This is a genomic window from Xanthocytophaga flava, from assembly GCF_030068545.1.
Taxonomy (GTDB): Bacteria; Bacteroidota; Bacteroidia; order Cytophagales; family 172606-1; genus Xanthocytophaga; species Xanthocytophaga flava.
Window position 1 is genome coordinate 1 of record NZ_JASJOR010000003.1, and the last position, 115,343, is coordinate 115,343.

At 39.9% G+C, this 115,343-nt stretch carries 111 protein-coding genes and 1 tRNA gene (1 of these 112 running past the window's edge); 56 read left to right on the top strand and 56 right to left on the bottom strand.

The genetic code is table 11. The annotated features are described in order from the left end of the window. Positions 1-615: 615 nt before the first annotated feature. Together QNI15_RS05345 and QNI15_RS05350 are read right to left on the bottom strand one after the other, a co-directional pair. The gene (locus tag QNI15_RS05345) at positions 616-1,425 is read right to left on the bottom strand and encodes a DUF3471 domain-containing protein (protein ID WP_314030919.1); all 810 of its coding nucleotides are present in this window, start codon (positions 1,423-1,425) and stop codon (positions 616-618) included. Further along, positions 1,422-1,772, bottom strand: coding sequence for a DUF6249 domain-containing protein (locus tag QNI15_RS05350; RefSeq protein WP_313976474.1), 351 nt, complete (start codon positions 1,770-1,772; stop codon positions 1,422-1,424). Before QNI15_RS05350 ends, QNI15_RS05345 begins: the two co-directional genes overlap by 4 nt. 123 nt (positions 1,773-1,895) lie before the next feature. Between QNI15_RS05350 and QNI15_RS05355 the strand changes: the two genes are divergently transcribed. From QNI15_RS05355 to QNI15_RS05365, 3 genes are read left to right on the top strand one after another with little or no spacing between them, the layout of a single operon-like run. Next, positions 1,896-2,450: an RNA polymerase sigma factor gene (locus QNI15_RS05355; RefSeq protein WP_314030921.1), complete on the top strand. Its 555-nt coding sequence runs from the start codon at positions 1,896-1,898 to the stop codon at positions 2,448-2,450. Then, on the top strand, positions 2,447-2,914 hold the full coding sequence (locus QNI15_RS05360) for a hypothetical protein (RefSeq protein ID WP_314030922.1): 468 nt from the start codon (positions 2,447-2,449) through the stop codon (positions 2,912-2,914). Before QNI15_RS05355 ends, QNI15_RS05360 begins: the two co-directional genes overlap by 4 nt. A 53-nt stretch (positions 2,915-2,967) precedes the next feature. After that, a complete protein-coding gene (locus tag QNI15_RS05365) occupies positions 2,968-3,732 on the top strand; it encodes a hypothetical protein (RefSeq protein WP_314030924.1) in 765 nt (254 codons plus the stop codon). 105 nt (positions 3,733-3,837) lie between these two features. Here the strand turns inward: QNI15_RS05365 and QNI15_RS05370 are convergent, their stop codons facing one another. The 7 genes from QNI15_RS05370 to pgi form a co-directional block, all read right to left on the bottom strand. Then, positions 3,838-4,665: an alpha/beta hydrolase gene (locus QNI15_RS05370; RefSeq protein ID WP_314030926.1), complete on the bottom strand. Its 828-nt coding sequence runs from the start codon at positions 4,663-4,665 to the stop codon at positions 3,838-3,840. A gap of 660 nt (positions 4,666-5,325) precedes the next feature. Further along, positions 5,326-6,258: a leucine-rich repeat domain-containing protein gene (locus QNI15_RS05375; RefSeq protein ID WP_313998167.1), complete on the bottom strand. Its 933-nt coding sequence runs from the start codon at positions 6,256-6,258 to the stop codon at positions 5,326-5,328. A 19-nt stretch (positions 6,259-6,277) separates the two neighbouring features. After that, positions 6,278-7,189, bottom strand: coding sequence for a leucine-rich repeat domain-containing protein (locus QNI15_RS05380; RefSeq protein WP_314030927.1), 912 nt, complete (start codon positions 7,187-7,189; stop codon positions 6,278-6,280). Between the two features lie 385 nt (positions 7,190-7,574). After that, entirely contained in the window at positions 7,575-8,807 is a 1,233-nt protein-coding gene (locus QNI15_RS05385; RefSeq protein ID WP_313998172.1) for an NAD(P)/FAD-dependent oxidoreductase, read from the bottom strand. A 143-nt stretch (positions 8,808-8,950) separates the two neighbouring features. After that, positions 8,951-9,562, bottom strand: coding sequence for a DapH/DapD/GlmU-related protein (locus tag QNI15_RS05390; protein WP_314030929.1), 612 nt, complete (start codon positions 9,560-9,562; stop codon positions 8,951-8,953). A gap of 94 nt (positions 9,563-9,656) precedes the next feature. After that, the gene (locus tag QNI15_RS05395) at positions 9,657-10,268 is read right to left on the bottom strand and encodes an outer membrane beta-barrel protein (protein ID WP_313998176.1); all 612 of its coding nucleotides are present in this window, start codon (positions 10,266-10,268) and stop codon (positions 9,657-9,659) included. Positions 10,269-10,426: 158 nt separating this feature from the next. Continuing rightward, positions 10,427-12,091: a glucose-6-phosphate isomerase gene (gene pgi, locus QNI15_RS05400; RefSeq protein WP_313998178.1), complete on the bottom strand. Its 1,665-nt coding sequence runs from the start codon at positions 12,089-12,091 to the stop codon at positions 10,427-10,429. Positions 12,092-12,340: 249 nt separating this feature from the next. Between pgi and QNI15_RS05405 the strand changes: the two genes are divergently transcribed. Next, positions 12,341-15,319 (top strand): DUF4132 domain-containing protein, encoded by a 2,979-nt coding sequence (locus QNI15_RS05405; protein ID WP_314030931.1) that lies wholly within the window; start codon positions 12,341-12,343, stop codon positions 15,317-15,319. Positions 15,320-15,601: 282 nt separating this feature from the next. On the opposite strand, the gene QNI15_RS05410 is transcribed toward QNI15_RS05405, so the two are convergent. Then, entirely contained in the window at positions 15,602-16,018 is a 417-nt protein-coding gene (locus QNI15_RS05410; RefSeq protein WP_314030933.1) for a winged helix-turn-helix transcriptional regulator, read from the bottom strand. A 19-nt stretch (positions 16,019-16,037) separates the two neighbouring features. Here QNI15_RS05410 and QNI15_RS05415 point away from each other — a divergent pair, with 19 nt between their 5' ends. After that, on the top strand, positions 16,038-16,982 hold the full coding sequence (locus QNI15_RS05415; protein WP_314030935.1) for an SDR family oxidoreductase: 945 nt from the start codon (positions 16,038-16,040) through the stop codon (positions 16,980-16,982). A 254-nt stretch (positions 16,983-17,236) separates the two neighbouring features. On the opposite strand, the gene QNI15_RS05420 is transcribed toward QNI15_RS05415, so the two are convergent. Next, on the bottom strand, positions 17,237-17,407 hold the full coding sequence (locus QNI15_RS05420) for a hypothetical protein (protein WP_314030936.1): 171 nt from the start codon (positions 17,405-17,407) through the stop codon (positions 17,237-17,239). Positions 17,408-17,718: 311 nt separating this feature from the next. Between QNI15_RS05420 and QNI15_RS05425 the strand changes: the two genes are divergently transcribed. The 9 genes from QNI15_RS05425 to QNI15_RS05465 all read left to right on the top strand — a co-directional run bounded on the left by QNI15_RS05425 (position 17,719) and on the right by QNI15_RS05465 (position 24,545). Continuing rightward, positions 17,719-18,018 carry a hypothetical protein gene (locus QNI15_RS05425; protein ID WP_314030937.1) on the top strand — a complete coding sequence of 100 codons (300 nt, stop codon included), beginning with the start codon at positions 17,719-17,721 and terminating at the stop codon, positions 18,016-18,018. A gap of 370 nt (positions 18,019-18,388) precedes the next feature. Then, on the top strand, positions 18,389-18,874 hold the full coding sequence (locus QNI15_RS05430) for a LexA family protein (RefSeq protein ID WP_313976508.1): 486 nt from the start codon (positions 18,389-18,391) through the stop codon (positions 18,872-18,874). A 69-nt stretch (positions 18,875-18,943) separates the two neighbouring features. Next, positions 18,944-20,209, top strand: coding sequence for a Y-family DNA polymerase (locus QNI15_RS05435; protein ID WP_314030939.1), 1,266 nt, complete (start codon positions 18,944-18,946; stop codon positions 20,207-20,209). 450 nt (positions 20,210-20,659) lie between these two features. Then, positions 20,660-21,316, top strand: coding sequence for a hypothetical protein (locus QNI15_RS05440; RefSeq protein ID WP_314030941.1), 657 nt, complete (start codon positions 20,660-20,662; stop codon positions 21,314-21,316). Between the two features lie 95 nt (positions 21,317-21,411). Further along, entirely contained in the window at positions 21,412-21,564 is a 153-nt protein-coding gene (locus QNI15_RS05445) for a hypothetical protein (protein WP_314030942.1), read from the top strand. A 16-nt stretch (positions 21,565-21,580) separates the two neighbouring features. Next, a complete protein-coding gene (locus tag QNI15_RS05450) occupies positions 21,581-21,766 on the top strand; it encodes a tyrosine-type recombinase/integrase (RefSeq protein WP_314030943.1) in 186 nt (61 codons plus the stop codon). 724 nt (positions 21,767-22,490) lie between these two features. Next, positions 22,491-22,880, top strand: a complete 390-nt coding sequence (locus QNI15_RS05455) for an STAS/SEC14 domain-containing protein (protein ID WP_314030944.1) — start codon at positions 22,491-22,493, stop codon at positions 22,878-22,880. A gap of 707 nt (positions 22,881-23,587) precedes the next feature. After that, complete coding sequence (locus QNI15_RS05460) at positions 23,588-24,088, top strand: GNAT family N-acetyltransferase (RefSeq protein WP_314030946.1); 501 nt, start codon at positions 23,588-23,590, stop codon at positions 24,086-24,088. Between the two features lie 25 nt (positions 24,089-24,113). After that, the gene (locus tag QNI15_RS05465; protein ID WP_314030948.1) at positions 24,114-24,545 is read left to right on the top strand and encodes a MarR family winged helix-turn-helix transcriptional regulator; all 432 of its coding nucleotides are present in this window, start codon (positions 24,114-24,116) and stop codon (positions 24,543-24,545) included. A gap of 106 nt (positions 24,546-24,651) precedes the next feature. Here QNI15_RS05465 and QNI15_RS05470 read toward each other — a convergent pair whose 3' ends face one another. Continuing rightward, on the bottom strand, positions 24,652-25,113 hold the full coding sequence (locus QNI15_RS05470) for a hypothetical protein (RefSeq protein WP_314030949.1): 462 nt from the start codon (positions 25,111-25,113) through the stop codon (positions 24,652-24,654). A gap of 219 nt (positions 25,114-25,332) precedes the next feature. Between QNI15_RS05470 and QNI15_RS05475 the strand changes: the two genes are divergently transcribed. The 4 genes from QNI15_RS05475 (at position 25,333) to QNI15_RS05490 (ending at position 28,006) form a co-directional block, all read left to right on the top strand. Then, a complete protein-coding gene (locus QNI15_RS05475; protein ID WP_314030950.1) occupies positions 25,333-25,647 on the top strand; it encodes a hypothetical protein in 315 nt (104 codons plus the stop codon). 418 nt (positions 25,648-26,065) lie between these two features. Further along, positions 26,066-26,575, top strand: a complete 510-nt coding sequence (locus tag QNI15_RS05480) for a hypothetical protein (RefSeq protein WP_314030951.1) — start codon at positions 26,066-26,068, stop codon at positions 26,573-26,575. A 74-nt stretch (positions 26,576-26,649) separates the two neighbouring features. Next, positions 26,650-27,222: a hypothetical protein gene (locus QNI15_RS05485; RefSeq protein WP_313998210.1), complete on the top strand. Its 573-nt coding sequence runs from the start codon at positions 26,650-26,652 to the stop codon at positions 27,220-27,222. A 61-nt stretch (positions 27,223-27,283) separates the two neighbouring features. Next, on the top strand, positions 27,284-28,006 hold the full coding sequence (locus QNI15_RS05490; RefSeq protein WP_314030952.1) for a hypothetical protein: 723 nt from the start codon (positions 27,284-27,286) through the stop codon (positions 28,004-28,006). Between the two features lie 105 nt (positions 28,007-28,111). Here the strand turns inward: QNI15_RS05490 and QNI15_RS05495 are convergent, their stop codons facing one another. From QNI15_RS05495 to QNI15_RS05515, 5 genes are all read right to left on the bottom strand, one after another. After that, positions 28,112-28,498: a hypothetical protein gene (locus tag QNI15_RS05495; protein ID WP_314030954.1), complete on the bottom strand. Its 387-nt coding sequence runs from the start codon at positions 28,496-28,498 to the stop codon at positions 28,112-28,114. A gap of 12 nt (positions 28,499-28,510) precedes the next feature. After that, positions 28,511-29,017 (bottom strand): N-acetylmuramoyl-L-alanine amidase, encoded by a 507-nt coding sequence (locus tag QNI15_RS05500; RefSeq protein WP_314030955.1) that lies wholly within the window; start codon positions 29,015-29,017, stop codon positions 28,511-28,513. Between the two features lie 140 nt (positions 29,018-29,157). Then, the gene (locus QNI15_RS05505; protein WP_314030956.1) at positions 29,158-29,421 is read right to left on the bottom strand and encodes a hypothetical protein; all 264 of its coding nucleotides are present in this window, start codon (positions 29,419-29,421) and stop codon (positions 29,158-29,160) included. Between the two features lie 45 nt (positions 29,422-29,466). Further along, the gene (locus tag QNI15_RS05510; protein ID WP_313976521.1) at positions 29,467-29,652 is read right to left on the bottom strand and encodes a hypothetical protein; all 186 of its coding nucleotides are present in this window, start codon (positions 29,650-29,652) and stop codon (positions 29,467-29,469) included. Positions 29,653-30,287: 635 nt separating this feature from the next. Then, positions 30,288-31,130, bottom strand: coding sequence for a hypothetical protein (locus QNI15_RS05515; protein WP_314030957.1), 843 nt, complete (start codon positions 31,128-31,130; stop codon positions 30,288-30,290). Between QNI15_RS05515 and QNI15_RS05520 the strand changes: the two genes are divergently transcribed. Further along, positions 31,104-31,493 (top strand): transposase, encoded by a 390-nt coding sequence (locus QNI15_RS05520; RefSeq protein ID WP_314030958.1) that lies wholly within the window; start codon positions 31,104-31,106, stop codon positions 31,491-31,493. The genes QNI15_RS05515 and QNI15_RS05520 overlap by 27 nt on opposite strands. Further along, positions 31,490-31,645 (top strand): transposase, encoded by a 156-nt coding sequence (locus QNI15_RS05525; protein ID WP_314030959.1) that lies wholly within the window; start codon positions 31,490-31,492, stop codon positions 31,643-31,645. Before QNI15_RS05520 ends, QNI15_RS05525 begins: the two co-directional genes overlap by 4 nt. A gap of 12 nt (positions 31,646-31,657) precedes the next feature. Here QNI15_RS05525 and QNI15_RS05530 read toward each other — a convergent pair whose 3' ends face one another. From QNI15_RS05530 to QNI15_RS05555, 6 genes are all read right to left on the bottom strand, one after another. Continuing rightward, positions 31,658-31,903 carry a helix-turn-helix domain-containing protein gene (locus QNI15_RS05530; RefSeq protein ID WP_314030960.1) on the bottom strand — a complete coding sequence of 82 codons (246 nt, stop codon included), beginning with the start codon at positions 31,901-31,903 and terminating at the stop codon, positions 31,658-31,660. Positions 31,904-32,137: 234 nt separating this feature from the next. Beyond that, positions 32,138-32,524 (bottom strand): hypothetical protein, encoded by a 387-nt coding sequence (locus tag QNI15_RS05535; RefSeq protein ID WP_314030961.1) that lies wholly within the window; start codon positions 32,522-32,524, stop codon positions 32,138-32,140. A gap of 232 nt (positions 32,525-32,756) precedes the next feature. Beyond that, positions 32,757-33,917 (bottom strand): AAA family ATPase, encoded by a 1,161-nt coding sequence (locus QNI15_RS05540; RefSeq protein WP_314030962.1) that lies wholly within the window; start codon positions 33,915-33,917, stop codon positions 32,757-32,759. Between the two features lie 70 nt (positions 33,918-33,987). Continuing rightward, a complete protein-coding gene (locus QNI15_RS05545) occupies positions 33,988-34,410 on the bottom strand; it encodes a hypothetical protein (RefSeq protein WP_314030963.1) in 423 nt (140 codons plus the stop codon). Beyond that, a complete protein-coding gene (locus tag QNI15_RS05550) occupies positions 34,407-36,011 on the bottom strand; it encodes a DEAD/DEAH box helicase (protein ID WP_314030964.1) in 1,605 nt (534 codons plus the stop codon). Before QNI15_RS05550 ends, QNI15_RS05545 begins: the two co-directional genes overlap by 4 nt. Before the next feature lie 3 nt (positions 36,012-36,014). After that, positions 36,015-36,380 (bottom strand): helix-turn-helix domain-containing protein, encoded by a 366-nt coding sequence (locus QNI15_RS05555; protein WP_314030965.1) that lies wholly within the window; start codon positions 36,378-36,380, stop codon positions 36,015-36,017. A 1,988-nt stretch (positions 36,381-38,368) separates the two neighbouring features. Here QNI15_RS05555 and QNI15_RS05560 point away from each other — a divergent pair. Beyond that, positions 38,369-39,364 (top strand): proline iminopeptidase-family hydrolase, encoded by a 996-nt coding sequence (locus QNI15_RS05560; protein ID WP_314030966.1) that lies wholly within the window; start codon positions 38,369-38,371, stop codon positions 39,362-39,364. A gap of 406 nt (positions 39,365-39,770) precedes the next feature. Here QNI15_RS05560 and QNI15_RS05565 read toward each other — a convergent pair whose 3' ends face one another. Then, positions 39,771-40,334, bottom strand: a complete 564-nt coding sequence (locus tag QNI15_RS05565) for a hypothetical protein (RefSeq protein ID WP_314030967.1) — start codon at positions 40,332-40,334, stop codon at positions 39,771-39,773. Between the two features lie 265 nt (positions 40,335-40,599). Here QNI15_RS05565 and QNI15_RS05570 point away from each other — a divergent pair, with 265 nt between their 5' ends. Further along, positions 40,600-41,712: a leucine-rich repeat domain-containing protein gene (locus QNI15_RS05570; protein WP_314030968.1), complete on the top strand. Its 1,113-nt coding sequence runs from the start codon at positions 40,600-40,602 to the stop codon at positions 41,710-41,712. Between the two features lie 39 nt (positions 41,713-41,751). Here the strand turns inward: QNI15_RS05570 and QNI15_RS05575 are convergent, their stop codons facing one another. After that, positions 41,752-42,213, bottom strand: coding sequence for a hypothetical protein (locus QNI15_RS05575; RefSeq protein WP_314030969.1), 462 nt, complete (start codon positions 42,211-42,213; stop codon positions 41,752-41,754). 182 nt (positions 42,214-42,395) lie between these two features. On the opposite strand from QNI15_RS05575, the gene QNI15_RS05580 reads away from it, so the two are divergent. Continuing rightward, a complete protein-coding gene (locus QNI15_RS05580) occupies positions 42,396-43,283 on the top strand; it encodes an NAD(P)-binding domain-containing protein (RefSeq protein ID WP_314030970.1) in 888 nt (295 codons plus the stop codon). A gap of 652 nt (positions 43,284-43,935) precedes the next feature. Here the strand turns inward: QNI15_RS05580 and QNI15_RS05585 are convergent. Together QNI15_RS05585 and QNI15_RS05590 are read right to left on the bottom strand one after the other, a co-directional pair. Then, positions 43,936-44,451, bottom strand: coding sequence for a hypothetical protein (locus QNI15_RS05585; RefSeq protein WP_313976541.1), 516 nt, complete (start codon positions 44,449-44,451; stop codon positions 43,936-43,938). Between the two features lie 112 nt (positions 44,452-44,563). After that, entirely contained in the window at positions 44,564-45,274 is a 711-nt protein-coding gene (locus tag QNI15_RS05590) for a hypothetical protein (protein ID WP_314030971.1), read from the bottom strand. Positions 45,275-45,802: 528 nt separating this feature from the next. Here QNI15_RS05590 and QNI15_RS05595 point away from each other — a divergent pair. The 3 genes from QNI15_RS05595 to QNI15_RS05605 all read left to right on the top strand — a co-directional run bounded on the left by QNI15_RS05595 (position 45,803) and on the right by QNI15_RS05605 (position 48,782). Further along, entirely contained in the window at positions 45,803-46,738 is a 936-nt protein-coding gene (locus QNI15_RS05595) for a hypothetical protein (protein ID WP_314030972.1), read from the top strand. Positions 46,739-46,962: 224 nt separating this feature from the next. Then, entirely contained in the window at positions 46,963-47,853 is an 891-nt protein-coding gene (locus QNI15_RS05600; protein WP_314030973.1) for a helix-turn-helix domain-containing protein, read from the top strand. A 101-nt stretch (positions 47,854-47,954) separates the two neighbouring features. Then, positions 47,955-48,782, top strand: coding sequence for an SDR family oxidoreductase (locus QNI15_RS05605; RefSeq protein ID WP_313998266.1), 828 nt, complete (start codon positions 47,955-47,957; stop codon positions 48,780-48,782). A 179-nt stretch (positions 48,783-48,961) separates the two neighbouring features. On the opposite strand, the gene QNI15_RS05610 is transcribed toward QNI15_RS05605, so the two are convergent. Then, positions 48,962-49,366, bottom strand: coding sequence for a winged helix-turn-helix transcriptional regulator (locus QNI15_RS05610; protein WP_314030974.1), 405 nt, complete (start codon positions 49,364-49,366; stop codon positions 48,962-48,964). 181 nt (positions 49,367-49,547) lie between these two features. On the opposite strand from QNI15_RS05610, the gene QNI15_RS05615 reads away from it, so the two are divergent. From QNI15_RS05615 to QNI15_RS05635, 5 genes are all read left to right on the top strand, one after another. Beyond that, positions 49,548-50,423, top strand: a complete 876-nt coding sequence (locus tag QNI15_RS05615) for an SDR family oxidoreductase (RefSeq protein ID WP_313998268.1) — start codon at positions 49,548-49,550, stop codon at positions 50,421-50,423. Positions 50,424-51,026: 603 nt separating this feature from the next. Then, positions 51,027-51,650: a hypothetical protein gene (locus tag QNI15_RS05620; protein WP_314030975.1), complete on the top strand. Its 624-nt coding sequence runs from the start codon at positions 51,027-51,029 to the stop codon at positions 51,648-51,650. 78 nt (positions 51,651-51,728) lie between these two features. Then, positions 51,729-52,091 carry a hypothetical protein gene (locus QNI15_RS05625; protein WP_313998281.1) on the top strand — a complete coding sequence of 121 codons (363 nt, stop codon included), beginning with the start codon at positions 51,729-51,731 and terminating at the stop codon, positions 52,089-52,091. Between the two features lie 496 nt (positions 52,092-52,587). Beyond that, positions 52,588-53,019, top strand: a complete 432-nt coding sequence (locus tag QNI15_RS05630) for a hypothetical protein (RefSeq protein WP_314030976.1) — start codon at positions 52,588-52,590, stop codon at positions 53,017-53,019. Between the two features lie 423 nt (positions 53,020-53,442). Then, on the top strand, positions 53,443-54,261 hold the full coding sequence (locus tag QNI15_RS05635) for a Cof-type HAD-IIB family hydrolase (RefSeq protein ID WP_313998286.1): 819 nt from the start codon (positions 53,443-53,445) through the stop codon (positions 54,259-54,261). Positions 54,262-54,326: 65 nt separating this feature from the next. Here the strand turns inward: QNI15_RS05635 and QNI15_RS05640 are convergent, their stop codons facing one another. Continuing rightward, positions 54,327-54,467: a hypothetical protein gene (locus tag QNI15_RS05640; RefSeq protein WP_314030977.1), complete on the bottom strand. Its 141-nt coding sequence runs from the start codon at positions 54,465-54,467 to the stop codon at positions 54,327-54,329. A gap of 198 nt (positions 54,468-54,665) precedes the next feature. On the opposite strand from QNI15_RS05640, the gene QNI15_RS05645 reads away from it, so the two are divergent. The 4 genes from QNI15_RS05645 (at position 54,666) to QNI15_RS05660 (ending at position 58,013) form a co-directional block, all read left to right on the top strand. Beyond that, positions 54,666-55,244: a TetR/AcrR family transcriptional regulator gene (locus QNI15_RS05645; protein WP_313998288.1), complete on the top strand. Its 579-nt coding sequence runs from the start codon at positions 54,666-54,668 to the stop codon at positions 55,242-55,244. Positions 55,245-55,357: 113 nt separating this feature from the next. Continuing rightward, on the top strand, positions 55,358-56,155 hold the full coding sequence (locus QNI15_RS05650) for an SDR family oxidoreductase (protein ID WP_314030978.1): 798 nt from the start codon (positions 55,358-55,360) through the stop codon (positions 56,153-56,155). Positions 56,156-56,306: 151 nt separating this feature from the next. Then, positions 56,307-57,080 (top strand): SDR family oxidoreductase, encoded by a 774-nt coding sequence (locus QNI15_RS05655; protein ID WP_314030979.1) that lies wholly within the window; start codon positions 56,307-56,309, stop codon positions 57,078-57,080. 9 nt (positions 57,081-57,089) lie between these two features. Continuing rightward, positions 57,090-58,013: a helix-turn-helix domain-containing protein gene (locus QNI15_RS05660; protein WP_314030980.1), complete on the top strand. Its 924-nt coding sequence runs from the start codon at positions 57,090-57,092 to the stop codon at positions 58,011-58,013. Between the two features lie 15 nt (positions 58,014-58,028). Here the strand turns inward: QNI15_RS05660 and QNI15_RS05665 are convergent, their stop codons facing one another. The 3 genes from QNI15_RS05665 to QNI15_RS05675 all read right to left on the bottom strand — a co-directional run bounded on the left by QNI15_RS05665 (position 58,029) and on the right by QNI15_RS05675 (position 60,679). After that, positions 58,029-58,277 carry a hypothetical protein gene (locus QNI15_RS05665; protein WP_314030981.1) on the bottom strand — a complete coding sequence of 83 codons (249 nt, stop codon included), beginning with the start codon at positions 58,275-58,277 and terminating at the stop codon, positions 58,029-58,031. A 136-nt stretch (positions 58,278-58,413) separates the two neighbouring features. Then, positions 58,414-58,959 carry an alpha/beta fold hydrolase gene (locus QNI15_RS05670; RefSeq protein WP_314030982.1) on the bottom strand — a complete coding sequence of 182 codons (546 nt, stop codon included), beginning with the start codon at positions 58,957-58,959 and terminating at the stop codon, positions 58,414-58,416. A 166-nt stretch (positions 58,960-59,125) separates the two neighbouring features. Next, positions 59,126-60,679 (bottom strand): hypothetical protein, encoded by a 1,554-nt coding sequence (locus QNI15_RS05675; protein WP_314030983.1) that lies wholly within the window; start codon positions 60,677-60,679, stop codon positions 59,126-59,128. Positions 60,680-60,962: 283 nt separating this feature from the next. Here QNI15_RS05675 and ilvB point away from each other — a divergent pair, with 283 nt between their 5' ends. The 3 genes from ilvB to QNI15_RS05690 all read left to right on the top strand — a co-directional run bounded on the left by ilvB (position 60,963) and on the right by QNI15_RS05690 (position 63,595). After that, positions 60,963-62,699 (top strand): biosynthetic-type acetolactate synthase large subunit, encoded by a 1,737-nt coding sequence (gene ilvB, locus QNI15_RS05680; RefSeq protein WP_314030984.1) that lies wholly within the window; start codon positions 60,963-60,965, stop codon positions 62,697-62,699. 45 nt (positions 62,700-62,744) lie between these two features. Continuing rightward, the gene (locus QNI15_RS05685) at positions 62,745-62,999 is read left to right on the top strand and encodes an ACT domain-containing protein (RefSeq protein WP_314030985.1); all 255 of its coding nucleotides are present in this window, start codon (positions 62,745-62,747) and stop codon (positions 62,997-62,999) included. A gap of 170 nt (positions 63,000-63,169) precedes the next feature. Beyond that, positions 63,170-63,595 (top strand): putative quinol monooxygenase, encoded by a 426-nt coding sequence (locus QNI15_RS05690; RefSeq protein ID WP_314030986.1) that lies wholly within the window; start codon positions 63,170-63,172, stop codon positions 63,593-63,595. A 108-nt stretch (positions 63,596-63,703) separates the two neighbouring features. On the opposite strand, the gene QNI15_RS05695 is transcribed toward QNI15_RS05690, so the two are convergent. Next, positions 63,704-64,573 (bottom strand): hypothetical protein, encoded by an 870-nt coding sequence (locus tag QNI15_RS05695; RefSeq protein ID WP_314030987.1) that lies wholly within the window; start codon positions 64,571-64,573, stop codon positions 63,704-63,706. Between the two features lie 295 nt (positions 64,574-64,868). On the opposite strand from QNI15_RS05695, the gene QNI15_RS05700 reads away from it, so the two are divergent. Next, positions 64,869-65,438, top strand: coding sequence for a chemotaxis protein CheB (locus tag QNI15_RS05700; protein WP_314030988.1), 570 nt, complete (start codon positions 64,869-64,871; stop codon positions 65,436-65,438). 247 nt (positions 65,439-65,685) lie between these two features. Next, positions 65,686-67,143 carry an MBL fold metallo-hydrolase gene (locus QNI15_RS05705; RefSeq protein ID WP_314030989.1) on the top strand — a complete coding sequence of 486 codons (1,458 nt, stop codon included), beginning with the start codon at positions 65,686-65,688 and terminating at the stop codon, positions 67,141-67,143. A gap of 487 nt (positions 67,144-67,630) precedes the next feature. Here the strand turns inward: QNI15_RS05705 and QNI15_RS05710 are convergent, their stop codons facing one another. Together QNI15_RS05710 and QNI15_RS05715 are read right to left on the bottom strand one after the other, a co-directional pair. Continuing rightward, a complete protein-coding gene (locus QNI15_RS05710; protein WP_314030990.1) occupies positions 67,631-68,620 on the bottom strand; it encodes an AraC family transcriptional regulator in 990 nt (329 codons plus the stop codon). 13 nt (positions 68,621-68,633) lie between these two features. Next, positions 68,634-69,542 (bottom strand): SDR family oxidoreductase, encoded by a 909-nt coding sequence (locus QNI15_RS05715; RefSeq protein WP_314030991.1) that lies wholly within the window; start codon positions 69,540-69,542, stop codon positions 68,634-68,636. A gap of 450 nt (positions 69,543-69,992) precedes the next feature. Here QNI15_RS05715 and QNI15_RS05720 point away from each other — a divergent pair, with 450 nt between their 5' ends. Next, on the top strand, positions 69,993-70,376 hold the full coding sequence (locus QNI15_RS05720; protein WP_314030992.1) for a DinB family protein: 384 nt from the start codon (positions 69,993-69,995) through the stop codon (positions 70,374-70,376). 233 nt (positions 70,377-70,609) lie between these two features. On the opposite strand, the gene QNI15_RS05725 is transcribed toward QNI15_RS05720, so the two are convergent. After that, positions 70,610-70,921: a hypothetical protein gene (locus tag QNI15_RS05725; RefSeq protein ID WP_313998321.1), complete on the bottom strand. Its 312-nt coding sequence runs from the start codon at positions 70,919-70,921 to the stop codon at positions 70,610-70,612. A 249-nt stretch (positions 70,922-71,170) separates the two neighbouring features. Here QNI15_RS05725 and QNI15_RS05730 point away from each other — a divergent pair, with 249 nt between their 5' ends. The 10 genes from QNI15_RS05730 (at position 71,171) to QNI15_RS05775 (ending at position 78,423) form a co-directional block, all read left to right on the top strand. Beyond that, a complete protein-coding gene (locus tag QNI15_RS05730; protein ID WP_314030993.1) occupies positions 71,171-72,076 on the top strand; it encodes an NAD(P)H-binding protein in 906 nt (301 codons plus the stop codon). Positions 72,077-72,085: 9 nt separating this feature from the next. Then, positions 72,086-73,003, top strand: a complete 918-nt coding sequence (locus QNI15_RS05735; RefSeq protein WP_314030994.1) for a helix-turn-helix domain-containing protein — start codon at positions 72,086-72,088, stop codon at positions 73,001-73,003. A 135-nt stretch (positions 73,004-73,138) separates the two neighbouring features. Further along, on the top strand, positions 73,139-74,086 hold the full coding sequence (locus tag QNI15_RS05740; RefSeq protein ID WP_314030995.1) for an alpha/beta hydrolase family esterase: 948 nt from the start codon (positions 73,139-73,141) through the stop codon (positions 74,084-74,086). Between the two features lie 370 nt (positions 74,087-74,456). Then, entirely contained in the window at positions 74,457-74,723 is a 267-nt protein-coding gene (locus QNI15_RS05745; protein ID WP_313998330.1) for a helix-turn-helix domain-containing protein, read from the top strand. 75 nt (positions 74,724-74,798) lie between these two features. Further along, the gene (locus QNI15_RS05750) at positions 74,799-74,945 is read left to right on the top strand and encodes a hypothetical protein (protein WP_313998332.1); all 147 of its coding nucleotides are present in this window, start codon (positions 74,799-74,801) and stop codon (positions 74,943-74,945) included. Positions 74,946-75,443: 498 nt separating this feature from the next. After that, a complete protein-coding gene (locus QNI15_RS05755; RefSeq protein ID WP_313998337.1) occupies positions 75,444-76,214 on the top strand; it encodes a hypothetical protein in 771 nt (256 codons plus the stop codon). Positions 76,215-76,365: 151 nt separating this feature from the next. Next, complete coding sequence (locus tag QNI15_RS05760; protein ID WP_313998338.1) at positions 76,366-76,545, top strand: hypothetical protein; 180 nt, start codon at positions 76,366-76,368, stop codon at positions 76,543-76,545. Between the two features lie 239 nt (positions 76,546-76,784). Further along, positions 76,785-77,357: a Crp/Fnr family transcriptional regulator gene (locus QNI15_RS05765; protein ID WP_313998340.1), complete on the top strand. Its 573-nt coding sequence runs from the start codon at positions 76,785-76,787 to the stop codon at positions 77,355-77,357. 51 nt (positions 77,358-77,408) lie between these two features. After that, positions 77,409-77,810, top strand: a complete 402-nt coding sequence (locus tag QNI15_RS05770; RefSeq protein ID WP_314030996.1) for a hypothetical protein — start codon at positions 77,409-77,411, stop codon at positions 77,808-77,810. A gap of 91 nt (positions 77,811-77,901) precedes the next feature. Further along, positions 77,902-78,423 (top strand): nuclear transport factor 2 family protein, encoded by a 522-nt coding sequence (locus QNI15_RS05775; protein ID WP_314030997.1) that lies wholly within the window; start codon positions 77,902-77,904, stop codon positions 78,421-78,423. A gap of 453 nt (positions 78,424-78,876) precedes the next feature. Here the strand turns inward: QNI15_RS05775 and QNI15_RS05780 are convergent, their stop codons facing one another. The 16 genes from QNI15_RS05780 to QNI15_RS05850 all read right to left on the bottom strand — a co-directional run bounded on the left by QNI15_RS05780 (position 78,877) and on the right by QNI15_RS05850 (position 104,855). Further along, entirely contained in the window at positions 78,877-80,817 is a 1,941-nt protein-coding gene (locus QNI15_RS05780; RefSeq protein ID WP_314030998.1) for an alpha/beta hydrolase-fold protein, read from the bottom strand. Between the two features lie 54 nt (positions 80,818-80,871). Then, positions 80,872-82,104: a glycosyl hydrolase family 8 gene (locus QNI15_RS05785; protein WP_314030999.1), complete on the bottom strand. Its 1,233-nt coding sequence runs from the start codon at positions 82,102-82,104 to the stop codon at positions 80,872-80,874. Between the two features lie 42 nt (positions 82,105-82,146). After that, positions 82,147-83,262, bottom strand: coding sequence for an alpha/beta hydrolase (locus tag QNI15_RS05790; RefSeq protein WP_314031000.1), 1,116 nt, complete (start codon positions 83,260-83,262; stop codon positions 82,147-82,149). A gap of 31 nt (positions 83,263-83,293) precedes the next feature. Next, the gene (locus tag QNI15_RS05795; protein ID WP_314031001.1) at positions 83,294-84,370 is read right to left on the bottom strand and encodes an alpha/beta hydrolase-fold protein; all 1,077 of its coding nucleotides are present in this window, start codon (positions 84,368-84,370) and stop codon (positions 83,294-83,296) included. A gap of 1 nt (position 84,371) precedes the next feature. Beyond that, positions 84,372-85,532 (bottom strand): alpha/beta hydrolase-fold protein, encoded by a 1,161-nt coding sequence (locus QNI15_RS05800; RefSeq protein ID WP_314031002.1) that lies wholly within the window; start codon positions 85,530-85,532, stop codon positions 84,372-84,374. A gap of 35 nt (positions 85,533-85,567) precedes the next feature. Next, complete coding sequence (locus QNI15_RS05805; protein WP_314031176.1) at positions 85,568-86,446, bottom strand: alpha/beta hydrolase; 879 nt, start codon at positions 86,444-86,446, stop codon at positions 85,568-85,570. 167 nt (positions 86,447-86,613) lie between these two features. Beyond that, on the bottom strand, positions 86,614-87,465 hold the full coding sequence (locus tag QNI15_RS05810; RefSeq protein WP_313998357.1) for a sialate O-acetylesterase: 852 nt from the start codon (positions 87,463-87,465) through the stop codon (positions 86,614-86,616). A gap of 20 nt (positions 87,466-87,485) precedes the next feature. Further along, complete coding sequence (locus QNI15_RS05815) at positions 87,486-89,180, bottom strand: glycoside hydrolase family 43 protein (RefSeq protein ID WP_313998359.1); 1,695 nt, start codon at positions 89,178-89,180, stop codon at positions 87,486-87,488. A gap of 683 nt (positions 89,181-89,863) precedes the next feature. Then, complete coding sequence (locus tag QNI15_RS05820; RefSeq protein WP_313998361.1) at positions 89,864-91,675, bottom strand: RagB/SusD family nutrient uptake outer membrane protein; 1,812 nt, start codon at positions 91,673-91,675, stop codon at positions 89,864-89,866. A 21-nt stretch (positions 91,676-91,696) separates the two neighbouring features. After that, entirely contained in the window at positions 91,697-95,008 is a 3,312-nt protein-coding gene (locus QNI15_RS05825; protein ID WP_313998364.1) for a SusC/RagA family TonB-linked outer membrane protein, read from the bottom strand. A gap of 1,072 nt (positions 95,009-96,080) precedes the next feature. Continuing rightward, positions 96,081-100,235, bottom strand: a complete 4,155-nt coding sequence (locus QNI15_RS05830) for a hybrid sensor histidine kinase/response regulator transcription factor (protein WP_314031003.1) — start codon at positions 100,233-100,235, stop codon at positions 96,081-96,083. A gap of 608 nt (positions 100,236-100,843) precedes the next feature. After that, entirely contained in the window at positions 100,844-101,488 is a 645-nt protein-coding gene (locus QNI15_RS05835; RefSeq protein WP_314031004.1) for a DNA-3-methyladenine glycosylase family protein, read from the bottom strand. Between the two features lie 42 nt (positions 101,489-101,530). Beyond that, entirely contained in the window at positions 101,531-101,728 is a 198-nt protein-coding gene (locus tag QNI15_RS38965) for a DUF1810 family protein (protein WP_390902161.1), read from the bottom strand. Between the two features lie 97 nt (positions 101,729-101,825). After that, positions 101,826-101,900: transfer RNA gene (locus QNI15_RS05840), tRNA-Val, on the bottom strand. 24 nt (positions 101,901-101,924) lie between these two features. Beyond that, positions 101,925-103,646 carry an alpha-glucan family phosphorylase gene (gene glgP / locus QNI15_RS05845; protein WP_314031005.1) on the bottom strand — a complete coding sequence of 574 codons (1,722 nt, stop codon included), beginning with the start codon at positions 103,644-103,646 and terminating at the stop codon, positions 101,925-101,927. Between the two features lie 264 nt (positions 103,647-103,910). Beyond that, on the bottom strand, positions 103,911-104,855 hold the full coding sequence (locus tag QNI15_RS05850; RefSeq protein ID WP_313998372.1) for a J domain-containing protein: 945 nt from the start codon (positions 104,853-104,855) through the stop codon (positions 103,911-103,913). Positions 104,856-105,229: 374 nt separating this feature from the next. Between QNI15_RS05850 and QNI15_RS05855 the strand changes: the two genes are divergently transcribed. Together QNI15_RS05855 and QNI15_RS05860 are read left to right on the top strand one after the other, a co-directional pair. Beyond that, positions 105,230-105,568: a phage holin family protein gene (locus QNI15_RS05855; protein WP_313998374.1), complete on the top strand. Its 339-nt coding sequence runs from the start codon at positions 105,230-105,232 to the stop codon at positions 105,566-105,568. Positions 105,569-105,917: 349 nt separating this feature from the next. Beyond that, positions 105,918-106,256 (top strand): n-acetylglutamate synthase, encoded by a 339-nt coding sequence (locus QNI15_RS05860; RefSeq protein ID WP_313998376.1) that lies wholly within the window; start codon positions 105,918-105,920, stop codon positions 106,254-106,256. A gap of 81 nt (positions 106,257-106,337) precedes the next feature. Here the strand turns inward: QNI15_RS05860 and QNI15_RS05865 are convergent, their stop codons facing one another. Then, complete coding sequence (locus QNI15_RS05865) at positions 106,338-106,664, bottom strand: nucleotide pyrophosphohydrolase (RefSeq protein ID WP_313998378.1); 327 nt, start codon at positions 106,662-106,664, stop codon at positions 106,338-106,340. Positions 106,665-106,905: 241 nt separating this feature from the next. Here QNI15_RS05865 and QNI15_RS05870 point away from each other — a divergent pair, with 241 nt between their 5' ends. After that, the gene (locus tag QNI15_RS05870) at positions 106,906-108,213 is read left to right on the top strand and encodes an O-antigen ligase family protein (RefSeq protein WP_314031006.1); all 1,308 of its coding nucleotides are present in this window, start codon (positions 106,906-106,908) and stop codon (positions 108,211-108,213) included. A 41-nt stretch (positions 108,214-108,254) separates the two neighbouring features. Here QNI15_RS05870 and dtd read toward each other — a convergent pair whose 3' ends face one another. The 3 genes from dtd to QNI15_RS05885 all read right to left on the bottom strand — a co-directional run bounded on the left by dtd (position 108,255) and on the right by QNI15_RS05885 (position 111,248). Then, positions 108,255-108,707 (bottom strand): D-aminoacyl-tRNA deacylase, encoded by a 453-nt coding sequence (dtd, locus tag QNI15_RS05875; protein WP_314031007.1) that lies wholly within the window; start codon positions 108,705-108,707, stop codon positions 108,255-108,257. 76 nt (positions 108,708-108,783) lie between these two features. Beyond that, positions 108,784-110,367 (bottom strand): NFACT RNA binding domain-containing protein, encoded by a 1,584-nt coding sequence (locus QNI15_RS05880; RefSeq protein ID WP_314031008.1) that lies wholly within the window; start codon positions 110,365-110,367, stop codon positions 108,784-108,786. 110 nt (positions 110,368-110,477) lie between these two features. Further along, complete coding sequence (locus QNI15_RS05885; RefSeq protein ID WP_314031009.1) at positions 110,478-111,248, bottom strand: hypothetical protein; 771 nt, start codon at positions 111,246-111,248, stop codon at positions 110,478-110,480. A 497-nt stretch (positions 111,249-111,745) separates the two neighbouring features. On the opposite strand from QNI15_RS05885, the gene QNI15_RS05890 reads away from it, so the two are divergent. Beyond that, entirely contained in the window at positions 111,746-114,985 is a 3,240-nt protein-coding gene (locus QNI15_RS05890; protein WP_314031010.1) for a SusC/RagA family TonB-linked outer membrane protein, read from the top strand. 67 nt (positions 114,986-115,052) lie between these two features. Continuing rightward, positions 115,053-115,343 carry the beginning of a RagB/SusD family nutrient uptake outer membrane protein gene (locus tag QNI15_RS05895; protein WP_314031011.1) on the top strand. Its footprint extends 1,458 nt past the window's final position, so 291 of the gene's 1,749 nt are visible here — the first part of the coding sequence; the start codon lies at positions 115,053-115,055; the stop codon falls past the right edge of the window.

Below are 115,343 nucleotides of genomic sequence, written 5' to 3' on the forward strand. Positions count from 1 at the left end.
GACTGGTTTACTCATGTCTTTGAGCAGTTATTTCATTTAGCCAAAAAAGAACGTAGACGTGTTGACTGTAATGGTTTTCGGTTGTCTCCTAAACAAATTCTTTTCCCTTAGCCTGACGGCTATGGTGATAACACCAACAACGGGCAAAAAAAAGAGCCCTTTTCTCCGATCCTCCCGCCCAAAGGCCAACCCTTACTATGTTCCATAAATTTTTCAATTTTGAGGATTTTAAGAATAATTCTCTTTTTACCCTCTCACCTCCCTCTCTGTCCTTCTGAAAGAATCTCGTGACAAGACCGGCGGCTTTTCCGAGTAGAGAATATACTTTCTCTCAGATACCAAACGCGGCTCTATTTGTCACAAGATTCTTTCAGAAGGACAGGGAAGATGTCTTTTCTTTAGTTGCAGTCCTCTTTTCCTGAAAAGACATAGGACAAGATAAGAGGCCAACCTCGCGGAGAAAAGAAACCTTACACACCTGCACCACCTTTCGCTATTGAAGTTGTCTTTGCTCTATTTGTAACTACTTTGCTTCTCTTTTTCTAAAGGCTGTGATAGTCTTTTCATCAAAATACGGGATGATTCAGGTTTTTATGGAGGTAGGAATTTGGGTTGCTACTCTTTCGTCAGCTCATCTACCACTTTTCCATTTTCATGAACAATGATTTTTGAGACTTTTTGTTTAGTGTCGGTGGCAAACTCAAACTGAAGGTCCCGTTCTTTGCTAAAAAAGAAGTGTGGCTTTTCAGCAAACATATCCATTCTGGAATTGCTGCTTTCCATAGTCAGGTAGTTGCCATTCGATTTGATAGTAAAGGAGCCAAACGTTGGATTTTTATAAGTGCCTTCATATTGTTTCAGTGTTTTGGCTGGAAGAGAAATCTCTTTTCGCGTGTTTATAGGTGGTGCTCCGTGATGATTATAACTCAGTACATACGACATTTTCCACTCATTATTTTCAAGCGTCCAGAAGTTGGTAAAATTAGCCAATCCTTCTCTACGTTCCGGTTTTCCATTCTGGCTTACATAGAAATAATGCTCGCCCGAAATAATAGCTCCATAAATGCGGTTTCCGTCTCGCATTGGAAACACCTGAATCGTACCAGGTACTTCTTCTCGTCTGATTTTTTGATTCGGATTGCCACAAATGTTTTTGGCAAGTGAGTTTGTCAAAGCTCCCGCTCCACTGGTTATTCCTCCCTTGTCATGATAAAACTGAATAGTAGGTGCGATATAGCGGGCATTCTCGGTCAGATTACATTCATTATAGGTTTTCCAGAAGAGGCTATCCAGATGCAGGATAGTAGCCGTCAACTTCTTATTTTCTTCCTGTTCATTATCGTGGGATTGTGCATAAGCAGTCAGAGAAAATCCGGAAAAGATAGTTACAATGGCTAGTAACAGAAGCGTAGGAGACGGTCTCATTTTTGATTGTTTTTATAGTGTGATTTCTCGATAAGGTAACTGATGATAAGGCTGATGCCTCCAAATAACAACATCATCGCAAAGAATGCACCTTGTCTGGGAACATCCATCTTATTGGCAACCGTATTGCCTAGTAGTATACCAATAGCTATCCCAATCATGAGGAGTCCAAAACGCAGTGTCGCTGAGATAACTGCCAGGTTGTTGTTAAATTCTTTGGGGGTTAGCCCTTTTTCCATCAATGTCATTCGTTCGCGGTGACGGGTCATTAGAATGACATAGAGTATACCGGCTATGGCTCCAATGGCAACAAATGAGACCAGAAAGTCTCTGAGTATTTCATCCATATGTTTTTGATTCGTTTTGCCATATGACAACCCGGTTTTTCATTGGTTACAACTTTTTTCTAAAAAATTTATTTAGTAAAATTAGTTGTAACCAAACCGACAGATGGTTGTCTAACCATCGTTATGAAAATCTTCGAAGACGAATACTATATCGAACGTGTGCTACAGGGAGATGTCTCTGCCTATCGCTTTTTGGTGGAGCGATACAAGAAGATGGTGTATTCCATTTCATTGAAGATTCTAAATGATGCACAACATGCAGAAGACGCTGCACAGGATAGTTTTGTAAAGGCTTACGAACGTTTGCATACCTTCGAGAGAAAATCTAAATTTTCAACCTGGCTATATACTATTACCTATCGCCTCTGCCTGAACAAACTGAAGGAGATGAAACGGGAGTTTACCTTTCTCACAGAGCAATTACCCAAATGGGAGGATGAGGAGAGGGTCTTACCAGGTAGTTTCAACGAACAGGATCAGGAGCGTATCATCAAAGAGTCCATTCAGGCATTGCCTCAGCAGGAAGGTTTGTTAGTGCTGCTCTATTATTATGAGGAAAAGTCTATTCGGGAAATTGAACAGATAACGGGACTGATGGCTTCTAATATTAAGATAAAGCTGCATAGAGCAAGAAAAGTGCTGGAAAGAAAACTGAGTTATTTAATCGAAGAGAGATGAAAGAGAGAAAGTTGAAAAAGACATTACAGAAAATGAATCTGGACGAACCTTCGGATGCATTTACAGACCGTATCATGTCTCAGATTGCCACAATCGAAGATTTGAGCCTGGAGCCTGCTATTGCCGAAATAGTGAAAAAGAATGTTGCCACTGACCCATTAGAAGACTTTACATCCCAGATAATGGCTCAGCTTACACCTAAACGACGGGTAGTGATAGAACCTGTCATTTCCCGCAAAGTATGGCTGTGGATAGCAGGTGTGGTATCACTAATTCTTTTGGTTGCGATAATGTCATCACGTAAAGGTCAGATAACCTCGCCGGATACCAATGCTGTGATTGATTCATCTGTACAATTGATCGGGATGTATAGCCAGCAGTGGATTCTTTTTCTGATTGTAATCAGTAGCTTATTGCTGGGAGATTATTTTGTAAGAAGAAAATGGAGTCCTGTTGTAGAGTAAAAGGATAAGGAATACTTTTTTAGTGAACTATCTGTAAAAGAAACAGTTGTTTTGTGAAACAGGTATTCTGCAAATTATTCGGAGCGTATTTCTTAAAGACAGTGCTTGTCTCTGTTTGTGCCTGTCTGAGTTTGTGGACCCCTACTATAGCCAATGCAACGATTTTGCGGTATGAGATTTTTCCGTTGGATAGTCTGATGAAGGAGCCTCATGATTCATTGGTTGTACATAAAATTAAACCTGTTTTCAGTCTGGATTTTCGCAATTCAACCTTCGACTATCAGCCTGTCAGCATATGGGGCTTTAATGCGGGCATTGCCTATGGACCTAAAGAACATCATGTTACTCTGGGGTACTACTGGCTGGGATACTTTGCGGAAAAGCGTTTGAGTAACCTGCGAAAAAATGAAGCTATACAGGCAGATGCCTCCTATTATAACAAAAATGATTTCTGGTTTGTTAGTCTGATTTACTGGCGAAATATCCTCTTTAGTGAACGTTGGATTGTGAGTATTCCATTGGAAGTAGGAGGAGGGATGGTAAATGTAATGCCCCATGATGTGAGAACAGACCATGCTATTGGTCGCAGTCACAGAGATTTTTTCGTTCCTGCACAAGCGGGAGTATATGGACAATGGAAAGCCACCCGATGGATTGGATTAAGTGCTCAGGTTGGGTATCGGTATGCTGTCTTTCATACTGATGTGAAGCAGCACTTTACTGGAATATATTACTCTGTAGGAGCTGTTGCCTATCCTGAACTTTTTCATTGGGTCTGGAACAGAGTAATACACAAAAAGAAAAAAGTATACTACTGAATATAGTATCTGCCAGCTTTAAGAAAATTATCTTACTGGTCTGGCAACAGGTCGTTTATACAAAGTACCTTATTACCAGACCAATAGTCTGTATTTTTTCCTCAGTTAAGAGTGTTTGATTACCCAGTCTTTAATATCGGTAATGACTATTTCTTTGTCTACATCATTTAATAAATCATGATAGTGACCTTCGTATAACTTAAGGGTTTTGTCAGAAGAACCTGCCGTATCATAAAAGAACTGGCTTCCACTGTATTTGGTAGCATTGTCTTTGGTGCCATGTATTATGAAAACAGGTATGGTAATTTTGGGAAATTCTTTTTTCAATCGTTCATCCGCCAGTACCAGTTGTTCCATAGTTTTGGTTGGTTGCGACTCATTGGCAATGAGAGGATCGTTATTCATAAAGTCTACTACGGCAGTATCACGGGAAAAGTCCTCATTTTTGAGTTTTATTGTATGCAGGTGTGGGGCTATATGACTTAAGCCTTTGAGTATGGTTAAAGCAAAGTCAGGTGCAGGTACTTGATAGGCAAAGCTTTCACAAATCAGCCCAGTAAGTTTTTCCTGATGTTCCAGTGTATATATACATGATAATACTCCGCCTGCGCTGTGTCCTAACATAAAAACGGGTAGACCTGGATAGTCTGCTTTCGCACTGTCTACCAGTGTATCAATGTCGTTTATGTAGTCATAAATACTTTCCACATAAAAACGCTCTCCTTCGGATTGTCCGCGACCTTGTAAGTCAAGAGCATAAACGGCATAATTTTGGTCAGTAAACTGATCTGCTACCCATTGGTAATAGCCACTATGAGAATTTAAGCCATGAACAATGACTACTACTCCTCTGGCATCTGCTTGAGGTAACCAGGTACGGGTAAAAATTTTGAGTCCTGCTTTGTTTGGGAATGTGGCGGTTTGTGGTTCCATGTTGATTTGGGTTTGGTTATGTATGATAAGATAGTAATGGTATTTCTTTCTGGTAAGAATGTGATTTTTAAGTTGAAAGAGTTTACGAATCCGGTTTAGACAGATCAGACAGCTCAATAGATGCACATGAGCAAAAGAATAACAAACCACCAATCGGGAGGCAAGCTTAATGCTCTGGTTTAACTGAGAGTATACTCTGTAATCTACTGACTTTTAAAATTTAGAACTGGAAATGACTTTGAACAAGTCGAGCTACCATAGCATGGTACTTACTTCTGAGAAGAGGTACTCGTATCAGATTGTCTTTACTAAAAAAATAGTGAATAATTTCTCTGATTAACACAACTTGCAAATCAAGTCTGCCCGTTGTAAAAAAATGTCGTTTTTTATAGCTGTCCTTGATTTAATTTTCCACTATAAAAAAGAATGTTTTGCGCCTTATATCATTAGTGTAAGTAAAAAGGACACTTTACTGCTCAAATATGGTTTATTCCTTACAAATCAAAGAGATCTGTCCGCTTTCGTATAGGACATCGTCTGGTCCTTGGCTTTTAACGATACATATTAAATTAAAATATCTTTATAATCAATGTTTTATAAATATAATTAACTATAAAAGCACTTTTACCTGGTGTTTTTCGATATACAATAGGAGATTCATTATACCAACACCTTGCAGTTGGGCATCTGAGTATAAAACTCATCAGGAATTACTAGTGTATTGTCTTTGAAAGAGTAGGCAGACTTATTATTGTAACGGAAGTCAAGTTCTTGTAAAGCTGTCATTTTGATCAGAACTTTAGGAAACTCAGTAAATCGGTTAAAAGACAGATCGAGCTTACGTAAATGAGTCAATTTAGTAAACGATACAGGTAACTTTTTAAGATTATTAACCGACAAATCCAGTTCTTCTACATTTTCAAAAGCAGCTATTTCATTTGGAATAGAATCCAGTTTGCAATTGTGAAAGTTAAGTACCCGAAGAGTGGTGGCATTGGGATGGTCGTCTGGAAATTTGATTTTGGTATCTACATTTGACAGAATCACTTCTTCAGGCTGAGTTCCTTTCCATGTATAATATCCAATTCCGGTATGGAAGTCAAATACGTCTCCATGAGTTAACATTTCCAGTGCTTTGATTCGAAAAGGATTGCGGTGAGGATAAGACAAAATGAAAGAGAGTCCTTTCCTATATCGTTGAAAGAACAAATAGCCTAACAATGCAGTCTCTTCCCAGCCTACTGTCTTGCACATCTTGGCCATCTTATCTCGTATATCCTTCTCTTTGGTAGTTTCAATGTTTACAAAAGCTGTTGTATCTTCTATCAGATTTTTCCAGTCGGATATAGTTTGTTTTGCCAGCAGCTTTCGTATTAAAGTACGCTGACTGGCCTCTGGCAATATTTTGGAATAAATCAAAAGATCTTCATACATCGAACTAGGCACACCACCCCCTTTCATAATTTCAATAGCCATTTTGCAATTGGCTTCCTCTCCTGTACTTAATAAGCGTCGAAGGTTCTCAATAAACAATTTTTGTTCTTCATTGACTTCTTCCAGAAATTTTGTAGTCGACATCGTGTGGTCTGCCATACTTGTTTATTCAGATGAATTAATAGATTTTTACTTTGCAGTTAGGCAGTGCCTTAAAAAATTCTTCCGGAATAAAGTTTTCTATATTGTTTCCCCGATTTGATATATTTCCCCTCAAGTCTAACTCTTCCAGAGAAGTCATTTTCAATAACACAGTAGGAAATGTTGTAATCTGGTTGTTAGACAAATCCAGCTTTCGGAGTTTAGGCAGATGAGCCATTGCTGGTGGAAGTGATTTTAGCTGATTGTGAGATAAGTCTAACTCTTCCAGATTTTCAAAAACCTTAACCTTAGGAGATACAGATGTCAGTTTGCAATTATGAAAGTTAATGCTTGTTAAACTTGCAGCCTGAGGATGGTCATCCGGAAAAGCGATTCCTGTTTTTACGACAGTAGACCAACCTAATGATCCATCTTTTCGATTGGTGTACCCCACACCTTTATGAAAATCAAGATAGCCATCGTGTGTTATCATTTCCATAGCTTTGATCCGATAGGGATTATTTTGCGGATAGCTCAGAATAAAAGATAATCCTTTCTCAAAGCGCTGAAAGAGTAAATAACCCAGTGTGGCAAGCTCCTGCCAACCTACTTTCTGTACCATCCGAGCCATCTTGGCTCGGATATCTTTTTCCTTTGTTGTTTCAATATTTACAAAAGCTGTTGTATCCTGTATAATAGTATTCCATTCAAATAAGGCCTGTTTTTCGAGTAGTTTACGTATCGCTGCCCGAATAGCTGAATTGGAAAGCGTTTTGGAATAGATAATCAGGTCTTCGACCAGTTGGGGAGGTACCCCACCGCCTTTCATAATCTCTATCGCCATCTTGCAGTTGGTTTCCTCATCACTAGTAAGCAATCGGCGAATGTTAGCCAGGAGTTGGAGTTGTTCTTCGGTTTCTTCTAAAAGAAAGTCTTGTTGAGGATTCATAGCTGTGTATATAAAGTTTTAGCACTTTAAAGTAACTATTCTTTATTCTTCTACAAAGCTTTATGTAAGCCAGATAATCCTAATAAACGGTGAGTAAGGTAAGAAAAATGAGGTTTTTGTTTTCTGCTTTTCACTCTCATATCTATGTCTTTTTGGAAGAAGTAATCCTTCCTGTCCACCTCAAAGACACTTCCTTCACTGTCCTTCTGAAAGAATCTTGTGACAAATAGAGCCACGCTTGGTTTGTGAGTGAATTTATACTCCATTCGGAAAGGCCGCCGGTCTTGCCACGAGATTCTTTCAGAAGGACAGGAAGGAGATAGGGACTGAAAGAGAATGAATCTTTCAGAACAATAAAAGTAGGAGTAGTAGAACAAGAAAAGATCTAATGACGCATCTGTACTATCATTTCTGCTACTTCGCGACCTGATTGCATTGCTCCGTTCAGTGAAGGATAGCGTGTATAATCCCCACAGGCATAGGTATAGTTAGTAAGCTTTAGTGGTATAGGCTGTTTAGTCTCAGGCAGGTATTGTGGTAAGGCGTGAGGTATGGAATAGGTACGGATGTGCTGCCAGTTTTTCGCCTCAGCACCAAACCATTCAATCATCTCCAGATGTACTTTCTGAGCCAGTTCTCCATTGGAATAAGGAGACTGACCTACCAGATTCACAGAGATCAGCGCTTCATCTGTAGGCGTATAGGAGGGCGCTACATCCGATAAAACAGCGATATGGTTGACAAGTCCGTCTGCATCCGCATTAATGGCTAGCATAGGTCTGCTTAATGGGGACTTAGGAGCTGTGAAATAAAGACAGGTAGTTCCGTTAAACTCGACTGATTGGGTGTCAGGATACCAGCGGTGAAATTGTCGGGCGTCGGTGGCAATGACAATAGTATCAGCTTCCAAACTTTCTCCATTTTCAAGGTGTACAGTTTGCCCGTCTATGTATCTGACTTTGGTTTGCAGTCGGATACTGTTGGAGGGAAGATAAGAGGCTATCTGTTGGGGTATCGCCTGCATTCCCTGTGCAGGGATCACAGCCTGTCCGTTAGCAAATTGTTTAAATAGGAATTGAAAGAACAGGTAAGAAGTATGCAGTTCTTTTTCCAGGAAAACACCACTAAAGAACGGGCGGAAGAATGTATCAATAATTTCATCACTATAGCCATACTTATGCAAAAAGTTCACTGTAGAGTCGTTTGTCTTTTCCTGAAAGAAGCTAGCGTTGGCAACAGACTTTAACTTTTGGCTTAGTTGCAAGATCTTTACTTTATCCCGCAATGATCCCACAGGAGCTATCAAAGCTTCAGGAGCCGACAGGAGATGTTGTAGTGGATTGGGCATCGTATGAAACCTGCCTTGTTTGCGAATGATAGCTCCAGACTGAAATTCCTGAAATTGCAGGGATTCATATTGGAGTAGTTTCTGAGCTTCCGGATAGGAGGGGAGAAAAATCTGAAAGCCTCTGTCCAGGAGAAAACCGCCTGCTTTATCTGTACGAACTCTACCTCCTACAGCATCCGATGCTTCCAGAATCGTTGACTGAATGCCCTTATCCTGTAAGTACTTGGCGCAGGTTAATCCCGCAATTCCTGCTCCTATAATAACTACCATGGAAATATATAAGTAAAGGTGTATAGTTTTGTCTGTTATGGTAGTAACTATCAAGCTGGAATTTTGTTTACTATTTTTGTGGACAAAATAATTTCTCTCTGCCTTATGGAAGAATTTTGTTGCTACTACTGTGAGCCTAAGTCTTATGGCTTAGCTATTTGATTTACCAGTTCCAGTCTGCCAACCACACTATTAGGGGGTAAAATGGTACCTGGAGTGGTTACAGCATTGGCTCCAAGGCGGGAGTTGTCTCCTATCAGGGCTCCAAACTTAGTAACTTTCGTGTCAATTATTTCGTGGTTGATCTTCACCCAGATACGTTTATCTTCCCGTTCATTGAAGTGATTGGCAATGATTGCTCCGGCTTCCATATTTACCTGATTTCCAATGATAGAATCCCCGACAAAGTTAAAATGTGCCAGCGCACTTCCGGAAAAGATAAAACTGGACTTTACTTCACACCCTGGACCGATAGATACATTTTCTGCCAAAAATACCCCTCCCCGCAGATAGGCATGTGCTCCGATAAAACATCCTTTAGAGATGATAACAGGTGCTTTCAGAACTACTCCTTGTTCCACTACACTGTCTTTGTGAATGGCAATATGATCACGGACGATAAAGTCCGGATCGAGAGTCGTGAGAATCTGAGAGATAATCTCCTGAACCTTAGTCGTAATCTCCCATGGAGTCTGATAACTCTCCAGTAAAGGTAGTGTCTGAAAGACGCCAGAAATAGAATGTGGAAGTAACATAGCTTGTATGGTAAGTGGACATACCAAGGTAAGGGAATCCCATAAAAAAAGCCACCCGAAGGTGGCCTCTCTGCTAAAATATATTTCTTATTGATTAGAAGAAATAGCTGATACCTACATTAGGGACTAAAGAGTTTACATCTAAGCCAACGGTTGTAACACCACTATTGTCATTATTAGGATTCTTTTGTGAATCGATATAGAATCCATTTAAAAGTAACTCAAGTGACCAGTGAGATGATGGGAAGTAGGCAAATCCTGGTGAAATATTAAAGTTGATGTAGTTTGTTTTATCCTCCAACGTCACTGATGTATTAGAATATTTAGTTTTTTCCTTACCAAAACCAAATCCTAATCTGCTTTGTGCAAAGAAATGGAACTTATCTCCCGCTGTTGGAATATAATATCTTACAAAAGGAGCTATGCTTACATAAGAATCGGTCGTAGTTGTAGTTACATTAGAGGTGGTATTCTTGTCTTTGTTTGTTGATACGCCAACTCCTAAACCTACGGCAAACTGATCGCTAACAAAATAACCTACACTTGGCATTAAAGTAAAGGAAGACTTTTTATGGTCAGAATCTGCTTTGTAGCTGGTAGAAGAAACACCAAACTGGCCATTGATAAATAATTTTCCTTGTTCTACCTGCGCATTGGCAGTCATAGCTGAGATCATTGCGATAGCCGCAATAAAGATTTTTTTCATTGTTTTACTGGTTTTTTGGTTAATAAAAGCTGGTGCAAATATCTTGTAGAAAAGGAAAATACAAAATAGAAAAAGCGAATTTTCCTTTTGGATTAAAGGAAGATCCGCTTTCTATAATTTATTAGAAGTAAGAGAGTTATTTCTAATTATAGATAAAATTACTTAGAAATATTACGCATGCTCTTAAATGCATTAATCAATCCGTTTGTAGAACTGTCGTGTGAAGTGACTTCCTGTTCTGTTTCCAGTTCAGGCAAAATCTTGCTGGCAAGTTGTTTGCCGAGTTCTACACCCCACTGATCAAAGCTATAGATATTCCAGATTACCCCTTGCACAAAAATCTTGTGTTCGTACATAGCAATCAGGCTACCCAGTGTATACGGAGTGATGCGTTTTACCAGAATGGAGTTGGTAGGACGATTGCCCTGGAACACTTTAAACGGAACCAGTGGCGCAAATTCTGTTTCGGACTTACCTGCTTTGATGAACTCATCACGTACTTCTGCCTCCGTCTTTCCTTTCATCAGGGCTTCTGTTTGAGCAAAGAAGTTAGACATCAGTAACGTATGGTGATTGCCAATAGCATTGTGTGTAATAGCTGGCGCAATAAAGTCACACGGAATCAGCTTGGTACCCTGGTGGATCAGCTGATAAAACGCATGTTGACCATTGGTACCCGGTTCTCCCCAGATAACAGGACCTGTAGAGTAGGTGACAGGTGTGCCATTGCGGTCTACATATTTGCCGTTGCTTTCCATATCTCCCTGCTGGAAATAGGCTGCAAAGCGGTGCATGTATTGGTCATAAGGAAGTATCGCATGACTTTGGGCATCAAAGAAATTATTGTACCATACACCCAGCAAACCCAGTGTGACAGGAATATTTTCTGCGAAAGGGGTAGTCTGGAAGTGCTGATCCATAGCATAGGCTCCTTCCAGCAACGCTTTGAAGTTGTCAAACCCAATGGTACAGGCTATCGATAATCCAATAGCAGACCAGAGAGAATACCGTCCACCTACCCAGTCCCAGAAGCCGAACATGTTGGCTGTGTCAATACCAAACTTCTGTACCTCCTTTGCATTGGTAGACAGAGCTACAAAGTGTTTGGCTACCAGGCTTTCGTCTTTGGCTGAGGTCAGAAACCAGTTACGGGCCGAATGCGCATTGGCCATAGTCTCCTGTGTGGTAAACGTTTTGGAGGCTATCATAAAAAGCGTCGTCTCCGGATTTACCTTTTTCAGCGTTTCTACAATGTGTGTACCATCTACGTTCGATACAAAGTGTACACTCATGTTGGATTTCCAGTAAGGCTTCAGTGCTTCTGTTACCATCACCGGACCCAGATCCGAACCACCAATTCCAATGTTGACGATATCGGTAATGGCTTTGCCAGTGTAGCCTTTCCATTCGCCGGAAATAATCTGGTTAGAGAATTTTTCCATTTGTGCCAGCACACCATTTACATCCGGCATCACATCTTTGCCTTCTGAATAAACAGGCTTACCCGAACGGTTACGCAGGGCAGTGTGTAGGACCGAACGACCTTCTGTAGCATTGATAGCTTCTCCGCCAAACATAGCTTCAATAGCCTGCTTCAATTGGGATTCCTCAGCCAGTTGAAGCAACAGACTTTTGGTTTGATCTGATATATTGTTTTTTGAATAGTCCAGTAAAATATCCTCGAAAGTCAGCGAGAATTTTTTGAACCGATCTGCATCCTGAGCAAAAAGATCTTTAATCTGACGATCTCTGGTTTGTTCAGCATGAACGGTCAGTTGCTTCCAGGCATTGGTTTGTGTAGGATTTACTTTAGGAAAAGCCATGGGATATGATTTAACTGTTGTAAAAAAAATAGGTTTGTATGTATCGGCATGTGTTTGCCTGTAAAAGAATTTCAATATAAGTGCTTTAGTGAAATTCTGCTTGCAATTTTGAGAAGAATCTGTTTACATGCAAATGGTTAAGAATTTTAATATTATGATAAACCCTCTTCATCTTTTTTCGTAGAGTAGCTACAGTTTACAACTACCTTTGTTCATCGTTCTATTTTTTACTATTCACTTTTTGAATTTATGGCATTTACTCTTGACCAGCTGAATTATGCTGCCAGCCAGGCATATACCTCTATGCAAAACGACACATGGCTACAGGAACCCATTAAAGCTAATTTTTACAAAAGTCTGGAAGAACTGGTCGACTATATTTCAGGCAAAAGTACTGTAGCACCCACTATAACTCCTACACATCCCAGAGATGCATATTGTTATATGCCGCTGCTGAAACTGGTAGATATCGGAAATCTGGATGAGCAGGATCAGAAGCTGATTAAGGTTTTTGCAGGGTCTAAAAATGCCCCTATGTTTATGTCTCCGATTCTGCAACAGATAGCTGATCAAATTCTGGCAGAAAAGGATGAAGATGGTTTGGTGAAGGCTATGGTTACCCTTCGCCAATTTGGTTTGACAGATGAGGCTGTCTTATTCTCACTGGCAGGAGTAGGAAGCGGAGCTACGAGTACCTCCTATTATATATTTTTTTATGACCGGCCTAAGCTGTTGGTGCATGCAGCCGGGAAATACATTGCTTCACTATTTCCGGAATACAAAGACAAAATTGTAGATGCGTTTATTACCAAACATGCCAGTGCAGACTGGAGTGGAAGACTGGTAGAATACCTGGCACAGCATACTACCTATGACCTGTCGGATTTTTTGTATTACAGCAGCTATGGCACTACCTATCTGTGTCTGGATAATGCCATCTATATCGCTACCTATAATCCGGAGTTACATCAAAAGGCTCTATGGATTGCTTATGACAACGGGAATACATATGTCACAAAGCCTGCTGTAAAATACTTTATTCTGCGGGCTATGGCCGACAAACTACCTGAGGCCTATCGCACAAAACAACTGGATGCTGCACGTACCTATCTGGAAAATCATATTACAGAAGGAAAGGGGTATTGGGGATACCATGAGGCTTCTTTCTGGATGAGAGATCAGAGTGGACGCAACATCCAGAAGATTGTGAGTCCTACCGCAATGGAAGATTTGTTTCAGTACGAACCGGAAAATGCTGCACAGATAGCCAGTAACTATCTGAGACAACTGAATATAGCTTTTATAAGTCCGGAAGTACTACAGGTGATAGACAAGCATCTGGGTGAGAAGGCAGTAGATGTGCTGGCATTGGGTCTGGAAACAGAAAAGGGTAATGGTACAACCTTAAAAGTACTGCTTGAACTACTAGGCAAATACGACTATTCCCGCCATGTAGATAAAGTATGGAACATCACCAAAGACAAGAGCAAAAGCATTCGGTTGATTGCCGCTACGGAACTGGCGAAGCTGGGTGAAGCTGCCTTGCCAAAGTGTCAGGAACTATTGGGAGCCAAATCTGCCGATGTGCGGCAAACGGTAGCGGTTATTCTTTCCCGTATCAAAACGCCTGAAGCAGAAAAGATTCTGCTCGATACGGTAAATAGTGAGAAGAATGATGATGCCCGTGATGTAATGATAGAGGCATTGGGTGAGCGGCGCTATCAGCATATGACTGAGCAGCAGATCTCAGACATGATTGTAGCCGCACAGAAAAGAGGCAAGCTCGATGCACCACTGGCCGACTGGCTGGATGAGAAAGCACTTCCTGCTCTGACGTTTACGGTTTCTTTAGGTGTAGACAACCTGCTGGCAACACGTTTTCTGATGTATCGTATGAGCCGGGCCAAAGAGATACGGTCAGATATAGAGGCTCGTCCGTTGCTTGCTTTGATAGATAAAGCCAGTAGTGGAGCCTTTGCCAAAAAGCTTTTCTCACAGTTTATCGACAATGGGGGAGATGCCAAGCAGAAATATTGTCTGACACTGGCGGGTTTCCTGGGTGATGATAGTCTGGTAGATGTGATTCGTCCACAGATTAATAAGTGGGTAGAGTCTAACCGGGGTAAGATGGCTGAATATGGTGTAGTGGCTTTAGCACTGATAGGTACCAACAAAGCCTTACGAGCAGTAGAGTTTTTTAGTCGTAAGTATAAAACCAAATACTCCAATATTGGTACTGCAGCGCTGAATGCCTTACAGGTAGCTGCCGAAGAACTGGGTATGGATATGAACGAACTGGCCGACAGCATTATTCCGGATTTTGGGTTTGAGAATATGTATAAGACCTTCAAAGTGGGTGAGGACGAATTCAGAGTATTTATCAACAAGGATTTTAAACTGGCCTTTCTGAACGAAGACAATAAGCTGCTTAAGTCTGCTCCGAAGAATACGCCCAAGCCCCTGCTGGATGAATTTAAAGAGATTGGCAAGGAAGTGCGGGATGTGGTACGGTCACAGTCGAGCCGGATGGAGTTGTATCTGGTAATTCAGCGCAAATGGAAGCCTGAAAAGTGGCAAAGTTTCTTTGTGAACAACCCGATTATGTTTGTTTATGCCACTCATCTGCTCTGGGGTACATTTGATGCATCAGGCAAACTGTCACACACATTCTATTGTGCCGAAGATACCTCATTGCTAAATCTCCAGGATGAAGAGATCACCATTGCGGAAGATAGTGTGGTAGGTATGGTGCATCCGCTGGATTTATCAGAAGAAGAACGTGCGGTCTGGATACAGAAGTTCTATGAGGCAGGAGTAGAACCTTTGTTCCCACAGTTGCAGCGTCCATCTGTACTTCTGGCTGATACGGATAAAGATCTAACAGAAGTCGAAGAATTTGCGGACAAAAAAGGCAATGCGGTACAGATAAAAGGTGCCTTTAAACGGTTTGGCTGGACAGCCTGGGAGTTAGGTGATCATGGGGATATTTATTCGTTCTCAAAATCGTTTGACGAACTGGGTGTACAGGCATTTATCGAAACCGGAGGCGGCTTGTTTATGGGGTATACCGAAGATGGCTGGCTGGCAGAATTTGGAAAATGTTATTTCCGGAAGATGGCCGGCAACATTTATCAGTCTCCTAATCTGCCTCTGGGAGAGGTGCCACCTATCGTATATTCAGAGGTGCTAAGCGAACTCCGCCAGATTGTACCGGAAAAGGCTGAATAGTTTTTTGGCTATTTACGCCAAGCGCATAATTCACAGTAGTTACCAGTTGCTGTGGATTATGCACTTGGTATATTCCTCAGCTTTCTGATTATATCATGAAAAAGAAACATATATACCTGCAATCACACAACCAGTAAGTAATACCAGACATATCCAGCACTTTATTATTGTAGATTGACCATGAGCAGTAAGCCATTGCTCATATTCCTTTTGTTCCTCTGGATTTTCATACACTTCATTACCCATTGCTTTTATTCTTTCGTTTATCGGGTGATTTGGTGCCTAAACTGATGCCTTCTGGCGGGCTAGCCGTTGGTACTTCTGAATGGCCGTATCTTTTCCGGCTTGAAGTTCTTCCAGCAATACAGGGTTCAGGACAGTAGGCCAATGTTTGGTTCCCCATAGAATGAGTTCTACAATGATCGGGATGGTATCAATACCTTTTTCTGTCAGGCTATAGGTGAACTTCGATTTCTTATCGGAGGCCACGACCTTAGTTAAAATACCGTGTGACTCGAGGACGGCCAGGCGGTCGGCCAGTACGTTGGTCGCAATTTTTTCTGCTGACTGAAGGAATTGACCATAAGTCGATTTATCCGCAAACACCATGTCCCGTAAAATGAGTAAGGTCCATTTGTCCCCCAGTACGTCAAGCGATGTGCTGACAGGGCAAGTAGAACGCTGTTTTAGCTCTTTCATAAAAAACGATTTATTTTACTTGCTTTTTGCAAGTGTTTTGTTTTATCTTTGTACTTGCAAATTGCAAGTAAATATACAGGATTTTTTATTTCTTTCTATCATGATTTTAGTAACTGGAGCAACTGGTGGGTTAGGCCACCAAACTATTGACTTTTTGCTTACCACAACACCACCTTCAGAAATTGTGGCAATGGTGCGTGATATCAGCAAAGCAACCGACCTTATCAAGCGAGGTGTGGACGTTCGGCAAGCGGACTATTTGGACTATCCCTCCCTGGTAGAAGCCTTTCGGGGTGTTGACAAAGTGCTGCTCGTTTCTGCGGTGGCGTTTACCGACCGGATACGCCAGCACCAGAACGTGATCGACGCTGCGAAGGAAACAGGAGTGAAGCACATTTTCTACACCAGCATACAGCGCAGCACCGATTTTGTAATGCCGCAGGTCACCGAAAGTGATCTGGCTACCGAGGCTTACCTCAAAGCCTCCGGATTGATATACACCATTCTCAAAAACGGATACTACTTTGAAGGTCTTGGGTATCTGATCGGGAACCAGGTGCCGGACGCACAGATACTTTTCCCGGCAGGTGAAGGAAAGATAGCGCTGGTCAGCCGGACCGAACTGGCCGCTGCCACAGCTGCACTACTAACCAGCGAAGGACATGAAAACCAGGAGTATACCTTATCTGGTAGCGAAGCCTATTCGTTTCATGATATTGCCCGGGAATTATCTACATTAGCAGGCAGGGACATCACTTACGAAAACACCGAGGTGGCATCTTATGTTGCCAGGCAAGTAGCCGCCGGCCTACCTGAAGTAGTCGCCAGTTTCCTTGCCCAGTGGGGTCAGGCCGCCAAACACGGCATGCTGGCCGGGACTCACCATACGGTCGAACGTTTGTTGGGTCGCAAGCCGACCTCACTGCGTGAGTTCCTGAAAACGACGTATTTCCCAGGAACCTAACAGCTTGTTGTGGCATCTACCAGGTGTGTAATATTCCGTGAATCCATCCAGGCGGTTACCTGCTTTCCCACAAGAGTGTGCAAGCGAGTAACCGTACTATCTAAACTGTAAGGCCTGTACGGTCAGCTCTGTCTTTTGCAACAGAAATCCATCACTGACAATTTTTCCAGAAGGAAAAAAAGCTCATGAGTTAAGCCTGCTTTGCAAAGGTGGTCAGTTGAAGGTCTGCCTGATAGTAACCACTACTTCTTTTTTTAGTCTGTCGCTTGAATCAGGTTTTTGGCTAACATTTCCTGTATCTGGTTTCGGGTTATCCCCTTTGTTTTTTGCACTTTACAGTTCAGACCCCCACTCAACGATACGTAGAATGGAAGGCATTCATTGTCTTTTACCCGATACATCATTACAGCTCCCATCGTATTCATTTTTTTGTTCCCATCGTTGGTGTTATCACCAACGAGTTGTTTCCCATCATTCCTGTTGGTGATAACACCAACAGGGGGAAACGATATTTTATAGATTCCTTAAAAAATGATACTTTGGTTATTTATGACGAAAAAAACTATACTATCAATAATAGATCTTATCGTTTAGTGAAGCATGTGTATGTAAGACAGTCGTTGTAATACTTAGTTAATTCGAAAAACTCAAGAATGTTAACCAGATTAAAAGTGTACAGAAGTTGAAAAGAAAGGCTAAGTCCAATGCAATAGTTGTTGTTGATTATCATTGAGTTATGGAAGAGATAATATTTGTTAATTTTAAAGTCACAGATAGGTATTATGGTTATCCAGACCCATATATCGCCGATCAGACATGTGTTATCTTAATACAAGATGACACAATTGAAATATGTAAATATCATAAACCTACAGATGATAATCCTTTTCCTTCATTTTCGCATGCCTCAAATAATGAAGAGTTAAAAGAGTTAGCTATAAGAATTGTTAAAGAAAAATTTCCTCAATACGTAGAATATACTGAGTCAATTGTATTGACTTGTCAAGAATTTATCAGTAATAAAGTGGTATGGTAAAGCTGGTAATATGGAAAAAGTATAGGTATTGTGAAAGAAGCAAACTTTTTGGTAGCCCCATTTGTAATGTTTACTGCAATGTAGTACTGCGGTAAATCTCCATTCAATGTTATTTTCCGAAATGCTACAGAAAATCCCATAGATTCCACAGGCTATCTGCTTCATAGAGAACCCGTTGATTCTCGTAAAGGATATATTGATTTGCAAACATTCTCATCAACTTCACTGATATTCTGCTACTATAGTGTAGATAAACAATAATTTTAAATATATAGTATGAATATTGTATCGAAAATTATTGTTTGTAATTATATTTATTGTTTACATTGCGCCTTGTATTCTTTTTTGGTATTAACTTCCTTTACTTTGTATGAGAGCGCTACAACTATCCCGCATTCAAAAGCTAGACACTCTGCCAGCTTCTGCCTATCAGTTTCTTGAAGTATATAAGCCCCTGGCCCAAACTCATACCAAGTTACCTATTTTTGAGTCCTTAATACCCTTAGGATTTCCTTCACCTGCTGATGACTATATTGACAGGCAACTGGATTTGAATGATATGCTTATTCAGAATAAGCTATCTACCTTTTATCTGAGAGTCGTAGGAGATAGTATGAAAGGGTGTGGGATTTTTGATAATGCGCTGATCATCGTTGATAAGTCAAAGCGACCCAAAGATGGCAATGTGGTACTGGCTGTCATCAATGGAGAGTTTACCTGTAAGCGATTGAAGATAGAAAACCGAAAGGTGTATTTGTGTCCTGAAAACAAGGACTATACTGACATACTTATCACCGAAGATATGAACTTCCTGCTCTGGGGAGTAGTCACGTATGCGATCAATCCTTTTTCCTGAATTATTCTGAGCTGTGTAATTTGAGTTATGTAATGGGTACTAACTACAACTGCTAAAAGTACATTCTTTGTGTTTGGACTAATCGACGCCAATAATTTTTATGTAAGCTGCGAACGGGTGTTTAATCCTGCCTTAGACAAAAGGCCTGTTGTGGTGTTAAGCAACAACGATGGCTGTATTGTTTCCCGATCCAACGAAGCCCGCCAACTGGGGATTAAGATGGGAGCACCGTACTTTGAGGCAAAACCCTTGCTGGATCAACACCAGGTAGCTGTTTTCTCAAGTAACTATGCCTTGTATGGGGATATGTCACAACGGTTGATGAACCTGCTATCAACCTTCAGTGATGAGGTAGAGATTTATTCGGTGGATGAGTGTTTTGTAGGTCTTGAGGGGTTTGAGCGGTGGAACCTGCTTGACTATGGACGCCAGATCCGGGAAACTGTTTTGCTTCACCTGGGGCTTCCTACCTGTGTTGGGATTGCTCCCACCAAGACACTGGCAAAAGTAGCTAATCTTCTTGCCAAGAGACATTCTCAAAAAGATGCCTCGACTCAGGGTGTGCTGCTTTTGGATACGGAACAGAAATGGAAAGAAGCTCTTGCCCAGCTACGGGTTGAGGATATATGGGGAGTAGGAAGACAGTATGCCAAAAAGCTGCATAGCTACCACATTACCAATGCCGCCGATCTGGCGAGGGTAAGACCGGCCTGGGCAAAGAAACACCTGGGAGGGATGATAGGAGAGCGATTGATTGCCGAACTCAATGGAGTGTCGTGTCTGGAAATGGAGTTGACGCCTGCTACCAAAAAGAGTATAGTGGTTAGTCGATCTTTTGGTAGGGTAGTGACTACGGAAAGTGAACTCAGCGAAGCGGTGAGTGTATATGCCAGCAAGGCTTCTGAAAAGCTGCGTATCGAGAAAACAATTGCCTCTGTGGTTACGGTCTTCATCCAGTCTTCACGCTTTAAGGAAACTCCATTCTATGCTTCTATCAGTATTACGCTGCCTGCTGGCAGTTCGGATAGTCGTGTGCTTGTACACTATGCTCTGGAAGGTTTAAAACGGATTTACAAAGAAGGTATCGAGTATAAGAAAGCGGGTATCCTGCTGGATGGGATTTGCCCGGCTCATAGTCAGCAAACGAACTTGTTTGACGAACGTCCATCCAATCCGGCGCTGATGACGGTGGTTGACAAGATTAATGCACGCTGGGGAGCAGGAACGGTGTTTCTGGCAAGTAATGGAACGGCTCAGTCCTGGCAGATGCTTTCAACGATGCGAAGTAATCGGTTTACCACTAAGTGGAAAGAAATACCACAGGTGAAGGGCTAGACTTGTTGCTGACTCTGGTTTATTTACCTTATACTATCTTTATGTTTTGAGCAGGCGTTATAGCATAAATGTAGGAGTCAACAATGAACACCTACCAGCAATGAATTCATCCAGGTTAGTTTATCTCAGTTCATCCTGTAGGAGACCCATTCGGATAAAGTGCTTTCTTCATCAGGATGATGGATTTGTTTATGTTTTCTGCAAAGGGTGCGAAAATAATTGGTATAATCGGAGTGTCTCATGTGTTAATCGAGAAAGATTACCACAAAAGTAGACTGGAAATTCCCACTAAAAAAGACAGGTGTCATTTAGGTAATAAATCAGGATAGTTACCTTCAAAACATGTTCAGTATATACAAATGCTTTCAATCATTTAATTATATATCATCCTATGCAAATTTTTATTCTACTTGGTTTCCTGTTTTGTTCATCACTGGTTTTGGTCAAAATTTGATTTTATATGGAAAAGTTGGTGGATATGATTCAGGACAAGGTAACAAAGTCTATTATGCCAGTAAGGGTAAAGCGTTTAATGAAAAAGAGTTTATTGTTTTTAATTCCACTCGTACGTATTCTCTGAAGTTACCTATAAAGAAACTAGAGCAGGAAAAGATTCAAACACTTGTATTCTCTCTTGATCCTAAAGTTGATGCAAGTAAAAGAGGTGCCTGTATATATGAAGTTCATGTAGGTGAAATCATAAAATCAGAAGTATTTAAATCCAGGAAATCCATTGAAGTAAAATCCGATCTGTTAATAGAGCATAACTGTATAAGTTCAATAGCAGAGCATGACACAAAATTTGAAGGAGGTGGGGAATTTATAGGTTCTTACCAGATGATCATAGGCGATACCACAGAGTCTATTGAACTAAAAAGTAATTATGAATATAGGGCTTCTTTAGATAAAAAGCCCAAAGATCAGCTCACTATAGAATCAGGTACCTGGTCTTATGATTCAAATACATTGAGGTTTACGGTTTATGTAAGAGCAAATGAGCTTTTTGGAATCTCTGTACTCACAGAGAAAACATATGTGTTCAACGTGAAAAAGGATGGAGAAAAACTGAGTTTTGAATCAGCTATGGGAAAGTTGAAAAAACTTTAATTAGTGGACAAAAAAGTATAGTAAAGAAAGGCCATGAAAACGCATGTTTTCATGGCTTTTTTGCGTCTTGTAACTAGTGACCTGAAAAGACTGTTTTGGGGTCACTAGTTTTATATGTAAGTACGCTTACATTGGTCCATTATGTCCTGGAAGGCCTGAAACGGATTTACAAAGAAGGTATTGAGTATAAGAAGGCGGGTATCCTGCTGGATGGGATTTGCCCGGCTCATAGTCAGCAATATCACTAAGATTTGTGGTGTCAGAATGAAGCTATCTAGTAGAGTTGCCAGAAAGACTGCTGGTCAGTTGTGGATTGATGCAGGTGTCAGCATTGAATCTGTGAGTAAGATATTAGGACATGCTAATATCAAAACCACACAAAAAGCCTATGTAAAGGTGACTGAAAAAAGAATTGAATTAGAACTAAAGAAAACAGGATTTTGGGAATAGATATCATTTAGCTATTCTGGATTCCAGGTGTTTGTATAAAAAAGATATCTATTTTGTGTCGGGCTTAACAAGTCCGAATCAAAATAGATATCTACTGATAAAATGGGTATTAGTGCACATGCAAATCTTTGTGCATTATTATATGATGAATGAAAAAAAACGGTTTTTTAGCCGGGCTTTTTTTGGGATAACAAGAGGATTCTATCTATGAGTACTTTAATCCGGTTCCTTCCTTAAAAAAGATTTATATTTGTACTGTTTTCGCTCTGCCTTTATCTCTCTAATATCCTTCATCATATGCAAAATCAGCTCTTGTTGCATGTGTATGACTTGTTGCAACTCATCCACTTGTGAGACCAACTTATTTATTATTTCCTCATTCATCTTCTTAGAGGTTAAGTTAAAAAATATTTCTTCAAAAATGAGGTTTCAGATTTTTTGAGACAATCGTATAAATACGGATTTTGAAAATTGAGTATTTTTACCTCTCTCATTTTTGTACTAAAAATAGTTATGTTGCAACCTGTATCAGTCAATGCCTGACACACTTTTCTAATGCATTGTACTTTTGGATGAAAATCAGAAATGCGACTCTTTCTCTTATTCAAAATTTATACAATTAAGTCATTGAATAAGATATGATGTTCACCAGATAAATATGAGGTATTCACAACTTTGATATGTATAGGATATGGTTTACTTTCGTGCTTCTCCAATATTATCTATGACAACGCATAAAGTATATTCTACTCATTTTGACTCTGAGTTAGATAGTGTAATTAGTATTTGGAAGGGTTATTCAACCAGCATTCAGTTTAGAGAAGGTACAGAAGAAATGTTGGGAATAATAGAAAGTAATCGTACACAAAAGGTGCTAGTCGATTTAAAAGAAATGGTATTAATTGGAAAGGATGATCAAGAATGGATGGACAGAAGCTTTCTTCCAAGCGCAATAGAGAAAGGAATGAAGATAGTAGCAGTAGTACAACCTGACTACTATTTTAATAAAGTGGCAGTAGAAAGTATTGTCTATAAAATAAACCAACAATTGCTCACAGTAAATTTCTTCAAGACAATCGAAGATGCAAGGGTGTGGTTGAAAAACGAAAAATAATGAATGGTTTTATGTAAATTCTCCTTTAAAATCAAGCAAAAGGCTATTTCTCTCACCCGAAAAAAGCACAGTCAAAAAACGGGCTTTTTTTAATATAAACACCTGTATTAGTTATCTAACCTTACTTAACTAATTTCCAATCCAGTCGGCTACACTGTGAATCTGTCTCTTTAATCGGCTACATTCATACACCCCATTTCCTTCAGTAGTTGCAGCTTAGTGACTGTCATCTTTCCATTCTCTGATAAAGGCTACATGTTCTGATCCGTTCTAATTCCTAACTGTTTTTTATATCTGAAATTATCTTATCACTCAATATTCCTCTCCACAATCCCCACCTTCCTCAACCAGTCAGGCATGGAGAAGCTTGGACAGCCTTTTTGGCGAATTGATTATGTCCGGCAATCTTCATAAAGGGATACAGGATTGATTATCTTCGCATCCGTTTTTTAGATTTTACCTTTTGTGAGTTCATGAGACTACTTTCTATGGATGCTCATCCCGAGCCAACATCCAGACTTACTAAAATATATTCCTGATTAATTAGTTGACAATTTCAACCTTTTTTACTTGCTTTGCTGAAGTATTGGTTGATATAGTCAACTAATTGTAGATGACTTCTGCCTGGTATACCAATTAAACTTTAGTCCCTGTGCTCATTGCAGGTAGCTATATCGATAATCATTTATCTTTTACATACTAACCTTATGACAACAGTTGCATTAGCGGACATCCAGATCCGAAACACCTTACAGCCTGGTGACCTGGGATATATAGCCTATATACATGGAGATTTATATGCAAAGGAATGTAACTATGGGATAAACTTTGAGACATATGTACTGGATGGATTGAAAGAGTTCGGTCAGCAATATGATGCTGCTAAGGATAAGGTCTGGCTTTGCGAACACCAAGGTAGAATAGTGGGTTGCCTGGTAGCTCAGCATCGTGCACAACAGGTACAATTACGGTATTTCATCTTCCTTCCTGAATATCGGGGTATCGGTCTGGGTAAATACCTCATGCAGGAGTTTGTACGTTTTATGCACGAAAAAGGAATATCCCATGCGTATTTATGGACGACAGATGAGCAACATACTGCTACTGCATTGTATACCCGCTATGGATTTGTTCTGACAGAAGAAAAACCGTCTGAAAGCTTTGACAAACCGCTTACAGAGCGGCGTTATGACCTTGTACTTGCCTGAATACCAACTACTGACAGAGATTTGTATGAAAGATAAACAACATATCATAGACGATATCAGAGCCTTTAACCGCTACTATACCGGGTTGCTGGGTCTGCTGAATAACCACTTACTGGACAGTGACTATTCACTGGCGGAAGCACGTATCCTATATGAGATTCATAGTCTTCAACCTGTTAGCGCTTCTCAGATTATGTCTAACATAGTGATTGATAAAGGATACCTGAGTAGGGTATTGAAGCAGTTCGAGAAAAGTGGCCTTATTTCAAAGCAGGTATCCAGTGAAGATGCCCGCATTACCCTGGTCTCACTGACGGCTACTGGCCTTACGCTCTTTAATAAACTTAATTCGGCATCTGAAGAGCAAATTGCCACACTCCTCAACAAACTTAGCAGCAAAGAGCAGCAACAACTGGTAGGTCACATGCAGGCTATCCGAGCGTTACTGAGTGATTGATGCTGGATGCAGGAATACTTTCTGGCTGTTAACTAACACACAAGCCAAGGAAGGGGTGAATCGATATACGAGAGTATTTCTGTCTACCTGTCTGATCAGGTGATTGTTATTTATCGAATAGCACTAGCTTGCTGTCTCTGTTTCCCGCTTGTCTGTGCATCAATAACTTTCCGTTTTTTGTTCTTTTCAGAAGATTAGACATATTGCCTTTGAATCTTCCTCCTTTGGTTGAATCGCCCCACCCGCCTTTATATTGAGCAGCTACAAAAACATACTCCCCAAGATCATATATCCGATTATAATAGTGCTTTACACGAAAGGATATGTCTGGTGTATAGGTTTTGAGCATCTTCGGCCTGATATGTTCCATTCCTACCCGAATCGAATCAAAGTTTGACAGAAGGATGGCGTCCTGTGTAAATCCGTCAGCTCTCGCATTGCCGTCACCATTCGCTACGGCTTTTAACACCACTGCGTCAAATTCTTTAATTTCAGTTATCAATGTCTTATTCACCTTGGCTATAGCGGTGAAGTTCGTTTCCTCTACCAGAGGACAGGGGTGTATCAATTACCCGTTTTTATTGACGAAAGAAAAGGATTCCCGGTACTGCCGGCTATGACACATCACAGCTACGACGGATAACGGTTAGCAACTATTTATTGGTTTACTTGTAATTGATTTATCGCATTAATGTAGACTACACCAATCTTTCCTTTCAATAGCAAGGTATATAATTTGGCTATTGAGTAGACGTAGTACAACTCGGATACGTGCAAACATTTAAAAATGACACTACCTAAAAAAGGATTTAGAACTCTTACTATAAATGGAGAATATTTTGTGTGGAGGGTTCGGAAGAGAATTTCTGTACTAGAGGAAATCGGAGGTCCATTGATTGTCCCTGTTCAATATATGAAAGGTGGACAATTATTGTTGATCAACACTGGGTATAAAAGATTGCAGAGTATTGGGAACCCCAATCTGATAAAAGAAATAAAGCCGTCTCTTATTGAAAAGTGTATCAGGAAGGCTATAAATGAGGGCTGGCGTTATAGGCAAAAAGGAAAGCCAATGGAAATCTCAGTTGAAGAACTGGATTAAGGTGTATCTGTGTAAGTATGTAATTTCTTAATCAAGACAAGCCTACAACCTTATCTTGCCTATATCTTTTATGGAAAAGTGGTTTGTAAATAAAGAAAAACACTATTTCTGTCCTCCTGGAAGGATCTCTTGACAAATAGAGCCGCGTTTGGGGTATGAGAAAAGAATTATTTCCAAATCCAAACGCCGCCGGTCTTGCCACAAGATTCTTTCAGAAGGACAAAAAAAGAGAGCCTTTCAGAAGGACAAAAAAAGAGAGGTTTTTACTAAAACCTTCAAAATTGAAAAAGTTATGGAACAGGATAAGAGCTACAACTCGCATAGATACGATTATGAAATACAGTAATGTATAAAGGAGAAATAAACATAATTGAAGTAACCGCTGCATTTACCCACAAGCTAGCCATCATCAACAAAAATGAATAAATCAGAAAGAAAGAAGTTTTTACGAGAGCTTCAGGATAAGGAAGAAAAACAAGCAGCGCTCTCTGAAAAACGGTTTATGTATGAGGATATAGTCTGGCGTGGCATTGGTCAAAAGATGCTACAGATTGTATTCAGACCTTCTTTTGAAGACAATAAGCTGTGGGACATCCGAAAGCAGGGTGAAACGTATGTTTTGTTTGAAAGCACGTTTGCTGAAGGAGAAAGATATATTCTAAGACCTGGATATGATCTTTTAGAATGTCCGTCAAATGAATTAAAAAGTCTGGTAGATACACTGAAGGCAATAAAAATAACAATTGGAATTCCTGAAAGTGATATGTTTAGTCTGGATGGAACGTCCTACGAAGTCTGCTTATATGATCACCAGCAATCCATTCGTCTCCAGTGGCACAATCAACCTCATGAGGATTGGCAAGAAATGGCCTTGATAGTTGTAAAGGCTATTGAAAGATTTAGTTCTTTGCAAAGGAAAAATGATTGATCTCTAATTGAGTAACTGATCTTATGACGCTACTTAATCGCCTTTAGGTATAGGCCATAACTAAACAGGATAGTATGGAGTTAAGAAAAAGTAAGCTAACATATATATTGATTTTTGTGCTTTTATTTTTCTCTTGTCAGGAGGATACTGATGCTGTAAAAAGCAATAATCGATGTTCGGATGTTTCTGTGCGGTTAATGTATTCTATAGTAGAGTCTCAATTGAATCTTTTGAAGAAAACCGCTGAAAATGTAAAGGGAGTAGATAGTGCAACTATAAGAGATTTGAATTACTATATATCAGATTTTACCAACATTAATAATCAGTTTATCATTGCTGCTGGAGGATTTGTTCCTGGCTATACTATCAATCTGGTAGATCCATGTCGAAAAGATGATAAGATAGTCTCATTAGCACGGACGAATAGTAATAAATTGAAATACAAAAATTTTGTTGCTGTTCTTCTTAAAGCAAAGTTGTTAGAAGAGGGACAGGATAAGAATTTGTATTTTATTATTGATTCTCATTTTTGTAAGGAAAATTGTGTTTTTTCTGATAGTAGTATGGCTAATCAAACTGTTAGTGAGATTATGTTAGAGAACATGATTTTACAAGCAACCATTTTGGATTTAGCACTAAATTTTTGATATACTATAGATGAAAATATTTTCATGAAGAATGAGTATAAGCCGAATTTCGTACTAACATATGAGAGTTTGTGTTTTGTTTGGATTTATTCTTTGCTCCTTTTATTGCTGGGGTCAAGAGCTTGAATTATCGGGGAAAATCTATGGATATGATGCAGATAAAAATAGTAAACTTTATTATACTACAAATGGAAAGTCATTTAATGAAAAGAGGTTTATTACCTATGATTCTACCCGAACTTACTCACTATGTTTGTCTGGAAAGGAGATAAAGAAGAAACGTAGTAAAACGCTTGACTTCTCTCTTACTCCTGATGCAAGTCCCAAAGCGTCGTATTCTTGTATTTATAAGATTAATTTGGCTGAGATAAAGCAATCGGAAGATTTTAAATCCCAAAAGCTTATTCGAATGAAAGCAAATGTATCATTAGATGCTAATTGCCTCATAGTAGTAGATCGAAAAATAAAAAAAGATGGTATTGAACAACTTTCCGGAATTTATAAAATGAGTGTAGGGGATACAATCTTTAAGTTTTTCTTTAGAGGAATTGAAGGGCAAGAGGTTAGTTTGCAAAAGATTGTAAATAGTTCTGTAGTAAACAAGGCAAAGGGATTTTGGTCATATGAACCAGATAAAAAAATTCTGAAGATCAAATTGGATGAAGTATTTAATCCAGAGCTTGACTGCTATGTAGATATGGAGTTAATGAAAGTATATACATTCAAATGGAAGGAGGAAGCAGGAGGAATTCTTGTCTCTGATCAGGGAACGTTAAGGAGATAATAACTCTCAATAAATGATTACTTAGTTTCTGTGGTATTTACTCCAAACCAAACAGGTTCGGACACACGTCCGAACCTGTTTGGTTTATACTATAGCCAGTGCCCTTTAGGCAAATTGCAATACCGCTTCCAGGCGGGCTTCATATTTCTTTCGGTGGACTGCTTTGTCAGGGAGGCAGCCATCGTTGTAGAGATAGAAACATCTGTCCTCTTCAAAAGATAGACCCTTGCTGGTTGGCTGAAAGCCTGCTTTGTCTTTGAAGAAAGGAGTGAGTTTTTGTATTTCTTCTTTCGAAATCTCAAGGCGATAGCGTGCTTGTTTGCGTATGAGGTCTCTCCATTCCTCATAGGGGATAAGGCTCTGGCGTTTTCCGAGTGGGAGGTAATAGCGGTTAAACTCATAGGCATAACCATCTATCAGCAGAAAGCCATAAATGTGATCTCTTCTGCGAATCTCAATTTTATCGTCTTTGCGTGTGTAGGTCCTTGTCATCGTAGTATGGGTTTACTGTGTTACATGATTATTAGCTGGTACTGAGCCTCGCCACTCAATGTTTTGTTCGGGTACACCTGCCTGTTTAAGCCAGGTTGGTACAAAGAAGCTGGGACAGGCTTTGTTGGCGAATTGGTTATGTCCGGCAATTTTTACATGAGGGGCGTAGGTAAGCACCTCATAAATAATGGCTAACATCGTTTCGATTTGCTGAAGGGTACGGGTGTCTTCCGGTTTTAAGGTTTTGTCCAGACCGCCTACATAGCATAGGTGACGGGAGATAGCGTTGATGCCTGTTACACCATTGGTGATCTCGAAAGGGTCTATGGTCAGGTCGTTGTTGTGTTTGACGAACTGATGACGAGAGCCATCAAGCAGGATCAGGTCCGAGTAGCCTACTTGTTTCCAGCCGTTGCCATAGGGCTTGGGTTTGGTGTGCCAACGTTTGACGTCTTCTGGCGAAACCCAGCGTCCGGCGGGAGTGGCGGTACAGTGTATGATCAGGTATTGGAAGTGCATAGAGATATGGTTCGTTATATAGAGTAGTTTGTTGAAAGAGAAAAGGACAGGTTCTACCCCAAGCTGGTGTTATTCCCAACCTGAACGGTGGGAAATAAGTCGTTGGTGAGAACACGCAACGACGGGAAATGGAATAGTGGTTAAGCTGATGGCAGGTTGTTGAGTGTCTCCTTCAGCTCGGTGACTTCTGTATGCAGTAACTCGTTTTCGCCCTCCAGCTCCTCGATTCGCTCTCTGAGGGTTTCCATTTCCATCTCTTGGTTACTAAGCCTGCACTGAAGGTGTAAGTTTTCATTTTCAAGCCGTTTCTTCTCGGAAGCCAGGTGATTATTGGCAAGGGTAAGGTTTTTCATAAGCAACTTTTGGTCAAGAACTGAAATAGTGGAAGCAGATAGTGTAGGCATAAGAACAAGCTTTGTTTTAATGGTTTAGATTGTGAATGATTCAAGTTATTTGGGGTCTCTCATAGAAAAGAAACCGACTGTTGAAATAAAGGCCAGCAGCGAAACGAACGACTGCGTGTCGATGCGGTTAGCCAGCCAGAGAATGTATCCTGAGAAGGTGAACAAACCCAGGGTTGAGGTTTTCCAGTTGTCTAACACGAACTGGAGGTAATCGTATATCGATTTTGCCATAGGGGTTATTTGGGTTAAATACACTTCCACTGTCCTTCTAAAAGCTCTTTCCCTGTCCTTCTGAAAGAATCTTGTGACAAATAGAGTGGCGCTTGGATTTTGAGCGAAAGAATACTTTCCAGTCGGAACGGCCGCCGGTCTTGTCACAAGATTCTTTCAGAAGGACAAAAAAAAAGAGTGTTTTTGTGGAGAAGAGAAATAGAGACAGTCTCTTATATTGACCTCTTCTGTACCAACCGCCATCTACGGGCCCTTACACGTATCCCTCACCTGAAACACTGGAGCATAGGTGAAGCTCTTCACATGTTTGATCTTTTCTACATCTAATGGCTGAATTGGGTGGGAGACTACCTGTCTGGCTACGATGGACTCAATCTGGCTGTAGTCAATCACCTCGCATTCGTATACTTCTGTGGGATTGAGTCTATGTTCGGTAAAGACTCCGATAGCCAGGCCGAAGACGAAACACAGGGCGCTTAGTAAAAGTCGTAGTTGCATAATTTGTATGTAGGGTTAGGAAGTGGGTAAGAGGATGGAATCGGGTGTATTTCTCAAAAAAAGAAACAGTAAACTAAAAGTCTACTGCTTCTCCGGTTAGCATTTCTCATGTAAATCCTTACTTTTTGCTACCTGGATTAGGCGGGTAGCGTCGCCTTGTGATTGGTGATGGTAGACATCGAGCCATCGATTACTGAGAGGCGTTGTTCCACTTCATCCAGCTCGGATTCGTACAGCACTACCGCTGTAGTACCGTATTGCAACTTGCGTTGCTGGGCTGTAAACAGCTTGTACTCGGCTTTTACTTTACGGTTTTCCATCTCGGTTTTGGTCGTGCCTTCCGGCAATACCGCGATGATGGATGTAAGCGAATCCACTTCGGCTTCAGAAGAGGCAAGAGTAGCTTCAATGTCGGAGGCTCGGTCCGCAGCATTTTCACGGCTACGAGTCAGGGAGATCTGCTTGAACTCCAGATCGCTTTTGAGGTCTGACAGTTGGTCAAGGACTTTGTCACAGTCTGTTTTTGAGGTTAATAATGTTAAAGTTAATGCCATAGCTTTGGTTGGTTGATGGAAAATGTGAGTGTACAAAGGGTTGGTAGAGTAGGGGCTTCGGGTTGTGCTGCTGTCAAGGTTCCGGATCGCTTGCAGGCAGGTTTGTAGCCCCTTTTCTAACCGATTTAGTGATACAAAGGTCGGGATTCTGACTATGTAAATCCAATCAGATATCTGATAATCAGAAGTCTGATAGTGTTTGATAGTCAGTAGGTTGTGTTGGTTTTGTGGGGGGTGAATGCTACGATGACGATGCATGTTAACCGTCCGGATGCTGGTTACATTTGTATACAAAAGAAGATCAACACCAGAAATCGTCTGTATCCTATGTCGTTCCCCACTGATTTTCCTTGCAGACGGTCTATCCGACTGAAAGGATATGATTATAGCCTGTCCGGCATGTATTTTATTACCATTTGTACCCATGAGAGGCAATGTGTTTTTGGAGAGGTTGTGAATGGGGAGATGGTGTTGAGTGAGGCAGGTAATATGATCAAAAAATGGTACGAAAAAATAGCCGATAAATTTCCGGATGTTGAATTGGGTGAATCTATCATTATGCCCAATCATGTTCATTTTATTCTGATTCGCACAGAAAATGTAGGGGCGAACCCACGTGTTCGCCCGGTTTCCACGCCGAACGATTCGGTTTATGAAACAACATCCAACAATACGGATAAACCTGATCTGACGGGTGGGAACCTGGGCGAACACGCGGGTTCGCCCCTACAGAAAATAATTCAATGGTTTAAAACCATGACCACCAATGAATATATATTCGGGGTGTGAAAGAAAACAAATGGCCTGCATTTCCGGGCAAATTGTGGCAGCGTAATTACCATGAACACATCATCCGCAATCAACCTGCCTATGAAAAAATCGCAGACTATATAACCGTCAACCCGCTGAAATGGGAACAGGATTCACTGTATCATCCCTGATCGTCCTTTCTGTTAGGTTGGAGAATCGTTTGATTGACACATGGGTTCACCTTCGCCTGTCAGGAGCCAGTGCAGATTAATCTGATAGGTGGTATGCAATGCCCACAAAAAGAAGCAGGAGGGAAGCCATTGTCCTTTCTCGATACCGGACATGTTGTTTTGTTTCATGCCCATACGTTGAGCAAAATCCTGTTGAGGCAAGTGGAGTACTTCGGTGCGAATATGATGAATGCGTTGACTGATTGATTGTAAACTCATGGGTGAAAAAGGTAAAGGTGAAATATAGTTTCATGTTTTTGTTATCAGCGTTCTGATAATGTACAAAGTGTATCAGAACGCTGATAGGTGATCGTTTGTATCAGAAGTCTGATAGGTGGGTAAAACCATCAGTGTTCTGATCCGTTAGGTTTTTCATCGGTGATCTCATGCCGTTTGGGTTGTTTGTGTGATTTTCGTTTGAGAGAACTATCAGAACTCTGATGGTGAACTTATCTAACAGACAATGCCTGTGTGGGTTGGTACAGTTTTATCATGAATTCCCTCAATCAGGCATTGAAACTCTTCCAGGCTGCGTACAATCTGGTAAGCACCTCCCTGTGATTCTACCAGTTTCTGAAACTGTTTCTGTTCAGGGGTCTGGTAGCCTGCTAAGTTCTTCAGTTCGATAAAGTAGCTTTTGCCAGCAAAGAAGTATTCCAGGTCAGACACCCCTTTCACTATGCCCAAGGCTTTGTTAAGAGCACCTTTGATGGCATTGTGACTGTTGTTGTTATGGGTATGTAGCAGACCTCTGTAAGCAGGAAAAGTATTCCAATGCCATTGGAAGCATAAGGCTTGTATACGGGTTTCGGATGGTTGTATGGAAATATGAGGTAGCATTTGGGTATAATTGTGTAGGTGAAAACTCGATTATTGGTGTGTATTGGTGTATTTGTGGTCCTTTGAGTCGGTTTGTGGTTTTTATTAGCTAACCATTGATTGAATATTAGTTTGCATTAGCCTATTTAGGGTAGTCTATAGGTTTATTTATACCCCTATATATTTATATATATATAGGGGTATAAATCTATATCCTATATGCGAGACCTAAACGGTAAGCGTATCATTTACCCTACTTGCCTTTGGGGATACAAAGATGGTAGGTGGCATTGCGTCGAGTGCCCTCCAGTCGTAGATGCCCAAACTCAACGGCCTCAGAAAGCATGCGTTTAACCTTGCTTTCATTTTCCCCACTAATTTCCAGGACTACTTTCTTAAGCTCCATAGAGGAAGCTTGTGTAGAGAGGAGTTTGCTAAACGCTTTTTGAATAATATCCTTTAGTTTGGCCTGACCTGCTTTCGGGATAGGCTTATGGTAGTCTACAGGCATAAAGAAATCTTTATTCGTATCCCAGTTAAAATATTTTTCTACCGGATGATGACTATGAGATAACTTGCCCAGGTCAAAGGAAGAGGTAAGTACACGAGTACCATCTGGCTGAGAAACAAGTTTGAGTAACAGAAATGCTCTGCTATACCGATGCAGGAAAGATCCGAAATGACCTGCTGCCGTTTCACTGTTTTTGTTGGGATGGAGTGTACAAATGATTGCCAGATTAAACTCAGAAGCTAATGTCCTGATCCATCGAACCACCAGAACCGCATCCTCCGAATCATTCATATCTTTGGTCAGATCCAGACATCCATCCAGTATCAGATAGTCAAACGGAGTGCCTTGTATTATAGCTTCTTCTAATAGCTGGCGTATTTCCTCCCGCTTTTGTTCTGCTGTTTCCAGTTCAATCATCGAGTAGGTAGCTACATTACGAAGACGGCCATTTTCTATTAAAGATTCATTGACGGACAGTCGTTTAAGGGTTCTTTTCAAGGAACGGGCTACATCATCGGATGGACGTTCAAAGTCTATGAATAATCCTCTACTGCTGGAAGTGGCTGCGGGATAATGAAAATCTACCATACTGTACGGATAGGGAGTGTTAGTCACATGACAGACAAAGCCTGCCATCAGATCTTCCAGTAAGTTGGATTTTCCTGAGGCAGGAGCACCAATTACAGTAATAAACTCGCCTTTGTTTATCAGCTCACTATCTCCAATGCGAAGAGCAGGTTGGGTATTGCGTAACTGATAATCCAGTGTTATCTCAATACGTCGTTTGGGAGCAGAAGCTGGCTGTATAGAGCTATTGGTGCTGAATCCATTAGCTTGCGTGTTAAAAGATGCATTCTGTTCATTACGAAATTGAGATACCAGGCGTGAAAATTCGTTCTGCATAAAAAAAAAGAAAGTGAAAAGTGGTGTTAGGTTGAAAAAAAAATACTGTATTGAAAATTTATAAATTGCATTAAAATGGGACGGCTTGCTGCTGCTCATAGTAGGTCAGCAGCATATTCATCAGCGTTTCATTGGCCTCGTCCAGTGACTGATTATGCCGTTTGAGCGCATCAGTGGCAATCCATAGCCTCTGATAGTGTTTGATCTGCAAGGGAGCAAACCAAATAATGTGCTCACATAGACACTTTATTGTCAGTTCACTGACCTGGATAAACTGGACCAGCAAATCAAACTCAGCCTGTATGGCCTTGTATCGTCGAAAGGCTTTTTCATCCTGTATAAAGTCAGTTTGTTGTGATTTGTTAAGTTGTTCCATCTTGTCCAGTGCTTTTTTCTGAATCTGCTTCAAAATCCTGTTAAAGTCATCGACAGCCAGTTGAGCCTCCAGTGGCAAACTATACTCCCGTTGCTTTTTCTTCGATGACTGGCTCATCGTTTGCCTCCTTTAGAGGCTGTTTTTGTAGTTGTTTTTCGGGTAGAGATACCTGCCGCTTTCAGCGTATAATCTACCCAGTGCGATTGGTAGCCACGCAGTCTGGCAAACTCTTCGAGCATGGGACGAGGGTTGTCCCGCTTGAGGATACAACTGATAATCCATTGGACAGGGTATTGTTTGCGTTTATTTTTCGGATCACCCATCGATGCCCGCATAATCAGTTCGATGACATTCATTGTATGCCATTCTTTCTGCATCAGATAGGTCCAGTCTACCACAATTTCCTGTGTTTCTACCTCGTATACATAGGTTCCATTCACTAATTTTCGCTTAAAGGTATGCTGGCAATAGGGACAGGTTTGCGTGCTCAACGCTACAATAGACTGACACTCCGGACACGACTTGACAGGGGCATGCTGAAGCACTGCTGCATAACCATTGCGAAAAATAGATTCCCAGTTATAGGGCTCATGCCAAAAGCCTAACTCTCTGATATTGTTACCCATGTCTATAATGATAAACTCCTCCTTGGTGGCTGTCGTACGTGATCCGCGTCCACACATTTGCAGATAGAGAGACAATGAACGGGTAGCCCGGTTTAAGACAATACACTCTATCGTTGGCTCATCAAAGCCCGTAGTCAGAATACCACAATTCACCAGAATGGCATCAGGTGTGTAAGCAAACCACTGAAGTGTTGCGTGACGTTCATCAGTCGGGGTGTCTGAAGTGATGTATCTGACCTGGTCATGTACTTGCAGGAAGGCTTGGGTAGTGCGCAGTGTATGTAGCTTGTTGACACAAAAGATCACCGTCTTTTTACCTTCCGCATGCTTTTGCCAGTTGGAAACACACCCCTGATACAGGGCCGGTTTGTCAAAGTCGGCATAGAGTTCATTGATTTTATAGTCCCCATCAAACGCTCTACCCGCTTTAATCTCCATAGGGACAGCAAAATAACGTGGCAACGCCAGATGTCCTGCTTCAATCAGGCTATGAATCTGAGTTCCGACTACAATGTCATTAAAGTAGGTATTTAAGGGAATTCGCTTACTGGCAGACAGGGGAGTAGCCGTAGCGCCTACAATAGGCGTATCCGGATGCAGCTGGATTACTTTCCGGAAATTACCTTTGTGCGCTTCGTCTATAATGAGTAGCTTCAGATCCGGTAATGACCAGCCTTTCTGTACTCTCCGGTAATAGGTCTCTGCCATTGCCACAATTACTGGTGTAGTTGGCATCTGTTTGCTGCTGGCATCTACTATACCAACCTGTAATCCATATCGTTCCAATGTAGCGGCTGCCTGATGCAATAGTTCCATGCGATCCACCAGAATCAATACACGTGCCTTAGGTGTTGTCTCTAACGTATGCCGTGTCATCTCGGCAAAGGTGACCGTCTTGCCAGCTCCCGTAGGCAGGCACAAGATCAGACGACTGGCACCGGATTGGTGCCGTTTCGTCAGTTCTGTAATACTACTTTCCTGATAATCCCGTAAAGAGAAAGCTTGCTTGTTTTTAGGTAACTCACTGGCTGGTAAGGGCAAAGCTTCGCCATTCACGCTAGTGGCGTGAGTCAAATTATCCGTTTGTTGCATCGATTAGCGGGTTGAGGTAGCTATCAGATTAGAAGGTTGCGACTGATGAGTTTGCGACAGATGGCGTTGGATTTCTACTTCCATTTCCTGAAGCGTTTTGTGCTTACCATCCTTGATCCATTGGTAAAGGTCACGCGAGCTGAAGTAAAGCTTTCTGCGTTGCTTCATAAAGGGGATGAGTCCATCGGCAGCCAGATGATAAATGGTCGATTTAGCCAGGCCTGTAATCTCCATCGCCAGCTCTATTCCACCCAGGCGTTCGTTGTCCTGTAATAGGTCGGATACTTGTGAGAGATTGGGTCTGATGTCAGACAAAAGGATTTCAATGCGCGATAAACAGCTGATAACTTCTTTGTAGGAAGTGTGCATATACGTTTGGGTTAGTGGTGAAAAACGATCAGAAATAATCGACCAGAAACCCGCTGAGAGAACGATTAAAAACAGATAAAAAAATATGAGATAGTAACAGTGTGTTGATGTGCCCAGGAGAGACACTACGAAAAATGACAAGTCTGAACTTGCATTTCTAAACTTTTCACTATCTTTGTATAGCACCGCAGCAGATAAGATTCCTATGAAGTTGTTTTCCTGTTTGTTATCTATCTTTCAATAGCTTTTTATAACAGTTTTCCTTTGCATAGTCAGCTCATTACAGCAGTGTTTATTTCATTAATCTGTTTGTAAATGATAAAAATAAAACACTTTTCTGTTAGCGCAGAAGAGAGGTTTATTCCGTCAAGGGATGATCAAGTTTCTCAGGCCTAAACATCCTTTGGTATCAGGGAGCTCGTTCTCGTAACGGGCTCTTTTTTTTGCTCCTTCAGTATGTTAAAACAAGTAAAGGATAGTGATTTTTTAAATCCACAATCTTGTTTTTGTCCTAAAAATACATCCGGAACAGCGATTTTCTTATGGAAACAAATATAGTAGATCGAACAATATCTGCCAAACATTTTTGTGTAAAAAAGCTACTTTTTATCTGAAATTGTGTGAAAATTATTGATGGGTTAGTTGTTGTATTATTCTGTGGAAGAAAATGTTTAAACATTATAATAAAAAAACTATCTGTATTTTGCTGATATTCAGATGCGATAAGATGAGATGTTTATAGCTGTGTAATAACAAGATGCCATAAGAAGCAGAATACGATTGATTTCATCCAAAATTAAACTATGTTCTGAATAGTTGATCTAAGAAAAAGCCAAAAAAAGGCTATGGTATGGAGGGATGGTCCGCGATCTATGTGAAATATTCGATTTAAGGCCCCAAAGAGGCTCTATAAGCTAAAATATCCGTGCGGTCAATACAGAATGCGATTTTGCCTTAAAATCGCTCTAATGTGTTCTAAAAGCGTGAGAGAGGGCAGATTTGACCAGCAATAGGGCATTAGAGTCATAAAATGTAGGGGCGATTGGCAGATCGCCCTGGTAGGCACAGGCACGGCATGGGATATTCGGAAATCATGTAGGGGCGCACCTGTGTGTGCGCCCAGATCGTCGCAGACCGTGTTTGTGACAATACGACAATGTAGGGGCATCCCCTTGTGGGTGCCCGTCTTTCCCCACATGAATGATTGGATCAATCCGAAACGGTATTCTGTTAAACCCGATCATTCGCGTATGGAACCAGGGCGACCGCCAGTCGCCCCTACATTCCCTGTGTTGGTTTACAAATCCAAATAGTACCTACACGAAATCAGCGTCCTACGGAATCTGATTAAACCAAACGTTCGGATGTCCAAAACCGAAAAACGCCGATTTCTAAACCGCCTGAGAATGGCGTATACGCCTTCCAGGTCAGGATTTCTCTCAAATACGCGATTCTGGCGCGTTTGGGGTTGCATATTTTTTTAGGGGTCTCCGCGATTTGGCTCAGAAATGCGATTTAAGGCATGAAGGATTGCTTATAGACTATTTTCTCCTGCGAGTCGATTAATAGTTCCAAAACTCAAGTAAATCGCTCTAAAGGCTTCTAATGGGCTGTAATGCTTTCTTAAAAGCAAGGGTAGGAGATGGAGCGTTTTTGGGTGATTTTTGTTATACGCTGATTTTCAGTGGATTGTGTTTTTAGCTTTTTAGCTTTGGAAAATATGCTTTTTGAGTTGATATTTTTTTGTAAAAACATCTTCTAAAAACGAAAGAATTGATTATTTTTAATGGTTGAATCATTCCTTTTTGTATGTTGCATTTTACTCAAACTGAAGCCGACAATCTAGTTAAACTACTCAATTCTGACCAGGTGCTATGTATAACGGTGGTAAACAGGTCATTGATGAGATCATACTTCAGGTAATATAAGATTGACTATACAATGACCTAATCGTTTTTTCAAACATCCATACCCATTGAAAAAAGAAAATGAGTAGACTACTAATGATATTCCTGTCACTACTGCCTTGTTTACTACTGGTGCCCTTTCTGATAAGTGCTCAACAGAAAGACAGTAGTTATCAGGCCAAGCGCAATGCCCAAGGGGTAAAGATGATTCAGGTGGCAGGTAAATACCAGGTTTGGACCCAAAAAGTCGGGCAAGGTAAGATCAAACTCTTGTTGCTGCATGGTGGACCTGTCAATACACATGAATATATGGAAAACTTTCCAGAGCACTTGAACCCTGCAGAGGTAGAGGTCTACTTCTACGATCAGTTAGGTTCTTACCACTCGGATCAGCCTGGCGATAGTACACTTTGGCATATAGATCGGTTTGTAGAAGAGGTAGAACAAGTGCGACAAGGATTAGGGTTAAAGGATTTTTATCTTTTGGGTCATTCCTGGGGAGGTATGTTAGCCCTCGAATATGCGGCAAAGTATGGCCAGCACCTGAAAGGGTTAATTGTTTCCAATATGGGCTATCGGGCTAGTAGTCATAATGCTTATCGTAGGGATTTGTATTCCTCTATTGCTAACAGCCATGAAGTCAAACGCCTGCTTGTGCAAAAGCAGCAGGAAGGCAACGTGCCTGATTCAGTTATCAAGCAGGTGATTAGCAAACGCTTCGAAGAACAACACGTTTTACGCTTGTCCCAGCCACCTGAACCTTATGATCGCAATTATCAACACATAAACCGAAAAGATCAGTTTCGGTTTGCTTTGCTGAATGAAATGGATCAGTGGGACTTTTCTAATCGTTTGGCTTTGGTGCAGATGCCTACCCTGTTGTTAGGGGCAAAGTATGACTTTATTCCCACAGGTGATTACTACCAGATGAACAAGAGAATGAGCCAAAGCAGAGTCTATATCTGTCCTGAAGGATCGCATTTTGCTATGTGGGATGATAGCCAGCATTACTTTGAGGCTTTGATTCGCTTTTTCAAAGATGTAGAAGATAAAAAGTTTACTAAAAACAACAAATGAACAAGCTACCCATCTCAAACAAGCTGATCGCAGGCATTTTTACCCCAGAGTTAGCATAGTACCTATGCTGACGATCAGCCGACGACTGGCTCAATGCTATCAACATAAGGAAGTTTATTTCTTTTTTTTCATATTTCTTTTTGTCCTTCTGAAAGAATCTTGTGACAAATAGAGTTGCGTTTACTTTCTGAGAGACAAATAGTCTCCAGTTGGAAAGGCCGCCGGTCTTGCCACGAGATTCTTTCAGAAGGACAGGAGAGTTAGTTTGAGTAGTTTTCTTACCTTGACAGCATTGATGACTGGCTTTGTTACTTTGATTATTAACTAAGGGTATCAGAAGGCTACTGATCTGTACAAACACTTTTTTAATTACTACTTTTTGCGGGTTAAACCTCTTATTTTCTCTTTATCTCGTTTCTTGAATAGCCACTATTTGAATTGTAGGAAGAATAAGCGTGTTATTTGCTGGAGTATTCTGATTTGTATAGAAGAAATCAAAAATAGTGTTCAATGTTGTTTGATATTCTGTACCACTTACTCCATCCAGGTTTTTTTCCAGACAGTTGTTTCTGGCAAAGAGGAGAGGCAGAATCATAGCCTGTTGTTTTATAGATCCTTTTGCTTTCCAGTGATTATTTGTCAGATTCACTACACGTTTCATCTCTTCCTGGATAGAACTATGTACCTGATTAGAGAAGGAGATATTACTTACTTTGCCACTGGCATTCACCACAAAACGTACACAAAATCCAAATACTAATGCCTTACAGGAATCAGTACCATTCCGTAATTGAGCTGGATAGCGAATACTTTTTCGGAGAAAATGGGTTAAATCATCTCCATAATGATCAAATACAAAGGCTGGTGTGGTAGACTTCTTGGTTTGACTGAAGCTAGTGAAGCACCCAATAAACAGTACCAGAACAATGAAGGAAAGGCTTGTTTGTATACGTTTAGGATAGAAATACATGAAATAATTGATTGTAATAGTGGTGAATAGTATGTCTCTATGTGCTTAGATGTCATTTATTGATTTTTCCATACATAACAGTGCAGATTTTGTAAGAAAACATAGGTGAGGTTTTGTGGATTTACTACTATTGCCAGTTAGCATTGAGGTCTTCAGTCGTTATTCATTGAGAGAAAATCTGCCCTTGCTATTCCTTATGTTCTACTATCTTGAGGACACAAATGCTCAGTTACCATTGTTGTTTCTGTTTTGAAAAAGTTAAATTATGAACACCCATTCATCCGAAAAAGAAAATATCATTCGCCTGCTCCTTTCCGGACAGGAAGAGAATATCACAGTGGCATTGCAGGTAGCGAAATCGCTGAATATTGATCTGACCACATTTACAGCAGAAATAGAGGCTCTTGCCAAATGGATGAAATGTAGCTCATTTTCGTTTCCCAAAAAGCTAGTAAAGATAGTGAAGCAGGAAGAGTGCCGTTTTGGAATGCCAATCCCTAGTGCTCAGCTGCGTTATCTTACTAATCTGAAAAAACTAAGCCTGGAGGGTAACCAGCTAGAGGCTATTCCAACTGAAATCTGGCAACTGAATCAGTTAACACAACTAAAAGTATCGAAAAACAAACTGCGAAGTTTACCTCCTGACATAGGTAATCTCACTCAGTTGACTAAGCTGTATGTATCATACAATCAATTGAGTGAATTACCACCTGAAATCGGCAACCTGAACAACCTGGAAGAACTGAATGTGGGAGTGAACCAACTCACGGCATTGCCCGCAGCCATTGGCAAGCTGGAAAAGCTTATGGAGTTATATGTGGGGACAAACTTGCTTACCCGTTTGCCACCCGAAATTGGTAAACTCACTCAGTTACAAAAAATGGGTTTGGGACACAATAAGTTAGCTGAGCTACCCAAAGAAATGGGTAATCTGACACAATTAAGGCAATTGGGACTAGAATCAAACAAGCTGACTTCGTTGCCAGAAGAGATATGGAATCTGACTCAGTTGCAATACCTGGGTTTGACAGGGAATAAGCTGACATCCTTACCACCAGAAATTGGTAATCTGAAAAAGCTATTCTCCCTGGAGGTAGATCGTAATCAGTTGATTACCCTGCCCGTTGAGTTCTGGGAGTTAGCAAACCTAAAAGTGTTGAATCTGGGTAAAAACAAACTAACCTGCCTGTCTCCGGCAATTGCCAGATTGAGCCGGTTGTATAGTTTGGATTTACAGCGAAATAAACTTACTACCATTCCGGAAGAAATAAAGCAGATCCCCTATCTGCAATACCTGGATTTAAAGGATAATCCTATACCCGACTCTGAACAAGAACGAATCAAAGCCTTGCTCCCGGATTGTAAAATACGTTTTTAATCTGTTGTAACTGATAGAGTGACGTACGAATAGTAAAATCTACAAGTAGTCAAAATACCGAGTCCACCAGGTGAATCTTTCGTATGGAGGTTGGTTAATACCATTGTAGAGTGTATCCAATTCTTCGTAAGGTATAAAAACAAACCCCTTTTGTTCAATTCGTTTTGTAAGTGAATCCAGTTGATATTTTTTAGAAGTCCCTTCTGATAGTTCGCCTATGAGTGTAAATAGCCTGCCAAAGTTTGAAAAGCGGAAGCAGAAGGGATAAATCCGTATTTTCCGTTGATTCACAATGCGTTCTTCTATAAGTCCTAAGTCTGTTAAAAAAGAAGCGTCCTCAACATACCGATCTAAATCCAGAGATACGTTCAGAAGAGATTCAAATTCATTTTTGATCTCTTCAATCTCCTTCATTGCCTTCTTCCTTTTGTGCCCACGAGGGTATTCCCAACATTCGTAGTGATCCAGTATAAGTAGCAGTTTGTGAATGTCTGAGTGCATAATTTGGTATGTTCAGATCAAAAGAATAAGCTACCTGCGCAGTCTATTTACGCAGATAGTAAAAAAGAAAAGTTTACCTGAAAGAAACCATCTTTTAGGCAATTTTGTCTACCAACTTATCAGCGCTTTTAATCCCTGTGGCATATTGTTTTTGACAAAACCACGAAAAACAGCCTATATAAATGGAAACAACAAATCAAACAAACAAAAAAGTATCTGTACTGGGTTTAGGGCAGATGGGGTATAGAATTGCTCAGCTCTATAGCGAGGCAGGGTATGAAGTCACTGCATGGAATCGAACTCCTGGCAAAGGAGAGGGTCTTGAACGAGTTCAGCTTGTCGAAACAGCAGAACAGGCTATTCTTGCCAGTCCATTGGTAATCGCAATTATACTCAATAACAAAGGCATATTTGAGTTATTGGATGGGCTGACAGATACCCGGATTTTTGCAGATAAAGCCTTGGTCAACTTCACTTCAGGCAGTACAGCCGAAGCAGATAGCATCGAAAAGAGAATCTCCGACGCCGGAGGAGCCTATATACATGGCGCTATCCAGGCATCCCCGGAACAACTCGGATTAAAAAGTGCTACCGTGGTTATTTCAGGCAACAAAGGGGCATTTGAACGTTATGAGAATGACCTAACAATCATTGGAGGGAAGATCCGCTATCTGAGTGACAAAGCCGCAGCCTCTCTGGCGATGGATACCGCTACATCTACCTGGGTGTATGGTGCTTTCGTGGGTCTACTCTATGGAGCAGAGTTATGCCGGCAGTATAACTTATCCCTCAAGGATTATGCAGACATCATTGGAGATATATCACCAGAGTTTATTGACTACTTCAAACAGGAAGTGATGGTCGTTGACCGCAATGACTTTCGGCTTACTTCCAGTTCTGTGTCGCTTCATCTTGCTGTAGTTCAGCGGCTGGCAGATAGCTTTAAAGATATCAATGTAAAGCAGGACTTTCCCACCATCATTCGGGATCTGCTGGTCGAAGCAGAACAAAAGGGGTTTGGAGAAGAGGAACTGGCAGCTATCACCAAAGTAATTGCCCCACGGAAGTAATCGGCTTTTTGCTTCCGAAACTATCGTAATTCAGTTTCAGGAATGTTATACTAGCTGTTGGTTTGGATAGTACTCAATGTTTTCTTCCGTAAGCTGTGTGTTTTCCTCAACCTGAACGGTAGGAAACGAGCCGTTGGTGATAACACAAACGGCGGGAAAGTTCAGTTTCAGGCTACTATAAGAGACCTCAGCCCTCTTTCATTTTTTCTGAAAAATCAGGCCCCCTTCCTGTCCTTCTGAAAGAACCTTGTGACAAATAGAGCTGCGTTTGGTTTCTGAGAGAAAGAATTTACTCCAGTCGGAAAGGTCGCCGGTCTTGCCACGAGATTCTTACAGAAGGACAGCGGGGAGGGGCAGAAGGACAAAAAAAGTAGCATGAAAAAAAAAGAGAGCTAAAAAACGAAACGGTCAAGCGTCCGATCAATGCTGTCAAGGTAAGAAAAAACACATTTAAAATGTAAGTCTGCTTCTTGCCCATGTTGGTGTTATCACCAACATGAACTGAGGGAAAGTGGTCGTTGGTGATAACACCAACGACGGAAATAAAGGACAGATGAGGTATTTTGAGTGGCTTTCTTACCTTGACAGCATTGAGCGTCCAATAGTAACAGAGCCTATACTTCTACTATGTATAGGCTTTATGTGATACATACTATTTATCAAGTACGATATCCAACTCTCCGGCAATGTGTTTGACATGGCAACAGTCAGCACCTACTGTAAGCTTTCTTTTCACGAGTTCTTTGCCAGCTTTATAGCCAATAAACTCTACCTCGATTTCTTTGTTAGCTAGTTCTTTCACGTTCGCATCCGTAACAATAGGATAGGCACCTGATTGGCGTTGCATCTCGGCATCTGCTGCATCTACTGTTGGTTTTCTCTCTGTGCCTGTGGCTGTCTGGATAATCTTGTAGCTGTCTAACTGGACGGGGCTATTGTCTTTGTTTTTGACTGTAGCTGAAACAGTCATAAAAATTCGGGTACACATAACATCTCCTGAACAGTCTTTCGTAGTGGCTACTGTATCCTGAGTCGCTACTGTGTCCAGAACGGCAACAGTATCTTTGGTTTGCTCTGTTTGTTCTCCTGAAGAGGTGCTTTTGGTGCAACTGCTAAAACCAAAAGTCAAAGATAAAATCAAGGCGTAATGCAAAAAACTTATTTTCATTGATATAATTGTTGATATGAAGCACTGACCCAGCTTTTGTCAGAATGGTTGCATGATAAATAAAAAGTTGGAAGTATTTAGTAAGATAACCATGCCAGATAAGGGAATACCCTTACCCTGGAGGCAACAGGTGCTGGACATATTCCGTTGTTACCACGGACTCAATACCTTTATCCGGGTACAATGCCTGATAATAGGCGGTTAAATCCTGTTCCAGGGCCAGTATCGTTCTGTCTGTATGGGTATGAACCTTGTAAAGATGCTTTACTTCATTTACAGTAAACTCCAGCTGCAAATCTCCAAACTGGTAAGAGGCTTGTAGTGGATTAGCAACACCCTCTTCCCAATAGATCGCCATCCCTGAACTCTGGAACTGCATGCGAAAAGGCTTGGCTATTTTGGCTTCCAGTTCGGCTCTAATGGTAGCACTGGTAGCTGAATCTGCTGCCTGCACCTTTACAGAGGGTTTATAAGTAGCATGATTTACCAGGTTCTTTAACTGGTAGGGTGTTAGTGTCCATACGACTATTTGTATACTTCGGTTGGTGGCATCTGTTAACGTAACATGGGTGGCACCTACTGCCTGCAATGCTTTTAACCGAACTTTTCCATTTTCTACTACTGCACTTACAGCGTCAGGATGGGCAACGGTTGCTTGTGTTACTACAAGATTGTTCTCAGGTGTATACAAAGAATCTTCGCCCAGCCACAGTTCGATAGCTGTTTCTTTCGGTGGTTCGGGCTCGGGGATTGTTTCTTTTTTGGTGCAGGCAGTGAAAAACAGTATAAAGGCTGAGAATAGTAACAGGTTTATCAGTTTCATATATACTAATAAGAGCTATGGTTAATGGGAGATATTTTTAAAAATACATAAATTATATTTTGGTTTGCTAAACAGTAACGCTTTTATTTTTGTATAATACCTTGTTTTCAGAAATTAAGCTTCTTTTCTCCCCATCGTTGGCATTCATTCCTCCCCCTCGTTGGTGTTATCACCAATGAGCTGTTTCCTATCGTTTAGGTTAAAGATTACAAACAATCTGGATAAGAAAGATCCTTGGTGCAAAAAGATTTTATCTCTTCAAAGTGCCTTAGGTTGACAGCATTGGATAGATGGTTATAGTGCTGCCATTATTTTGTTGGTTTACATGATCTGGCAGGTGTAACTTAATTGGTTGGCTTAGTGTAAAATCAGATGTAACTGTCTGAATTTGCTTTAAAACGGGATTGGTTCATCCGATGTTCTATCTTCTTAAAAGATGTTGAGTATCAGAAAGTTTGTATAAGTACGGTTACATTTATACGTAGCTCGTTTACCAACGTGTAAACTATACTTACAATTTATACACTCATGTACATAGTTACATCTTATTGCAAACCCACTCAACACCTGTTTATGTTGTTAGGCGTTATTTTTTGCCTGGTTAGTTGTCAAAACGAATTGATTAAACCTAAACTACCAGCCAGTACGGACACAAAAGCTCACTCTAGTGAACGGAAGGTCCCTATCCTGCAACTTGAAAGAGGTGGTTTATATTCTTTTACGTATACAGGCCTTTCACTCAACAATGTTTTTGCCTATAAGGGCTTAGTTCCTGGGTATGGATATTATTTTAACTGTATTTACCCAAAGGGTTCTAGTAAGCCTAGTGCTATTCGTGTTGAATTAGGATCTCTTCATGAACTTCAGGGATACATTTATTTGACATATAATTCTGCCGGATATGTTTCTGAAGCTACATATGATTCAGATTTTAAGCATACACAATGGATTTTTGACTATGATACGAAAGGTCGTATGACATTGTATTATGAGAACAATGTCAAAGCAGGTTTGTTTCTCTATACAATAATCACCTACAAAGGTGCAAATGTCTCCAAAGTGGATAATTATTTAGTATCTGGTTCTGACAAGATAGAGGAACATTTTTCTGTAACAGAAACAGATTCTACATTAAAGCATCCTTTCTCTGTAACCAATTCTTATGGTCGGTTGCTGGTAATGATTGCTGAAAATTTTAGTCAGCATACCATAAATGGGAAGCCTTTCAGGGGACTAAGTTATTTGAGTATGTACGGGACTAATGTCATTAAAAGAGTGAATCTGAAAAGTAGTTCGGTGCTGAATGGTATTGTACGCGAGGATTCGGGTTCCTTTCTGGCTGTTTACAAGACAGATGCTTCCGGATTAGTAACCAGTTATGACTCTTACTCCGGCTATTATGGCAATTGGGATGAAAGCTTTGCTTATCAAACATTCTCATTGTATCTACCTGATTTTCCCTGATACACTTCCGGAAGATTATTGAACTTCTTTATTTGGTTGCAAAGTCAGGCGAGAGAGTCTGACTTTTGCGTTTGTATCCCTTTACCCTAGCTAAGGAACGAATGTTTTGTAGGTAGGGAGTAAAAATTGTATAAATTTATAATTGTTAGCCCAATATAAATCTGGTCGTTAAGCTTGTTTAAGAATAGTTTAGACAACCTCTGAGACAATCGCTATTTTTGTAAATGATCGAATCACAACCGATACATGTTTTCGCACCTCAGGCACTGGATGTCAAAGATCCAGCTGCGGGTTATTTTGCTGCCGTTTCACTGGATGATTTTTCGGCTGAGAGTGTAGCAGCAACAACTGTTTACAGTCGCAAGGACTTTTATAAGATATCACTAGTGACTGGAAATAGCTCCTATTATTATCAGGATAATGAATACAAGATACATACTGGCGAATGGGTTCTGGTTTTTACCAATTGTGAAACCCCTTACCGGTGGGAAATACATGAAGGTAGTTGTAGTGGGTACAGCTGCATGTTCACCGAAGATTTCCTTCCGTTACATACCTATATTCGTCCCACAGACTGGGCTGTTTTCAATGGGAGTGCCCAATCGGTGTTTAAACTGACTGATCAGGAAAGAACATTTTTTGCGGATCTTTTTCAGAAAATGATTACCGAGCAGGCTTCAGCCTATGCCTATAAATATGACCTGTTGTTTATATATGTACTGGAATGCATCCATGGTGCATTAAAACTACAACCTGACTCCATGCCACGCAGTCAGACGGCTGCGAGCCGGCTCACAGAAGCCTTCAAAAACCTGCTGTCAGGCCAGTTTCCGCTACTATACCCACATCAGCAACTTACACTACGGACGGCACAGCACTATGCAGACAGGCTGGCTGTACATACCAATTATCTGAATAGGGCACTGAAGGAGGTGACAGGTAAAACCACTACCCAACTGATTAATGAACGACTGATGCAGGAAGCTCGTGCCTTACTTATTCATTCCAACTGGAGTATCAGCCAGATTAGTACTAGTCTGGGTTTTGAGGAACCTACACATTTTGCCAGAGCCTTTCGCACACATACAGGTCAAGCTCCGTCTTCCTTTCGCTGATGGTTTGATTTGGGTCCGTATTGGTTTGAATCCGGTTAGCACACACCACCAGATGCGTCCTAATTTTGTATGGTAATACATTCATAAAAAGACGATACAAAATGAAAACATGGTTTATAACCGGTACTTCCACTGGGTTTGGCAGAGTACTGACTGAAAAATTACTGGAGAAAGGCGACCGGGTAGTGGCTACCGTACGCAAAGCAGATGCGTTGGACAAACTCAAAGCACAGTATCCGGACAATTTATGGATTTCAGTGTTGGATGTAACAGACAATGAAGCAATAAAAAGAGTGGTGGATCAGGCCTTTGCAGATGTGGGTCAAATTGACGTAGTGGTTAACAATGCAGGTTATGCCCTGTTTTGTGCTGTTGAGGAGGCGAGTGACGAACAAATTAGCCAACAAATTGAGACGAATATCATCGGTTCAATACAGGTCATTCGGGCTGCCTTGCCACATTTGAGAAAACAAGGCCATGGTCGGATTCTTCAGGTGTCTTCTGCAGGAGGGCAAACTACCTACCCTAATTTTGGCTACTACCATACCACCAAATGGGGTATCGAAGGATTTTGTGATACTATCTCCAAAGAACTGGCGCCTCTGAATATTGGAGTTACGATTGTAGAGCCTGGGGCACATGCGACCTCGTTTGGAGCAGGTCTGGCAACAGCACCCGTGATGGAAGCCTATGAAAATACGCCTGCTGGCGATGTAAGGCGTGCTATCGCAACTGGCACATTCCCGATCCGTAATGATGTAGATAGATCCGTGCAGGCCATTATAAACAGTATAGACATTTCTCCGGCTCCATTGCGATTGGCTCTTGGAGGTGATGCCTATCGTGATATGCGTGCAGCATTAGTGGCAAGGCTGGAAGCATTGGATGCACAGAAAGAACTGGCTCTATCTATTGAGAACAATGACTAACACCTATCCGTGTCGGTTCTCCTCTTTCAAACAGGGGGAACCGATACTCTGTTATCCTATCTGGAGAGAACCATCCGTCTAATCACCGCTTTTACATCCCCTAATCATACCTATCTGACAGAGAGAGTCTCACGTTTGGGAAAAGCTTGAGAAGACATGATAGGAGACTAAGCTTCCTGTTATTTACGGAATACGTATTGGCGGTGTAAAGTGCCCCAGCTCCGCAGCTCTCTAATTACATTCACTAAACTTTCGCCGTGTGGGGTAAGTTCATATTCTACCGTTATCGGCTTTGTCTGCATCACTTTGCGCTGGATCAGTTCGTTTAGCTCCAGTTCCTTTAATTCCTTAGAAAGCATTTTGGCTGCGATACCGTCTACCCGTCTTCGTAAGTCCAGAAAGCGCATGGTACCATATATCATCAGGCATCCGATGATTTGGATCTTCCATTTTCCTGAAAGCAGGATCATTGTATCCTTAATGGCCAACAGACCCTCTTTCCCGCATTTAATAGATTCAATGCGTTGTTCGCTGATATATTCTTCGTGTATTTCCATAACGAATATAAAGATAAAGAATGTCAATGAGGTTTCATCAACGAAACCGGTTTCCTCCAGGAAACCCATAGTGAATGTTAGCGATTGCCCCTCTTATTTTGCCTCATCCTTACAATGAAGGCATTGGCGTATGGCGATACTATCCTTTTTCAGATCGTCGTTGTGGCCACGCCGCTCAGTGTAATTTAATTGTTTTCACTTACTAAAAATGAAACGCATGATTCTAGTAACAGGGGCTACCGGTCACTTAGGTGGCTCAATCGTAAAACACCTGCTAACAAAAATACCAGCAGACCAGATTGTTGTATTGGTCCGTGATGAAAACAAGGCCACTCATCTGAAAGCAGCTGGGGTTCACATTCGGATTGGTGATTATCACGATCCGGCTTCGCTTACCGGTGCATTCGTTAATGTGGAGAAGGCAGTACTCGTAAGTTCAAGTGACTTCAACGACCGTCTGGGGCAGCATAAAAACGTGATTGATGCAGCTAAGCTGGCAGGTGTCAGGCATTTTGTGTATACAGGTGTAAGTATGAAGGATATACATACCTCAGTATTACGGGATTTTATGATTGATCATTTTCAAACCGAAGAGTATGTGAAAGACAGCGGTATGAAGTATACGTTTATGCGTCATAATCTGTATGCTGAAATGATTCCCTTTTATGTAGGACATCAGGTACTGGAAAAGGGTATTGTATTTCCGGCTGGCGAAGGGCGTATTCCGTTTGCTCTTCGGGACGAAATGGGAGAGGCCAACGCCAATGTGCTTACCACCGAAGGCCATGAAGACCGTATCTATTCTATTGCCAGTGAGGTTGATTATTCTTTTCAGGATATCGCCGACATTCTTTCTGAGTTGTCAGGAAAGAGAATTACATACACCAATCCTGATACCACCCGCTTTACCGAATCGCTGAAAGCTGCAGGATTGCCGAATCATATTGTACAAATTGCAAGCGGGTTCTCTACTGCTATGCGCAATGGGGATTTTGATGTACCTGGCACAGACCTGAAAAACCTGCTGGGTCGTAAGCCTGCTGGTTTAAAGGAATACTTGCAACAGATCTATCTGGGTGTTTGAAATTGGTATCTGACCTGTCTGAAGATATACGTTCTACTAAAATTCTTATCCAGTCTGCTGAACGTATCTGTGAACAGCGAAACCAGATTTCAACCAATAAGCTGGAACGTGACAGACACCTTATCATGTTCCATAATTTTTTCAATTTTCAAGGTTTTACCTTTCACCCTTTTTTGTCCTCCTGAAACTACCTTCCCGCCACGGCGGGACAAGCGTAACAAGACCGGCGGCCTTTGTATTCTTGAATGTATTTTTTCTCTCACAATACAAACATAGCTCTATTTGTCACAGGATTCTTTCAGAAGGACAGAAGGGAGTGGGTTTCTTTGAGTCAGAAGCCTACCAATACACAAAACAACCGAATGGAAATGTGATAGAAAGTGGATATAATCTATTGGTTGTTGATTATCAATATATTATCTTTCTAATGTATCTTTAGTTACTGGACTGATACGGGTGCAACTAAAGGGATCAAGTACGAAGAGGAAACTTCATAAGAGTTATAAATACATAGATTTTCTTTACCGGATTAGCTGTATGCCGACCCTGGTATGGGTTGCCGTAGTTTACTTTTTTAGCTTTCTACTTCTCAATCACTTACCTATGACAACCTCTACTTCCGTACCTGTACGCTCACTACTGCTGGTAGTACTGAACTTTGCTTTATCCGGATCCCATGTGTTTGGTCAGCCGACTTCCTGGACAGACAAGAATGTCAAGATAAGTACAACAGGAGAGCTTACCATTAAACCCTCCCAAACATCTTCTGCTCATGATTTTGATTTTTTGGAAGGCAAATGGAAACTTGATGATAAAAAGCTAAAAAGCAGGTTGAGCAATTCTACGGAATGGATCAAATTTGAGTCGACAGTAGAAATGCGGAAGCTATTGAATGGAATCGGAAACATGGATATTTATAAAACGACACTGGATGGTAAACCACTGGAAGGAGTTGCCCTGCGGTTATTCAATCCGGAAACAAGGTTATGGAGCATCTATTGGGCCGATAGCAACAGAGGGGTAATGGACCCGCCTATGGTGGGTTCCTTTGAAGGCGATATCGGTATGTTTTATTGCAAAGATGTGTTTAAAGGAAAACCTATTATCGTGATGTTTCACTGGGATAAAACAGACAAAAATAATCCCGTCTGGAGTCAGGCTTTTTCTCCGGATAATGGCGTAAGCTGGGAGTGGAACGCTACGAATACATCCCATCGGGTGAAGTAATCAAACTCCAAAGATTGACAGTTAGAAATATAGACTACTATTGTGTACATTTATTCTGACACCAAACCCGTTTACATCATGAATTTTAGCAAATTAGTACCCAATGTATTTTACCAGGATATTACGGATGGGCTAAAGCTCTTCGTAGATTGCCTGGAATTTGAAGTTTCACACAACGAGCTACATGCCCCACAACGATTCTGTGTGCTGGCAAAAGGTGATTTACGAATCAACCTGTTTGAGGATGCCAACCTGGCCAAAGAACACAATCCGGAATTCAGGTTAGTAACCAATGACATTGAAGGAGTGTACAGCAAAGTATCTTCTTCACATCCCGAATTCTTGCACCCTAATCTTAACACGGTAACCCTTAGACCCTGGGGTGCCAGAGAATTCGCACTGACGGACAAACAACTCGGTATTGTCATTCAACAATGGTAGCCAGATCATAACAGACAAACTGGTTATAAAGTTTGTTGTTCTTACTTATTGGCAGGTTCACTATTTTTCCGTTTTTCCTACTTTCACAAAGTCTCTGCTTTCCTGCATCTCTCATTTTCCTACCTGCCTTTCCCTCTCTTTCTAAAAATAGCTCATGTTTGAGAGGATGAGTGAAAAATAGTTTGTATCAGCAAGGATACTTTCGACTGTTGGCAAAACTCGCCATACTGTTTACCTATGAACAATTTGTTGTTTGTAAGTGAACGTTTCAATCCTCTGGAATATAGAAACGCACAGATATAGGATATTGAGAAGTTCATATGGCGTAGAACTGACAATACCATCGCTTTGCGGGGAACATACAAAAATATGATTGCCTGTTTTTTTTAAATTCCTGGGATAAGTATAACAGGCTACTAATTTTAGGCTGTCAAATGTTATATCTTACTCCTAATCCAATAGGAACGATCACCTATAAAAACAACTTATTCATCTAATGCTTATAAAATGCCCTGGAAATCAATTAATTGTATATGTATTTGTTGTGCTTTCTTTCTTAGCTTGTAAGCCGGTAAAGCTTCAGGGAAGTTATTGTAGTGATAATTCTCCAAAAACTCTCTATACAAATTTACTATTGAAGGATAATGGGGAATATGTCATGCAGGGTGTGGTATCCTACTTTACTCGTTCTACCGTTGTTGAAACAGGAAAGTATTTTCTGGATGGGGAAAAGATCCGTTTTGTTGGCTTAAAATTAGGATATAGCCCTCATACGCTTCATGTAATTGCAAAACCGGATACGTCAATGGGGTATGCCTTGTTCAAAAGAAAAAAAATATTCATTTACAAGAACAATTCAGAACAATGGATTTTGAAAAAGTCTAAACGATGTGAACAGGTTATCTTGACCTATAAGCCAGAATTCTAGGCTCAGGATATTAGTATTGCTGACGTGTGGTATGCCTATGTAGTCATTGGATGCTACAGTCTGACTATGAATGAGATTGCCTATATGTCAAAATTTGAAGGTCCTCAATCCTTTCATGAACATTTCAAAAAACAAACCCGCATGTGCTCTCTTGAATTTTGCCAGTCCTTTATTTAGCAATTTATTGACAGAGTTGTTAGATCCATAGTCCATAGGGGTCATACGGGCAGTGAAAAAAACTTAAATTGTTCCCAATGAGACAAAAGTAGCTACATTTACTTTCTAGTTTACAATTGCCGCCTTCAGATAAGTAGTCATTGTGGGGTAAGCAATTAGTATTGACCATGTTAAAAGTAGGAATATCCGCTATTTCAGCCTGGAAGGTACAAAGTCCAGCGTTGGTAGTGAACTAATCACATATATATGCAAACTTTTCAATCCAATTCTACTCCGGAGAAATCACCTTCGGTTAAGGCTGTTTTTTTTGACATTGATGGCACTCTTGTCAGTTTCACTACCCATACAGTACCCGATTCAACACAAAAGGCTATTAAGGCACTTCAGGAAAAAGGAATCAAGGTAATTATCGCCACAGGACGTTCTATTACAGCTATCGATCATATCCGGTACCTGAATTTTGATGGATTCATCACATTTAATGGGGGATGCTGTGTTGGACCAGATGGAAGTGTATTATTTCGTAAAGCCATTGATCCAAACGACATACAAACATTGCTTGACTACACAGAACACAATCCTCTGAGCTTTTCATTGATGTATGAGAACAGTGTATCGATCAACGATGTCACACCTGAAGTTGCCGGTATGTATGCACACCTGAACCTTCCCGTTCCTCCTTTGGTGCATAGAGAGCATACGGATATCACAGGCGTTCTACAAGCCAACATCTTTCTAAGTCCGGAAGATGAAGTGGCGTTTATGCCAAAGGTGATGCCCAACTGTGTAGCCTCCCGATGGACTCCGTTGTTTGCAGATGTGAATCCCATAGGGCAAAGCAAACAGGTAGGTATCGATGTTTTCTGCCAGTATTTCGGAATTGACGTCTCCGAGACCATGTCGTTCGGAGATGGAGGAAATGATATTACCATGTTGAAATACACCGGAATAGGGGTGGCAATGGGCAATGCCAACGAGAATGTAAAAGAGATTGCAGATTACATCACAGAGGATGTGGACAACGATGGTGTATTTAAGGCATTGGTACATTTTAAGGTGATTTAGATAAATCCCTACCTTCTTAATGCATGAAACCTCCTTTACCTTTTAGAAAGAAAATCTCCTTCTTTCTAAAAATAATCTTCTCTCCGTCCTTCTGGAAAGAATTCTCCCTTTTGTCCTTCTGAAAGAATCTTGTGACAAATAGAGTTGCGTTTGGTTTCTGTGAGAAAAAAATCCTCTCCAAACCCAACTACCACTAACCTTGTCACAGGTTCCTTCCAGATGGATAGCGTATTTTTTGTAAGAAGATATTGTTTAGTGAATTCAGTTGGTAATTATCTTGTTGCTTGTCAGGGTGTTATCGATGAGGATTTAACTTCGGTTAGAGCAAAGGAAAAAATATTTCCATTTTGAAACATATGTTTCAAAAAAAGATATACATTTGTGAAGCAATATAGAGTAAACAAATGGCAAGGAATGTTGAATTTGATGAAGAGGTAGCAATCCAAAAGGCTATGGAAGTCTTTTCGGAGAAGGGCTATAACGGCACTTCGCTTCGTGACCTGACCGATGCCATGAAAATAAACAGTAGCAGCCTCTATAATACCATTGGTGATAAACAGGAGTTGTTTGTCCGATGTGTGAAGCACTATACAGAGATCCGGAAAAGAGATCTTCAAAAGCGGGCTACAAGTGCTGAATCACCCTTTACCATATTGGTAAACTACATTCATGATGCTGTGGCGGAGATTGTCAGTGGCGCTGAGAGCTGTATGACTGTCAAGGCAGCTTTTGAAGTGGCAACCAATGATCAGCGAATAAAGGATATCCTAAAGGAAGATAGCGAATACTCCTATCAGTTTATATGCTCTCATATTGCAAAAGCTATGGACAAGGGTGAAATCTCCAGCGAAGAAGATCCTCAGCTTTTGGCAGATTACTTTATCAGTACCTGGACTGGCTGGAATGAATCGTATATTCTGTACAAAGATCCTGTCAAAATCCAGCGAATGGCCAATTATTTCATTAAACAACTTTCCAAATAAATTTTTTTACCCATTTCTGAAACAAGCATTTCAGAATTAAGAACTAATCTATCAAATCTTGCACGCCTTATTTTGAAACATTCATTTCACAATTAATCACACCCTCAATTACCATGAAAAATCAACAAAATCACAGTACAGAACTTAACGGAAAAACAGCGCTTGTCACCGGAGGAACCAAAGGAATCGGAAAAGCTATCGCAGATCGTTTGGCAGAAGCAGGTGCTCAGGTTATCGTAACAGCCCGAAATCATCCTGGCGATGCCGACTTGGACCATTATTTTATTGCAGCCGATTTAACTCAGCCGGAAGATGTCACAAAAATGGCAGAGGAGATAAATGAAAAGTTTGGAACAGTAGATATTCTCATTGATAACATAGGTGGCTTAACCACTCCTGGAGGAGGGTATAGTACCTTAACCGATGAGCACTGGGAAAATGAACTGCAACTGAATCTACTGGCTGCTATCCGACTAGACAGAACCTTATTGCCTAAAATGGTTGATCAGCAAAGTGGTGTGATTATTCATATCTCCTCTGTAGCAGGCAAACAGCCTCTGTGGAATCTCAATATGGCGTATGCAGTTTCCAAAGCCGCACTGAATAGTTATAGCAAAACATTAGCGACCGAACTTGCCTCCAAAGGTGTGCGTGTCCTAACTGTATCTCCGGGGGCTACTAAAACACCGCCTATGGTAAAAGTGATAGAAGATTTTGCTACTGCTTTGGGCCTATCATTTGAAGAGGGACAAGCTCAATTGATGAGTCAGGTAGGGGGTATCCCGATGGGACGGATGGCTGAACCGGAAGAGGTAGCATCGCTGGTTCATTTTCTGGTATCACCAGCAGCTGCGTATCTCACCGGAACCAACTATGCTATCGATGGCGGATCGCTGCCTGTTGTAGTATAAGTAGATTCGTTACATGACAGCATTGAGCGAATAGTAAAATCTATTTCTATAATTCATTCCACGCCTTTCGTTTTGCCTACAACGAAAGGCGTTTTGACTAAATATGACTTAGTGAAACTGCTGACCTTTGTATTGTTAAAACGACAAAACAATGGAACTAAAAAACAGCACAATCCTGATTACAGGCGGCACAAGCGGTATCGGTTTGGAATTCGTAAAACAACTGACACAGCAAAGAGCAAACATAATCATCACAGGACGTAACCTGGACAAACTGAACGAAACCAAACGACAATTTCCTCAAGTTGCCATCTTCCAAAGCGACGTCAGTAATCCCAAAGACATTGAAGCACTTTACCAAAAGGTTACCAGGCAGTTTCCCAATCTGAACATTATTATCAATAATGCGGGTATTATGCGTAATCTGAGCTTACACGATACCAGTATGAGTCTGGAGAACATTACAGCAGAACTGGATATAGATCTGTCAGGCGTGATTCAGATGAATCATCAGTTTTTGCCTCACCTGAAAACTCAACAATCGGCTGCTATCGTAAATATTTCATCGGGGCTGGCTTTTATTCCTTTTCCTGTATCACCCATTTATAGTGCAGCAAAAGCAGGTTTACATGCTTACACCCGGGTACTGCGATTGCAGCTTAAGAATACTCCTGTAAAGGTATTCGAAATCGCTCCTCCAGCTACTGATACGTCACTGGGAGATGCATTTACAGGATTAGTAGATCCCAGTATGAATATGAAAGTGGATAAGATGGTAAGCCAGTCTATTCAGGGGCTTTTGAAAGACAACCTGGAAATTAAGCCTGGTATGTCAAAGATGATGAAGACATTAGGTCGCTTTGCTCCGGACTTTGCACTTAATTTCATGCATTCATCTATCGAAAAGGCAAGACGAAATAAGTAACTTTGAGATATGGAAAATACAAAACCTATTCGGATAAAAACGATAAGTGAATTTCATAAACTGAGAGCTTTGCCTAAGCCTGCACACCCGCTTATCAGCATCGTGGATTATTCAGATATTCGTTTTTTTCCGGAAGAAGGGAAGGAGGTAGTTGCCATATTTGACTTTTACTCCATTTCTATTAAGTCAGGGGTAACTGGAAAACTGAAATATGGTCAGCAACAATACGATTTTGATGAAGGCATTATGTTCTTCATCGGGCCTAATCAGGTATTTGGCGTAGAGATAGATCAGGAGGAATTACAAAAAGCGACAGGTTGGATTATGCTCATTCATCCGGATTTTCTCTGGAATACGTCTTTGGGGAAAAACATGAAGAAGTACGAGTTCTTTCACTATGCCGTAAACGAAGCACTCTTTCTTTCTGAAAAAGAAGAAATGATCATTAACGGCATTGTGCAGAATATTCAGAATGAGTACCACTCAAACATTGATAAGTTCAGTCAGGATATTATTATCTCGCAACTTGAAACGCTGCTCAACTACAGCGAACGCTTTTACAGTCGTCAGTTTCTTACCCGAAAAATAAGCAGCCATCAAATCCTTGACCGACTGGAGAAGGTATTGACTGATTATTTCAATAGTGAAGATTTACTTATAAAAGGAGTGCCTACAGTGCAGTATATTTCAGATCAACTGAATGTTTCACCCACCTATCTGCGTAGTTTGCTCAAAGTGCTGACAGGGCAAAATACCCAGCAGCATATACACAACAAGCTGATTGAAAAAGCAAAAGAAAAACTATCTACCACTGAATTGACGGTAAGTGAAATAGCCTATGAGCTGGGCTTTGAGCATATGCAATCGTTTAGTAAGTTATTCAAAACAAAGACCAATCTGTCTCCGCTGGAATTCCGGCAATCGTTTAGTTGACTATTGTAATAGGGTTTACCTACAGGAAAGCTCTCTATATTTTTTGCGTTGCCAGCCCTCGAGGTAGGAATGCATCAGATATCGCAGTGACTGAACCCGTTCAGGTTCTGTTTCCTCCAACTTCTTTATCTGAGAAGACAAGTGATCTATAAATAGCTGCCAATCTGCTTCCGATATAGTAGATAATTCATTATCCAGATCCTGCTCACAACGGGCACTGGCTAGCTGTTCAGAGATTTGCGTAACAATAGGCGTAATGGACATATTTTGAGCTGGTAAAAGCAGTAGAACCTTTTCATAAGCTCTATGGTAAACATATTTTTTGAGTAAAAGAGTCAATACCTATTAAGTAGGTATACGGAGGATTGTTATTTGTTGTTAAATAAAAGGTTATGCTTTTTTATAGGGATAGAATATCCTTCGCTACAATCGATAAATCATTGTTCAGCTGATGTCCTCCTTTAGGTAGTTTACGGACAATCGCCTGTGGTAGATTTTGTGTATAAAACTCCAGATTGGTGAATGGTACTACTTCATCATCCTGACTATGGTAGAGAAAAACCGGAAGGTTTTCTGGTAGCTTATCCGCAAAGTTCTGGTTTAGTTTAAGGCCCTGTTTCCATTCTTCGTCACCACTCCAAAACGGGGTAGAAATAAGAAAGAGTCCAGCCATCTTTTTATGAAGTTGACTTTCTGATAGGTATTTTAATAGCATTGATGCACCCAATGAGTGTCCCACCAGAATAATTGAGCCATTGAGTAAAGAGAGTTCTTTATCAATTTGCTTTTTTCGACCAAAATCGGGTTCTGGTTCCTCAGGTAGGAAGGGATAATGCACCACATACGTTTCACCTAAGACTTCTCGCAAAGAAGTAACAAGTTTAGCATCGGCGGTATAATCTTCTTCACCTCCTCCGCCTTGTATAAAGAGCACATGCTTTTTCATAATAATAAAAGATAAGTTCTGTTTGTTTTCTGGTACGAACAAAGTTAAAACAGATCAATCTCTCATGTGCAGGGTAGTTGCGACAATATAAGGGTGTTTTGCGACCATCCTCTTTTCCTTCATTCTCTTGATACTATCTATCTTACCAGCCAGTTTACCTACTGGGTTAGATTAGTCGCAGAGCTGCTTTTTCCTGGATAATTGCTTGTACAGAACGTTTTTCAATTTTGCTTTCCAGCCATGAGATCATATCAAAATACAAAAAGGCCCGTTTCTCATACTCACTGTTGAGCAACGGCAGTAACTGATTGCGTAATTCCACAAATCGCCGGGTGAGTTCCTCTTCATCCGGATCATCGTGAAGCTTCTTGAGAAAGCCAAGAATATATTTCTGGAACAAATGCAAATCCTCCTTCATCAACAAAAAGCGGTACGTAGATCGGATGTAATACTTAATTACATCCCGGTTGTCCAGTTCAAAATGGGCGATCAGCGTAATGATTCGTGCAAAACACTGCAGATCTTCCCGCATATCGGCATTGGGAATATTGATAATACCTCCCATCCACCGAACAGCGTGCCTAAACTGGCTGGCACCAAAGTAAAGGCAAGCAATTTTGTAGTAAAAGATCAATACCGAATGTTTATCCAGTACATCCATCAACTGCAGAATCTGTTTTTCATGTCCATTCATAATTACTTCAATGCCTTTAGAGAAGTCACCCGTCATAAAGTACTGATTAATCTCATGCACATAATAGTACTTAAGCAGTCGAATCCGAATGCTTTCGTTGATATGCACGGAAGGGATCAGATCAATGGAATGAAGTTTCTGATTGGTTTCAACAAACTCGGCATACTTGTATAATTTATTCTGGGCAATCAACAAACTGTTTAATGCCTGCAAATAGCTCTCTATATTGCCTTGAAGTAGGAGAGGCATACTCTCATACAATGCCACCAGTCTTTGGGCTGCTGTGTACCCATTCTCAAATGCCTGAATGAAAAAGTAATAACCCACATACAGACGATACAAGTATATTTTTTCGATAGACGATAGCTTTTCTTCTTCAATAGGAGGGATAGTAGTATGAAAATAATCCTTTACTTTCAGATACTCATGCTCATTTCGAATATAGCCAATACGGGTGTAGAGAGAATTAAGCCGGATAGCGAGATTGGAGAAAACGTTGATATTGTTAATCTGCTCAGTTATCTGGCTGGTTTCCCGGATAATTTCATCTACCTGACTGGTAGTGCCATGGCTGTTGGTAAACAAAAGAATCCTTTTTTCAAGCTTGATAATCTCAAGCTGTAATTCCAGGTTTCCATTGGCAATGGCCAGTTTTTTAGCTTTTCGTAAACAGGATAAACCCTGCTGATACAAGCGTTTATTGAATAAAAGCTGAGCAAAATCAATCTGCTCACGAATCTGTACATCACCCATTTTGGCCAGGTGAAACTGCCGGATACTTTGCAGAATTTTTTCGTAGAGATATGCTTTTAGATTCGAAAGTTGAGAAGGCTTTAAGGAGGGCTCTTCCTGCAAAAGCTTGTCCTCGTCAAACTCTGGCTGGGTATTAATTAAATCAAATAGTAATAAAACCTTGCGATCTTCCTGCTGCCCTCCACTAAGCATAAACCGTTTAAAATATCGCTTTTCATTTTTGTCCAGTGATTTTATTAAATCGAATAAGGTTTTAGACTTGCCCTTTGACATCGTAATTCTATAAACTTTAAATGCTCGTTTTTCGGGTTGCAATCTATTTTTTATTTCAACTACTACAGCTTGGAAACTGTAATTATCTAAAAGCTTCTTTTTTACTTGGAAACCGGAGTTTACACAAGTGGTATTACAGGATATAGTGATAGAATAGATAGATTAGGTAGTATTGTCTGCTTCTTAAAAACCGGAATTATACAATTTATTGTCTCTTGCTTTCCAGCCATGAAAAATATATTTGCGGTATCTGATTCAGGAATTATCCAATTTGAATATAAACATGGAGAATGCAAAAAACGGTGCCTGGGTCTTAATTGAGACCCTTGAACAACTGGGAGTAGAATACATTTTTGGCTACTCAGGAGGAGCTGCATTGCCCTTGTTTGATGCGCTGTATCATTCTTCTATCAAGTTAATTCTAACAAGGCACGAACAGGGAGCTACTCACATGGCTGATGGCTATGCCCGAGTTACCGGAAAGCCAGGAGTAGTATTGGTTACCAGTGGTCCTGGCGCTACCAACACCATTACAGGGATGATGACTGCCCAGATGGATTCAGTGCCTATGATTGTACTTACAGGGCAGACTATTACCAGTTTGTTGGGGTTGGATGCTTTTCAGGAAGCTGATATTTTTGGCATGACCATGTCTGTCGTAAAGCACAATTACCTGATAAAAAATACGGCTGACATCTCCCGAATTACCAGAGAGGCTTTTCATATTGCTACCTCCGGGCGTCCTGGTCCAGTCTTAATAGATCTACCCAAGGATGTTACTTCAGCTCCATTCAACGGCTCACTTACGGACCAAATAGACCTTCCGGCTTTTCAGCTTCCCGCCCGACCCAATCCTGAGAGTGTACAGAGTTTGGCTGATTTGATTAATCTATCCCGTAAACCAATTCTGTTAGTGGGACATGGAGCTTTACTTTCAGGTGCTGCCACAGAAGTACGTGCCTTGGCAGAACTGATTCAGGCTCCTGTTACCAACACCTTATTGGGGAAAGGAGGATTTCCTGAAACACATCCTTTATCGTTGGGTATGCTGGGAATGTATGGCACTGTATATGCCAATAAAGCTTTGCTGGAATGTGACCTGATTCTGTCCATTGGCTGCCGCTGGGATGATCGGATTAATGGGAATCCGAAGAAGTTTTGTCCACAAGCCAAAAAGCTGCATATCGATATTGACCCTGCTGAAATTGGTAAGATCGTAGTTCCTGACGCCTATGCTATAGGAGATGCTAAGCAGGTATTACAAGAGCTACTTCCACTGGTACATCCGCTGGACACACAAGAATGGGTAGAGCAGGTACAGGAACTGAAAAGGTTATACCCCTTACAGTACAGGCCTTTCAACGGCAATATTCCGGAAGGCTTAGCTTCCTTGCGAGCACAGCATGTGATTGATGTACTTTACCAGTTGACGAATGGAAACGCCATTGTTACTACAGATGTAGGCCAGCATCAGATGTGGGCTGCTCAGTATTTTAAAACAGACCAGCCCGATACCTGGCTTTCTTCAGGAGGAGCAGGTACTATGGGTTTTGGATTTCCGGCCGCAATTGGTGCCCAGCTCGCCAGACCGGATCAGCAAGTGATTGCTATTGTGGGAGATGGTGGTTTTCAAATGACTCTTTGCGAACTGTCTACAGCTGCCCTTCACAAGCTTCCGCTGAAGATCCTGGTGATTGACAATAAATATCTGGGAATGGTGCGACAATGGCAGGAGTTTTTCCTGGATGGGCGCTATAGTGGCACTGACCTGGAAGGAAATCCTGATTTTTGTATGCTGGCTCAGGCTTATGGGGTAAAAGCCTTTCGCATTACAAAAGAAGAAGAACTGGAACAAACCCTGGCTGAAGCCCTTGCTTACCAGTCTGGTCCCTGTCTGATTCACGCCGAGGTGGTCAAAGAGGATAATGTATTTCCTATGATTCCTGCAGGTCAGTCTATTCACGAAATGATTACCGAATCACCGACTGTTCCCTTACAAATGCCGGAGGGAAGTACATAGACAAATGTTAATTACCTATATCAATTTTTAACCCAACATATTCCTATGGAAACGCAACATACTTTTTCGCTGATTTATGCTAGAAAACCAGGTATCCTTATCCGGGTTGCCCTTGTACTGGAACGCCGGGGATACACCATTGAGTCAATGAATACCAGCCCGTATGATTCTAACCCCGACTATTGGGAAATGATACTTACCACAGAGGGTGATCCGGCAAAACTGGAACAGGTAACCCGACAATTGGCAAAGCTTATTGACGTCTTTGCTGTACAGGTACTCAAGGAAGTGTACTGCTGAGGATAAGTTGTGGAGTTCCAGGAATCCTCTTCTGATTCTGCTCGGTTGACTGTTGCTGACAAGATTCATTATACAAGGGCTATTCCTTTTCTAGTTTAGTAAGCATTTGTATATTTAGTTGTTCGTGAGTGTTTTGCAACTAAAACTTACTTTAAACTATAAAATGAGTTATGAAATTACTTAACTATAAAGCTCAATTTCGTTCGTATAAAATGCTGAAGGTATTGAGTATACTGTTTGTGATGGTATTTTCCTTTGGTAAGGTGGCTACTGCACAGGAAAAAAAGCAAATGGTCAGACTGGCTAAGATCAAAGTTGATCCTGTACAATTGAAAAATTATACCACAGCATTAAATGAGCAAATGAATACCGCTATCCGGGTTGAACCGGGAGTCTTAACCTATTATGCTGTAGCTGATAAAAGCAATCCCTCAAATATAACCATCCTTGAAATCTATGCTGATACAGCTGCCTACAAATCCCACATAGAAACTGCCCATTTCAAGAAATACAAAGAAACTGTAAAACATATGGTGAAGTCGTTAGAGCTGGTAGATGTTACTTTGATTAATTCCGCTAAGAAACCGGGTATGTAAGATTTGAGCTGATAAATCCCAGCAGTCTTTATCAGATGAGGCTTTTGGAAGCAAAATAAAAGCCACTGAGATTAGATTTCAGTGGCTTGATCAGATAGCTTCGCTTTGTTACTTAATGGTAATAGTTTTACTCACCCCATCAATAGTTAGTGTGGCCTTATCATCACAGGTACCATCGCCATAATCTAAAACAGCGTTTGAATAACCTTCTGTCTCGATCAGGTAGTTACCGGATACCTTACGATAATTGCATGATTTGGTAGTGAGTATGGGACCTTCGATAGTGGCAGTAAAGGCTGTCCCCTTTTTATTTATTCCTGAGATCTCACCTGTTGTGGATGTAACAGAAGGAGAGTAGCTAGTTCCGCCATTGGGTAAGTTTTCCTTTACATCCAGTTTATAGGACAGTGTATGGGTGCTACTCCATTTTATTTGTGAACCATCTTCATACGTCACCGACGCATTATTATATTTTGTCACTTGCTTTCTGCTGGAATCAATACGGGTTATGGTAACTACATAACTGCCATTGTATGTTCTGCCATTTTCTGTATAGCCATTAAAATCCGGAACCGCAACCTCATAACCATTCTCAATAGTAGTTACCACAAATGTAATCTTTCCCTTAAAGCTCACGCTATCACATACTACGCCTGTTCCATAGTCGAACGTATAAATCCTTTGTCCCGCTTCATTCCTTGTGTAAGTAGAAGTACCACATTCCTGTTCCAGCATTCTATTTAGTCTGGCAGAAGCAGTAGTTTTATTGATTTTACCACTTGATGGGTCTGAATCTCCAAAACCTGAAGCCATGTTGCTAATTGTTTCCAGCTCGGCCAGTAGGTCTATCGTTGCCTGAGCAGAGGTAAAGTTTTGTTCGGATGAAGGTTTCACCTCTTCCTCTTTTTTGCAACCTGCCAAAATGGTTACAATGAGAGCGAGTGCAAAAATACGATAGACAAGCGTGTTTTTTTTCATAGCAGTTTTAATGTATCTGTTTACAGTGAGTGTATAATAGGTATTACAATCGTTTTAATTAAATATAAACTAAGTTCGTGATTTATAGTTGGCGGTAACATATATACATAGTTATAGATAAAGTGATTTATGTAAGAAAGCAGATGGATTTAGTTTAAAGGACTATAAAATACAGGAAAGTATACAGGATAAGCTATCATTTAATTTATAGTGGACTCATTTATTCTCATCCTTTCTTCCACCTATACAGGCACGATTTTATACTGAGTATATAGTGAGACCAAATGTGAAGCATATGAATAAGACTACATCTTATCCTATTGTTGGAATAGGCTTTTCAGCAGGAGGGATTGAGGCGCTACAAACGTTTTTGGCGAACTTGCCAGATCCTACAGGGGCTTCCTTTGTGATTATTCCACATCTGTCTGCACAGAATGAAAGTCAGCTGGACAAAGTGCTCAAACGTTACACCCACCTGCAAATACACTGGATTACCGACCATGTTATCCCTCAACCTGAATGTGCTTACCTGTTGCCTCCTGGTAAACAGTTGGACTTTCAGGCTGAGGCTTTTCTACTTAAACCACGCTTAGCCGAACAAAAGATTAATCACATGATTGACCTGGGATTTGCAGCTCTTGCTCAGGCTTTTCAGCGCCGTGTCATTGGCATTGTGTTGTCTGGTATGGGCAACGACGGACTCACTGGTGCCAGAGCTATTGAGCAACAAGGTGGGATCGTACTGGTGCAAAACCCGGAAACAGCTCAGTTTCAGAGTATGCCCAAATCTATAATTTCTCACGACCATCCGGATATGGTGGCCACACCCAAAGAACTCGCAGGCATATTGATACGTATGTTTTAGATTTGATCAGTTACCTGTACCAATCATTTTATCTGTTGAGTACCTCAACTATAGTATATACCTTCAAAAAGCATAAAAGATTATCTATCTTTGCATTCCTACTCTTTAACTGATAAATTGGACAAAGGTAAGGTAAATAGACATATCAGTGAGAAGGACAGCGATCAACTGAGCCATGGCCTAGTCCTGACTTTATATACAGGCATTCATGCAACGTAAACTTATACAATTGTAATTCGTAGAAAAGATGGAAAGAAGAAAATTTATCTCTAATCTATCCGGCTTTGGAGCACTATCTTTGATGAAACCAGATTTGTTATTCAGTAAGACTGTCGTTTCTTCAGCCAATTATACAATTGAGCAATTTGAAGATAAAGGCTTGGCGCATTTTTCATATGCTGTGTTGGCAGACAAAAAAATGATCGTCATAGATCCCAAAAGAGATCCGCAAATCTATTATGACTATGCAAAGCAGCAGGATGCTAAAATTATAGGCATCATTGAGACCCATCCTCATGCGGATTTTGCCAGTGCACACCTGGAGATGCACAAGAAGTTAAATGTACCCATCTATGCCAGTAGTCTGACTAAACCTGGTTATCCGGGTACTGCATTTGATGAGGACGCAATCATTAAACTTTCCGATAAGGTAAGTTTACGGTCGTTGTATACCCCTGGTCATGCACCTGATCATATAGCTGTAGTGCTGGCTGAAAAAGGCAAAGACATTGCCGTATTTTCAGGCGACTCCCTGCTCATTGGTGATGTGGGTCGCCCGGATCTTCGGGATTTCTCTAAGAATGTAGACTCCCAGCGCCAAAAGCTGGCAGAGATGATGTATGACACCATTCATGAGAAGTTTGCCAAACTGAGTGATGAGGTGATTTTATATCCTGCTCATGGTGCGGGTTCTTTGTGTGGAAAGTCTATTCGTAAAGCGGCCGACTCAACTATAGGGTATGAACGACAGCATAATTATGCTTTTGAGAAAAGAACAAAAGCTGAATTTGTAAGCTTGCTCTTGCAGGATCAACCGTTTATTCCCAAGTATTTTCCTTATTCAGTGGGGTTAAACATTCAGGGAGTTCCTGAACTAGCTGCAAGCCTGGCCAAAATCAACCGCTTACCCAAAAATTATCAACCAGAGGCACAGGCTCTGATCATAGATTCCCGTCCGGCAGACGCTTTTAAAGCTTCGTATATTACCGATGCGGTTAACATTCAGAATGGTGGAAGCTTCGCTACCTGGCTAGGAAGTCTGGTATCTCCTGATACACAATTTTATTTGATTGGTGCGGATGAGGAGAGCTTAAAGGGTGTTATACAAAAGGCTGCTTCTATCGGATATGAATCTAAGATAAAAGGTGCCTTTGTCTATGATGCCAAAAACGGAAATCAGTTTGCCGCCCTTGATATAAACTCATTCAAACCAGAAGAAAATAAGTATACGTATCTGGATGTACGAACAACAAAAGAGGTAAAACAGGAACCGGTTTTCAAAAACAGTCTTAACATTCCTTTACAGGAACTAGACAAACGCATGTCAGAGATTCCTACAGACAAACCTATTCTGGTAAACTGTGCCTCTGGCTATCGTTCTGCCACCGCAAGTAGTATGCTTAAAAAGCTGCTACCTACAGTACCTGTATATGACCTTGGAGCCGCAGTAGCAGACTACAAGAATACAGCAGAAGCTAAGAAGTAAAATATGTATAAAGAGTGATTGCTCCAGTACATGACAGGCTGCCAGACTTAGATTTGTTTCCAATCTTGAGGATTTTAAGAATAAAAGTTTCCCGTCGTTGGTGTTTTCACCAACGACTTGTTGCCTCCATTCATATTAGTAATAAAACCGACATAGAGAGGGAACTTAAGGTAGATACAAAGTAGATCTTACTGGTTCGAACGTCCGTTCGGACCTATATTGACAGTAACATCATTGCATTGGAAAAATTGAGCCAAGTTTAAGTTTTTGTTCAAACGGGGCTATATCCACTAATGTAACAATTGTCGCTGTCAAAATATACACTCTACAAAGTTTTACATTGCAAGACCAACATATCATTTCTCTGATAATTGGAAAGCATTATCGGAATTCTGATATTCCTGAGATATAAACAGAATTTCGATAATCTTTCAGTGTGAACCGAGTTCTACTCAAAAACTTTCCCATCGGAAATTCAAATATGTATTCATCTCTGTGTCTGATGACCAGAATTCTGATGATTTTGTATTTCACTTGTATCTGTTTTGCTTTTAAAGATTTGCCGGAATCCCAGTGGAGAAAGTCCGCTCTTGGCCTTGAACAGACGACTAAATGATTGTGGATGTTCAAATCCCAAAACATACGAAATTTCACTTACGGATAGTTCAGTGGTAGAGAGTTTCACCTTGGCCTTTTCAATAATTCGGTCCTGGATATGTTGTTGTGTATTTCGCCCTGTTAGTGCTTTCAATAAACTACTTAAATAGTTGGGCGATATATTCAGTCTTTCGGCTATGAATTGTACACTAGGTAATTCTTGTATTGCTAGATCTGTATTATCAAAATAGCTTATCAGCAGATCTTCCAATCGATTAAGTAGCTGATAATTTTCGGTTTTTCGGGTGAGAAACTGGCGATGATAAAATCGATTGGAAAAGTTGAGCAACACTTCAACCATTGAAATGATGATATCCTGACTGAAGTTATCTGTATGAGTGAAATATTCCTTTTGAATAGTCTGCATCAGTCCAATAATTGTATCTTCTTCTTCTTCCGAAAGATACAGTGCTTCATTGACAGAATAATTAAAGTATTCATACTTTCTGATCTCTTTGGCTAAAGGCGTATTCCACAAAAAGTCAGGATGGATATAGAGTCCCCACCCTGACGTTCTGCCTGTTTTGTTTTCTTCTTTGATCGGAGTTAATGGTCCACAAACTTGGCCGGGTGAAATAAAATACATAACACCACCGTGTATGTTATACTGTTGCTGGCCATATTTATAAGTACTGTCGCCAGAATGTTTAAGTGTAATCGTATAAAAATCAAGTATCCGGCTGGCAAGCATTTTTTCTGATAGCTGCTTTATATCTGCCAGGTTAATCACACTGATCAATAGGTGTTTTGGTGTAGGTAAGCCTAACAATTGATGAAACTCATATATTGTTTTAATCCGGTGCGGTTCTATCACTGACATACTACAATATTACTTATTGCTGTTGATAAATAACAGCAAATTCTCTGGCAAAGTCTTTTAGCTTCACTTTTCCCAATGCCAACTTGTGCCGATCATAATCCTCATAAAAAGTGCCATTATGGATGCTGGCATTCATTTCTACAAAGTTATGTGCAATACTATCATTCATGCCATGTGCTTTTAAGGCCATAAGCTGTTGTTGGTCAGTAAGTATTTGCCATGTCAAATCAGGCTTTCCGATTGCAGTTCCCAAAATAGCAGCAGCTTCAGTACAGGATAGTTCTTCACTCGCCACATAACTGACCTTTCTGTCTGTTTCCTGTGATTCAAGTTCGTTTACTACTGCATCTGCAATATCCAGGTTAGAAACCCATACTACCCTGTCATCTCCACCATAACTTGCTGCAATGCTATTGTGATGTTTTAAAGTATGAATATAGCCTAGCATATTTTTATAAAACCCCGCAGCACGAATAAAGGAAACGTTTACATCCGAGGGTAATGCACGTAAAGTATTTTCAGCATGGTAATGGACACTAATCAGACCACTGCCCGTAGCCTTATCAGCACCAATACTACTCAGATACACTATACGTTTCACACCCGATTTCTCGATAGCTTGTTTGTAGTTAGTAACAAATGTCTCTGCTCGTTTGATTACTTCATCAGCTGTATTAGTAGGGTCGGCAAGATTACCATAGGGAGCCAGCATACAATAGACAGCATCTGCTCCTGTAAACGTATTGATAATAAAGTCAACATCATCTATTATACCAATAGCTGCTCTGGCACCTAGTGCTTCAATTTTTTTTTGTTTGTCGGGATTGCTACTGATAACAGTCACCGAATGGCCTTTTTGTAGTAATTTCTCTGTTAGAGGTTGGCTCACATACCCCAGTGAACCTGTAACGACTATATTCATAATTATCTTTTTTGTTGTATCACAAAGTTCGTGAACAGACAAAAAATCGAGATAACAGAATCTGCGAACTTTTTAACAGAATCTAAGGAAATTTCCGAAGCAATGGTATGTTGTTATTCCAACTGACAAGTCGGATTAGCCGTAGTATGTAATTATGAAGAACGGGAGTATAGAAATCTGGATTTGACTTACTTGTCTGCTGCTTTAGCTAAATTGCAGGTGTAGTTAGTTCCTAAAAAAAATATGTCCTAGACATTATAAAACGACTTAGAAAGCCATCCAAAACGACAAAATATGGACAATACAATAAAAGAAATAATATGGAATCAATTCGGGGCAAGTATTGACATGCTTCTAAACGCAATCTCAAATTGCCCTGACGACTATTTTATAACGAACAAAAGATTTTACTATATAGCTTTTCACAGTACCATTTTTTTAGACTACTATTTGACAATTCCACCCAAAGACTTTTCACCACTACTATCATTTACCCAGAAAGAACCAGCAGAAAGACCAAAAGAAGCTATTGACGATTTAATACCTGACAAAATTTATAGCAAACAAGAAATAGTAGAATATCTTAAACAAAGCCGGGAAAAGTGCAGACAACTGATTTATGCGCTGACTGATGAAACGTTAAATGAACGGTTTAAAGAGGGAGATGATCCAAGTGATATGGATTACCCGATTTTGGAAATTCTACTTTATAACCTGCGACATACCCAACATCATACTGCACAACTCAATATGTTGTTACGACAAGATCTGGACAAACATATGGCATGGTCATTCAGGGCAGGTGATCTAAACCAGGCATACCAAAACCAATAACAACGGAGCTCAATAATCTGTTAACATGGGGTGTGTGCAAGTTGGGTGGACTGAATAAAAATGAGTAGTTGTAATGGTGTTTTGCTTGAACGTATATTTCTGAACGTTTGTACTTAACTTCAACTTTATACGTTCAATTACCAGTAGCGGATACAAAATGCCTTACAAAAGTATAAGTCCTTTAGTTATTTATGTGAAAACTCAATAGTGCCTATAACTACACCCTTAGGGTTCTACTTGGCTTTATAAAGCAAAATTACCTGATCTGAGTCATCTTCGTTCTCGTTTGCTGTTTCTTCATCTTCTTCAACGTATTGTCCATTTGCATATGCGGCGAAGTAAATAAGTTGTACCAGGTCATTATCCATCTGGATCAGATAGTGGAGATCAATCTGAACACCATCTTCTACTTGAGAAAGTACCATCACTGGGTAGGTTTTTTTCTCTTCCGAGTCTTCTATCTGTGATATTTTCCAGCTTCCTTCTGTTATTACTTCACCATTAGCCAACTTCTCATGAAACTTTCCTTTGGTATCAATAGTCAAACGAGATAACAGAATCTAAGGATATATCCAGGAGTGTTAAAGGCTGATCTTTCTTTTTTCCTACCGGAAGGAGTGTGATTTTTTCAGAAGGGCAAAAGAATGCAAGTGTGTATTTAGAAAAGATCTGTTTTTACTTCCATCCAGATTTTTGGCTACGACAACAGTTAATTCGGCTACGTCCGTGGTTTTGTTTCGCTATAAGTTTGCTATTACTATTTCATACTATGATTTACCCTAAAATTTAAACAGATGAAAATTGTACTAACAGGCTCAATTGGCCACATTGGCAAACCACTCACAACCGAATTAGTTAAAAAAGGACATCAGGTAACTGTAATCAGCAGTAGCCCGGAACGGCAAAAAGCCATTGAAGAATTAGGTGCAACAGCCGCCATAGGTACAATGGAAGATGCTGATTTTCTGGCAAAGACTTTTACTGGAGCAGATATTGTATATCTTATGGAAACATTGGGAACAGGCTCTGTTGCCTTCTTTGACCAAAATCTTAACATTATTGACGCCATTACACAGATTGGCTACAATTATAAGCAGGCTATTGAACGTGCTGGTGTTAAAAAGATTGTGCATCTAAGCAGTATCGGTGCAGACAAAGGAGCAGGTCTGCTTCGCTTTCATTACAATGTAGAGAACATCCTGAGGGAGTTGCCCGATGATATTTCTATTAAGTGTATGCGTCCTGTAGGCTTTTACTATACTATCTATCCATTCATTTCAATGATTCAGAAAGATGGAGCTATTTTCGCGAACTGGGGTGGAGACGTAAAAGAACCTTGGGTGGAACCTGCTGACATTGCAGCTGTGATAGCTGAAGAAATGGAAAGTCCGTTTGAGGGAAGATCTATTCGCTATATTGCCAGCGACGAAGTTTCACCCAATGAGTTGGCAAAGATTTTAGGGAATGCCATTGGAAAGTCTGATCTACAGTGGATAGAAATTAGTGATGAACAAATGTTACAAGGTTTACTGGCAGCAGGTATGAGTCCGGAAACGGCAAAAGGATATGTAGAAATGAATGTAGGGCGACGGGATGGTTCATTATATGAAGATTACTTTAAACACAGACCTGAACTGGGAAAGGTAAAGCTGACAGACTTTGCTAAGGATTTTGCAGTCGCATTCGCTAAAAACCAGTAAACTTGTAGTATGCAGGAGACAACACCTATCCGGATAAAAACCATATCCGAACTTCATGCCCTTCGTGGTCTGCCCAAGCCACTGCATCCGCTGATCAGTGTGATAAATCTGGAAACTATTGAAAAGACAGAAGCACAGACACAAGGGACTGTTGTACTTGATTTTTATTCTATCTCTATCAAACGAGGTCTAAACATTAAGTACAAATATGGTCAGCAGCAATACGATTTTGATGAAGGTGTTATGTTCTTTACCGCACCTGGTCAGGTAATAGGAATGGAAGTTGGTGACGAACCAATCAAACATACGGGATGGACATTATTTATCCATCCCGATTTTCTCTGGAATACGAATCTGGCTAAAGGGATCAAAAAGTATGAGTTCTTTGACTATGCTGTAAGTGAAGCACTCTTTCTTTCCGAAAGAGAAGAGCAAATGGTTAAGCTTATTCTTCAGGATATGGAACGTGAATATGACGCCAACATTGACAGGTTTAGCCAGAACATTATTATCTCGCAAATAGAATTGCTGCTTAACTATTCAGAGCGATTCTATAACCGGCAGTTTATCACTCGTAAGAAGGCGCATCACCAGATTCTGGATAAGCTGGAACAACTGCTTGATGAATACTTTACTGATGACAGCCGTATACAAACAGGCTTGCCAACGGTGCAGGAGGTAGCCGATGCATTAAACTTATCTCCAACCTATCTTGGAGGATTGTTAAAAGCACTTACCGGATTGAGTACCCAACAACATATTCATGAAAAACTGATTGAAAAAGCAAAAGAGAAGCTATCCACTACTCGTTTGTCTGTCAGTGAGATTGCCTATGCCTTAGGCTTTGAACATCCACAGTCGTTCAGTAAATTGTTTAAAAGTAAGACCAATCTGTCTCCACTGGAGTTTCGGGAAAATTTTAACTGATGTTCCCTTTTTGATTATTATCAACCTTATTATATGTACTGACTTATGAAAACACAAGATTGATTTGCCAACACGCAATAAAAATTACTAACTTGATCTTTCAAATCCTCAAACCAGTTTTTAAAAGATCATCGAATGAAAATACAATCCTTTCCAACTACTGACAGAAGATTACGTGTCCTCTTAAAGTCTTTATATACCAGAAGATTCTGGTCATTTGTCATTCTGGTAATTTTATTATTAGGAGATACAATCTCTCAGGCACAACAGATTATTTCTGATTCAGTACAGGTAGAAGGGCATTACCGGGTATTTCATTTCCATAAACCTACACAAAAGCTCAAAAACCCTTCTCTTATCTTTGTGATGCATGGCTCTGGTGGAAATGGCAAGGACATGATGAAGGGGGCTGTAAAGATGGAGCAAAAGACCAATACAGAAAATGCAATAACTGTATATCCGGATGCCTATAAAAAATACTGGAATGAATGCCGCAAGGCTGCTCCTGTTCCTGCCAATCAGGAAAATATCAACGAACAGGCATTTTTTCAGTCAGTGATCAACTACTTTGTTAAAAAGTACCATGTCAACAAACGACATGTGTTTGCTGTCGGGACTTCAGGAGGCGGGCATATGGCCTATAAGCTGGGACTTACCATGCCTGAGTCGTTCAGAGCCATTACAGCCCTGATTGCCAACTTACCGGATACCAACAATATTGACTGTACACCTGTTGGAAAGCCTCTTCCTGTCATGATAGTCAATGGTACCAATGATAATATTAACCCATACAATGGGGGAGAAGTGAAGATTGGTTTTAACATGGGTTTTGTCCGTTCTACAGACCGCACATTTCATTACTGGTCTGAGTTGGCAGGGTATAAAGGGGAGCCTGTAAAAGAAGATGTTCCCAATACAGATCCGAATGATGGCAGAACAATAGAGCGATATACATATAAAGAAAAAGGAAAACCAGAAGTAGTATTGCTGAAGGTAATAGGAGGGAAGCATGACTATCCCAACGATATTGATGTACATACAGAAGCCTGGGAGTTTTTCAAGCGGCAGATGAAAGGGGAGTAGGTATATTTACAACTTTGGGTATCTATAATAACCAAAGTTGCTATACTACAAAAGACATATTAGCAATAAACTACAGATTAGGTATATGGAAAAAGTAACAATTCCACGATTAGAAAAGGGACTTTGAACAGGTAAACTTCAAAGTTTCTTTTCTGAATGTAGAGCTTTTGAAGCAATACTCGAAGAGGATGAATGGCATAACGACGATAAGAAACTGGCTATATTTCTTCACTTGCAACTAATCCTGCTGGACGCACAGCGAGCAGGTAAAAACCTGACAGATGTAGAAACGCCAGAAAGCTATCGCTACATACATGGATTTCTGTCCCTGCTTGAGTCCACCTTTTAAATAACCGGACCTGATACAGTAGTGAAAATCAAAACAGCCTCAGAGTTTGCAGATCAGTTATATGTTCATCCCAATTACCTGAATGCGTTGGTGAAAAACCAGACAGGGAAAACACTGCGAGAGCATATTCAGGATAGGTTACTCTACGAAGCTAAGGTATTACTTACCCAGACAGACTGGGATATCTGGACTATCAGTTATGTGCTGGGATTTTCTGAACAGGCTGCCTTTACCACCTTTTTTAGTAAGAAAGAAGGTGCTTCCCCTCTAAATTTCGGGAGAATATGATGGTTTTACGGTGAGTATTACAAAGAAGATGTACCTGGCAACCAGATTGGCGATCCTCAGAAAATAGCAGAGGTAATGATTCAGCTTTCACAGGTAGGCGAGCCTCCATTGAGAATATTACTGGGATCAGATGCATTACAGTTTGCCAACTATAAATTACAGATGTTGCAGTCTGGTATAGAAGCGAATAAAGAAATTACTCTTTCTACTGATTTCAGTTAAGAGAAGGATGTGCATACTGTGAAATACAAAAAGGGCTTCTGGTATATATCAGGAGTCCTTTTGTATTTCCTGAAGGAATTACTTTTTACTCAACCTCGACTGAAAAATGAATAAAACCACAGATACTATAAACAGGAATATGGAAATAACCAGATAAGGAATAACAACCTGTTCGTGATGAACCACATCGTGTTCCGGATCAAAATATCTTCCTTCTGAATTATAGGGGAGATTATACGTTTTCAGATAAAAAAAGAACAAAATTCCACTGATTATAAACAAGAACACACAAAACAATTTGATCAATAGTTTGAACATATAACTCTGATTGCTGGTATGAAGGTAATGCTATTATTTTGGGTTATACAGTAGTTTATACATCTCTAAATTACAAAGGACATCATAGTTTTAATTAATACATAGTAGCATTTTTTTTCAATTTTGCAGCTGTAAATTCAAGTAGATGCTACTAACGATAGCATAGCTAAAACAACTTACATGAAAACTATCATTGAACAACTTGTTGAAGACCCGAATATCTTAAACCTGTACCACTTTGGTTCGTATGTCTATGGTACCCGACAGCCAACTAGCGATATGGATTATATTGCTATATGCCACCAGCTACCTGAATATGGTACGCTATATGACCAAGATTTGGTCTGTGTACATTTCATTACCCTTACTAACTTCCAGTTATTGCTTTCTAATTGTGATATACAGGCACTGGAATGTTTTTATCTTAATCCAAAATACATTCTGAAGGCAAGTGCTACTTTACATTTTGAATTGAATAAAGAGGCTTTGAGACGCAGTATTTCGACAATAGCCTCCAACTCCTTTGTCAAGGGGAAAAAGAAACTGATTGTACAGGGAGACTACAATAAATGGCTGGCTATAAAATCCGTATTTCATTCTCTGCGAATACTTGACTTTGGTATTCAGATTGCCAATTCTGGTAAAATAGAAGATTACTCTTCCTTGAACTGGTTGCTTGCTGATTTAATTAAACTTTCTGAGAATAAAGAGGCGGTAGAATTATGGGAATTGATTGACCAGAAATATAGAGAGTTGTATAATTCTAAAAGTTCAGAATTCAGAAAGCTTTGTCCTATTAACAAACAAGAGAACATTATTCTAAACAAGAAAGACAAATCTGTGATGATTGGAAAGACCAAAATCGATTTTCATTCAGATGGAGATGTTATGGAATCCGTTATGCAGTTATTGAAAGAGCTGGATATTAACTTCACGATACACAGAAAATAGGGTTAGTCCATAGTCTATAGATATATACATGTTTATACAAAACGTTAGGTAAAGGGTTATGGTACAGTAGAATAGAATGGTTTTTCGAACTTATCTGTAGAAAGAATCGTTATAAAGGCGTTAACATATTCGTGGAGAAAGGAAAATAAATATGAGCAACAAAGTTAAAGAACATCGTGTATATGTCTCAACCTTAGCCGAGTACATTGAGAGATTAAAATTCTGGATTAATGAAGGCTGGAAACTGGTGGAAGGTAGTCCGTTACCACAGTACCAAGTGGTAGAAGGAAAGTTAGAGAAGTACTATTATTTTAAAGTCGAACAAAAGTAAATAGAAGAAGCAAAGGCAGTTTAACGACTGCCTTTATTTTTTGTCTAACCTGCTGACGTAGGTAATAGAAAGAAAACACTGGGATATCATTCTGAAATAAGGTATTTCCTATTCTACCATAAGTATACAAAGTCTATCCTTATAACGCAGACTTGTTACAACTTGGAAATGTGTGTAGATTGTATTCTATTGTATAGTTATTTTTAGATTTATCTCAGTATCTATACTTCAATCTTAACGTGGAAGAATTAGCTGGTATATTTGACAACCTTGGACTAGATAAGACCTGTTTTGAGACGTTTGTTAAGCTAGCACGTACCAAAACTCTCAAAAGACAAGAACATTGGATTACTGAAGGAAATGTTTGCCGCTTTATCGGATTTGTTGTATCTGGGACATTAAGATCTTATGTACAAAATGCCGATGGAGAATTCAATAATGATTTTTATCTGGAGAACAACTTTGTAAGCGCTTACACTAGTTTTCTGACACAAATGCCGACCAACTGTAATATTCAGGCGCTTACAGAAGCCCAAATCCTCTATATAACCTATGAACAACTGGCCACACTAACAAGTGAAGACATCCGGTTTGTGAAACTCGGAAAATATATCTCAGATCATTTTTTTATCCGAAAATGCAAACGTGAGACTTCTTTTCTTAAACATACAGCGGCAGAGCGGTTCGAGATGGTTAAGGTACTTTATCCGGAAATTGAGCAAAGAGTTTCTCAATACCATATTGCTTCCTATTTAGGCATCAAGCCACAATCACTCAGTAGGATAAAACTCTTAACCTATGTGAAGAAATAAGCTGTCTGGCAGATTTATATTTGTAGATCAGAATATAAATCTATGTGACCTATGCCAAAAATTCATTTAACTGTAAGTGGAAAGGAAGATCCAATACTTGCACAAAACTTAGCAATAAGTATAAGTTTGCTTACAAAAGAATTCCTGAATAAAAAGCCTGAGCTTACAGCTGTAACCATATCCTTTATTGGTGAACACCTATGGTTCATCAATTCCAGATCGCTTGAGGAATTAAACGTCAAGAGTTTTTATCTCGAAATAAAAATCTCCGATTCAACCAATCTCAAAGATGACAAAGCGGCCTATATCGATGGCGTTTATAAGGCATTTTCTTCTATTATTCCAGATATACATCCTGTTAGTTATACCCTAATTGATGAAGTGAAGATGGACGCCTATGGGTACGAAGGCTTGACAATTGAATATAAGTACATTACCAGCAAAAGAAAGTAAATTCTCTTTTCAATAGGTGTACCATGGGTATGAGTCTTGCACACATGGTAGACTTTTAAACCTGACAAAAATGAAGGCCTTGCCATTTTTTATGTTAACTTTAGTCTATTCTGCTTTTGCACAAAGAGCTTTTGCCCAGGAAAAAGATAAAAATGCAACTGCTCTTTCCATTCTTGTTGATACATATTCACAAAGTGTAGCAACACGGGATTCTGCTACTTTTTACGGATTATTTAATGATGGCTCAGTGATGTGGGGTGCTGTTCTTAGTGAGCGAACACAGTCGAAGGAACAAGAAGTGAAAGGAACTACTGCAAGTAATTATTTTGAAGGAAGTTACAAGCGATTTATGCGTGGGTTGTTCAGATATGAATCCTGTGAGGATAAATTTGAAAACATTCATATTATAGAAGATGGAAGTGTAGCTTCTATCACAATGGATTATAGCTTTTGGGCCAATGGCTCAATGACCAACTGGGGTAGCAAATATCTAAGTCTGATTAAAAGGGATGGTAAATGGAAAATAACAAGTGTCATCTATTCACTTGAACTAACAAAATATTTTAAGCAGCCATCTCTTACAGAACGCCGAAAGGCCAAGAAAAAACATTAGCAATAGTACAACTGGCGGTCTATGTAAATATTTTCTTCTATCACTATAGTATAAAGCTAAGTTTACCTGTCTTCAAGCTACCAAAAATACAATCACTTGTATAGACACTCTGACTCAATTGAGAGAAAAAGTTTATCTGGCCTAGACTTTTTAATAGTTGTTTCAGTTGGAGACTCAAGCAGAAAAGTCTTTTACTTGTTGTCGTACCATAAATAACCTATAATAGTGTTTTAGCAAACTAAAATCTGCTAACATACCCTAATTCGAAGAAAATCAATTTTAGAAAACACAAGACACGATCACTGACAACCAAGTTAAAAAGCAGTCAAAAAAAACAGAGCCTATACTCTGTTAAAAGTATAGGCTCTGGTGCTCTGATATGTACAAGATCTCAGATTGAATACATACATCTGACATTCGGAATGGCGTATATTTCCAGATAATACTAAATCATTATTTAAATAGTACCTGCGAAAACCCAAACAAATCATGACGCCACACAGGCCAGGTATGTCCACCTGCGTATTCACTATAGGTGTAGCGGATACCCATCTGATCAAATTTTCCCCGCATGATTTTGCAATTTTCATAAGCAATGTCTTCCTTTCCGCCCATTGAAATCCAAAACTGTTTCAGATTTGTGTTGATGGTAGACGCATTGTTTTTCATAAAGTCATATTGAGGGTCAGACAAGGTAGGATTGTTGGCAAACCAGCCTGAACTAAATACACCCAGGTAGTTAAACATGTTGGTGTTTTTGATACCTGCATACAAAGTTTGCAATCCACCCATAGACAACCCTGCCAGAGCCCTGTTTTTTGCATCCGTGTGCACGCGATAGTTGCTTTCTACAAATGGAATTGCAGCTTGTTTTAATTCGTTTTCAAATGCCTTTAACACATTCTCATTAAATCCTGCGAGTCCACCACCGTTGTTTACATTCCCATCCAGCATGACAATGAGCATGGGTTTGGCTTTGCCTTCAGCAATAAGATTATCCAGGATCAGATCCGTTTTTCCCTGAGTAGCCCATCCACGCTGATCTTCTCCTCCTCCGTGTAACAGATAGAGAACAGGAAAGTTATCAGATGATTTGTCGTATCCAGGAGGTGTGTAAATATACATCTCCCGCCATGTATTGGTCACTGTTGAAAGATACTTTCGGATGCGTATATCCCCATGGGGAACCTCTTTGAGGGCATAGAAGCTTCCATCTCGGTCAGGAATTTCAATGCCACTAGCCATTCGTCCCATACCATAGAAACTTTCACTGGCAGGATCAGCCAATGCAACACCATCAACCAGAAGAGAATAATAATGAAATCCCCGGCTAATGGAATCGGTAGTGACAGTCCAAAAGCCCGCAGTATCTTTTGTCATATCGTATTTTTTACCCAGGTCAATCTGAACCTTTTGTGCCTGTGGAGCTTTGATACGGAAAGCTACCCGATTATCAGGCAATAGCTGGGGATATTTTCCATTGCGGATATTGGTAGAAGCAGGGGAACCTAAGATAGTGTATTTGGAAAAGCTGGAAACATCAACAGGTTTGAACAGAAACTGGGAGAACATATACAAACCATTTTTCCATACCTTAAAATCGTGTACACCCGGTTCAATATAATAGATGTGTGGAACTCCTTTTTCATACAAATAGTCATGTGTACGTTTACTGAAATTGATCAGATTATCATTATCCCCACAGGAAATCCATAAAAGTTTGAGTTTGTTTTTAGCCTCTTGTGGATTGGGAATAAGCTCTTCAGGCTTTTTGGTATTGGGTGCAGATGAAAAACCACCAACCCAGGCGAATTTGTCGAGGTTGCCTAATCCAAAGTTCAGCGATTGTCCACCACCCATCGAAAGCCCAGCAATAGCCCGTGATTCCCGGTTAGTAAGTGTTGCATATTTTTTCTCGATAAAGGGAATCAAGTCATTGAGCAGATCTTTTTCAAAAGTAGCAAAAGCCTCTACTTTATCTTTGTCGAAAATATTGCCGATGGGTCGGTCATCTTTCATAGCCCTGCCATTGGGTAAAACTACAATCATGGGTTTGATTTTCCCATCCGCATAGAGATTGTCCAGAATTACCTGGGGCGAGCCACCATTGAGCCATTCTTTTTCATCTCCTCCAATGCCATGCAAAAGATACAATACAGGATATTTTGTTTTTTTGCTATAGTTAGGAGGGGTGTAAACCAATGCTTTTCGGCTAGTACCTACAGTTTTGGAGTTGTACTGAATGGTGTCAATTTTTCCATGAGCAGTTCCTGTACGCACTACATCAAATCCTTTGGGAGCCTCCTTGGCTATGCTTTGTTGAGCAATATTTTGTGAATGGGTATTGATTAGTAGAGTCAGAAAAGTCAGGAATGTAAGTAAAAACCGTTTCATACGTGTATAGCTTTCAGCGTGAATAAATGCCAGTGAAGAGAATGTGTACTAAAGTTAATGGGTTTGTGGAGTGATGATCTGGTATTTTCCACTCAGATGCATAAGGCTGAATAAATACAATAACCCATCATAATAGGGGTCAAAATATCCATCGTCGTAAGGTTCAAGTTTGGCATTCCATAGGGCATGCACAAAGTCGAGACTTTTCTTATCTGAATTGATCAGAGAAAGAGAAGAAGCCGTAGCCACCAAGCCCAACGAATGCCTGAGCTTTTTTTCAGGACCTGCTTGCAGGATAAACTCCGGACGTGAGCCATCCAGATTAAACTGGTCTTCAAATGTGTCAATGCCCTTTGTGCGGAGAAATCCTTGAAAACGTTTGGCATACTCCTGCTGCCATTTTTTGTCTTTACCAAACCAGACATAATCCATCGTAATATTCATCGGAACTCTCCACGAATCATACCGAAAGGCAGACGGCGACCAGGGTGTATCATGCGGCTTTCCGCTAAACTCGGTGTAGTCTGCATTTAGTCCGGTAACAGGGTGGCAGGCTCGATGCAGAAATGCCCGTGATGTATCCGCACATGCTTTGTAAAATGACTCATGTCCATCGTTGGCATACAACGCCCATACTTCCATAAAGGCCGGCAGGTGATACGATGGGTCAGTCCACTGATAGCCGTTTCCTTCAGGAACAAAGGTGATTTGTTTATGGTCAGTATTAATCAGATTGTATATGTTTCCGGACCCATCTTTCTTCCACATGGCATCCAGTATATGCCGGGCTTCATTGTAATAATGAATGCCTGTGCGGTTGCCCCACTTATTGGCCGCAAACAAAAGGCTGGTAACATAATAAAGCTCGCCATCCGAAGCCGATCCTTCAGAGTTACGCTTCATGGTTTTGGGATTAATGCTCCAGGCAAAATATGCCTCCCGTGGGCCACTCTGATGTTGCAGATAGGCTTTCGACCACCGCCAGATACGATCAAATACATCTTTTTTATTCAGTTGAACAGCTATCATCATCCCATAGGAGAGTCCTTCCGTACGGGCATCATGATTTTTAATATCTGAAACATAGGCCATGGTATCACCAACCTGAAAGTATACCCGGTTGGGACCTTCAAAGATGTCGTAATAGGCTTTCGCAACCTTTGCCTCTATATCTGCCTGGCTATAACCTGCCTCTTTGAACAGATTTCGATATCGTGTGGTTTGAGCTATACCCACACCATCCGGAAAGATAGACAAGAGGAAAATAAGAATAAGGATAAGTTTCATGGTAAAGACTTGTTTTCTGTACTCTTGCTTTTCCAGAATATGTTATTTAAAAAGCAAAGGGGCCATTTGATATAAGCTTCTACGCCATGTTTGAAACTCATGTGCTGTACCTTCTGAAATATAGGTTGTGACATTGATTCCTGCGGCTTTGAGTTCTTCGCCTGCTTTCTGTACCCCCTCAGGACGCTCTTTGCTTCCACAGCTTAGAAATATGTGCTTTACTTTTGATTTGTCTTTGATATCAGCAGGTGCATACACGCCGCCACTTAGCAGACCATAATAAGAAAAGACTTCGGGTTTGTTCAGGGTAATCTGCTTGGTCTCCATTCCTCCCATAGAAAGCCCGGCCATAGCTCTTTTATCTTTGGTGGCAAGAGTACGAAAATTAGCATCAATGTAAGGAATCAGCTCATCAACGAGTACAGTCTGGAATGGCACAATACTAAATTCGCGAATCTTGCCAAATTTTACTTCATTGGTCATGCCATAGGTCATTACGATCAGGAAAGGCTTGATTTTTCCATCCGCAATCAGGTTGTCCATTATTAAATTGGCATGTCCCTGATTACTCCACGCCGTTTCATCTTCTCCCCAGCCATGCTGTAAATACAAAACAGGGTATTTCTCTTTTCCTTTTTCATATCCAGGAGGAGTATAGACAAAAGCTCTGCGAGAAGTACCTGTACTGGGCGATGGAAAAAGGACCTGTTGTACCTGGCCATGAGGCACATTTTTGAGCGCATAAAAATCCTGATCATGTGCGGGTATTTCAATACCACTTTCCCAACGTACCGAGCCGTAGAAATTCAATGTGCCCGGATCATTGAATTTTCCACCATCAATGTTCACATTGTAATAGTGAAAGCCTTCGTCCATTGGTCCGTCGGTTGTACCCATCCATGAACCATCTGCCGCCTTGCTGAGTTTGGTGCCACCTCTTCCTCCCAGACCCAAACTTACCCGTACACTATCAGCTGCAGGAGCAATTATTTTAAAACGTGCATAGCCCTGAGAGTTTACCATTGGATATTCCTGTCCAGGCTGGTTTACTGTAGACGGCTTAAAATCTTCTTTGATTGTAGACTGTTGTGCCTGTGCAAAGCAAAGCCCACCTGTAACAAAGGTAATGAGTGCTATTTGTAACAACTTGACTTTCATTTTCTCAGATGTTTAGTAAGTGGCTTATATTTTATTTAAATACTTGTTGTAAGGACTTAGCTAAGAAAAGTTTACAATTCATCCATGTATGTCCGCCAGGCACAATAAGTGGCTCTACCTTGATTTTCTTTTCTTTAAACATGGCAATGTTTTGTTTTACACTCTCATACAGAAAATCTTCAGTTCCGACACTAATAGTGAATAGTTTCACTTGTTTGTTTATCAGATCTGCATTGGGTTTCCAGTCTGTAAAGTTTTTGGTAAACTCTTCGGTTGCTGTATAGGGTGCATAGGAGCAGATATATCCAAATTTATCCGTGTTGGTAAAGCCAATGTTAAGTGTCTGTCCACCACCAACCGAAAATCCTGCTACTGCCCGATGATTGCTATCTTTGAAAACCGGATAATTTGCCTCTATAAAAGGAATAATATCCTGTGTCATGTCTTTAGTAAAATCAGGCATGGGGCTAGGGCGTACATTGCCGTAAGGCATAACAATGATCATTGGAACTGCCTTTTTCTCAGCGATCAGGTTATCGGCAATGAAGTTGGCCCGACCTACTTTGGTCCAGGTTTCTTCAGTATCAGAACCACCATGGATCAGGTATAATACCGGATATTTGGTTTTTCCATTGGGATTGAATCCGGGAGGTGTATAGACCAATAGGGTACGTGTAGTACCCAGTGTAGCAGATTTATAATACTGATAATGAATTTTGCCATGTGGCACATTTTGTAGTGAATGTACCAGAGGTGTGTTTCCGGGAATGTCTACAATACTACGCTTGAAACGTTCATTGGCAAAGATATAGGTATTGTTAGGATCCGCTACATCAACCCCATCTACCTGAAAGCTATAAGGATAGATGTCGGGGGTGATCGGGCCTACGGTTATACTCCAGATGCCGGAGGTATCTTTTGTTAAAGGTAGGGGAGAAGATAAAAATTCTCCGTTTAGTGTCACTTTTTGCGCTTGTCTGGAGAAGTAGCGAAACGTAACACGGTTGTCTGTATGTACATCAGGCGAAGAAATTGCCGGGGGGCGCTGCTGAGCCAGGGCTGATACACTAAATAAAAGTATCAGAGGTAAAAAAAGTGCTGTCTTCATTTTATCTGAATAAGAGAGGTAGTGTTTCGGTAAGGTATTTTTTTACGTTCATCCATGTGTGGCCACCATCAGTAGTAAAGCTTTTGTAGCTTACTTTCTTTGTTGTTAGATAATCCATAAACTCAACGGTACCCTTGTAGAGGAAGTCCTCTGTTCCAATGCCCAGCCAAAGCAATTTCAGTTGATTATTGGTACTGGCAGCATTGCCGCCTATTTGGCTGAAGGAACGATCCATTTCGGCAGGAGAAAGGTAAGAGGCATAAGAACACACCCAGGCAAACTTATCCATATTGCCAAATGCTGCACGAAGTGTCTGTCCTCCACCCCTTGAAAATCCGCCTATAGCCCGGCTGTCGCGACTGCTTATCGCGCGGTAATTCTTTTCAACATAGGGTACCAGATTTTTCAGCAAGTCATCCTCAAATGCTTTGGCCCGACTGACAGCATCTGGTGCATCACGGATTGTAGGATCGGCAGGTTTGGTGCCATTAGGCGACTGCTCTGCTATACGAGCTGCAATATTTCCATAGGGCATGACCACAATCATTGGCACCGCCTTTCCCTGTGCAATCAGATTGTCCAGTATCAGATTGGTATGACCTACTTTAAAAAAGGTTTCTTCTGTATCGGTAGTACCACTAATCAGATAATATACAGGATATTTTTTGGTAGGGCTTTTATCATATCCTGGAGGGGTATAAACCACAACTCTTCCTGTGGTTCCTGAAACAGATGGATAGTATTCGTAGGTTATGGTGCCATGTGTAACATTTTGCAGATCATAGAGAGCTGGTTTTTCAGAAGGCACATCCACCAGACTGGCTTTAAACCGTTCGTTGGGAAAGTAGTTGACATTGGCCGGGTCCATCACTGTTACGCCATCTACTTTAAATCCATAAGGATAGATATCAGGTTTTATAGGTCCTACGGTTACACTCCAGATACCGATAGAATCTTTAGTCATAGGGACGCCGGATGCACCAAACTGCCCTCCATCCAATAGCACCTGACGGGCAGTAGGAGCCAGGTAGCGAAATGTAATTCGTTTATCTGTGTGTACCTGTGGCGATACAACCAATGGCCCTCTAGGTGGCTGAGCAATTACCCAGCTGCAGGCAAAAAGCAAAGTCAAGGTAAAAAATTTGTAAAAATGAGAATACATAGAAACAGGTGTTAAGTAGTTCGGTTTTTAGGTGATTAGTACTTGATCCAGTTGTTACGTTTCATCCAGTCAAACAAAGGCTCCATCCATCCGGGATGATGAAAAATGAATCCATGATTGCCTTTGGGATAAATGTGCATTTCTACTTCTACCTTTTCACGCCGTAACGCTTCAAAATAGGAAATGCTATTGTCTACATCTACCACTTTGTCATCAGCAGTGTGGGTAATATAGGCAGGAGGTGTATTTTTAGTAACCTGTAATTCATTGGAAAACAGTTTGACAGACTCAGTAGATGGATCTTTACCTAAAAGATTAGTTTGGGAACCTTGATGCGTTAAGCTATCGCGCATACTGATTACTGGATATACGAGAATCTGAAAGTCAGGGCGCAGGCTAATTTGTTCCGGATTATCGATCAGTGATTTTTCAAAGTGTGTGGCTTCTATGGAGGCCAGATGTCCTCCGGCTGAAAATCCCATGATACCTATTTTGTGCGTATCTACTCCCCATTTACTGGCGTTTTCCCGAACAAACTTTATTGCTTGCTGCGCATCCTGTAGGGGACCAATCTTCTTGTCTGGCATAATTGAATCATTGGGAAGTCGATACTTTAGTACAAACGCTGCTATTCCACGCTTTACAAATTCCTTGGCTATATCAATGCCTTCGCCCTGATAGACTACTACACCATAACCACCTCCTGGAATAATCACTACACCCGTACCTGTTGCCTTGTCTTTTTCAGGCAGATAGACTTGTAGCGTAGGTTTGGTAATGCCCCGGATAATTCCGGAAGTTGCCCCAGTTTCGGTAACCTTTGAAGACTTTGTATTAGGAATCTTGGCCGGATACAAAGGCAGTACCTGTTGTGCATTCACTACCGAAGTCCATCCGAGAAACAGACTTATCATGATAAAATGACGGCTATATCTAGTCAATGTAAGCGTAAGTATATTTGTCATAGATTTGCTATTTTCTCCTTCTTTTAAATAAGATTGCCTATACTGCCAATGAAGTGTAGGCTACATTTGAAACAAGCAAGGGAAGTAGTATCTGTACTAACTAGATCCAATCACAACTAATCAACTGCCTTACTTGTATACCCCATTAAAGACAACATCTGAAAAGCATACCGCCTGCCCAGTTTACGACATCCTGCCGCATCAAAATGCAGATTGTCAGCGGCATCATTGCAACCCTTTGAGGAAATTACATAAGAATTTGGAATCACCTCTGGAAGGGTAGCAATGATTTTATTCATAGATGCACATCTGCCACCCTGATCTTCATGCACAGTTTCACCAGCCAATAAGGGTACTTTCTTTGGGTCTAACTTCAAGTCCTTTATCAGGTTATCATACACGGTTTTTACTTTTTTGGTCCATAGTGTATCATTGGTATTGGACTCTCCCTGATGTAGCAAAATGCCTTTAATCACACCTTCTTTTTGTGCCAGTCTTGCCATATCAATGAGGCGCTGATAGGGATTGCCATCATATTCTTTTACCATGGTAAGCATCCAGTCAGGGGCAGTAGCGAGGTAGTTTTGGTAACTATCTTTGTCAAACAATTCTATTTTACATCCGCCAATAGCTACGTTAATCACACCCACTTTAACTTTTTTGGGTAAATGAGCTGTCAGAGTTCTACCAAAGTAGTCAGCTGGACTTAGTCCGGTACGGCAACGACACAAAGGAGGCACTGCCGGATACCACTTGCCTTTTACTCGTCCGAGGTTGGGGCAATCCACAGCTTCGAGCACGACAAACCGATTGTCTGCCACAGTGTCTTGTGGTTCAAATGGTGGGTTCCCCTCCATATTGGATTGTCCCAAACAGAGATAAATATGAAAATCAGGATTTTGAGAAAATCCGTCTACTACCCAAAAGAGTAGGATCGCTGTCAGTATAAACCTAAAATACCTTTTCATCCGTTTACTGAATTGCACTTTTATTTTGTGTATATAGGATCTTTGCCTGCGTATTTTAAATACTTGAAAGAAGCTTTATTATCTGTTTTCTCACCAGAAGAAGTCGCATACATTCCATACACACACCCTACAAAACCACCTGCTTCTTTTGTACTTACAAACTTGGCATCTACCTTATCTTTTACCACTGACCAGCTTTTCGCATCTGTTGAGAAATAGAAACTATAGTTTTCTCCTTCAGAGACAATTCGGAGTCCTGTCTTTTTGGTCTGCATAGAAAGTGGAATTTCTGCCAGCAGTTGCATGGCTTTCTCTTTTGGGGTGCTTTTGTATAGTTCAATAACTGGTTTCTGATTTTGATTAAGAGACTGACACAAGAAATAGAAGTGGTCTTCACTCTGAAAAACCAGCAAACCTGCTTTTTCACTGGCAGAACGGGCAGCGAAACTTAACTCTGTTTCTACACTGGAATACAAATGCTGTTGTCGTTTGCCAATAAAGGAAGGATTGGCAAAATCCATACACGTTTCTGGTTTTAGTTTTAGTGTTAAGCCATTCTGTTTGGATAAGGAAAAAGAACTGCTGTCGATCGTACGCATAAACAATAATGCAGGATCAAGCTTTTTGTCAAAGGTTAGCGTATAGTGAAAGTTACCCGATTGAGGTAAAGCGCTAGGCTGTTTGACCTCCTTGTAGTTTGCAGTATAAGAATACTTTACCTCTTTGTTATCAGGATTGATAATTGGCCAATCCTCTTTCCATTCCACTGGTGCTATGAATGTTTCGCGGCCTGTATTGTAATAATCTCCAGTGTAGGGCCTTACAGCCAGAAAAATTGCATAGGTTTTTCCATCGGGCCCTTCAACAAACTGTGCATGTCCGGTAGAGGTAACAGGATCTTTACGGTCTTGAGGGAGATCTCTTTGGGTTAGAATTGGATTGTGCTCATACGGTACATACGGCCCCCAGACAGACTTGCTCCGAAAAACTACTTGCGAATGGTTTACGGAAGTTCCTCCTTCTGCTGCATAGAGATAATACCAGTCATTGCGCTTTAGAATATGAGGACCTTCAATCCAGACAGGTTTTTTACTAAGATCAACCCCTCCATTCACCAATTGTTTTTCTTCTCCAATAACTTTCAGGCTCACCGGGTCAAATTCATACATACGAATCGTCCGATGGCCTGAGTATAAAGGTTTGTTATCCGGTGCATCACTATTATAGATAATATAGGCCTTACCTGTTTCTTCAAAATACAAGGAAGGGTCAATACCCCGCACCTGTGGAATTCGTACCGGATCACTCCAAGGCCCTGCCGGATTTTTGGCAGTTACTACAAAGTTGCCATCATGATCAATATCAGTGCAGGTAACATAATAGGTTCCTTTGTAATAGCTGATAGCAGGTGCAAACAGACCACGGGTTATTCGTTCACCCATAAAGTCCATTTGGGAAGGTCTGTCAATAACATTGCCAATCTGCTTCCAGTTTTTCAGATCCTGGCTTTGGAACACTGGGATACCCGGAAAATAAGAGAACGTGGAATTGATAAGATAATAGTTCGTTCCTACTTTAACAATACTAGGGTCCGGATAAAAACCTGTCAGAATGGGATTGGTCAGTGTAATAGACTGGGCCTGCATAGAATAGCTGAGAAAAAGTGTTAACAGGCCAGAGACTAAATGCAGTAAGGTAATTCGTATTTTTTGCATGGATAGAAAAAGTGGATTGTCAGATTTAGGTTTGTAGTATTAGCAAATTAACCCTTGCTGTATGTGTCTTACCATATATTGATACGTGTGAAATTGACACATAAAGCAAAGGGTACAAATTTACACTGTTTTCCGAGGAAAGCTAGGAAATGTTATAGAAATTGTAGTTCAAATAATATTTATTAGTTTGATTTAGAAAGTACAAGGATAGATAGTGTTGTTAGAGTGCTAGGAGAGGCTTGACGCAAATTCCTATTCTATATTATTATTGATTAGAGTGCCAGTTGAGTTTGAACATACACTGTTTAAACTCGAAGGGAGGGAACATCTATAAGCAATGGTAGAAAACATTTCATTGTACTCTTGTTCAGATAACTCAGGATTGTTTTTCAAATGTATACTCAGCATACATTGTCTGACCAGGTGCATTGACTTTCTATGCTTAGGATGCGAATGACTCCACCTCTGACAAAAGATTCCAGAGGGTATCTGGGCATTACAAATCCATTCTTCCTGTGGAAATTCATTGCCATATTCTGGTTGAAAGGATAGCCTGAGATTTCTTGTATACATAGTCAGATTTTAATTGAGATAACCCCAGATAAAGAAAACTATAAATCATAATACTGCTTGTACCTAAACAGATACAAGCAGTGGCACCATCCTCTTTATTTATCGATTTATCAATATCCGGTATTCTGAGTAAATGCAGGTCCTTCTACAACCCGGTCAATTTGAGATTGTGGAATAGGACGGAGCATATGAAAATCCTGTATATACTGTCCTGCTTCCGGATTCCAGGCTTTCACACGTCTTACCAGTGAACGGGTGCGTACCAAATCAAGCCATCGTTGCCACTCCCCAAAAAACTCGCGGCTTCTCTCATCGAGAATAAAGTCAACTGTTACATCAGCAGCTGTAATAGTCATTGCTTCCGCAGCAGCTTCATTTTGGGCTGTAGTGTTGGTTTTCCGGAATGCTGCTCTTTTTCGTATTACATTAATCAAGTCAGCAGCTTTGCCTGCATTACCTGCTTTCAGGTAAGCTTCTGCACCTGTCAGATAAACATCTGCGAAACGATACAATACACACGGACGAGTAGATGGGTCGTTAAAATTGGCACCCCGACTTGGGTCCATATGTTTTTTAACAGCAGGAAAGATGTCACTCTTCCATAGACTAGGAGGCACTACAATTCCTTTGAAAGGTCGGGTTCCGACAAATTGAGGTGCACCAACTACTTCATAATCAGGTAACCAAACAGCAGTATCTACTCCTACTTTTGTCGTGAAACCAATCCCCCTCTCATTATGATCTGCTGTCGCACTTACAGTTATGGAAGTATTACTGATGTACACATCATAAAATGTTTTGGCATAGCGAGAGTCAATATCTCTGTTGGCGAATGCCTGATCCAGAAAATAATTTTTGCCTGCATTGTCACCAGAAGGCCATTTGTAACTATTAGGGCGCAAACGTTGATACGGACGACCATAGTAAGAGTCACGAATCATACCTGAAGTGCCATTATTAACCAAATTGCCAGAGGCATTTTTGTAGGAGTTGACTCCGCTGTTGTTAGGATAGTTCCAGTTGGTAAACCAGGGAGTAAGATTTTGTGCTGCTCCTCCGCCAGCAGCTCCACCTACCGTATAATAGCCATATTTAGGATCCAGCATATGATCACTGACAAACATAGTCTCTTTTCCATAATCATTAGCAGGCACAAATGCATCGCCATAATCCTGCCATAAATCCAGATCGTAATTCGATTTATTGGCAATGATATCATCACAAAGAGTTGCGGCTTGTTCGAAATCTGACTGGGTATTGTTAAGCCAGCCACGGGTGAGATAAGCCTTCGCCAGTAACAACTGGGCTACAGGTTTGGTAGCAGCTTTACCCAAAAAAGGAGTAGTCGGTTTGTCTGGTAAATCAGCAGCGGCTTCAGTCAGATCTTTGATAATAAGTTCATATACTTCCGCTACAGGTTGCCGTGAAGCAGCCTGAGAAGGTGCAGTAATGAATTCGGTATGCAGAGGTACATCACCAAACGTTTGTACCAGATAGAAATACCAGAAGCCTCTTAAAAACTTAGCCTGGGCCAGGTATTGTTTTCGTGTAGCTTCAGGTACATCAATGCTTTGGCCATATTGCAATACTCCGTTGATTGTGTTAATATCCTGAAATGCTATTCCCCAGGCAGACCCGAAGTTGCTTCCATTCAGGCCATTATAGTTAAAGACTGGACCACTGCCGCTGGCACCCGTCAGGAATTCATCTGTACCGGCCTGCATTTCCATAGTAAATCCCTCAGTTCCCCATTGTGACCGTATGTCATTATACACTCCTGCAATGCCACCCAGCACTCCTGCCGGACTGTTAAAAAAGGAAGGGACAATCTGAGACTGGGGTTTTTCATCCAGGATGCTTTCACAACCGGGGCTAAACACAAGTGCTGCCGTAAGTATAAGTAGTGCTTTAATAGGTTTCATTTCTACTAATAATTTTCCAGGTTAGAATTTGATATTTAAACCAAGTGTATATTGTCTGACAGGAGGATTGTTCATGTTTACACCAATCTGACGGCCAGGAACACCTGTTTCACTTGCGCCAGTCGGGCTAACAGTAGCATCCTGAGCATAGCTGTTGCCTTCCGGGTCCAGTACTAGTTTATCTCTAACCAAAGGTGAGTATATAATGAACGGATTCGTTAGATTCACATATAATCGTGCTGAACTTGCACCGATTTTATTGATTATGCGACTTGAAAAGGTATATCCCAGATTGATGCTTCGGCATTTGATGAATGATCCATCATAATATCCCAATGTTGAACCGAAAAAGGCAACTGCATTAGCTGCATCTGGTGCAGGAAAGGCATTGGTCGGGTTATTCTCTGTCCAGTAATCTACCTTCATTTGGTTCACACGGCTTTGGTTAAAGAAGGCAAAACCTCCTGCACCTGTAGAGTTACCTGTCAGGTAAGGCACCAATACCTTCATTCCCATCCGGGCATATAGAACAATAGAGGCATCAAAGTTTTTGTAGCTAAACCGATTGGTGAAACCTCCTTCCCATTTAGGTTGAAAATTTCCAATGATCTGACGATCTTTGGCATCGATCTTATTGTCACCATTTATATCCTCAACTCTGATTTGTCCCGGATACTGAACGGGCGAGGTTTGTTTGGCCAATGTACCGTCTTCAGCATCTTTTGTTTGCCAGATCCCAATCTTTTTGTAATCATAAATAACTGTCAGTGGCTGACCTACAAACCAGCCTGCACCTACGTTTGACTGCTCCTGTGGCGTAGTAAGCTGAGTGATTTTTTCGCGGTTAAAGAAATAGGTAACATCTGCACTCCAGTTAAATCCATTAGGATTCTTAAGAATTTCAAAGGTCAGCGATGTTTCCAAACCTTTACCTTCTGTCTTTCCAAGATTTTTTAAGGTAGATCCAGCTCCGTTACTAGGAGGAAGTGGAACTGACAAAAGAATGTCCTTTGTTTTCTGATGATAGTAATCTACTGAACCCGTAACTCGGTTATTAAATAAGCCAAATTCCAGTCCAATATCTATTTGTGAAGTAGATTGCCAACCCAGGCCAGTAGCTGGAAGGCTGGTTACTGTATAGGCTAGTTGTTGTCCTGGGGTGCTAGTACCAAAGTTGTAATATCCTGTCGATAATGCGCCCAGAGTCGCATAGGCTCCTACGTTTCTGTTTCCTGAAATACCCCAACCTCCTCTTAGTTTCAGGTTGGAAATGAATCGCACACCCTTCATAAAATTCTCATCACTGATATTCCATCCTAAACCAATGGATGGGTAGTTGAAATACTGATTGCCTTTGGAAAGTGTAGAGGAACCATCCCTTCTCATAGTAAGAGTTAACAGATACCGGTCATTGTAACTGTAGTTAAAACGACCCATATAGGAAAGCAAACCAGTTTCTGCAAATGAATTACCAAAATCTGAATTGGCAACAGGTTGTCCAGACGCAAGGGCAAAATTTCCTGTTTTAATATAATCGGCTGGAACCCCACGTACTGTAAAGCGGCTACCTAGTGAATGATTTTTTGTGATCTCATATAAGGCAGTAAATCCTATTTTATGTTTAGCCGCAATAACCTTATCATAGTATAACAGGTGCTGGAAGTTTAGATCCCAGTATTCCGTATTGCTGATTTCAGCACTGGATGAAGACTGAACAGTTGCCGTATTGAAATAGGTATTAGGGCCTGCGTATCCATTGTAATTGGATTGACTAAAGTTGATACCCGCGTTGAAGCGATACCGTAGACCCTCTATGATATTTACCTCTCCATATAAACTGTTAAAGGTTCGAAGCGAGCGGGTACGTCCCAAGATGGCATCACTTCTGGTAATAATAGTCATTGGGTTTATCTGTGCCGCGTCAATGGAGCCTGCAGCAGGATTTATATTTAAAGTGCCATCCGTATTGTATACTGGTGCCAATGGTGTTAACCGTACCAATCCTGAAGGAATACCACCACCACCTGGGTTATTCTGATAGGTAACATTATTCAGCGTATTTAATCCAATCTTAACATGCTTGCCAATTTTCTGATCAATGGTTGCACGCAGGGAATATCTTTCAAAGTTCTGATTAGGAATAATGCCTGTTTCACGAAAATATCCTGCTCCCAGAGCATATTGGGTATTTTCTGCTCCTCCCTGCAAACTTAGCTGATGATTGGTCATATACCCTTGTTTGTAGATCAGATCTTGCCAGTCAGTAGAAATACCGGCCGCTAGTGCATCTTTTTCTGCCTGTGTTAGTAGATACCCTGATGTTCCAGGGTTGGTGCGGTTGTATTTGGCTGCATCTTCTTTGAAGCGGGCATATTCTTCACCATTCATGATATTATACTTACCATAAATACTAGTTACACCATGGTAGCCATCATAACTTAATACAGGCTTACCTACTTTACCCCGTTTGGTTGTAATTAATATTACACCGCCAGCCCCTCTGGAGCCATAAATAGCAGTAGCAGAAGCATCTTTCAGGATCTCAAGACTGGCAATATCATCCGGGTTGATATCGTTCAGTCCTCCATACGGAATTCCGTCTACCACAACCAATGGCCCATCCAGTGCATCACTGGAGCCTTGGTTAGTTGTCAACGTCCTGTTTCCCCTAATACGGATTTGACCTTGTGAGCCAGGAGTTGAGCCATTGCTTATAATTGATACACCTGCAGCACGACCTTTTAACTGGTTTATCAGATTGGGTGCAGGTACTTCTTTGAGAGTAGCTTCACTGACAGAGGTCACTGCTCCGGTAACATCACGCTTTCGCTGAGAGCCATAGCCAACTACTACCACTTCATCCAGTGTTTTCAGATCTGGAATCAACGTAACATTGACTACTTGTTTGGCTCCTACAGGTACTTCCTCCGTCACATAACCGATCATTGAGAAGACCAGCACTACCTGAGCATTTTCTTCAATCGCAATCTTATAATTTCCCTTCTCATCCGTAACCGTTCCACGAGTAGTTGATTTTACCTGAACTGACACTCCTGGTAATCCTTCTCCTTTATCGTCTGTAACCTGACCAGTGATTTGTATTTCGAATGGTTTAACTTTCTGACTATTCTTTGAGAAAAATGTTCCTTCTTCTGTATGAGGAAGATTATTTCCAGGGCTGAATGATCGATATGTGTGCCCATTGGAAGGAGGATTTGTTGTTCTCCCCAAAACATGGGATATAGGGCTCACTGAAAATAATAGTAAAAATGACAGACTACTCATTTTTACTATTCTGAATCGATGATTTCGTTTTCGTAAAAGATACTGCATAGATTATTAATTTTCGTTTCAAGTGTTATTTTTTCAAATACTATCCTACCAACTAAAAAGGTCTTTTTTTTGCTATAAAAAGTAACTCACCATTTATAGTTGATGTGTCAGAAAAGTTGAAGAGGAAATACGTTTATCATAAAACTTATCTTATTGTGAACCGGTGAACCTACCAATACTATGATTGAATCATATCTAGTTTATATATTTTTAAGGAGCTGGATTGATAGAATAAGTAGAAATACGTTGCTTGGTTTTGTTAAATTATTTCATGGAATTACACTAATATTCTTACAAACCTCTCATTTTTTGCCACAGAAGAGTATAATTATTTGGTCAAATACTATAACAAATGATGTAAAGAGGAGGGAAATTAGCTAAAGTGGTATGTTTTCAGCTCGACTTAGTGTGTGAATAAATTTCTGATGGATTATTCTCTCCACTATCTTAATCTAGATCATTCAACTGCTTACTTTAGTTGAGTTAAAAAGTAGTATGCAGATAATGCAACAAAGTCTATAACTATAGTACAGCTATTTGTAGTATCGTAAAGTTAGTCCTTACCTAGAGCTTATAAAAAGAAGGAAGCACACTTATTATGGAAAAGATATTGACAGAACAGCGCAACATAAGACGAATTCCTAATTTTAGGCTTTACTAAGTTGCTTTGTTGTGGAGCATAGTTTTGTTTCACTAAATGACACGATTGGTAGTAGCATCACAGAAGGTTTGCTCATTATTTACGTCATTCAGTAACTTGCGGTGAATTCCGATCAGATTTTGTTTTTGCGGTGAGTTGTGCGCAACAGAAAAAATGATCGGAATACTGATCAAAATAAAAATTGCGATGAGTTATGCATAACATAAAAAGTGATCAGAGTTTTGTTCAAACGCAAATGTGCATTGAACAAAATGCAAGTTGCTCATTGCTCAGACGATTTACCTTACGTTTTCGAAAAATATTTTGCGGTAAATTATACGTATAAAAACAGCTGGTAAATGCTACAGGCTTTTGCTAAAATTTGAGATGACTTATGGTTGTTAAAATATCTACCTGTTTTGAGGTAGATATTTAAGAAGCTTTAAGATATTCGGAAGGTGGCTTTCCATAATGTTCCTTAAAGCTTTTGGTAAAATAGGCTGGAGAGGTAAATCCAGTCAGATAGGCTATTTCTGCCAGCGAATGTTTTTTGGTTTCCATAAGCTTTAGTGCTTCTTTGAGCCGAATAATACGTATAAACTCAATAACAGAAGTACCGGTCAATGCTTTTAGTTTACGGTACATGTTACTTCGACTCAGATTAACCGACTCGGCCAATCCTTCTACACTCAGGTTACTGTCTGTTAGGTTTTGTAAGATGTAGCCTATTACCTTCTGTAAAAACTGTTCATCGAGTTCATTGTCTGCTAATCGGTTTGGTCTCAGGTATACATCCTGACTGAAATGTGCATATAGTTCCCTTCGGGAATGAATCAGCTGATGGATTTGTACAAGGAGAAGTTGCGTATTAAATGGTTTGGTTACATATACATCCGCACCATTTTCAACCCCTGCAATCTGATCGCTGACAGATGTTTTAGCTGTGAGTAACAGGACTGGGATATGAGAAATGCGCATGTCTGTTTTCACTTTCTGACACAAGTCAATCCCCCCACAGCGTGGCATAAGAATATCGCTTATAATTAAATCCGGTATTTGTTCTGTGGCCAGTCGAAATCCAGCATCACCGTCTGCAGCTTCTAGTATGCGATACTCTTCTGAAAGGATTGCAGCCAGATATTTTCTTAATTCCGCATTGTCCTCTACAATCAGAATAACAGGTGCCTGAGCTGCAGTGTCACGAGTAGAGGTCATACTCGATAGAGGAATAATTCGGGAGGAGTTAATCTCTGGTGCCTTTGGGATCTCAGATGTAATCTCAGCTACAGCACCAGTTGTATTGCATTGAATTGGATCTGTATTATTGGTTATAATCTCATGAGACTCAAAATGTGCATTTCCTAACGGCAACAGAACTTCAAAACAAGTTCTGATCCCTTTTTCACTACTTACCTGAATAATCCCATGATGTAGTTCGACGAGGTTTTTGACCAGCGCCAGTCCAATGCCTGTACCAGTATTGTATTGTGTTTCATCTTCCGGACTCTGAAAGAAGCGATCAAAAATTTTGCCGATATATTCCTTTCCAATGCCACTTCCATTGTCAGCTACCCAAAGTCGGATATGTTCAGATGAATAGGAGAGGGGATGCTTATTTTCTACCAGATCAACTTTTGTCTGAATTAGCTCAACTCCTACCTGAATTGTCCCTCGTTCCGGAGTATACTTAAATGCGTTAGATATCAGGTTAAGGACTATCTTCTCCATTTTGTTTTTGTCAAACCAGGCTTCAATTGTCTGGGTCGGATATACAAACTGATAATCAATTTGCCGTTGGCGGGCTTGTTCTGCAAAGAGAGTATACCATGCCTGAGTGCATCGGCAAATGTCTTCTTTCTGGACACGTATCTTCAGTTTACTCTCTTCCAGCTTGGAAAAATCCATTAGCTCATTGACTAGTCCATTTAGCCGTTCAGCATGCGTATAAACCAGTCTTATTTTGTCTTTTACTTCTCCTTCTACCTGGCCATGGGAAATAATCTGCTCCAATGGTGAGAGAATTAGCGTCAGAGGTGTTCGCAATTCGTGAGAAACATTGGTAAAGAATTGTTCCTTCATTCGGTTCAATTCTTCCTGTTTGGCATGGGTAAGTTGCTCCATTTCTAATTTTTGTGCCTGGGCTATCTGATTCATTTTTAGCTTTATGAATGTCCAAAGCAAAGCAGAGAACAATAATATATAGAGCATATATGCCCATTTGGTTGCCCAAATAGGAGGAAGGATAGTGATTTGCAAAGTAGTAGGTGTCTTATTCCATATGCCTTCATTATTAGATCCTTTTACCTTAAAAAGGTAGGTACCAGCATCCAGATTTGTATAGGTAGCTATGCGTTGGGTACCTGCTTGGTTCCATTCCGTGTCAAAGCCTTCAAGCATATAGGCATACTGATTTTTGGAGGAATGTGTAAAATTGAGAGCCACAAATTCGATAGAAAAGGAAGTTTGCTTATGGGTAAGAGTGATATGTGTGGTTTCAGAGATACTTTTCTCTAGAGGAGACCCTGGCTGTCCAATTTTTGCTGGAGTGTTAAATAGGTTAAATCCTGTAATGTATACAGGTGGAACTATGTGATTGGTTGTCATCCGGGTTGGTAAAAAAGAACTTATACCATTGTTACCTCCCAAAAAAAACTCTCCATTACTCATCTGAATAAAGGCATTTGGATAGAACTCATTGGTTACGAGCCCATCTTCCTTAAAGTAGTTTTTAAAGTAGCTTTTGGAAGGATTGAACATAGACAATCCTTTATTGGTACTAATCCACAAATTTCCAGCTGGATCTTCAACAATCCCTCTGATTGTGCTACCAGGTAGTCCATTTTCTTTGGTAAAAACGGTAAAACTGCCATTTTCAGGATGAAACAGATTCAAATCATCCATTGTTCCAATCCACAGATTGCCTTTGCGATCTTCAAATAATGTGTTGATAGCAAAAGAACTTCCTCCTTTTCTAGGATCCGCATTATATAAATATTCTTGAAACGAATACTTGCCTTCCTTTTCTGGTTTCATGCAAATTAATCCATATAAAGTTCCGACCCAGAGTTGCCCTTGCTTATCCTGCAAAAGAGCACTTATATAAGCCGATTTATTCAGATGCGTTTTATTGCTCTCATCCAGCACCTGTACAAAACAATCTTTATCCGATTTGTACACAAACAATCCATTTCCTGAAGTGCCTGCCCAAATCTGCCCAGCCTTGTCTTCATAGAGAGTACTGATATTGTATCGTTTATTTTTCAATACTCCATCAAACCGATAATTGTTAAGTCTAGTACCATTTCTGGTATAATGATCTACTCCGGCACCCCAACTACCTAGCCATAAGGTATGACGGGAATCATATAAAATTGACAGAATGGCTTTGCTGGATAAAGAGGCATTCACAATCGGTTCTGTGAATTGCCGGTTTTGTGTATTAAAATAATTGATACCCCCTCCATCTGTGGCAATCCACAAATTCCCTGTTTCATCTTCTGCAAACGATCTGACCTGATTGTTTACCAGTGTTTGCTTGCTGAAAGCATTACGTTGATACGATTGAAACTTCTCTGCATGTGCATCATAAATGTTTAATCCTTTGTAATAGGTTCCTATCCAGAGCAATCCATTATTATCTTCATAAAGTGACCAGATCGAGTTACTGCTTAGACTCTGTGGATTACCTTCTTCTGATTTATATTGAACAAACGTATCTGATTCTGGCAGGAGATAGTTCAGTCCACCGTTTTCAGTGCCAACCCAAAGTCCTCCCTTTTGATCCAATAAAAGAGAAAGCACAATATCATTGCTGAGAGAGCCCGCCAGTTTGTTTTTTCTGAAATGTTGGAAATAATATGTATTCTGGTTTTTTACTAGCTTGTTTAAACCTCCTCCATAGGTACCAATCCATATGGAACCTTGAGCATCTATTGTCAAACTGCTGATCGCATTATTACTTAACTTAGAGGATAGATTAGCATCAGACACAAAATGAGTGAATTGTTTACTCTTAGCCTCTAATCTATCCAATCCATCACGGGTGCCAATCCATAGATTGCCTTCACGATCAGCAATAATAGCCTTTACAAAGTCAGAGCAAATAGAGTGTGGATTGGATGGATTATAAGTAAAGTGAGTGAGCTTACTGGTACGTTGATCATACATAAACAAACCATCTCCTGCTGTGCCAATCCAGATATTATCTTTTTGGTCACAGAATAAGGCTCTTACATTTAAGGTATCTGTTCTGCCCAGACCAGGTACAAGTTCAAAACGGTCTTTATCCCTATTATAAATGTTTAGTCCATTGCTGGTACCTACCCACAGTTTGTGGGATTTGTCTTCTATAATAGCTCCGATTACGTTATGGCTGATGGTTCGTATACCAGCCAGATTGTGTTCATAAACAACAAAATCAGATCCGTCATATCGATTCAATCCACTATAAGTCCCAATCCACATATACCCTTTGTAATCTTTCAGCATACAGGTAATGACTTGATTGGATAATCCTTCCTGTAATGACTGAAATGTAATATGAGGATCTGCTTTTGCCACCACAATATGACAAACAAATTGACACACTAGCCAAAAAGTTATTTTGGGTATATAATTAAATAACAGGTCATAGATCAATTTGAGCATATCAACTGATAAATAAAGAGTAGGTTTATGAATCTATGAGAAATGAAGAATTTACAGAATATATATGTGTGTAAGTGACACATAAAATTGACAGATGTAAATATAGGATTTTTATACTTAACTGTAAATAGTCCTATAAAATATTATCCAAGTAATATAGTTGTTGACCAAGATAAGAGTACAATCTTTCCCTTAGCCAAGTTTATTTGTTTAGCTGCAGCCATACTTACTAAGAAGAGGTACTAGAACATCCATCTAAAAAGTTAAGACAGAAGAGGTGTTATGCTGGAGAATATTGAAAAATATAAAATATTTCCTTGCTAATCTGAATGCTATAATCCTGATCTTAGGTCAGAAGTCAATCTAAGCTATATGTACAATGATAATAATTAGCATTTAAAACGAGTGAAGAATATTAGTACTGACTTTTATGAGGATAGTTTATTTGTGAAAATTAAAAGTTCATTTAGAAAGGTATGGATATGTACGGTTTTACTATTTTTTCTTTGGTGTTTCTTCTGCTTGTATGAATTTTAAGGGATACTGTCTTATATGATAGGTGCCATTTTTTTTCCTTTGGCAGACAGATAATAATGCCAAAGCATCATACACGCGATGGATCGAAATGGCTTCCAGTTTATACTTATTTTAAGGATTTCTTCTTTTGTTGTAGAACTAGGGAGTTTTTTGAGGGTCTTTACTGCATTTACAGCGGCTAGATCACCAATCGGAAAAATATCTGTTCGTTGAAGTGCAAACATCAAATACACATCTATCGTCCAATTTCCGATACCCTTTAAACCGATGAGTACTTTCCGGACCTGATCGTCGGACATACCTGCAAATTCTTCGAGATGAATTTTTTCGTCTTTGATTGCTTGAGCTAGTCCCCTTATATATCCCATCTTTTGCCGACTGACAAAACAAGCCCTCATCTGCTGATCAGTGAGGCAAAGAATCGACTCTGGTGTGATCATTTGTGTTGTCACTTTGAGTTTATTTAACGCCGCCAGTGCAGAGGCGAGTGAAACCTGTTGCTCAAGGATTATATGTACAAGTGTCTCAAACGTATTTTTTCGCGTCCACATGGGAGGATAGCCATTCAAGTCCAGAATAGATCTTAGTTCAGCATCGTGGCCAGCTAAATGATCACATAACTGGTGATAGTTGGTCAGATTGAAAGTTATTAACACAGCTATAAGATTGTTTTACTGGTGAGTTTATAGCAAGATCTGTTATAGTAAATTCAGGATATTCTGGTCTTGTATTCCATGGAAAAAAAGCGGCAACAACTTGCTGGAAAACCGGGTATGCTCCTTCCATATAGGATGATGTAAATAAGCTGTAACTTCATTGAAGTCTTCAATGAAATAAAATTTTGCTTTATCACTTTGCCAAATACCTTTGATCTGGGGGAAGATTACTGCATCCAATGGGATGTTTTGCGACCAGTTTTAATCTCTTGCAATCCTTTCAAATATACCTGGAATAGATAAGCTCTAGTAGTCAGCGTATTATGGTATATGAGTGTGGAATGTAAGGGACTCGAACCCATGACCCCCGCCCTGTCAAGGCGGTGCTCTGAACCAACTGAGCTAACATTCCAACCAATAGAATAGCAAAAATACGTTAAACTTTCAAATTCACAAGTTCGTTATTTGGTAAAGCAGGTACATCCTGAAATACATTCTGTTGAGTATATAATAGTTCATAGTATTGTTTTGCCATTCGGCCTGAATCAAAGTTTGGCAAAATATCTGTCATACTGGCATTGACTATGCGTTGCCATTGATCAGGGGCTTCGTAATATATTGGAATCACTACTTCTTCCAGTAATTTATACAAGTTCAATGCATCAATCTCGTCAATTTCATGTTCGGGGAGGGTAGGGTCATTGGGAGGAAGCACAAAGCAGTTTTCGTTATTTCGCGCAAATTCAGGTATCCATCCATCAGGAGTAGAGCAGTTGAGAGCTCCATTCATAGCTGCTGTCATGCCACTGGTGCCAGAGGCTTCATGGGTAATACGAGGTGTATTGAGCCACACATCAGCTCCGCGTTTTAACATAGCTGAAAGCTTGAGTTCATATCCCACCAGAACAGAGCAGTTATAATATTTCTTGGTAAAATGTACCAGCCGATTAAAAACAGATATGCCTGTATAATCAGTAGGATAGGGTTTGCCAGCCCAAATAATTTGAACAGGATACTTCTTATTCGTTAGTAATTGAATAAACCGATCCGTATCATATAATAACAGATCTGCTCGTTTGTATGCTGCAAATCTTCGTGACCAGACAATAGTTAACACATTCTCATTATAGATTTCACCTGTTTGGTCGGCTACTTCTTCAAATAGCTGTCTCTTAAAAAACTTCTTGCGGTTTATGAATTTATCTGTTTCCTTATTTTGGAAAGCATCATAAAGCTCCTTATCTGCCCAGTAGGTAAAATTTTGTGCGTTAGTAATAGACAGAATTGGACTTATATTACTGGCACCTCCCCACATTTTTTGCAATACCTGTGTATGCATTTTAGATACTCCATTTGATAGTCCTGCTAGTCGAAAGGCAGCAAGTGTATGATCTAAAATGTTGGTATGAGTATCAGATAAAGTCCGTACTTCTACCAGAGGGAGATCTGAAAAGAAACCCATACGTTCCAGTAGATAAATATCTGTCTTCTGATTTCCTGCTTCTTCCGGAGTATGATTAGTAAATACTAGCCGTTTTTTGACCTCTTCAATGTCTTTATTATATTTCGCATATAAATAAAATGCCAGTGGTAAACCATGAGATTCATTGAGATGATAGGTATCTGGGTGGTAGTGGAGTTCTTCGAGCAAACGTGCTCCTCCAATTCCCAACAGAATACTGGCAGCTATCCGTGCTTCCAGATTTTGGTCATATAATCTGTGTGTGGTAGTCTGGGCGAGATAATCGTTTTCTGGAAGGTCGGTTGAGAGCAGAAAGACAGGCACTGTTCCAAACACATTAGGTGGCAAGTAATAGGCCGTAACCCATACAGGTGCATGATTGATTTGGATCGAAAATTTGATATCCGTTTTTTCCAGAAAACCATATACCTTTTCCTGAAACAGTACCTCCATTGTCTGATCTCCTTTACGTGTCTGATCGTAATAACCATACTTCCATAAAATACCTATCCCAATCACGTTTTGCTTTAACTCATAGGCACTACGCATATGTGACCCTGCCAGAAAGCCCAGACCTCCTGAGTAGATCTTTAATGATTGATGAATGGCATATTCCATGCAAAAGTATGCTGTACGATTCTGATAGGCTGAATCTGCCTGATAGGACTGTAAAAAGTCTTGAAAAGTTGTTGCCATGGTGTGGATGGTTTGATTATCGATGCAAGCTAATGCATCTGATGAAAGTGTTACATGATTACTGTCATAGATTCTGTTGATGAAGATAACGAATTTCGTGCCTTCAAAGAGAGGAAGGATATGGTAAAATTTTCTTATGTAAAAGAATTTTTAGTGAGATAAGCCTCAGGAAATAAGGGAAATATAAAAAACGTCCAGCATAAATGATATACTGGACGTTAGGGTGTGATTACTTTCAAGAAGATGGTATACGCAATAAAAAAACTATGAGGTTACAAATGTCGGATTGCCTAATGCCGCCAGTTGTCGGAATAATGCTTTTTCCTGTTCGGACAAATTTTTTGGAATACGAACCTGAATGGTTACATACAAGTCCCCAAATGTATCTGGCGTATTATATACAGGCATTCCCAAGCCTTTTAACCGCAATACTTTTCCATGTTCTGTACCTTCCGGAATATCAATCTTTATATTGCCTTTTAGCGTTCCTACAGTTGCTTTACCTCCTAATATGGCAGTATACAAATCAACTGCAATGTCTGTATATAGGTCATTTCCTTTTCTGTCAAAATAGGAATCATCCGCAACATGTATAGTGATATACAAATCACCATTGGCAGCTCCATTTGTACCAGGAGCACCCTTGTCCTTTAATTTTATAACCTGCTCGTGTTCAATCCCCGGTTTGAGCCTGATGCGTAGTTTCTGATTATTTACGTCTACCAGACGTTCAGTGCCTTGGTATGCTTCCTGCAAGGTTAATGTTAAATCAGCCCGATAATCATGCCCTTTTCGTTTGGTACCTGTACGTCCTTTGGCTTCTCCGGGACGTCTGCCAAATAACATCTCAAAAAACTCTGAGAAGGTAGGTTCGTCTGTGCTGTATTCATGAAAAGTACTACCTGTATTGCCACCAAAGTTTCCAAAGTCAAAACCCCCAAATCCTCCTGAAGGTTGACCACCTCCATTGCCATTAGCTTGTGCATGCTTCCAGTTTTCACCAAAGGCATCATACTTTTTACGTTTCTCTACATCACTCAGTACCTCATAGGCTTCTGTTACCTCCTTAAACTTATCCTCTGCCTGTTTATCATCTTTGTTTTTATCCGGATGATACTTTACTGCAAGCTTCCTGTAGGCTTTTTTTATTTCGTCAGCTGTAGCATTTTTTGCAACGCCAAGCGTTTTATAATAATCTTTATAGTCCATAGTTGTGTCTGTTTTCTAGAAAAAATACAAAACCGTGGCGAAAAGTTCCCGAATTGGATACATTTATCTGTTTATGGTATGCTAATATAGTAACCTTTGGGGAAAAGTATCTCATCAAAGACAAACTTACAAATTGAATGTTTACATGAGAAACTATCCCTCTCCATGAATGGTTTTATATTTATCTCTTCATTACTTACTATATCTTTAAATTGGTAAAATATATTCTTTTTCTAAGATTCAATGACACAGCCTTTAATCCAATATTTAGAACACAGACGATGTGTTTCACAAAAAAACAGTATACTTATTGCAGATATGGCATATTAATTTTATATACTAGCACAACTTTTATTTTATAAACTACTTGACTTATGAATTTACTCATTCGATTAATTGTAGCAACCCTTGCTGTTATAATTAGCTCGTGGTTACTACCAGGTGTCCATGTGAATGGAATTGTCACTGCTATTATTGTAGCTATTGTATTAGGGTTTCTAAATGCCTTTGTAAAACCTGTACTTACTTTCTTAACTATCCCTATTACCATCATTACACTTGGTTTGTTCTTATTAGTGATTAACGTAATCATTGTATATATCACAGATGCTTTGATTGCAGGATTCCGAGTAGATGGATTTTTATGGGCTTTGATTTTTAGCTTTGTTGTGTCTATTGTTGGTGCTATATTATCTTCACTTTTTGACGATTAAGCTTCACTACAGTATTTTAATAGAAAAAAGAACAGAGACCTTTCTAATGGAAAGGTCTTTTTTATGTTCTCATAATCTAAAAGCAACAATTTATGTCAGTTAAGATCAAATAAACAGCAATTGAAGCATATGGGAATTAATACTGAGATTACAATCTGGTATTTTGGTACCTCAAAAAAGACATAGAAGTTACAATACCAAAATAACGTTGGTAGAAAGTGGTTAGAATGAAAAACCTGATTTCTAAAGGAGTCAGGCTTTTTTATTTTACAGATCTATTTTGTATTTATTTATGGATTGGAGTATATAATGGATATCTTTCAAGCATAAATCTTTTCTTCTAATTCATATGCTTAATTATCACGAAAAAATTTTTCGTTCTGTAAATAATACGGAGAATGGTGAAGTTAGTGCTGAAACTATGTTTTATTATCAGCAACATGATACTATTGTTACTGCTTCCTACTCGGGAGGAAGTATTGTGACTGGACATCTAATTGCTCTTGTAGATGAGGTTGGACATTTGAGTATGCGTTACCACCATATAAATAATTTAGGACAGCTAATGACAGGGATTTGCCATTCTATTCCTGAAGTAATGGAAAATGGAAAAATTCGTTTGCACGAAAAATGGCAATGGACAAGTGGCGATTATAGTTCAGGAGAATCTGTAATTGAAGAAATATAACAACTACCTCTGATTATACTTATTACAAGATATATCAGAGGTAGTTGAATTTTGTAGCTCTTGCATTGCGTTTTATTAGGACTATTTTAGCTTCTCGTTGTTTTTGTGTCGTTCAGCATCCCTAACTGACTTCTTCTTCATGTTTTGGGTTAATGCCTCTGTCAAATCAACCCCTGTTTGATTGGCAAGGCAAATCACTACAAATAAGACATCTGCCAGTTCATCTCCCAGATTTTTGTCTTTGTCTGATGCTTTGAATGATTGTTCTCCATACTGGCGAGCAATGATCCGGGCTACCTCTCCAACTTCTTCAGTCAGTATAGCCATATTGGTAAGTTCATTATAATAACGGACTCCTGTATTTTTTATCCAGAGGTCTACTGCTTTTTGTGCTTCTTCTATAGTCATAAAAAAATATTTACAATTGTTTGCAACCTTTTATGTAAAAAACGGGTCATAGGAAAGTGAACTAAGAAAATTACAAATTGGTTGTTTTGCTTTCTACGGTAATTAAACTTTAGGCATACTTTTTTGTCTAATTTTGTGTGAAATTAAGAAAGTAAAAGTTATATTTTTACATCTTTTTAGCGGTTTTTGATATGTCTGAAACTGCATATTCTAACCTGATATGATGCATATGGCACTACTTATGAATGAAGTAAAATACAATAAGTTATATTTTTATATACTTTCTATAATTGCTATAACTCTATGTTATCCTAAAATAAATGCTATTAACAATATTAGTATTATTATATTAGGTATTATTTGGATTGCAGAAGGTAAATGGAGAGAAAAAAAGCTTCGATTGATACAAAGTCCTATTATATTACTTGTTGTTTCATTTTTTTTGTTACATGTTATCAGTTTGTTATATAGTCACAATATTACGAAAGGTCTTCAAACATTAGTAGACTATATACCGCTATTATTATTTCCTTTGGTGTTAGGCTCTATTTCCTGTTTGAAGAAAGGGGATATTTATACTATTGTTTCCCTGTTTATTGCATCCTGTTTTGTTGCAACTTTTATTTGTGTGCTGACAGCAGTAAAGATATCATTATGGGATAATTTACAAACAGATGATCATTGGTTTTATGATCTTTTTACAAGGCCTATTGAGTTAAATTCAATTTATTTCTCTTTCTTCTTAGGTTTTTGCATTCTTTGTTTAGGAGCGTATCTTTTTGAGAATATAGGTAAACTTTCTCTTTTAAAGCGAACAGGTTTATTTTTATTGATTATCTATTTTCTGGGCGTAATGCTTTTACTTACATCTCGTACTACTTTAATCGCTACTTTGTTGTTAGGAGCAATAAATTGTTTATTATATCTGATAAAAACTGAAGGCAGAAATATGAAAGCACTTGGTTCGTTGATGATTGCTCCAATATTAGTAGTGATTTTAATTTCTCAGTCTTCATTTCTTACTCAACGTTTTTCAGATATTAAAAATCTGAATACAAGTGCTGTAACCGAAAATTTGCATTCACGTCAAAAACTGAACTTACCTTGGTCTAGTAGTTCTGCTATACGAGTTGCTATCTGGGAATCTTCATTAAGTGTGATCGAAAACAATTTCTTTACAGGTGTAGGAATTGGAGATACTCAGGAGGAGTTGGTAAAGATGTATTACAAGAATAATTATGTATTTGAAAATGGATATCAGGGACATAATGCCCATAATCAGTTTTTACAAACCATGATGACAAGTGGGATAGTCGGTGTTCTGCTATTACTGGGAATCTTTATGGTAGGATTTTTCCTGGCTTGGAGACAGAAAAACTATTTTTATATGACTTTTATTCTATATATCTTTTTAAATTGTTTGACAGAAGCCTTGTTGCAAAGACAAAAAGGAATTGTATTTTTTGGTATTATGAGCAACCTTCTGTTTTTTTATTTCTTTACTAAACAAGAAGTTAAGACTAAATCTAAGATGGCAGTCTATTCTTGATGCAAGGTCAGTAAGGATATAATACCGTAGATTATCTACTATCAAATTCTATTTTTTGAGTCAATAACAATCGTAACAGGACCATCATTAAGCAGATTTACTTTCATATCTGCTCCAAATGTACCTGTTTCGATTGTTTTCTTTATTTCTGTGGTGAGAGCCAAGATCATCTTCTCATATAAAGGTATAGCTTGTTCAGGTCTGGCCGCATCAATGAAAGAAGGTCTGTTTCCTTTTTTGGTGCTTGCATATAAAGTAAACTGACTGATAAGCAATATATTTCCATCTACATCTGAAACGGAGAGATTCATTTTTCCTTCTTCATCTCCAAAAATACGCATGTTTACTATTTTTTTACTCAACCATTCTATATCTTCTTTTGTATCTGTATGCGTAATTCCCAGCAGAATAAGTAAGCCTTTTCCAATTTGTCCTTTTATCTGATTATCAATAGTAACTGAAGCACTTGTAACTCTTTGAATAACTGCAATCATGGAATATATATTATTAATATGGAATATATATTATTAATGTAGAGTAAGCAATTAGAAAGAAGAATAATGTGATTGGTTACAATCTGGAAAAATCTGCAGGTTCAACCAAAACAACTTGTTCTTTATCGATAATGACAGCTCCTTCTGGAAGACCTTTGGGTTTCCGAATGTATTTGCGTGGAGTAACTGTAACAGGGCACAGAGTATCATTCTTTCGTTTGGAATAATAGGCTGCTAATTGAGCTGCTTTTTCAATGACTGGCTCTGGAAATTTCTTGCCGGATTGGTATTTTATAATTACATGTGACCCTGTGACATCCTTGGCATGCAACCAGAGATCTTCTTTCCATGCATACTCCCGTGTTAGCAGATCATTGTTTTTTGCATTTTTACCAACTAGGATCTCAAATCCTTGGTATTCAAACCGTTTAAATAGTTCCTGAATGGCAGGAATAGTTGAGGTAGATGCCAGATCATAATCTTTTATATAATTGCGTAAAACCTTCAGGTTTTGAATAGCGATTATATCCGCCAAATACTTATTGATTTGTGCCATCTCTGATTCTTTCTGAGCAATAGCTTTTTCCAGTATCTCTATTTCAATCTTTTCATTTTTGGCTTTCCTATAATAAGTTTCTGCATTTTTTTGAGCAGATAGTTCTTTTTTTAGCTTGATACGAATTGTTTGATTATGGTAAAAATCAAATAACTCTATTGTTTCACTACCAGGAGGGATCTGATGAATATTGGCCATTAGGATATTGGCTAATTGTTCATGACGAGCCTCTGTTTGAATTTGATTTAGCTTTTCATAGGTCTTTGCCAGATAACTTTCTGTCTGCTTTTTTTGTTTCTCAAGCTTGTGCAATACCTGTTGTCTTTCTTTATCGAAAGTACTCTCTCTGGCATATAAACTATAAAAGCGGTTCGCAATCTCTAAAGGATCTGCTGATTCAAACTCTGTATTACCTATTGGAAATAAAGTAAGTTGGAAACTACTATTGCTTGTACTAAGATGTGCAGGAGGACGCTCAACATAAAAAAAAGAAGGATTTTCCAGGTTATATATAAATTGTTGCAGGATAGTCCATTGTTCCTGAGCTGATTTATCAGGAAATTTCTCCTGTTTCAGATAGGCAACTGCTGGTTTTCCTAAGGTTGGATAAATAGTTGCAGGATTTTGTTTATGTTGAATAAAATCTTCAAATGTAGGGTTGATATCTCGGTGAAGCAATTCTGGTGAAAGAGAAAGATCTGCTTCAATATTATTCTGAAATAATTCTATTACCTTATTATCCTTATATAATAATACATTAGAACGATTCCCATGTAACTTAAACAAAAGTAATAGCCCAGAATCTAACTGAATGGCAAAGCTTCGGTCATTTTTATACTGAATGATTTTTTCAACAGTTCTCCCTGTTAATTCGGAGAAGAGCTCCACCGTATTTTTACGTGCTCTATGAAATTCAGATGGAAAGGTAAGGCAGACAAAACTATTCTTTAATATAGCTCGGATAAAGAAAAGATCAGTTTTACTCAAAAAGCTAATAACCAATTCATCTTTATCCTGACTAAACGCACTATCTACTGTGCGTCCGATTAATATAGGTGCCAGTGCAGAAGAAACCTGTCGTAAATAATAATAGTTGTTATGCATGAGCTTGCCTATGTTAGTATCTGATGTGTTAGTAAATCAGGTTGATGTAACGTGTATTTTGTTGGCTAATAGATAGTTACTGGCTGATATAATAAAGTGTTGGATTAAACCTATCTGGATTTTACAATTTTGTTAATATGCTGTTCTACTTGAGCTATCGTGTTTACTTTCAAAGAAGGATTTAGGGCAACCTTTCCTAACTCATACCAGAGATTTTCTCCAATGTCAATATAGGAGCCTTGTAGATGGGGTTCTCTTTTTTCTGCTTTTTCTGAGATAAAGGATAACGAAAATATTAACTCCAGTAGTTCTTTCATTTCGTCCCAGTTACCTGATTTTTGTTGCATTTTGGCATCATTCAGACGTGTCTGGATAGATACACTACGATCTTTAAATTGTATCTTAAGAGAGCAGAAAAGTGTTGATTGTGCTGCTATTTTTTTATACCGTATAAGAAGTGGAGCTTCTTTGCCTGAGGTTTCGTAAATACCTTGAATAAACTCCTGTAGAAAATACTCCCAATTCCATATTGAATCAGGACATCCTTGAAAAATGACGTTTTTCTGCGTTTTAAAGGTTAATTCCAAAAAGGGCTGATCATTAGTATCAGTTTTGGTGGTTGTACGACTATTTTTTAATAGCTCTTCCATGAGTGGCAACCATATTCTGGAGATGTTCCCTTTCCAGGAAAAGTCATCCTGACCCGTAAAGCCTTCATCCTCTATCTCTTCTTGTGTAAGTCCTTCCCGATTATGATATACCCATGAAAAATCGATTTTAATATCGTTGGGGCTTACTAATCCTTTAATATGATAGTAATAGCAATAGGGAGGCGGTATAGAAGCCGCTGTTTCATATTTTATTTCAAATTCAGTGATCATAATCTACTTTCCTTAAATAACAGGCAGCAAAGGTATCAAAAACCTTATTGGTCTGGAAGTATCTGTCGTTTATTAAGTCTATAGTATGGACTCAAATAGGTGTATGTGAGAATCTAGATGGGTGTGTAATATGTAATAGGCTGTTAATCTTGTGATTATATTTTATGACAAAAACAGGATGAGTGAAGTGATATCTCTCTGAGTTAACTGCATATAATCAATAGTCTGTATGTATTCTTTTTCGGTTTAATTCAATTGTATTCTGAATAATAAGGCTGTATTCAGGCTCTGTCTTAGTTGACAAAGTACATTACCTTATAGGAAGGATATTTTGTAGAAATAATATTTTTTAAAATATATTTTAAATTTTTCTGCAAAAAATTGTATTATTATAATTGTAAACATAAATTTGTACTAGATCAATACACTTTATATACAATTTTGTGAAATTGATCGATAGTAAAAATTCTATATTATAACCCCTAAACAATTTTTCCATGAAACACAATTATCTACGAGCAAGTGTATTGCTCTGCCTGGTATTTCTGTGTTCAGTAGTTGGCGCCTTTGCGCAGACTACTGTAACCGGTAAAGTAACTTCTCTGGAAGATGGCGGAGTACTACCTGGTGTAAGTGTATCCGTAAAAGGAACTACTCGTGGTACTACTACTGACGCTAACGGTAAGTATAGTATTGCTGTGGATGGCTCTACGGCCGTCTTGGTTTTTAGTTTTATTGGTTTTACTACTGAAGAAGTAACAGTAGGGAATCGGACTGTGGTAGATGTACCTCTGACTGCAGATTTACAGGCATTGTCTGAGGTTGTCGTTACTGGCTATACAACAGAAAATAGACGTGAGGTAACAGGTGCTGTTGCTACTGTAAAATCCAAAGACCTTGTCGCTGTACCTTCTGGTAACGTTGAGCAGGCTTTGCAAGGACGTATATCAGGGGTAACTGTTATTACTAATGGTCAACCTGGCACTACAAGTATTGTTCGTTTGCGTGGTTTTGGCGCTTTTGGTGGTAATGAGCCACTATACATTGTAGATGGTGTGCCTGTGGCATCTACAGATTTTCTTCAACCGGATGATATTGAAACTACGACTGTATTAAAAGATGCGCCATCTGCTTCCATTTATGGTGCTCGTGCTGCTAATGGGGTAATTATTTATACTACTAAAAGAGGAAAGAAGGGTGATGGTAAACTACATGTAAGTTATGATGGAGTATTTGGAGTGACCACACCTGGTAAAGTTGATAATATTTTAAATCCTCAAGAACAAGCTGACTGGACATGGAATGCAATTAAAAATACAGCTCGACAATTAGGTAAGGATCCTAAATTTGAGAGTCAGCAATACGGCAATGGTACTACTCCAGTTTTGCCTGATTATATTCTAGTTGGTTCAAATACTGGCGTTCGTGGTACTATTGATTTGGCAGCTGAGAAAGCTAAATACAATGTAAATCCGGAAAAAGGCTCTATTTATTCTGTTATGAAAGCAAATAAAGCAGGGACTAACTGGTGGGATGCTATTACACAAAATGCTATTCTGAACAGACATACATTAAGTTTCTCAGGTAGTGGTGAAAGAAGTCAGTTTTATGTAAGTTTTGGTATGCAGGACCAGCAAGGGATCATTATTCATCAAAACTTCAAACGTTATAGCTTTCGCATCAACTCTGAACATAGTGTAACAAAACATCTGCGTGTAGGAGAGAATGTTACAGGGCTTTATATTTCGAGATTGGGTATAATAGGTGGAAATGGTGGTCGTGGATCATCTGGTGAAGAAACACAAATCTTGAGTGCATTTCGTATGCCTGCTATTATTCCAGTATATGACGAGTTTGGTGGATATGCAGGTACTTTAGCTGGAGGATTTAATAACCCTCGTAACCCTGTAGCTGAACGTGATAGAGCTGCTGATAATGGTGGATACAATATTGGTGCTATTGGTAACGTATATGCGGAACTTGATCTGCTTAAGGGATTGACTTTGCGCAGTAGTTTTGGAGGAGGAATAAGTACAGGTTATTATAACTATTATAACCGACCATCTTATGAGAACTCAGAAAATAATAACACATTTACATATGGGGAAGGTGCCAGTGCTTATAAGAACTGGGTATTTACCAATACTGCCAGATACCAAACTAAATTTGGTGCACATGGAATTGATGTGTTAGCAGGTATTGAAGCATTAAATACAGGAAATGGAAGACAGTTGGAAGCCAGAGGCCAGAATCCATTTTCTACTGATATCAATTATATAACGTTACCTAATGTAAGTAACCAGAACGTTAATAGAGATGCTACTGCTTTTAACGTAGGCGTTAACTTTTATTCCTTGTTTGGTAGAGTTCAATACAGCTTTGGCGAAAAATATATGGTGAATGGGGTATTACGCAGAGATGGATCCTCTCGCTTCGGTCCAAATACCCGTTATGGTGTATTCCCTGCTATATCTGGTGCATGGCGTATTTCAGCAGAGCCTTTTATGAAAGATATTCCATTTGTATCCGATCTTAAGTTAAGAGGTGGATGGGGACAAATGGGTAACTCCAATAACGTAGATCCTAATAACCAGTTTAGTTTATTTGAATCTAACTTGGGTAGAGCATACTATGACATTGCTGGTGGCAACGGAGCTCCAACAGAAGGTTTTTATCGCAACAGAATTGGTAACCCTAATGCAAAATGGGAAACAAGTACTACCTCGAATATAGGTATTGATGCTACTATTCTGGATGGGAAAGTCGAATTAGTATTTGATCTTTGGAGAAAAGATACCAAAGATCTGTTGTACTCTTTAGAAACTCCTGCTGTCGTAGGTCCTTTGGCTGCTGACCCTTCAATTAACATTGCAAAAATGAGAAATCAAGGGATTGACCTTCAGATAATCAACCGTGGAAATATTATTCCTGATCTAACTTATGAAGTGAATGTTACTGCTTCCTGGTTGAAAAATGAGATAGTTGCTTTAGCTCCAGGTGTTCCTTATTTTGAACCCTATTCTATGAGAGGAATTACACCTGTACGTAACCAGATTGGTCAACCTATTTCTGCATTCTTTGGATATAAAGTAATTGGTCTGTTCCAAAGCCAGGAAGAAGTAAATTCTGCTCCTGCACAGGATGGTAAAGGAATTGGACGGTTCCGTTATGCAGATGTTAATGGTGATGGCAAAATTACACCTGATGACAGAACTGCTCTGGGAAGTCCTGTACCTAAGTTTAATGGTGGCCTTAACCTGACTTTAGGATATAAAAATCTGGAATTGACAGCCTTCTTATATACAGCTTTAGGTTTTCAAAACTTTAACTTATCAAGATGGTATACAGATTTTTATCCATCATTTAAAGGAGCTGCTATCGGCAACCGTGTAAAAGAATCGTTTACATTTGAAAAAGGAGGAAATACTGTACCTATTTTTGAAGATGCATCAAACTTGAGTACAAACACTGTATCTAACTCTTATTATATTGAAAAAGGAAACTATGCCCGGTTAACTAACCTGCAGATTGCCTATAAGTTACCTGCTGCTTTATTGAGTCGTTATGGAATTGAAAGAGCCAAGATTTATATTCAGTCTACTAACTTATTTACAATCTCAAAATATTCTGGTTTAGATCCTGGAGTAGGTGGGGCTGCTGACCAGAACCTTGGAATTGATGTTGGTAACCCTCCTGTAACAAGAGGCTTCAATCTAGGTGTTAATTTTGGATTCTAACTTTATTTGATAGTAGTTAAAGATATCCCCCTGTTTCAACTATCAGTCTAAAAAATACTGAAACTATATGAAAAAAATATTTAAAAATAAGATTATCTATCTTTCAATCGCCGCAATATTTCTTGGGGCAGTTGCCTGTAAAGATTCGTTTCTGGAACAACCAGTTACAGGACAGATTACAGAGGAGCAGCTGTTAACACAGAAGGGCTTGGATGGATTGTTGATAGGTGTGTATTCTGTTATGAATGGCCGGGATGCGAGTGCCGCCTGGCATGCTGGAGCTTCTAACTGGATGTGGGGAAGTATTCGGGGTGGTGATGCCAATAAAGGCACTAACTCAGGTGACTTTTCTAGCATG

Excerpts from the sequence above, each read along its gene's own strand:
- QNI15_RS05560 (WP_314030966.1), top strand. The coding sequence starts at position 38,369 with ATGAGTAGACTACTAATGATATTCCTGTCACTACTGCCTTGTTTACTA.
- QNI15_RS05885 (WP_314031009.1), bottom strand. The coding sequence starts at position 111,248 with ATGATCACTGAATTTGAAATAAAATATGAAACAGCGGCTTCTATACCG.
- QNI15_RS05780 (WP_314030998.1), bottom strand. The coding sequence starts at position 80,817 with ATGAAACGGTTTTTACTTACATTCCTGACTTTTCTGACTCTACTAATC.
- QNI15_RS05565 (WP_314030967.1), bottom strand. The coding sequence starts at position 40,334 with ATGTATTTCTATCCTAAACGTATACAAACAAGCCTTTCCTTCATTGTT.
- QNI15_RS05450 (WP_314030943.1), top strand. The coding sequence starts at position 21,581 with ATGAAGCTATCTAGTAGAGTTGCCAGAAAGACTGCTGGTCAGTTGTGG.
- QNI15_RS05635 (WP_313998286.1), top strand. The coding sequence starts at position 53,443 with ATGCAAACTTTTCAATCCAATTCTACTCCGGAGAAATCACCTTCGGTT.
- QNI15_RS05660 (WP_314030980.1), top strand. The coding sequence starts at position 57,090 with ATGGAAAATACAAAACCTATTCGGATAAAAACGATAAGTGAATTTCAT.
- pgi (WP_313998178.1), bottom strand. The coding sequence starts at position 12,091 with ATGGCTTTTCCTAAAGTAAATCCTACACAAACCAATGCCTGGAAGCAA.
- QNI15_RS05490 (WP_314030952.1), top strand. The coding sequence starts at position 27,284 with ATGAGAGTTTGTGTTTTGTTTGGATTTATTCTTTGCTCCTTTTATTGC.
- QNI15_RS05880 (WP_314031008.1), bottom strand. The coding sequence starts at position 110,367 with ATGCATAACAACTATTATTATTTACGACAGGTTTCTTCTGCACTGGCA.
- QNI15_RS05585 (WP_313976541.1), bottom strand. The coding sequence starts at position 44,451 with ATGAAAATAAGTTTTTTGCATTACGCCTTGATTTTATCTTTGACTTTT.
- QNI15_RS05580 (WP_314030970.1), top strand. The coding sequence starts at position 42,396 with ATGGAAACAACAAATCAAACAAACAAAAAAGTATCTGTACTGGGTTTA.
- QNI15_RS05715 (WP_314030991.1), bottom strand. The coding sequence starts at position 69,542 with ATGAATATAGTCGTTACAGGTTCACTGGGGTATGTGAGCCAACCTCTA.
- QNI15_RS05755 (WP_313998337.1), top strand. The coding sequence starts at position 75,444 with ATGAAAACTATCATTGAACAACTTGTTGAAGACCCGAATATCTTAAAC.
- QNI15_RS05480 (WP_314030951.1), top strand. The coding sequence starts at position 26,066 with ATGAATAAATCAGAAAGAAAGAAGTTTTTACGAGAGCTTCAGGATAAG.
- QNI15_RS05460 (WP_314030946.1), top strand. The coding sequence starts at position 23,588 with ATGACAACAGTTGCATTAGCGGACATCCAGATCCGAAACACCTTACAG.
- QNI15_RS05865 (WP_313998378.1), bottom strand. The coding sequence starts at position 106,664 with ATGACTATAGAAGAAGCACAAAAAGCAGTAGACCTCTGGATAAAAAAT.
- QNI15_RS05890 (WP_314031010.1), top strand. The coding sequence starts at position 111,746 with ATGAAACACAATTATCTACGAGCAAGTGTATTGCTCTGCCTGGTATTT.
- QNI15_RS05570 (WP_314030968.1), top strand. The coding sequence starts at position 40,600 with ATGAACACCCATTCATCCGAAAAAGAAAATATCATTCGCCTGCTCCTT.
- QNI15_RS05345 (WP_314030919.1), bottom strand. The coding sequence starts at position 1,425 with ATGAGACCGTCTCCTACGCTTCTGTTACTAGCCATTGTAACTATCTTT.
- QNI15_RS05455 (WP_314030944.1), top strand. The coding sequence starts at position 22,491 with ATGACAACGCATAAAGTATATTCTACTCATTTTGACTCTGAGTTAGAT.
- QNI15_RS05370 (WP_314030926.1), bottom strand. The coding sequence starts at position 4,665 with ATGGAACCACAAACCGCCACATTCCCAAACAAAGCAGGACTCAAAATT.
- QNI15_RS05395 (WP_313998176.1), bottom strand. The coding sequence starts at position 10,268 with ATGAAAAAAATCTTTATTGCGGCTATCGCAATGATCTCAGCTATGACT.
- QNI15_RS05825 (WP_313998364.1), bottom strand. The coding sequence starts at position 95,008 with ATGCAGTATCTTTTACGAAAACGAAATCATCGATTCAGAATAGTAAAA.
- QNI15_RS05555 (WP_314030965.1), bottom strand. The coding sequence starts at position 36,380 with ATGCACACTTCCTACAAAGAAGTTATCAGCTGTTTATCGCGCATTGAA.
- QNI15_RS05475 (WP_314030950.1), top strand. The coding sequence starts at position 25,333 with ATGACACTACCTAAAAAAGGATTTAGAACTCTTACTATAAATGGAGAA.
- QNI15_RS05390 (WP_314030929.1), bottom strand. The coding sequence starts at position 9,562 with ATGTTACTTCCACATTCTATTTCTGGCGTCTTTCAGACACTACCTTTA.
- QNI15_RS05545 (WP_314030963.1), bottom strand. The coding sequence starts at position 34,410 with ATGAGCCAGTCATCGAAGAAAAAGCAACGGGAGTATAGTTTGCCACTG.
- QNI15_RS05510 (WP_313976521.1), bottom strand. The coding sequence starts at position 29,652 with ATGGCAAAATCGATATACGATTACCTCCAGTTCGTGTTAGACAACTGG.
- QNI15_RS05790 (WP_314031000.1), bottom strand. The coding sequence starts at position 83,262 with ATGAAAGTCAAGTTGTTACAAATAGCACTCATTACCTTTGTTACAGGT.
- QNI15_RS05665 (WP_314030981.1), bottom strand. The coding sequence starts at position 58,277 with ATGTCCATTACGCCTATTGTTACGCAAATCTCTGAACAGCTAGCCAGT.
- QNI15_RS05760 (WP_313998338.1), top strand. The coding sequence starts at position 76,366 with ATGAGCAACAAAGTTAAAGAACATCGTGTATATGTCTCAACCTTAGCC.
- QNI15_RS05690 (WP_314030986.1), top strand. The coding sequence starts at position 63,170 with ATGAAATTACTTAACTATAAAGCTCAATTTCGTTCGTATAAAATGCTG.
- QNI15_RS05515 (WP_314030957.1), bottom strand. The coding sequence starts at position 31,130 with ATGGGTACAAATGGTAATAAAATACATGCCGGACAGGCTATAATCATA.
- QNI15_RS05795 (WP_314031001.1), bottom strand. The coding sequence starts at position 84,370 with ATGAAGACAGCACTTTTTTTACCTCTGATACTTTTATTTAGTGTATCA.
- ilvB (WP_314030984.1), top strand. The coding sequence starts at position 60,963 with ATGGAGAATGCAAAAAACGGTGCCTGGGTCTTAATTGAGACCCTTGAA.
- QNI15_RS05600 (WP_314030973.1), top strand. The coding sequence starts at position 46,963 with ATGATCGAATCACAACCGATACATGTTTTCGCACCTCAGGCACTGGAT.
- QNI15_RS05800 (WP_314031002.1), bottom strand. The coding sequence starts at position 85,532 with ATGTATTCTCATTTTTACAAATTTTTTACCTTGACTTTGCTTTTTGCC.
- QNI15_RS05670 (WP_314030982.1), bottom strand. The coding sequence starts at position 58,959 with ATGAAAAAGCATGTGCTCTTTATACAAGGCGGAGGAGGTGAAGAAGAT.
- QNI15_RS05465 (WP_314030948.1), top strand. The coding sequence starts at position 24,114 with ATGAAAGATAAACAACATATCATAGACGATATCAGAGCCTTTAACCGC.
- QNI15_RS05505 (WP_314030956.1), bottom strand. The coding sequence starts at position 29,421 with ATGCCTACACTATCTGCTTCCACTATTTCAGTTCTTGACCAAAAGTTG.
- QNI15_RS05805 (WP_314031176.1), bottom strand. The coding sequence starts at position 86,446 with ATGATAAGTCTGTTTCTCGGATGGACTTCGGTAGTGAATGCACAACAG.
- QNI15_RS05695 (WP_314030987.1), bottom strand. The coding sequence starts at position 64,573 with ATGAAAAAAAACACGCTTGTCTATCGTATTTTTGCACTCGCTCTCATT.
- QNI15_RS05405 (WP_314030931.1), top strand. The coding sequence starts at position 12,341 with ATGGCATTTACTCTTGACCAGCTGAATTATGCTGCCAGCCAGGCATAT.
- QNI15_RS05870 (WP_314031006.1), top strand. The coding sequence starts at position 106,906 with ATGAATGAAGTAAAATACAATAAGTTATATTTTTATATACTTTCTATA.
- QNI15_RS05685 (WP_314030985.1), top strand. The coding sequence starts at position 62,745 with ATGGAAACGCAACATACTTTTTCGCTGATTTATGCTAGAAAACCAGGT.
- QNI15_RS05775 (WP_314030997.1), top strand. The coding sequence starts at position 77,902 with ATGTTAACTTTAGTCTATTCTGCTTTTGCACAAAGAGCTTTTGCCCAG.
- QNI15_RS05430 (WP_313976508.1), top strand. The coding sequence starts at position 18,389 with ATGAGAGCGCTACAACTATCCCGCATTCAAAAGCTAGACACTCTGCCA.
- QNI15_RS05820 (WP_313998361.1), bottom strand. The coding sequence starts at position 91,675 with ATGAAACCTATTAAAGCACTACTTATACTTACGGCAGCACTTGTGTTT.
- QNI15_RS05705 (WP_314030989.1), top strand. The coding sequence starts at position 65,686 with ATGGAAAGAAGAAAATTTATCTCTAATCTATCCGGCTTTGGAGCACTA.
- QNI15_RS05735 (WP_314030994.1), top strand. The coding sequence starts at position 72,086 with ATGCAGGAGACAACACCTATCCGGATAAAAACCATATCCGAACTTCAT.
- QNI15_RS05700 (WP_314030988.1), top strand. The coding sequence starts at position 64,869 with ATGAATAAGACTACATCTTATCCTATTGTTGGAATAGGCTTTTCAGCA.
- QNI15_RS05605 (WP_313998266.1), top strand. The coding sequence starts at position 47,955 with ATGAAAACATGGTTTATAACCGGTACTTCCACTGGGTTTGGCAGAGTA.
- QNI15_RS05495 (WP_314030954.1), bottom strand. The coding sequence starts at position 28,498 with ATGACAAGGACCTACACACGCAAAGACGATAAAATTGAGATTCGCAGA.
- QNI15_RS05650 (WP_314030978.1), top strand. The coding sequence starts at position 55,358 with ATGAAAAATCAACAAAATCACAGTACAGAACTTAACGGAAAAACAGCG.
- QNI15_RS05860 (WP_313998376.1), top strand. The coding sequence starts at position 105,918 with ATGCTTAATTATCACGAAAAAATTTTTCGTTCTGTAAATAATACGGAG.
- QNI15_RS05770 (WP_314030996.1), top strand. The coding sequence starts at position 77,409 with ATGCCAAAAATTCATTTAACTGTAAGTGGAAAGGAAGATCCAATACTT.
- QNI15_RS05420 (WP_314030936.1), bottom strand. The coding sequence starts at position 17,407 with ATGAATACGATGGGAGCTGTAATGATGTATCGGGTAAAAGACAATGAA.
- QNI15_RS05855 (WP_313998374.1), top strand. The coding sequence starts at position 105,230 with ATGAATTTACTCATTCGATTAATTGTAGCAACCCTTGCTGTTATAATT.
- QNI15_RS05615 (WP_313998268.1), top strand. The coding sequence starts at position 49,548 with ATGAAACGCATGATTCTAGTAACAGGGGCTACCGGTCACTTAGGTGGC.
- QNI15_RS05355 (WP_314030921.1), top strand. The coding sequence starts at position 1,896 with ATGAAAATCTTCGAAGACGAATACTATATCGAACGTGTGCTACAGGGA.
- QNI15_RS05380 (WP_314030927.1), bottom strand. The coding sequence starts at position 7,189 with ATGAATCCTCAACAAGACTTTCTTTTAGAAGAAACCGAAGAACAACTC.
- QNI15_RS05500 (WP_314030955.1), bottom strand. The coding sequence starts at position 29,017 with ATGCACTTCCAATACCTGATCATACACTGTACCGCCACTCCCGCCGGA.
- QNI15_RS05740 (WP_314030995.1), top strand. The coding sequence starts at position 73,139 with ATGAAAATACAATCCTTTCCAACTACTGACAGAAGATTACGTGTCCTC.
- QNI15_RS05535 (WP_314030961.1), bottom strand. The coding sequence starts at position 32,524 with ATGCTACCTCATATTTCCATACAACCATCCGAAACCCGTATACAAGCC.
- QNI15_RS05350 (WP_313976474.1), bottom strand. The coding sequence starts at position 1,772 with ATGGATGAAATACTCAGAGACTTTCTGGTCTCATTTGTTGCCATTGGA.
- QNI15_RS05645 (WP_313998288.1), top strand. The coding sequence starts at position 54,666 with ATGGCAAGGAATGTTGAATTTGATGAAGAGGTAGCAATCCAAAAGGCT.
- QNI15_RS05590 (WP_314030971.1), bottom strand. The coding sequence starts at position 45,274 with ATGAAACTGATAAACCTGTTACTATTCTCAGCCTTTATACTGTTTTTC.
- QNI15_RS05625 (WP_313998281.1), top strand. The coding sequence starts at position 51,729 with ATGAATTTTAGCAAATTAGTACCCAATGTATTTTACCAGGATATTACG.
- QNI15_RS05550 (WP_314030964.1), bottom strand. The coding sequence starts at position 36,011 with ATGCAACAAACGGATAATTTGACTCACGCCACTAGCGTGAATGGCGAA.
- QNI15_RS05655 (WP_314030979.1), top strand. The coding sequence starts at position 56,307 with ATGGAACTAAAAAACAGCACAATCCTGATTACAGGCGGCACAAGCGGT.
- QNI15_RS05595 (WP_314030972.1), top strand. The coding sequence starts at position 45,803 with ATGTACATAGTTACATCTTATTGCAAACCCACTCAACACCTGTTTATG.
- QNI15_RS05425 (WP_314030937.1), top strand. The coding sequence starts at position 17,719 with ATGGAAGAGATAATATTTGTTAATTTTAAAGTCACAGATAGGTATTAT.
- QNI15_RS05385 (WP_313998172.1), bottom strand. The coding sequence starts at position 8,807 with ATGGTAGTTATTATAGGAGCAGGAATTGCGGGATTAACCTGCGCCAAG.
- QNI15_RS05620 (WP_314030975.1), top strand. The coding sequence starts at position 51,027 with ATGACAACCTCTACTTCCGTACCTGTACGCTCACTACTGCTGGTAGTA.
- QNI15_RS05675 (WP_314030983.1), bottom strand. The coding sequence starts at position 60,679 with ATGTCAAAGGGCAAGTCTAAAACCTTATTCGATTTAATAAAATCACTG.
- QNI15_RS05375 (WP_313998167.1), bottom strand. The coding sequence starts at position 6,258 with ATGGCAGACCACACGATGTCGACTACAAAATTTCTGGAAGAAGTCAAT.
- QNI15_RS05785 (WP_314030999.1), bottom strand. The coding sequence starts at position 82,104 with ATGAAACTTATCCTTATTCTTATTTTCCTCTTGTCTATCTTTCCGGAT.
- QNI15_RS05630 (WP_314030976.1), top strand. The coding sequence starts at position 52,588 with ATGCTTATAAAATGCCCTGGAAATCAATTAATTGTATATGTATTTGTT.
- QNI15_RS05520 (WP_314030958.1), top strand. The coding sequence starts at position 31,104 with ATGTATTTTATTACCATTTGTACCCATGAGAGGCAATGTGTTTTTGGA.
- QNI15_RS05815 (WP_313998359.1), bottom strand. The coding sequence starts at position 89,180 with ATGCAAAAAATACGAATTACCTTACTGCATTTAGTCTCTGGCCTGTTA.
- QNI15_RS05530 (WP_314030960.1), bottom strand. The coding sequence starts at position 31,903 with ATGAGTTTACAATCAATCAGTCAACGCATTCATCATATTCGCACCGAA.
- QNI15_RS05750 (WP_313998332.1), top strand. The coding sequence starts at position 74,799 with ATGATTCAGCTTTCACAGGTAGGCGAGCCTCCATTGAGAATATTACTG.
- QNI15_RS05850 (WP_313998372.1), bottom strand. The coding sequence starts at position 104,855 with ATGGACTATAAAGATTATTATAAAACGCTTGGCGTTGCAAAAAATGCT.
- QNI15_RS05485 (WP_313998210.1), top strand. The coding sequence starts at position 26,650 with ATGGAGTTAAGAAAAAGTAAGCTAACATATATATTGATTTTTGTGCTT.
- dtd (WP_314031007.1), bottom strand. The coding sequence starts at position 108,707 with ATGATTGCAGTTATTCAAAGAGTTACAAGTGCTTCAGTTACTATTGAT.
- QNI15_RS05360 (WP_314030922.1), top strand. The coding sequence starts at position 2,447 with ATGAAAGAGAGAAAGTTGAAAAAGACATTACAGAAAATGAATCTGGAC.
- QNI15_RS05540 (WP_314030962.1), bottom strand. The coding sequence starts at position 33,917 with ATGCAGAACGAATTTTCACGCCTGGTATCTCAATTTCGTAATGAACAG.
- QNI15_RS05730 (WP_314030993.1), top strand. The coding sequence starts at position 71,171 with ATGAAAATTGTACTAACAGGCTCAATTGGCCACATTGGCAAACCACTC.
- QNI15_RS05810 (WP_313998357.1), bottom strand. The coding sequence starts at position 87,465 with ATGAAAAGGTATTTTAGGTTTATACTGACAGCGATCCTACTCTTTTGG.
- QNI15_RS05410 (WP_314030933.1), bottom strand. The coding sequence starts at position 16,018 with ATGAAAGAGCTAAAACAGCGTTCTACTTGCCCTGTCAGCACATCGCTT.
- QNI15_RS05575 (WP_314030969.1), bottom strand. The coding sequence starts at position 42,213 with ATGCACTCAGACATTCACAAACTGCTACTTATACTGGATCACTACGAA.
- glgP (WP_314031005.1), bottom strand. The coding sequence starts at position 103,646 with ATGGCAACAACTTTTCAAGACTTTTTACAGTCCTATCAGGCAGATTCA.
- QNI15_RS05710 (WP_314030990.1), bottom strand. The coding sequence starts at position 68,620 with ATGTCAGTGATAGAACCGCACCGGATTAAAACAATATATGAGTTTCAT.